This is a genomic window from Cryobacterium sp. PH29-G1, from assembly GCF_030063365.1.
Classification (GTDB): domain Bacteria; phylum Actinomycetota; class Actinomycetes; order Actinomycetales; family Microbacteriaceae; genus Cryobacterium.
Genome location: NZ_JASISY010000013.1, coordinates 1 through 106,324, shown reverse-complemented (window position 1 = coordinate 106,324; position 106,324 = coordinate 1). Strand labels below are relative to the sequence as shown.

90 protein-coding genes and 3 tRNA genes are annotated in these 106,324 nt (G+C 64.5%); 51 read left to right on the top strand and 42 right to left on the bottom strand.

Annotated features, from left to right (window positions below):
- From QMK22_RS14635 to pepN, 8 genes are all read right to left on the bottom strand, one after another.
- Positions 1-211 (bottom strand): hypothetical protein (locus QMK22_RS14635; RefSeq protein WP_283498384.1); only part of this gene is annotated, 211 nt, incomplete at its 3' end.
- Between the two features lie 479 nt (positions 212-690).
- Entirely contained in the window at positions 691-1,182 is a 492-nt protein-coding gene (locus tag QMK22_RS14630) for a DUF6194 family protein (protein WP_283498383.1), read from the bottom strand.
- 40 nt (positions 1,183-1,222) lie between these two features.
- Entirely contained in the window at positions 1,223-1,591 is a 369-nt protein-coding gene (locus QMK22_RS14625; RefSeq protein ID WP_283498382.1) for a VOC family protein, read from the bottom strand.
- An 86-nt stretch (positions 1,592-1,677) separates the two neighbouring features.
- Positions 1,678-2,079 (bottom strand): type II toxin-antitoxin system VapC family toxin, encoded by a 402-nt coding sequence (locus QMK22_RS14620; protein ID WP_283498381.1) that lies wholly within the window; start codon positions 2,077-2,079, stop codon positions 1,678-1,680.
- 99 nt (positions 2,080-2,178) lie between these two features.
- Complete coding sequence (locus tag QMK22_RS14615; RefSeq protein ID WP_283498380.1) at positions 2,179-2,688, bottom strand: DinB family protein; 510 nt, start codon at positions 2,686-2,688, stop codon at positions 2,179-2,181.
- A 99-nt stretch (positions 2,689-2,787) separates the two neighbouring features.
- Positions 2,788-3,195 carry a globin gene (locus QMK22_RS14610; protein WP_283498389.1) on the bottom strand — a complete coding sequence of 136 codons (408 nt, stop codon included), beginning with the start codon at positions 3,193-3,195 and terminating at the stop codon, positions 2,788-2,790.
- A gap of 106 nt (positions 3,196-3,301) precedes the next feature.
- A complete protein-coding gene (locus tag QMK22_RS14605; protein ID WP_283498379.1) occupies positions 3,302-4,429 on the bottom strand; it encodes a mechanosensitive ion channel family protein in 1,128 nt (375 codons plus the stop codon).
- Positions 4,430-4,650: 221 nt separating this feature from the next.
- On the bottom strand, positions 4,651-7,197 hold the full coding sequence (pepN, locus tag QMK22_RS14600) for an aminopeptidase N (RefSeq protein WP_283498378.1): 2,547 nt from the start codon (positions 7,195-7,197) through the stop codon (positions 4,651-4,653).
- A gap of 115 nt (positions 7,198-7,312) precedes the next feature.
- On the opposite strand from pepN, the gene QMK22_RS14595 reads away from it, so the two are divergent.
- On the top strand, positions 7,313-8,341 hold the full coding sequence (locus tag QMK22_RS14595) for a DUF2332 domain-containing protein (RefSeq protein ID WP_283498377.1): 1,029 nt from the start codon (positions 7,313-7,315) through the stop codon (positions 8,339-8,341).
- 28 nt (positions 8,342-8,369) lie between these two features.
- Here the strand turns inward: QMK22_RS14595 and QMK22_RS14590 are convergent, their stop codons facing one another.
- Positions 8,370-9,938 carry an AAA family ATPase gene (locus QMK22_RS14590; protein WP_283498376.1) on the bottom strand — a complete coding sequence of 523 codons (1,569 nt, stop codon included), beginning with the start codon at positions 9,936-9,938 and terminating at the stop codon, positions 8,370-8,372.
- A 52-nt stretch (positions 9,939-9,990) separates the two neighbouring features.
- On the bottom strand, positions 9,991-11,106 hold the full coding sequence (locus QMK22_RS14585; RefSeq protein WP_283498375.1) for a hypothetical protein: 1,116 nt from the start codon (positions 11,104-11,106) through the stop codon (positions 9,991-9,993).
- A 33-nt stretch (positions 11,107-11,139) separates the two neighbouring features.
- Here QMK22_RS14585 and QMK22_RS14580 point away from each other — a divergent pair, with 33 nt between their 5' ends.
- Positions 11,140-11,265, top strand: a complete 126-nt coding sequence (locus QMK22_RS14580; RefSeq protein ID WP_283498374.1) for a PNPOx family protein — start codon at positions 11,140-11,142, stop codon at positions 11,263-11,265.
- A 17-nt stretch (positions 11,266-11,282) separates the two neighbouring features.
- Here the strand turns inward: QMK22_RS14580 and QMK22_RS14575 are convergent, their stop codons facing one another.
- Both QMK22_RS14575 and QMK22_RS14570 read right to left on the bottom strand, forming a co-directional pair.
- Positions 11,283-12,752, bottom strand: a complete 1,470-nt coding sequence (locus QMK22_RS14575; protein WP_283498373.1) for an SDR family oxidoreductase — start codon at positions 12,750-12,752, stop codon at positions 11,283-11,285.
- A 103-nt stretch (positions 12,753-12,855) separates the two neighbouring features.
- A complete protein-coding gene (locus tag QMK22_RS14570; RefSeq protein ID WP_283498372.1) occupies positions 12,856-13,149 on the bottom strand; it encodes a hypothetical protein in 294 nt (97 codons plus the stop codon).
- A gap of 52 nt (positions 13,150-13,201) precedes the next feature.
- On the opposite strand from QMK22_RS14570, the gene QMK22_RS14565 reads away from it, so the two are divergent.
- The 3 genes from QMK22_RS14565 to QMK22_RS14555 are packed head-to-tail and all read left to right on the top strand — an operon-like array spanning position 13,202 to position 15,250.
- Positions 13,202-13,858, top strand: a complete 657-nt coding sequence (locus QMK22_RS14565; RefSeq protein WP_283498371.1) for a TetR/AcrR family transcriptional regulator — start codon at positions 13,202-13,204, stop codon at positions 13,856-13,858.
- 55 nt (positions 13,859-13,913) lie between these two features.
- Entirely contained in the window at positions 13,914-14,270 is a 357-nt protein-coding gene (locus QMK22_RS14560; protein WP_283498370.1) for a GntR family transcriptional regulator, read from the top strand.
- A gap of 23 nt (positions 14,271-14,293) precedes the next feature.
- Positions 14,294-15,250 (top strand): hypothetical protein, encoded by a 957-nt coding sequence (locus QMK22_RS14555; RefSeq protein WP_283498369.1) that lies wholly within the window; start codon positions 14,294-14,296, stop codon positions 15,248-15,250.
- 85 nt (positions 15,251-15,335) lie between these two features.
- Here QMK22_RS14555 and QMK22_RS14550 read toward each other — a convergent pair whose 3' ends face one another.
- The 11 genes from QMK22_RS14550 to QMK22_RS14500 all read right to left on the bottom strand — a co-directional run bounded on the left by QMK22_RS14550 (position 15,336) and on the right by QMK22_RS14500 (position 38,302).
- Positions 15,336-16,673, bottom strand: a complete 1,338-nt coding sequence (locus QMK22_RS14550) for a class I SAM-dependent methyltransferase (protein WP_283498368.1) — start codon at positions 16,671-16,673, stop codon at positions 15,336-15,338.
- Positions 16,670-18,049 carry an FAD-binding oxidoreductase gene (locus tag QMK22_RS14545; protein WP_283498367.1) on the bottom strand — a complete coding sequence of 460 codons (1,380 nt, stop codon included), beginning with the start codon at positions 18,047-18,049 and terminating at the stop codon, positions 16,670-16,672. The genes QMK22_RS14550 and QMK22_RS14545 overlap by 4 nt, the downstream gene beginning before the upstream one ends.
- Before the next feature lie 61 nt (positions 18,050-18,110).
- Entirely contained in the window at positions 18,111-19,505 is a 1,395-nt protein-coding gene (locus tag QMK22_RS14540; RefSeq protein WP_283498366.1) for a sensor histidine kinase, read from the bottom strand.
- Between the two features lie 13 nt (positions 19,506-19,518).
- On the bottom strand, positions 19,519-20,187 hold the full coding sequence (locus tag QMK22_RS14535) for a response regulator transcription factor (protein WP_283498365.1): 669 nt from the start codon (positions 20,185-20,187) through the stop codon (positions 19,519-19,521).
- Between the two features lie 186 nt (positions 20,188-20,373).
- Complete coding sequence (locus QMK22_RS14530; protein WP_283498364.1) at positions 20,374-23,403, bottom strand: S8 family serine peptidase; 3,030 nt, start codon at positions 23,401-23,403, stop codon at positions 20,374-20,376.
- The gene (locus tag QMK22_RS14525) at positions 23,400-25,244 is read right to left on the bottom strand and encodes a copper resistance CopC/CopD family protein (protein ID WP_283498363.1); all 1,845 of its coding nucleotides are present in this window, start codon (positions 25,242-25,244) and stop codon (positions 23,400-23,402) included. The genes QMK22_RS14530 and QMK22_RS14525 overlap by 4 nt, the downstream gene beginning before the upstream one ends.
- Positions 25,245-25,273: 29 nt before the next feature.
- Positions 25,274-25,798 (bottom strand): hypothetical protein, encoded by a 525-nt coding sequence (locus QMK22_RS14520; RefSeq protein WP_283498362.1) that lies wholly within the window; start codon positions 25,796-25,798, stop codon positions 25,274-25,276.
- Between the two features lie 60 nt (positions 25,799-25,858).
- The gene (locus QMK22_RS14515; RefSeq protein ID WP_283498361.1) at positions 25,859-28,807 is read right to left on the bottom strand and encodes a multicopper oxidase family protein; all 2,949 of its coding nucleotides are present in this window, start codon (positions 28,805-28,807) and stop codon (positions 25,859-25,861) included.
- A 62-nt stretch (positions 28,808-28,869) separates the two neighbouring features.
- Entirely contained in the window at positions 28,870-30,231 is a 1,362-nt protein-coding gene (locus QMK22_RS14510) for a multicopper oxidase domain-containing protein (protein ID WP_283498360.1), read from the bottom strand.
- A 5-nt stretch (positions 30,232-30,236) separates the two neighbouring features.
- Positions 30,237-31,622: a multicopper oxidase domain-containing protein gene (locus QMK22_RS14505; RefSeq protein WP_283498359.1), complete on the bottom strand. Its 1,386-nt coding sequence runs from the start codon at positions 31,620-31,622 to the stop codon at positions 30,237-30,239.
- Entirely contained in the window at positions 31,619-38,302 is a 6,684-nt protein-coding gene (locus tag QMK22_RS14500; RefSeq protein WP_283498358.1) for an IPT/TIG domain-containing protein, read from the bottom strand. Before QMK22_RS14500 ends, QMK22_RS14505 begins: the two co-directional genes overlap by 4 nt.
- A 212-nt stretch (positions 38,303-38,514) precedes the next feature.
- Here QMK22_RS14500 and QMK22_RS14495 point away from each other — a divergent pair, with 212 nt between their 5' ends.
- Genes QMK22_RS14495 through QMK22_RS14480 form a run of 4 tightly spaced genes read left to right on the top strand, consistent with a single transcriptional unit; the run spans position 38,515 to position 42,298 of the window.
- Complete coding sequence (locus QMK22_RS14495) at positions 38,515-39,135, top strand: mycothiol-dependent nitroreductase Rv2466c family protein (RefSeq protein WP_283498357.1); 621 nt, start codon at positions 38,515-38,517, stop codon at positions 39,133-39,135.
- A gap of 9 nt (positions 39,136-39,144) precedes the next feature.
- The gene (locus QMK22_RS14490) at positions 39,145-39,642 is read left to right on the top strand and encodes a ribose-5-phosphate isomerase (protein WP_283498356.1); all 498 of its coding nucleotides are present in this window, start codon (positions 39,145-39,147) and stop codon (positions 39,640-39,642) included.
- Positions 39,643-39,648: 6 nt separating this feature from the next.
- Positions 39,649-40,650 carry an Fpg/Nei family DNA glycosylase gene (locus tag QMK22_RS14485; protein ID WP_283498355.1) on the top strand — a complete coding sequence of 334 codons (1,002 nt, stop codon included), beginning with the start codon at positions 39,649-39,651 and terminating at the stop codon, positions 40,648-40,650.
- 55 nt (positions 40,651-40,705) lie between these two features.
- On the top strand, positions 40,706-42,298 hold the full coding sequence (locus tag QMK22_RS14480) for a multicopper oxidase family protein (protein ID WP_283498354.1): 1,593 nt from the start codon (positions 40,706-40,708) through the stop codon (positions 42,296-42,298).
- Positions 42,299-42,416: 118 nt separating this feature from the next.
- Here QMK22_RS14480 and QMK22_RS14475 read toward each other — a convergent pair.
- Positions 42,417-42,487: transfer RNA gene (locus tag QMK22_RS14475), tRNA-Gly, on the bottom strand.
- A 185-nt stretch (positions 42,488-42,672) separates the two neighbouring features.
- On the opposite strand from QMK22_RS14475, the gene QMK22_RS14470 reads away from it, so the two are divergent.
- From QMK22_RS14470 to QMK22_RS14445, 6 genes are all read left to right on the top strand, one after another.
- A tRNA-Pro gene (locus QMK22_RS14470) sits at positions 42,673-42,746 on the top strand.
- 43 nt (positions 42,747-42,789) lie between these two features.
- A complete protein-coding gene (gene tig / locus QMK22_RS14465; protein WP_283498353.1) occupies positions 42,790-44,187 on the top strand; it encodes a trigger factor in 1,398 nt (465 codons plus the stop codon).
- 196 nt (positions 44,188-44,383) lie between these two features.
- Positions 44,384-44,980, top strand: coding sequence for an ATP-dependent Clp protease proteolytic subunit (locus tag QMK22_RS14460; RefSeq protein ID WP_283498352.1), 597 nt, complete (start codon positions 44,384-44,386; stop codon positions 44,978-44,980).
- A 27-nt stretch (positions 44,981-45,007) separates the two neighbouring features.
- Positions 45,008-45,691, top strand: coding sequence for an ATP-dependent Clp protease proteolytic subunit (locus QMK22_RS14455; protein ID WP_283498351.1), 684 nt, complete (start codon positions 45,008-45,010; stop codon positions 45,689-45,691).
- 133 nt (positions 45,692-45,824) lie between these two features.
- Complete coding sequence (gene clpX, locus QMK22_RS14450) at positions 45,825-47,102, top strand: ATP-dependent Clp protease ATP-binding subunit ClpX (RefSeq protein WP_283498350.1); 1,278 nt, start codon at positions 45,825-45,827, stop codon at positions 47,100-47,102.
- Between the two features lie 194 nt (positions 47,103-47,296).
- Positions 47,297-48,514, top strand: coding sequence for a benzoate/H(+) symporter BenE family transporter (locus QMK22_RS14445; RefSeq protein ID WP_349361165.1), 1,218 nt, complete (start codon positions 47,297-47,299; stop codon positions 48,512-48,514).
- A 30-nt stretch (positions 48,515-48,544) separates the two neighbouring features.
- Here QMK22_RS14445 and QMK22_RS14440 read toward each other — a convergent pair whose 3' ends face one another.
- From QMK22_RS14440 to QMK22_RS14430, 3 genes are all read right to left on the bottom strand, one after another.
- Entirely contained in the window at positions 48,545-49,354 is an 810-nt protein-coding gene (locus QMK22_RS14440; RefSeq protein WP_502857762.1) for a DUF8692 domain-containing protein, read from the bottom strand.
- Positions 49,355-49,625: 271 nt separating this feature from the next.
- Complete coding sequence (locus tag QMK22_RS14435) at positions 49,626-51,437, bottom strand: HNH endonuclease signature motif containing protein (RefSeq protein WP_283498347.1); 1,812 nt, start codon at positions 51,435-51,437, stop codon at positions 49,626-49,628.
- Between the two features lie 366 nt (positions 51,438-51,803).
- A complete protein-coding gene (locus tag QMK22_RS14430; protein WP_283498346.1) occupies positions 51,804-53,867 on the bottom strand; it encodes a M3 family metallopeptidase in 2,064 nt (687 codons plus the stop codon).
- Between the two features lie 95 nt (positions 53,868-53,962).
- On the opposite strand from QMK22_RS14430, the gene QMK22_RS14425 reads away from it, so the two are divergent.
- Together QMK22_RS14425 and QMK22_RS14420 are read left to right on the top strand one after the other, a co-directional pair.
- Positions 53,963-54,661: an alpha/beta fold hydrolase gene (locus tag QMK22_RS14425; RefSeq protein ID WP_283498345.1), complete on the top strand. Its 699-nt coding sequence runs from the start codon at positions 53,963-53,965 to the stop codon at positions 54,659-54,661.
- Positions 54,662-54,753: 92 nt separating this feature from the next.
- Positions 54,754-55,587, top strand: a complete 834-nt coding sequence (locus QMK22_RS14420; protein WP_283498344.1) for a methyltransferase domain-containing protein — start codon at positions 54,754-54,756, stop codon at positions 55,585-55,587.
- A gap of 120 nt (positions 55,588-55,707) precedes the next feature.
- Here QMK22_RS14420 and QMK22_RS14415 read toward each other — a convergent pair whose 3' ends face one another.
- The 4 genes from QMK22_RS14415 to QMK22_RS14400 all read right to left on the bottom strand — a co-directional run bounded on the left by QMK22_RS14415 (position 55,708) and on the right by QMK22_RS14400 (position 59,531).
- Complete coding sequence (locus tag QMK22_RS14415) at positions 55,708-55,977, bottom strand: hypothetical protein (protein ID WP_283498343.1); 270 nt, start codon at positions 55,975-55,977, stop codon at positions 55,708-55,710.
- A 3-nt stretch (positions 55,978-55,980) separates the two neighbouring features.
- A complete protein-coding gene (locus tag QMK22_RS14410; RefSeq protein ID WP_283498342.1) occupies positions 55,981-56,427 on the bottom strand; it encodes a GNAT family N-acetyltransferase in 447 nt (148 codons plus the stop codon).
- Between the two features lie 8 nt (positions 56,428-56,435).
- Positions 56,436-59,030 (bottom strand): valine--tRNA ligase, encoded by a 2,595-nt coding sequence (gene valS / locus QMK22_RS14405; protein ID WP_283498341.1) that lies wholly within the window; start codon positions 59,028-59,030, stop codon positions 56,436-56,438.
- Between the two features lie 147 nt (positions 59,031-59,177).
- A complete protein-coding gene (locus QMK22_RS14400; protein WP_283498340.1) occupies positions 59,178-59,531 on the bottom strand; it encodes an MmcQ/YjbR family DNA-binding protein in 354 nt (117 codons plus the stop codon).
- 286 nt (positions 59,532-59,817) lie between these two features.
- Between QMK22_RS14400 and ileS the strand changes: the two genes are divergently transcribed.
- From ileS to ndk, 4 genes are all read left to right on the top strand, one after another.
- On the top strand, positions 59,818-63,285 hold the full coding sequence (ileS, locus tag QMK22_RS14395) for an isoleucine--tRNA ligase (protein WP_502857774.1): 3,468 nt from the start codon (positions 59,818-59,820) through the stop codon (positions 63,283-63,285).
- A 97-nt stretch (positions 63,286-63,382) separates the two neighbouring features.
- Positions 63,383-64,753 (top strand): bifunctional folylpolyglutamate synthase/dihydrofolate synthase, encoded by a 1,371-nt coding sequence (locus QMK22_RS14390; protein WP_283498387.1) that lies wholly within the window; start codon positions 63,383-63,385, stop codon positions 64,751-64,753.
- The gene (locus QMK22_RS14385) at positions 64,750-65,202 is read left to right on the top strand and encodes a DUF4233 domain-containing protein (RefSeq protein WP_283498339.1); all 453 of its coding nucleotides are present in this window, start codon (positions 64,750-64,752) and stop codon (positions 65,200-65,202) included. The genes QMK22_RS14390 and QMK22_RS14385 overlap by 4 nt, the downstream gene beginning before the upstream one ends.
- The gene (gene ndk, locus QMK22_RS14380) at positions 65,199-65,621 is read left to right on the top strand and encodes a nucleoside-diphosphate kinase (protein WP_283498338.1); all 423 of its coding nucleotides are present in this window, start codon (positions 65,199-65,201) and stop codon (positions 65,619-65,621) included. The genes QMK22_RS14385 and ndk overlap by 4 nt, the downstream gene beginning before the upstream one ends.
- A 65-nt stretch (positions 65,622-65,686) precedes the next feature.
- Here the strand turns inward: ndk and QMK22_RS14375 are convergent, their stop codons facing one another.
- Complete coding sequence (locus QMK22_RS14375; protein WP_283498337.1) at positions 65,687-66,286, bottom strand: vitamin K epoxide reductase family protein; 600 nt, start codon at positions 66,284-66,286, stop codon at positions 65,687-65,689.
- Positions 66,287-66,587: 301 nt separating this feature from the next.
- On the opposite strand from QMK22_RS14375, the gene QMK22_RS14370 reads away from it, so the two are divergent.
- Genes QMK22_RS14370 through QMK22_RS14355 form a run of 4 tightly spaced genes read left to right on the top strand, consistent with a single transcriptional unit; the run spans position 66,588 to position 72,835 of the window.
- On the top strand, positions 66,588-69,512 hold the full coding sequence (locus QMK22_RS14370) for a ribonuclease E/G (RefSeq protein WP_283498386.1): 2,925 nt from the start codon (positions 66,588-66,590) through the stop codon (positions 69,510-69,512).
- A 39-nt stretch (positions 69,513-69,551) separates the two neighbouring features.
- The gene (locus QMK22_RS14365; protein WP_283498336.1) at positions 69,552-70,592 is read left to right on the top strand and encodes a permease; all 1,041 of its coding nucleotides are present in this window, start codon (positions 69,552-69,554) and stop codon (positions 70,590-70,592) included.
- Positions 70,593-70,650: 58 nt separating this feature from the next.
- On the top strand, positions 70,651-71,355 hold the full coding sequence (locus QMK22_RS14360; RefSeq protein ID WP_283498335.1) for a TIGR03943 family putative permease subunit: 705 nt from the start codon (positions 70,651-70,653) through the stop codon (positions 71,353-71,355).
- Positions 71,345-72,835 (top strand): hypothetical protein, encoded by a 1,491-nt coding sequence (locus QMK22_RS14355; protein ID WP_283498334.1) that lies wholly within the window; start codon positions 71,345-71,347, stop codon positions 72,833-72,835. Before QMK22_RS14360 ends, QMK22_RS14355 begins: the two co-directional genes overlap by 11 nt.
- Before the next feature lie 73 nt (positions 72,836-72,908).
- Here the strand turns inward: QMK22_RS14355 and QMK22_RS14350 are convergent, their stop codons facing one another.
- On the bottom strand, positions 72,909-73,181 hold the full coding sequence (locus QMK22_RS14350) for a DUF4031 domain-containing protein (protein WP_283498333.1): 273 nt from the start codon (positions 73,179-73,181) through the stop codon (positions 72,909-72,911).
- A 228-nt stretch (positions 73,182-73,409) separates the two neighbouring features.
- Between QMK22_RS14350 and rplU the strand changes: the two genes are divergently transcribed.
- The 18 genes from rplU to treZ all read left to right on the top strand — a co-directional run bounded on the left by rplU (position 73,410) and on the right by treZ (position 91,053).
- Positions 73,410-73,718, top strand: a complete 309-nt coding sequence (rplU, locus tag QMK22_RS14345; protein WP_283498332.1) for a 50S ribosomal protein L21 — start codon at positions 73,410-73,412, stop codon at positions 73,716-73,718.
- A gap of 18 nt (positions 73,719-73,736) precedes the next feature.
- Positions 73,737-73,994: a 50S ribosomal protein L27 gene (gene rpmA / locus QMK22_RS14340; RefSeq protein WP_283498331.1), complete on the top strand. Its 258-nt coding sequence runs from the start codon at positions 73,737-73,739 to the stop codon at positions 73,992-73,994.
- A gap of 237 nt (positions 73,995-74,231) precedes the next feature.
- Positions 74,232-75,935 carry a GTPase ObgE gene (gene obgE / locus QMK22_RS14335; RefSeq protein WP_283498330.1) on the top strand — a complete coding sequence of 568 codons (1,704 nt, stop codon included), beginning with the start codon at positions 74,232-74,234 and terminating at the stop codon, positions 75,933-75,935.
- A complete protein-coding gene (gene proB / locus QMK22_RS14330) occupies positions 75,932-76,738 on the top strand; it encodes a glutamate 5-kinase (RefSeq protein ID WP_283498329.1) in 807 nt (268 codons plus the stop codon). The genes obgE and proB (QMK22_RS14330) overlap by 4 nt, the downstream gene beginning before the upstream one ends.
- Before the next feature lie 186 nt (positions 76,739-76,924).
- Positions 76,925-77,731, top strand: coding sequence for a glutamate 5-kinase (gene proB, locus QMK22_RS14325; protein ID WP_283498328.1), 807 nt, complete (start codon positions 76,925-76,927; stop codon positions 77,729-77,731).
- Between the two features lie 78 nt (positions 77,732-77,809).
- Positions 77,810-79,078: a glutamate-5-semialdehyde dehydrogenase gene (locus QMK22_RS14320; protein ID WP_283498327.1), complete on the top strand. Its 1,269-nt coding sequence runs from the start codon at positions 77,810-77,812 to the stop codon at positions 79,076-79,078.
- Between the two features lie 118 nt (positions 79,079-79,196).
- Entirely contained in the window at positions 79,197-79,412 is a 216-nt protein-coding gene (locus QMK22_RS14315; protein WP_283498326.1) for a hypothetical protein, read from the top strand.
- 15 nt (positions 79,413-79,427) lie between these two features.
- The gene (gene nadD / locus QMK22_RS14310; protein ID WP_283498325.1) at positions 79,428-80,021 is read left to right on the top strand and encodes a nicotinate-nucleotide adenylyltransferase; all 594 of its coding nucleotides are present in this window, start codon (positions 79,428-79,430) and stop codon (positions 80,019-80,021) included.
- A complete protein-coding gene (locus tag QMK22_RS14305; RefSeq protein ID WP_283498324.1) occupies positions 80,018-81,064 on the top strand; it encodes a prolipoprotein diacylglyceryl transferase in 1,047 nt (348 codons plus the stop codon). The genes nadD and QMK22_RS14305 overlap by 4 nt, the downstream gene beginning before the upstream one ends.
- Before the next feature lie 124 nt (positions 81,065-81,188).
- Positions 81,189-81,623 carry a ribosome silencing factor gene (gene rsfS, locus QMK22_RS14300; protein ID WP_283498323.1) on the top strand — a complete coding sequence of 145 codons (435 nt, stop codon included), beginning with the start codon at positions 81,189-81,191 and terminating at the stop codon, positions 81,621-81,623.
- Between the two features lie 73 nt (positions 81,624-81,696).
- Positions 81,697-81,772, top strand: a tRNA-Ala gene (locus QMK22_RS14295).
- 346 nt (positions 81,773-82,118) lie between these two features.
- The gene (locus QMK22_RS14290) at positions 82,119-82,463 is read left to right on the top strand and encodes a histone-like nucleoid-structuring protein Lsr2 (protein ID WP_283498322.1); all 345 of its coding nucleotides are present in this window, start codon (positions 82,119-82,121) and stop codon (positions 82,461-82,463) included.
- A gap of 52 nt (positions 82,464-82,515) precedes the next feature.
- Positions 82,516-82,920: a YchJ family protein gene (locus tag QMK22_RS14285; RefSeq protein ID WP_283498321.1), complete on the top strand. Its 405-nt coding sequence runs from the start codon at positions 82,516-82,518 to the stop codon at positions 82,918-82,920.
- Between the two features lie 84 nt (positions 82,921-83,004).
- Entirely contained in the window at positions 83,005-83,346 is a 342-nt protein-coding gene (locus QMK22_RS14280) for a TIGR02611 family protein (RefSeq protein ID WP_283498320.1), read from the top strand.
- Between the two features lie 138 nt (positions 83,347-83,484).
- Entirely contained in the window at positions 83,485-84,519 is a 1,035-nt protein-coding gene (locus QMK22_RS14275) for an LLM class flavin-dependent oxidoreductase (protein WP_283498319.1), read from the top strand.
- Positions 84,520-84,685: 166 nt separating this feature from the next.
- Positions 84,686-86,872, top strand: coding sequence for a glycogen debranching protein GlgX (gene glgX / locus QMK22_RS14270; RefSeq protein WP_283498318.1), 2,187 nt, complete (start codon positions 84,686-84,688; stop codon positions 86,870-86,872).
- Between the two features lie 9 nt (positions 86,873-86,881).
- Positions 86,882-89,302, top strand: coding sequence for a malto-oligosyltrehalose synthase (treY, locus tag QMK22_RS14265; protein ID WP_283498317.1), 2,421 nt, complete (start codon positions 86,882-86,884; stop codon positions 89,300-89,302).
- On the top strand, positions 89,299-91,053 hold the full coding sequence (gene treZ / locus QMK22_RS14260) for a malto-oligosyltrehalose trehalohydrolase (protein ID WP_283498316.1): 1,755 nt from the start codon (positions 89,299-89,301) through the stop codon (positions 91,051-91,053). Before treY ends, treZ begins: the two co-directional genes overlap by 4 nt.
- Positions 91,054-91,112: 59 nt before the next feature.
- On the opposite strand, the gene QMK22_RS14255 is transcribed toward treZ, so the two are convergent.
- On the bottom strand, positions 91,113-93,950 hold the full coding sequence (locus tag QMK22_RS14255; RefSeq protein WP_283498315.1) for an FAD-binding and (Fe-S)-binding domain-containing protein: 2,838 nt from the start codon (positions 93,948-93,950) through the stop codon (positions 91,113-91,115).
- Positions 93,951-94,229: 279 nt separating this feature from the next.
- On the opposite strand from QMK22_RS14255, the gene QMK22_RS14250 reads away from it, so the two are divergent.
- The 5 genes from QMK22_RS14250 to QMK22_RS14230 all read left to right on the top strand — a co-directional run bounded on the left by QMK22_RS14250 (position 94,230) and on the right by QMK22_RS14230 (position 97,275).
- Positions 94,230-94,931 carry a GntR family transcriptional regulator gene (locus QMK22_RS14250; protein ID WP_502857750.1) on the top strand — a complete coding sequence of 234 codons (702 nt, stop codon included), beginning with the start codon at positions 94,230-94,232 and terminating at the stop codon, positions 94,929-94,931.
- 7 nt (positions 94,932-94,938) lie between these two features.
- On the top strand, positions 94,939-95,418 hold the full coding sequence (locus QMK22_RS14245) for a hypothetical protein (protein WP_283498314.1): 480 nt from the start codon (positions 94,939-94,941) through the stop codon (positions 95,416-95,418).
- Between the two features lie 81 nt (positions 95,419-95,499).
- Positions 95,500-96,246, top strand: a complete 747-nt coding sequence (locus QMK22_RS14240; protein WP_283498313.1) for an enoyl-CoA hydratase/isomerase family protein — start codon at positions 95,500-95,502, stop codon at positions 96,244-96,246.
- An 84-nt stretch (positions 96,247-96,330) separates the two neighbouring features.
- Positions 96,331-96,804 carry a hypothetical protein gene (locus tag QMK22_RS14235; protein WP_283498312.1) on the top strand — a complete coding sequence of 158 codons (474 nt, stop codon included), beginning with the start codon at positions 96,331-96,333 and terminating at the stop codon, positions 96,802-96,804.
- 24 nt (positions 96,805-96,828) lie between these two features.
- The gene (locus QMK22_RS14230) at positions 96,829-97,275 is read left to right on the top strand and encodes a hypothetical protein (RefSeq protein WP_283498311.1); all 447 of its coding nucleotides are present in this window, start codon (positions 96,829-96,831) and stop codon (positions 97,273-97,275) included.
- 50 nt (positions 97,276-97,325) lie between these two features.
- Here the strand turns inward: QMK22_RS14230 and QMK22_RS14225 are convergent, their stop codons facing one another.
- Entirely contained in the window at positions 97,326-98,696 is a 1,371-nt protein-coding gene (locus QMK22_RS14225) for a DUF2079 domain-containing protein (RefSeq protein ID WP_283498310.1), read from the bottom strand.
- A 146-nt stretch (positions 98,697-98,842) separates the two neighbouring features.
- Between QMK22_RS14225 and QMK22_RS14220 the strand changes: the two genes are divergently transcribed.
- The gene (locus tag QMK22_RS14220) at positions 98,843-99,019 is read left to right on the top strand and encodes a hypothetical protein (protein ID WP_283498309.1); all 177 of its coding nucleotides are present in this window, start codon (positions 98,843-98,845) and stop codon (positions 99,017-99,019) included.
- A gap of 100 nt (positions 99,020-99,119) precedes the next feature.
- Here the strand turns inward: QMK22_RS14220 and QMK22_RS14215 are convergent, their stop codons facing one another.
- The 5 genes from QMK22_RS14215 to QMK22_RS14195 form a co-directional block, all read right to left on the bottom strand.
- Positions 99,120-100,607 carry a dihydrolipoamide acetyltransferase family protein gene (locus tag QMK22_RS14215; protein ID WP_283498308.1) on the bottom strand — a complete coding sequence of 496 codons (1,488 nt, stop codon included), beginning with the start codon at positions 100,605-100,607 and terminating at the stop codon, positions 99,120-99,122.
- Positions 100,607-101,626, bottom strand: coding sequence for an alpha-ketoacid dehydrogenase subunit beta (locus QMK22_RS14210; protein WP_283498307.1), 1,020 nt, complete (start codon positions 101,624-101,626; stop codon positions 100,607-100,609). Before QMK22_RS14210 ends, QMK22_RS14215 begins: the two co-directional genes overlap by 1 nt.
- Positions 101,623-102,765: a pyruvate dehydrogenase (acetyl-transferring) E1 component subunit alpha gene (gene pdhA / locus QMK22_RS14205; protein ID WP_283498306.1), complete on the bottom strand. Its 1,143-nt coding sequence runs from the start codon at positions 102,763-102,765 to the stop codon at positions 101,623-101,625. The genes QMK22_RS14210 and pdhA overlap by 4 nt, the downstream gene beginning before the upstream one ends.
- A gap of 109 nt (positions 102,766-102,874) precedes the next feature.
- The gene (locus QMK22_RS14200) at positions 102,875-103,363 is read right to left on the bottom strand and encodes an Lrp/AsnC family transcriptional regulator (RefSeq protein ID WP_283498305.1); all 489 of its coding nucleotides are present in this window, start codon (positions 103,361-103,363) and stop codon (positions 102,875-102,877) included.
- A 7-nt stretch (positions 103,364-103,370) separates the two neighbouring features.
- Positions 103,371-104,240, bottom strand: a complete 870-nt coding sequence (locus QMK22_RS14195) for an oxygenase MpaB family protein (protein WP_283498304.1) — start codon at positions 104,238-104,240, stop codon at positions 103,371-103,373.
- A 191-nt stretch (positions 104,241-104,431) separates the two neighbouring features.
- Here QMK22_RS14195 and QMK22_RS14190 point away from each other — a divergent pair, with 191 nt between their 5' ends.
- Complete coding sequence (locus QMK22_RS14190; RefSeq protein WP_283498303.1) at positions 104,432-104,992, top strand: YceI family protein; 561 nt, start codon at positions 104,432-104,434, stop codon at positions 104,990-104,992.
- Between the two features lie 48 nt (positions 104,993-105,040).
- On the opposite strand, the gene QMK22_RS14185 is transcribed toward QMK22_RS14190, so the two are convergent.
- Together QMK22_RS14185 and QMK22_RS14180 are read right to left on the bottom strand one after the other, a co-directional pair.
- Positions 105,041-105,544, bottom strand: a complete 504-nt coding sequence (locus tag QMK22_RS14185) for a phosphotransferase (protein WP_283498302.1) — start codon at positions 105,542-105,544, stop codon at positions 105,041-105,043.
- A 15-nt stretch (positions 105,545-105,559) separates the two neighbouring features.
- Positions 105,560-105,820: a phosphotransferase gene (locus QMK22_RS14180; RefSeq protein ID WP_283498301.1), complete on the bottom strand. Its 261-nt coding sequence runs from the start codon at positions 105,818-105,820 to the stop codon at positions 105,560-105,562.
- A gap of 293 nt (positions 105,821-106,113) precedes the next feature.
- Between QMK22_RS14180 and QMK22_RS14175 the strand changes: the two genes are divergently transcribed.
- Positions 106,114-106,324: hypothetical protein (locus tag QMK22_RS14175; protein ID WP_283498300.1), on the top strand; the 211-nt coding region annotated here is incomplete at its 3' end.

Below are 106,324 nucleotides of genomic sequence, written 5' to 3'. Positions count from 1 at the left end.
CAATCGTGCCCGCCAACAACGCCGCCACCGTATTGCTCAACCGCAACAGATCAGCAATCGGACCGCGCGCCGTAAGCACCTGCGCATCAGACAGCCCGGCGAACTCGGCACTGGACCCACCGAGCGCGGCCACAGCAGCCGCCGCCCGAGTGAGCTCTACCGCGAGCCCTACCGCGAGTCCCACCGGGGAGTCGACCGCCACGTTGTTCATGATTCAACCCAACACCCGACCACCGACATTCCCGAGGAAAAATCATGCTTACAAGCACGAAACCGCCCAAATCCACCAAAGAATACCCAAAGAAATGTTTCCGGCGGGTGAAAACCCAGATCATCCGCTGCGCTGCGCTGCGCTGCGCTGCGCGTTTCGCCGTGGCGGCACTTAATCGCCCGCGTCGCCCGCCCAGACCGCACGTCACTGAAGTCCGGCGAAATTCGAACACTGCTCCCAGACATCGAACCCGCGCGCAGGATCGAAACGCGCAGGTTTGCTCCGGCCCTGTCTCGGTGACGTAATGCCACAAAGGTCACGGGGGCTGACTGAGTACGCTGACAAGTATGGTCGAGACCACGAAGTTGTCGCACCCGGCGTCGCATGCAACGCGCACGTGGTTGGTCCAGGGGGAGCACTATTGTTCTCCGTGTTCTCCGTGTTCTCCGTGCTCATCGGTGGTGCCGAGCTCCCCGGTGTCAGTGATCCGGGGCAGGCTTGCCTACAGCGTTCAGATCTGACCGACGGTCCATGCGTCGCCGAGCCTCGCCATGCGCCGCGCGCAGCAGTTCGATGACAGTGCTCTCGGTCTGGGGACCGGGGTTCACCACGGCAATCCACCCGAGCGCCCCGAATACCGGGTGGGGGAGGAAGACATCAGCAGCCCTGAAGTCGGAGGCAGTGATATCACCCGGCGTGCCGCCGGTGAGCGTCGCCGATCGGGACAGACCGACATGGACATTCACGCGCCACCGACCGGCCGGATTCAAGGCGGATTGCTCGTTGTCGGGATAGTCCTTGGTGACAATCGTGGTGTACGGCTGCACGTTGTCGGGAATTCTCGCGTCGGGGTCGTAGTAAAAAAAGTGATCGCCCCACGAAATCTCGGGGTAGTCGCTGCCCTCGACTGGAGCCAGTTCCACGAGATCGTCGAAGTTGCGGACGGCGTCCAAAAGCTGCTCGAGTGTCATGATCCCCACACGGTACCGTCTCCGTCGCGCTGGCAGCGCCCTATCGTGAGATTTGCTGCAACGCCCAGGAATTTCCGTCGGGGTCGCTGAAGAAGGCGTACAGAATACCTCCGCCCATATCGCTGACCTCGGACACTGCTACACCGTTGTCGATGAGCTTGTCGCGGGCGGCTGCGACATCGTCGACCACCAGATGGAGATTCAGTACCGGCGGCGCGTGTGGGTCGCTGAACCCCGCTCCGATGGCGATGGAGCAGGCCGATCCGGGCGGTGTGAGCTGGACGATCCGCATGCCGTTGCCCGGTTCCACGTCGTGATCCACCTGAAAGCCCAGCTGGTCGGCGTAGAAGGCCTTACTGCGGTCGACGTCGGTTGAGGGAAGGGGTACAAGCTCTAGTCGCATGTCCATGGCGCACTGCTTCTTTCCGCGGGTCCGATGCCTGCACGATAGTCAAGCATGCCACTCGACGATGTCGGCGGAGCATCCGCTTGCCTTCAGGCGTTGACGAGCGCGTCCAAGTGGGCGAGCGGTACGAGGTGTTCCGCTTTGGCAGCCAGGGCCGGGTCTATCGTTACCAGGGCGTCCGCCTGCAGCTGAGCCACTGCGATGTATTCCGCATCGGAAATCGTCTCCCAGTCGTGGTCGCGGGCGATCCGCCACGCCGTGCGGCGGGAAACCCGGTCTCCGAGCAACCGCAGCTTCAGCTCGGTCAGGCGCTCGTGCTGCTCTAGGGCCTGCTCCTCGGTGAGTTCACCGGTGCGCACGGCGGCGAAGAGCAGCGCAAGAGCCTGCGAGCGGATGCTGCTGGGGGCGACGAGCTGGTGGCCGGCGGCAGGACGGATGCCGGCGCTCACGAGGTGCAGCAGTGTGGGGGCGTCGATCACATATCGCGTCATGCAGCACAGAATAGACGGATCCGTCCGGGACGCCCGCTAACCCGAAGCAGCTGGTAGACAGTGCTGATTGACGTGCTCCCGCCGGCAGTCGACCGCCTGTTATTCGCCGACCGTGCCGTCGATAGCTTCACGGAGCAGATCGGCGTGACCATTGTGCCTCGCCGTCTCTTCAATCAGGTGGGTGAGGATCCAGCGCAGGTTCCAATGCGTTCCATCGCCGTTCTCGCCGACGGACAGGGTGTCGAGGTCGATGCCGATGAGTGCCTGGCGCGTGCGCTCAGACGCCGCCCGGTAGAGATCGCGAAGCTCGTTCGGGTCGTCAAACTGCGCGCTGTGGAACTCCCAGTCCCGGTCATCGTCCCAGGGAGCGCTGGCCCACGGTTCTTGCTCGGGGAGGCCGAGAAAGCGCACTTGAACCCAGTAGTCTTCCACGAGCGCCAAGTGTTTCAGCAGGCCGGACAGCGTGAGCGTCGACGTGGAGATCGGTTGGTTCATTTCTGCGACGCCGAGGCCCTCGGCTTTCATGAGTACTGTCGCACGTTGATAGTCGAGAAATTCCAGGAGGGTGGCGCGTTCGTTCGTGCTGGGCTGAGGATCAATGCGGCTCATACGGGCAGCCTTGCACAGCCTCACGCCCCACGCCAGATGCCGGCGCACCCTTCGACGTTGGCTGGACGAGCCAATTGGAGCGCACCTGCGGCGGTGGGACTACTCCTCGAAGCTGTTCACCATCGCGAAAGCGGCACGCTCAAGATAATCCCAGAGGATGCCCTGCTGCAGCGGCGGCAAATTCGCCGCGTCTACGGCAACGCGCATGTGACCGAGCCACCGGTCGCGGGCATCCGGATTGACCTTGAACGGCTGGTGGCGCTGGCGCAGGCGCGGGTGACCGCGCTGCTCGCTGTACGTGCCGGGTCCGCCCCAGAACTGCTCGAGGAACATGACCAGGCGGTGTTCGGCCGGGCCGAGGTCCTCTTCGGGGTACATCGGTTTCAACACCGGGTCGGTGGCGACACCCACGTAGAAGTCGTGCACGAGTTTCTCGAAGAAAGGCGTTCCGCCGACCTCGTCGAAAAACGTCGGTACCGCTGCGGCACCGTTCTCACCTGCGCGCAGGTGGACGGCGGCGGGGGTGGCCGCCTGGTCGGTCGGGTGTCGCTCAGTGGTCACGGGTGCAGCTTTCTTCTGGGGAGTTCCGGCTGGAGCCGACAACGGGGCTGGGTCAGTCGTCATTGCCGTCGCTACGAGTATCGGGATCGGGAGTCTTCATCGGGGCCGGCACGGTTTTAGGCTTGCGCGGTCCGCGGGGCTTCTTCACCGCGACGGGGCCGGTGCGCGCCACGGCGACAACGGTCGGCACCGCGGCTGCGGCCTCCTCGGCAGCGTCCAGGGCGCCCTCGGCCGGCCCGACGGTTGAATTGTCGAGGGTACCGTCGCCGGTGGTCATGACCACGCTGTTGAGCGGGGTGAGCGGTACGCCCATGCCGTCGAGGGCCTTCTTCAGGTGCAGGCGCAGGTCGCGGGCGAAGTCCCACTGGGCTGAGACACGAGTCTTGACCACGAGCCGGGTAACGAGGGCTTCGGCCGTGATCGACTCCAGGCCCCAGATCTCAGGCTTCTCCAATATGAAGGCGCGCCACTTGCGGCTGGAGGAGAGAGCGCTTGCCACCCGCAGGAGCTCGTCCTGCACGGCCTCCACGTCGGAGCTGTACGGGATGGCGAGGTCGATGATGACGCGGGCCCAGCCCTGCGACATGTTGCCGACTCGCAGAATCTCGCCGTTGCGCACAAACCAGAGTGTGCCGTCGATATCGCGGATCTGAGTAATGCGAATACCGACCGTTTCGACGACACCGGATGCGAATCCAACGTCGACGACGTCGCCGACCCCGATCTGGTCTTCCACCACCATGAACAATCCGTTGAGAATGTCCTTGACGATGTTTTGAGCGCCGAAACCGAGGCCGGCACCGATCGCCGCGCTGATCAGCGCGAACGATCCCAGAATGTCTTTGTTCAGGGTGGTGACGATGAGCAGCAGCGCGGTGACCAGAATGAACACGTTCACGATGTTCGCCAGCACGGCGCCGAGCGTGCGGGAACGCTGCACCACGCGTACGGCGGCCATCGGCGAGACGTTCAGGGCCTGGGTGTCGTCAACCTTCTGGGTTTTCTTGACTCCGGAGACGATTTGCTGCACGACGCGCCGAATGACGAATTGCAGCGCCCAGCGCAGGGCGAAAGATACGACGATGATCGCCGTGACGGCAAAAAGTTTGCCCCCGAAATCGGCCCATGGAATATTGGCTATGTTGGTACCGACCCCGGCCCAGAAAGTTTCCCAGTTCATATCAAAGCCAGTCTACCGAGGGGCGTCGACGGCACCCGTGATGCGGCCCCGGCAGGGTTCTGCTGCGCCCGAACCGTGGCTGGTGCAAGCCGGTGTATGCCCCGCGGGCACCGGCATCCTCTTTGTTTGCGTGGAGTTTGCTGTGAACTGTGGCGCAGCGAGAACCCCGCCACCGACCTGAGGTCGATTGAGGGGTTCTCGGGGTGTGCGCTTCCCGCGAACTACTCGGCGTCGCGCGCCTGTACCGTCAGTGAACGTTGCACGCCGGCCAGGTTCTCGACGACGAGACGGCGCAGGGCCGCCGGTTCGGGGTTCGCGTCGAGCCAGGCCTGGGTCGCATCGGCGAGGGCCTGGTTATTCAGCGGTGACGGGTACAGGCCGATCACGAGCTTCTCGCCGATGGAGAAGCTGCGTGCCTCCCACACCGCTTGCAGCATGTCGAAGTAGGTCTGGGTGAACGGTTCGAGCAGTGCCGCGTCGTTTACCCGCAGAAACCCGGCAGCCGTCGTGCGCACGATGGTCGTCGCGGCCGTATCGACGTCGATAAGCGACGCCCAGGCGGCGAGCTTCGCCTCCGCTGTCGGCACGGCGGCCCGTGCGAGGGCGGCCGACTGGGCGCCGGTGGCCGTGTTGTCAGCAGCCAGCGCCGCATCGATCTCGGCTGCGCCGGCCCGGCCACCGGCGACCAGGGCGGTGAGCAATTCCCAGGCCAGGTCGGTGTCGACCGTGAGGCCCCCCAGCAGGGTGCTGCCCGAGCGCAGTGCGGCCACGTTGTCGAGTTGCGTCGGGGTGGCGGCTACGCCCGCGAAGAACTTGACGAACTGGAATTGGGCGTCGCTGCCGGCCGCCGCGCCCTGCGCGAGCGTCCACAGCGTGTCGGCGACCTCGTCGCGAACGGCGGCGCGGTGCGGCTCGGCCACATAATAGCTGGCGGTGAGCACGACCTGACCGAGTACCGTGCGCAGTGTCGTCGACTCGGTCTCGGTGGCCACGTTGTTCAGCACCAGACGCACGAAGTCGCGGGCCGTGGTTTCGGCGTCGCGGGTGGCATCCCAGACCGAACCCCAGACCAGGGCGCGCGCGAGCGGGCTCGCAATGGCGGCGAGGTGTTCCAGAGCGACGGCCTGCGAGGCGGGGTCCAGGCGCACCTTGGCGTAACTGAGATCATCATCATTGAGCAGGATCAGGTCGGCACGCTGGCGGCCGACCAAGGCGGGGACATCCGTTCGTTCACCGTCAACATCGAGTTCGACCCGATGCGTTCGCACGAGCTGGTGCGCGTCATCGAAATCGTAGAAGCCGATCGCGAGGCGGTGCGGGCGAATGGTGGGGTAGTCGGCTGCTGCGGTCTGGCGCACCGTGAACCCGGTGATGGTTCCGGCGTCGTCGACGGCGATCTCGGGGCGGAGGGTGTTGACGCCCGCGGTCTCGAGCCACAGCTTCGCCCAGCCGCGCAGGTCGCGGCCGCTGGCCGCCTCCAGCTCGACGAGCAGGTCGCGCAGTTCGGTGTTGCCCCACTGGTGCTTCTGAAAGTAGGAGGCGACGCCGGTGAAGAAGGCGTCGATGCCCACCCAGGCAGCGAGCTGTTTGAGTACCGAACCGCCCTTGGCGTAGGTGATGCCGTCAAAGTTGACCAGCACATCGTCGAGGTCACGAATGGTGGCGACGACCGGGTGGGTCGAGGGCAGCTGGTCCTGCTTGTAGGCCCAGCTCTTCTCCATCACGGCGAAGGTGGTCCAGGCTTCATGCCACTCGGTGGCCTCGGCGGTGGCGATCGTTGAGGCCCACTCGGCGAAGCTCTCATTGAGCCAGAGGTCGTTCCACCAGGTCATGGTGACGAGGTCGCCGAACCACATGTGGGCCAGCTCGTGCAGAATCGTCACGACACGGCGTTCCTTGATGGCGTCGGTCACCTTGGAGCGAAAAATGTACGTTTCGGTGAAGGTGACCGCGCCGGCGTTCTCCATGGCACCGGCGTTGAACTCCGGCACGAACAGCTGGTCATACTTGTCGAACGGGTAGGGGTAGCCGAATTTCTCTTCGTAGTAGGCGAAGCCCTGGCGCGTCTTCTCGAAGATGTAGTCGGCGTCGAGGTATTCGCTCAGGCTCTTGCGGCCGAACAGGCCGAGCGGCACGATGCGTCCGTCGCTCGAGGTAAGTTCGCTGCGCGTGACGGCGTAGGGGCCGGCGATGAGCGCAGTGATGTAACTCGAGATGGCGTGGGTCGGCTCGAACGCCCAGGTGCTCGCCCCGTTGCCGGCATCCGTTGGTTCGGGCGTTGTGGAGTTGGACACGACCTGCCAGGCGCTCGGGGCCGTGACGGTGAAGGAGAATTTGGCCTTCAGATCGGGCTGCTCGAACACGGCAAAGACACGGCGGGAGTCGGGCACCTCGAACTGGCTGTACAGGTACACCTCGTTATCGACCGGGTCGACGAAGCGGTGCAGTCCCTCGCCGGTGTTGGTGTACAGCGCGTCGGCGACGACGACGAGCTCGTTTTCGGCCTGCAGATCGTCCAGAGCAATGCGGATGCCGTCACTGACGACGGCCGGATTGAGCACGGCACCGTTCAACGTGACCGAGTGCACCTGCGCCGTGATGGCGTCGATAAAGGTCGATGCGCCCGGGACGGCGGTGAAGCGCACCGTGGTCGTGCTGCCGAACGTGGTGGGGCCGGTGGTGAGATCGAGCACAACGTTGTAGCTCGCTACTGTGACGAGCGCTGCGCGCTCCGTCGCTTCGATGCGGGTGAGGTTTTCTCCAGGCAACTTTGTTCTCCAATTCGATGCACGATTCGATTCGCGATCCGTTTCGCGAGGGTGAAGCTCTGGCACTCGTGGCGCCAGCGCACCCCGCAAGCCTAACCATGATTACGATGTCGGCATGAGAGAGAGCACTGATCCTGGCGTTGCCACCGACGAGCGCTACCGGGCCTTCGCCTCGCGTGAGGCCCGTGGGATGAGCGCCTGCTACGAAGCGTGGGCTGCGGGGGTCGCGAATGACCCGGCGCTCGTGTCGGTGATCAACCAGCTGCCCGCCGTCAAACGGCAGCCCAACCTGGTGTTCAGCGCGGCCCGGTTTCACGGGGCGCCGGTGGGGGAGTACCCCGCGTTCGCCGCCTGGCTGCGCGAGCATTGGGACCTCGTCGCCGCAACCTGCCTGACCCACGCCACCCAGACCAACGAACCCGGTCGCTGCGCGGTGTTGCTGCCGGCCCTGGCGGCGCTGGCCGGGCCGCTCGCGCTCATCGAGGTGGGGGCATCCGCTGGCCTCTGCCTGCACCCCGACCGGTACAGCTACCGGTATCGGCGCGGTGACGGTGACGGTGACGGTGATGGCGGCGAGCGGATGCTGCACCCCGTCGACGGTCCCAGCCCCGTGGTGCTGGAGTGCACCGTTACCGGCCCGGTGCCCCTGCCCGAGCGGATGCCCGACATCGTCTGGCGCGCCGGTATCGATCTCAACCCGCTCGACGTGCGCAGCGAAGCAGATGTGGCCTGGCTCGAAGCCCTGATCTGGCCTGAGCACGAGGACCGGCGGGAACGACTTCGGGCGGCCGTCTCCGTGGCCCGGCAGCAGCCGGTCGAGATCGTGCGAGGAGACCTCAATCGCGAGATCGCGGCGCTCGTGGCCCGGGCGCCGGCCGGGGCGACGGTCGTGGTCTTCCACACTGCCGTGCTCGCCTATCTGGACGAGACTGATCGCAACCGGTTCGCTGCGCAGATGGCGGAGTTGCCGGTGCGCTGGCTGTCCAACGAGGGGCAGAGCGTGGTTCCCGGTGTGCTGGAACGGCTTTCGAGAATGCCGGCACTGGCCGAGTCAATTCCGCCATCCGCTTTCATCCTGGCGCTCGACGGCGAGCCGATCGCTCTGGCCCAGCCGCACGGCCGGTCACTGCACTGGCTCGCCTGACCTCCGCCTCGGCAAGGATGCCCCGCCGTCATTGGGGTTCGTCGGCGTGATCGGACTGGCCCTGATCGTCGTCTGGCGATTTTGGTGCGACCGAAGCTATAGGCCCGCTCGATCCAAATGAGGCGAATTGGCGTGTCATCACGGCCGCCGAACCGGGCAACGGAACGTAGCTGCCGCCGCTTGGACCGTCGCCCGGCTCCTCATCGGGCTGCCAGCGCCCAGTTTCGCCACTGCTCGTGCCGAGGAGCCGTCGGGTGAGGGACTCTCCCGACGACAACAGGTCATCGAGGGACACCTGCAGGTCGGTGTCGTCGACAGTGTCGCCGCGGAGCGCGGCGCGCAGCACGGCACGGCGAATAAGTTCCTTCGCGAAGGACCCGGTCACGCCCTCCGCTCGACGGGCTGCGGCATCGAGGGCGGCCGGGCTGAACGGCAGCACCTGCGCATAGCGCCGAAACAGCCGCTCGCGTTCAGCCAGCTCGGGCAACGGTACTTCCACGGCGAGATCGACCCGGCCCGGCCGTTCGGCGAGGGCCCGCTCGAGCACCTCGACCCGGTTGGTGGTCATGACGAAGGCCACGTCGGCATCGCCGTCGAGACCGTCAAGGGCGTCGAGCACCTCGAACAAGAGGGGCTGGGGGGTCGCGTTGCGCTGCATCGCGACCAGGTCGATGTCCTCCAGTACAACGATCGACGGCGCGAAGGTGCGGGCGATCTCGGCGGCGGCAGCGATGTGCACGATGCTGGAGCCGGTCAGCAATACGGCGGTGGTTCCCGGGGTTTCACTGAGCAGGTGGCGCACGGTGAGGGTTTTGCCGGTGCCGGGAGGCCCGTAGAGCAACACCCCACGCTTGAGGTGTTGGCCGGCGGCGAGCAGGGTCTGGCGTTGCGCGCCGATTCCGATGACGTGGTCGGTGATGGTGCCGAGGATACCGTCCGGCAGAACGACCGCCTCGTCCGGCACGACCGGGCGGTCCAGAAACGTGATTCCGGCCCCGGCCCCGTATTCGGTTTGCACGAACGACAATACCTGGCCGCGCAGCACGCTGTGTTCGATCATGAGCTGGCGCAGGTGCTCCAGGAACGCCGTGACGATGTCGGCCGACACCGCCATGATTTCGAGTTCGGCGGTGTTGCGCCCGAACTGTGGGTTCGCGGCGCGTTGCAGCACCGCGATCGGCTCTGCGTTGAAGCGGATGAGCCGCAGCCCGAACGAGACCACCTGCCGCGTCGACGTCGGCCCGGTCGCTCGGGCCGAATAGTCCACCGGGCCGAGTCCGAAGGCCTGAAACGGGCTCGCCGCAAGCTCGGCGAATGTGGAGTGAAATCGTTGCTGCCCGCCGGAGACACCGACGAGAGCGGCCGGATCGGGGCCGGCCAGCGTGCCGAGGGCGATATCGGCGTCGACCAGTCGGTGATCGGCGAGGGTCTCCGACACCACCGGCAGGGTCGATGCGTCCGCGCCGAGGTGAGTGGTGACCGCCTCGCCGAGGGGGGATAGCCCGGGCCGGCCGCGGTCATCCGCTGTGGACACCACCCGGTCCATGAACTGTTTGACGGACCGCACTACGTCGCGATCGAAAGTGTCCTCGGTCATCTGTGCTCCTATGGTGAGGTGGTGGGCGTTGTCCCGCCGCGGCTGGAGGTCGTTAGCGCGCCTGGGCGATGATGGCCTCGGCGACGGCGACCGCGTCGGTGCGCGATTCGACCTGGTACGCCGATTGGCCCAGCGAGAAGATCACGGTGCACCAGCCTGAGGCATCGGCGCACACCTGCACGGCGTGCTCGCCGTCCACCGCGCCTTCCAGAGCGATCGTGGGCAGCGCTGCCTGGGCGTCGGGCGTGGTGACCATCAGGTCGACGACCCCGCCGAGACCGTAACCCACGCTGATCGACGTGCCCATGATGCCCGCAGCCCGCACCGAGCAGGAGAATATCCCGGCTCGCTGTGCCACATATCCGTCGAAGTAGATCGGGTCGATGTGCGCCGAGTCAAAAATTTCATACTCGAGCGAGTCGACGCCGAGGGCTCTCGCCACACCTTGCGACTTGAGCGCGCCGGTGCACGCCGGGTCGCGGTTGACGTGCTCGACCATCGGCCAGACCAGCTGGCCGGGGTCGGCACCCGTGAGAGCGGTGAAAACGGATGCCGCGAACGGTTCCAGCTGTGCCAGGATCGCGTCGGTCGGCATATCGGCAAAGTGGCCCTTGCCGATGCCGAACCAGATTGTGCTCATCGCGATTTCCACCCAGGCGTCGCCGACCGGGGCCGACACGAAGCACCCGGGGTCTCCGCACCCGGTCGCCGCCTCGATTCCGTCGATGACCGTGAGCGGGTCCGCGGGCCCATCGCCGAAGGAAGACGGGGCCCAGGTCTCGGCTCCTCCGGGCACGACCTCAACAGTGAGATAGGCCCAGTCGGCAGCAGCGGGGTATTCCATCGGGTCACCGGCCGCGGCGCCGACACGCCACGAGCAGGACAAACCGCCGATGGCGGGCACGGCATAATCGGTGAGTGTCGTCGACGGCTGGATCGCGGCCACCGGGGTCGGCACAGTTCCGTCGACGGTGGCGAGGGCGTGAGCCACGTCATCGAGGCTGGCCAGATCGTCGCAGGTGTAAAGACTCGCCGCGGCGGCCGGCACGACGGCGGTCGGGAGAGGAGTAGCTGAGGCCGACGGTTCTGCGGAGGGCTGCGCCGTACATCCGGTCAGCGCGACGAGGGCAAGAAACACGGTCGGTGTGATCAGCGTTCTGCGCAGCATGCGGTCAGCCTAACAGCGGCACTTTTTTCCATCTTGACCTGTGCTTTCCTCGACATCGTCGTGCCCCGGCGTAGGCTCTGCCCGGCCTATCCCGGTTTCGCCGACTACGAGAAGAAGACGAACCGCGAAATCCCGGTCGTCATCCTCGAGCGTCGCTGACGTTTGCTGCGCGGCACTTACCAGGCGCCGGGCTTGTAGTCCTTGAGAAAGACGCCGTAGAGGTCTTCACCGGCCTCGCCGCGCACGATCGGGTCATACACCCGGGCGGCGCCGTCGACCAGGTCGAGCGGGGCGTGAAAGCCCTCCTCGGCCAGGCGCACCTTGGTCGGGTGCGGGCGTTCATCGGTGATCCAGCCGGTATCAACGCTCGTCATGAGAATGCCGTCACCCAGCATTTCCTTGGCGCTGGTACGCGTGAGCATGTTGAGTGCGGCCTTGGCCATGTTGGTGTGCGGGTGGCCGGGGCCCTTGTAGCCGCGACCGAACACGCCCTCCATCGCCGACACATTCACGATGTAGGTGCGACGGGCAGTGGATGCCGTGAGCGCGGCCCGCAGGCGGCTGACCAGCAGGAAGGGCGCTGTCGTGTTGCAGAGTTGAACCTCGAGCATCTCGAGCGGGTCGACGTCTTCGACGTTCGCGGTCCAGCTGTTTGCCTCGTGCAGGTCGGGCACGAGTCCGCCGGCGTCGATGGCCGTGCCCGCGGCGAGGCGTTCCAGGGAACTCGACCCGGCGGCGAGCGCCAGCCGCGTGAGGTCATCCGCGGTGAGGGTGCCGGCGCCCGAGGCGGTCGCGAGCAGCGGATGCCCGGAGACTGATGCGGCGAGCGCGAGCGGATGCGCATCGTTGGCGTGCCCGAACGACACGATCTCGGGCAACGGTCCATCGGGCAGCGGGGAATCCTCGGCTTCGACGAGGGGGGAGTACGAGCCGCGCGACCGACGCACGGTCTGCGCCGCGTTGTTGATCAGAATGTCGAGCGGACCCTGGGCCGCGACGGAATCGGCCAGCGCGATCACCTGGGCCGGGTCGCGGAGGTCGATACCGACAACGCGCAGGCGATGCAGCCAGTCCTTCGAGTCGGGCATGGCAGCGAATCGACGCACCGCATCGCGCGGAAACCGGGTGGTGACGGTGGTGTGGGCGCCGTCACGCAGCAGGCGCAGCGCAATGTACATGCCGATTTTGGCGCGTCCGCCGGTGAGCAGGGCGCGTTTGCCGGTGAGGTCGGTGCGGGCATCTCGTTTGGCGTGGCTGGAGAGGGCGCAACTCGGGCAGAGCTGGTGGTAAAACGCGTCCACCACGGTGTACTTCTGCTTGCAGATGTAGCAGGCGCGCGGCACGAGCAACTCGCCGGCCGTGGCCGCGCTGGTGCCGAGAGAGAGCTGGGCCCCGCGGGTCTCGTCGTCGATGCGGGTGGGAGCGCCGGTGGCGGTGGCGGCGATGACGCTCCGATCAGCGTCGGCAATAATCGAGCGCTTCTCAATGCGACGCACCATCTTGACCGACTTGAACATCTTGGCGGTGGCCTGGCGCACGGTGACGAAATTCGGGTCGTCGGGGTCGATGTCGCTGAGGGAGGCGAGCACACGCAGGGTCACCTCGAGGTCGTGCGGATCAATGCTCGGTGCAGGCGCGGTGGTCATCCGCAAATTCTACGCGGGGTGGATGACAGCAGCCGCCTCCGTGCGATTGTCGAGCCCGGCGCCAGTCGGCCACGGCCGGGAGCTACGGAGGCGGTGTTGGTTGTCAGCTGACTGCCACGCCGGTGATATCGAGTACGTCGAGCAATTGAACGTGCGGTTCTACGCCCGGTCGTGTTCCGCCGAAGGCCGTGTCGACCGCAGTGTGGATGCGCTCGTCGAACGCGCGGGTACAGGCCTCCTTTGACTCCCAGACATCGATGTAGCGCAGGCCGCCATCCGCTCGCCGGGTGCAGAGGTGCAGTATCTGGCCGGCGAGGGGCTCGGGGCCGAGTTCTTCCATCACCCTTTGGTAGCGGGCGTGATCGAGGGGGACATCCTGAATAAATGCGTAGACCATTGCGCAACTCCTTGATTGGTCCGAATGGAATTATGGTGAATACAGTAATACTGTGGACTCCGTGTCCCACACTGTCAAGAGGCCCCGCCGGTACAACTCACCGTTGCGCGCCGGGCAGGCGGCGGCGACCCGTCAACAGGTGCTCGACGCGGCCTGGCAGCTGTTCACGAGACAGGGCTACGCCGCCACAACCGTCAGCCAGGTGGCCTCGGCAGCGGGAGTCTCCGTCGATACCCTGTATACGACCGTCGGACGCAAGCCAGTGCTCTTGCGCGAGGTGGTCGAATCGGCAATCTCCGGAACCAGCCGCGCGGTTCCTGCAGAAGAACGCGACTACGTGGTTCAGGTGAGAGCGGCGGGCACCGCGGCGACGAAGATCCACATCTACGCGCAGGCGGTCGTCGGGATGAGCCCGAGGACTGCTCCGGTATTCATCGCACTGCGCGACGCGGCTCTATCGGATGCGGATTGTGCGGCGCTCGAGGCGGAGATCTCATCCCGGCGCGCAGCGAACATGGTGCTGTTCGCGGCCGACCTGCGCCGCACGGGAGAGTTGCGCGAGGATCTGACTGACGCGTACATCGCGGATGTCGTCTGGGCGACCGCCAGCGCAGAACACTACACACAACTCGTCGCAACCCGCGGCTGGTCTCCCCGGCAGTTCGGTGACTACCTCGCCGAACTGTGGCAACGCCTGTTCATCGCCTGAGCAAGAAATCGTCGGCTTCAGCCAGGGCATTGATTGTTCTACTAGGATTGCAAACATGTTGTTCGTGGTGAATGCAGCCTTGACGGTGTCGCTTGCGGAGCAAATTGCGGTGCAGGTGCGTTCCGGGATTGTGAACGGCGAGCTGAAACCCGGCGAGCGACTGCCCCCGGCGCGGGATCTGGCGAAATCCCTGCGCGTGAACATGCATACAGTGTTGCGCGCCTACGCACAGCTACGAGACGACGCCGTGATCGAGATGCGTCAAGGGCGCGGGGCGTTTGTGCGTCCCGACGCTGGCCCGGGTCTGATCCGAGTGACCGAGCTTGCGGCCCAGTTGATGCGCGAGGCACGAAAGCTCGGCCTGACACAGCAAGACATTATGCGGTTGATCCAGAGGGGCGGAACTACGTGAGCGACAAGAGTGTGAGTAGCCAGATGACGCGGAGACTGCTGGCCGCGGCATCCTTGTGTGTACCGGCTATGGTGGTGATCGCGTCGTGGTGGGCCTGGCGAGATCGTCTGCCGACTGACCTCGCCTCGCATTGGTCGGGGGCGGGCCCGGCCGACGGCGCGATGGCCGCGAGCGTGCTCTTTTCTCTATACCTCGCAATAACGGGGGTGTCTGCCGGTGCCGGAGTCGCGATCGCTTTGTGGTCCAGAATCAGTGCGGGGGCCCGGCGGGGTGGCTTGTTCCTCTTCGGACTGTTCGGCGGAATGGGGGCGGCCTCCTGGTTGCTCTCCGCTGGTCTGACGATGCGGGCTGGCGACCCGTATGAGGTAGTCCTCGGCCCGTGGTTCCTCCTGTCGTTGGCCTCGGCCGGGTATGGGCTCATACCGTCGCTCATCTCGCCGAAACCGCACATTGAGGCGACGGATGTCCGCGGCCGGTTCACCTTGGCCGCACGCGAGACGGGCGCCTGGTCGCAAACCATCACGGGAAACATCTTCGTCTGGGCGACGATTATCCTGGTCGTTCTCGGCGGCGCGATCTATGTGCCGATGGTCATCGACGGACGAATCGGCGGTGAGCTCTTCGGCATGGCCACGATGACGGCGGCGGTACTGCTCGTTGCGTCGTTCATCCGTCTGCGTGTGACCGCAGATTGGCGCGGCCTGCGGGTGGTTTCAGCTGTGTTGCGACTTCCGTTGAAACGCATCCGCATGAAGAATATCGACCTGCTCGAGGCCGGGGAGCTGCGACCGGCTGAGTGGGGAGGGTGGGGGTATCGAATCATGCCCGGGCGATCCGCTCTCATTCTGAGAAAGGGCCCTGGCCTGATTGTGACGACCAGAAACCAGAAACAGTTCGCCATCTCTCTGGACGATCCTGAAACACCCGCGGCTCTGCTGGCTACCCTGAGGGACGCCGCACGGCTGCCGGCAGCAGAGTAGGACGGCGTAACGCCGAAGTCATGATCTCCGCAAGAGGGGACGGTGCTCGCCGTGGTTGATTCGCCGGCGGTCTGACTCAGCTCGATCAGGGTTTCCACCAGGGTCGAAGCGGCAGGGCGCCCGCACCGGCAGCTGTGTCGGGCTTTATCGCGAGCACCTGGTGCAGTTGAATCCCGCCGGTCTCGAAAGCGAGACGCGACCCGGCCATATACAGCCCCCAGACCTTCGCGGTGGGCAGCCCCACTTCGGCGACCGCGGCATCCCAGTGTTCGACGAGATTTGCGCACCAATCCCGCAACGTGAGCGCATAGTGCTGGCGCAGGTTCTCCTCGTGCAGCACCTCAAGACCCTCGTCCTGCGCTGCGCTGATGATTGTGCCGGAACCGGTGAGTTCCCCGTCGGGAAAGACGTAGCGGTCGATGAAACCGCGGGTGGACGGTTCGGATTGATTGTCGGGCCGGGTGATGCAGTGGTTGAGCAGCAGTCCGCCCGGGCGTAGCCGGGATTGCAGAAAGCGAAAGTACGACGAATAGTTATGCACGCCGATGTGTTCCAGAAGTCCGATCGACGACACGGCGTCAAAGCCGGTCTCGGTGATGTCGCGGTAGTCGCCGTAGCGAACCTCGGCGAGATCGCCCAGGCCCTCGGCCTCGATGGCCCGCTGGGCCCACGTGGCCTGCTCTTCCGACAGGGTCACTCCGGTCGCGGCGACGCCCAGGCGTGCGGCGTAACGCACCATGCCGCCCCAGCCACATCCGACATCGAGCAACCGGTCGCCCGACTGCAGCCGCAGCTTGTCGAAGACCAACCGGTACTTGTTCGCCTGCGCCTCGTCCAGCGTCGCTTCGGAGCGCGGGTAGCACGCGCAGGTATAGGTCATCGTCGGCCCGAGCAGCCACTCGTAGAACGTATTCGACACGTCGTAGTGATGGTGGATCGCGTCGGCATCGCGGGCCTTGGTGTGCCGCAGTCCCTCGGCGACGCGACGCCAGCGCGGCGGAGCCTCCTGCGGCGGCGGTTTGATCGGCAGCAGATGCCGGGTGCCGATCGAGCGGATGATGCTGGCCGTCACCCGCGGCGGTGGCAGTTTGAACACCAGTTCGCCGGCGAGTGCCTTGAGCAGTTCGTAGGGATCGCCGGGATGCACCCCGTGTACCGCGAGGTCGCCGGCGATATACGCGCGCGCCAGTCCCAGATCGCCGCGACCGGTGGCGAGGTAGGTCGTTCCGCGCGGCGACGTCAGCTCTAGTCCGAGTGCTGCGTCGGGCGGCCCGGCCGTACTTCCGTCGTAGGCGGTGAAGCGCAGCGGGAGTCGACCGTCGGTGAGAATCTCCAGGATCTCGGCGAGGGTGAGCTTCCTGCTCGGGTCCGGTCGTCCCGGCGTGTGCGTCTTCTTCAGCGAACGTTCCCTGGCTGTGGTCATCGTCGTTGCACCGCCTTGGCGTAGAGATCGAGTAGACGTGAATCGGGGTCGTACCGCGTCTTGACGGTCGCGTACGTTTCGCCGCCATAGAGTTCGTAAAATTCTTCCCGGGAGTAATAAGAGTCGGAGTACAACGACTTGTGCCCCTGCAGTTCGCTGACCTTGCCTTCGATCAGCCGGTTCGTCTGACCGTCAGCCGAGCCCGCGGGTACCGTTGACCAGAATCCGATGTTGACGTAGCTGCGCTGCGGTTTGATCGGGTAGAGCGGCCAGCCATCGTCGCTGCGCAACCGGAGCGGGCAGAGCCAGATCGGCTGGATCGGCACGGTGCACAAAAACCAGTCCAGAAACTCTGCAGACCGTTCGATCGGTACCTCGACGTCTTGCACGACCCGTTCGCGCGGTGGCCGGCCACCGAGACGCTCGATCCGATTGCCAATCTGAAATCGCTGTTCATACCGCATCAGCGTCGAGTAGAAGCTGCTGCGGCGAAGCGAACGCGGCCACAGGCGGCGGATGGTGGGACGCTGTGCGCCGAAGCCCTCCGAGCACCAGAACCAGTCAGTGTCCCACCGCCACAAGTAGTCGTGAATCGTCAGCCGGTCCTCCTTGACGCCGTTGTCGTGCTGGAGCGAGCGGTAGTACATCTGCTGGCCGGTGTAATCGCTCACCGCACCGGATGCCGCGGTCTGCGTACCCACGCAGAGATAACTCTCCTCGGCGCTGAACACCACGCCGTCCAGGTAATCCACGTGGATACCGTGCAGTTCACCGGTCTGGATGATGCGGTCCATCGTCACGATCAGGTCAGGAATCGAGTGAAATCGCAGGTGCCGGAGCGCGACGAAGGGTTTGACCGGCTCGAGTTTGATTCGAAGGCGCACCGCGTAGCCGAGCGTGCCATAGGAGTTGGGGAAGGCCCGATAGAGGTCGCCCCGTTCGCCGGGTGAGACTCTGACCAGCTCGCCCGCGCCGGTGAGGATGTCCAGGTCCAGGACCGACTCGTGCGGCAGGCCGTTGCGAAACGACGTCGACTCGATGCCGAGGCCGGTGACCGCGCCGCCGAGCGTGATGGTTTTCAGTTGCGGCACCACCAATGGCGCCAGCCCGTGGGGAAGCGTCGCCGCGACGAGGTCTTCATAGGTGCACATGCCGCCCACGTCGGCTGTGTGCGCTGTGGGGTCGACCGCGAGCACGCCGGTCAATCCCGACGTCTCCAAACCCCTCGCGTTCGTTTTTGTGCGGGTCCGAAACAGATTCGACGTGGGCTTGGCGAGTCGAACGGATGCCGACGGCCCGGCCGCCCGATAGCTCGCGAGCAGTCGCGCCACGCCGGCGGCGTGTGCGGTCCGTGCATCGGTCGCGGGAGAGGACACGCCTCCAAGCTAGTCCTCAGGTGCCGCGGCCGCACCGGCAAGCTCCGACGAATCGGTCAAATTAATCGGCGGGGCTGGCGATCCTTTGGACGGCCATGCGTCGCGGGTGACGTGCACCGCCCCGTGTCGGTCTGGCCGGCGGCGCTTTCGAGTCGCCGAGACTGGCACTGACCACGGTTCCTCCGCCGGGGAGCGAAGAGATCTCCAAAGTCCCGCCCACCTCGAGCATCGTGTCGTGCAGCATCCGAAGTCCGAGGTGACCTTGCGGAGCCCCCGCAGCGTGGTCGAACCCGCGTCCGTCGTCGCTGATACGAAGCAGTATCCGGTCTCCGTCCACATCGAGGGTGCAGCCCACGGTGCGCGCGTCGGCGTGCTTGAGGATGTTGGCGAGCGCTTCCCGGGCTATTCGGTAGAGTACGGCGGAATTCTCGTGACTCAGCGTGTTGTTCTCCGGCAGCGTGAGGCGCACGTCGATGCCCTTTTCGCGCAGGGGATCGGCGAGTCGGGACAGCGCAACGGGAAAGCCGTGCCCGTCCAGGTCGAGCGTGTACAGCTCGGTGGTCATCGCCCGCAGTGTGCGAACGTTTTGCTGGAGGAGCCCGAGCGCACGGTTGAATAGCGGGAGATGCTCCGAATTTCCCCGGGTGATCTCCGACTCCATGGCGTAGGAAAGCCCGGCGAGGTCTTGAATGACGTCGTCGTGGAGGTCACGTGCAATCCGGCGTCGTTCCAGGGCCGAGGCATCGACCGCTCGCTGGAGGAGCTGTCGTCGCCCCGCCTGGGCGGCCTGGATTCTGCGGGCCAGCCGAACGGCCGGTACTAGTTGGGCCAGCTGAAGCACCCCCAGGGCCAGGAGGAACGCTGGGGCCATGTCGAAGAGAACGGCGGTTTGCTCCTCCCGCACAATATCGTCGTCGAAGTAGGCCTCGAAGACCAGGGGAGCTCCGGTGGCGGCGAATGACCCAACGTAGACCTCGACCACGTCGCCGGGAAGGGGCTGCAGGACATGCTCCGACTCGGTCGAGGTTCCGATCTCGGTGACGCCCGGTCCTCCGAGCAGCAGGGCCGGCCCGGCTTCCGGGAGACTGTAGCGCTGTCCGATCAACTCCGACACGTCAGAATAGACAATTCTGCCGTCCGCGTTCCAGACCTTGATGCGCAGCACAGCACCCTTGTCCAGCCAGGGTGCGAGGCGCGCGTCGAGAGCGCGCACGGCCAACGGATTCCCCGCCAGGAGCGGGCCGGTGAACGATGGGGCCAGGGCGTAGTCAGCCAGCCGTTGTGTCATCAGCGTGACGTTGCTGAGAGCGTGGGCCTCGGCCTGCGAGCGGATCCAGAGTGCTGCGGGCGTGCCGACGACGACGAGTGCGACGAACCCGGCCAGCAAAAATCGGCCGACGGCGGAGCGGACTTCTGATCGTTCCTCGGCCGTGTGATCGTGTGGGGGCCCCGCCATCTGGCGGTCCGGCCTAGGCATCCGGACTCTGGCTCAGCAGGTCGAGCTTGCGCGCCGCGACGACGGCTTCGAGCTGGGTGTGGGCACCGAGCTTGGCGAGAATGGACTTCACATAGCCGCGACAGGTGTTCTGTGAAATCCCGAGCGTGCTCGCGTTGGCACGTACGTCGTAACCCTCCGCCATGAGTCGCAGGACTGCCCGTTCGCGTTGGGTGAGGGAGGGAGCCCACGCGCTATTGCGCTTGGATACGTGCAGCTCACCGAGCTGCGCGACCAGGGACGGGCGCACAACCATCCCCCCGATTGGTGAGTGCCGGAGAGCATCAAGCAGGGTCGCCAGAGAGCCGTCCTTGGGTAGAAAAGCACAAATTCCCGTTGCGGCTGCCTGTACGAATGCCTCAGGGGTGGGGTCGCCCGTCAACAGCACAATCCGAGTGTCGGGGACCTGTTCCAGGATTCGTGCTGCTGCCCAAATGCCGTCGGCGCCCGGCAAGTGATAATCCATGATGACCACATCGGGCCGAAGCGCCAGGGCCTGCTCGACGCCGGTCTCGGCGTTATTGGCGTAACCAACGCTGCGGAGATCCGGTTCGCGGTCAAGCGCCCCGGTCAGTAGCTCCGTAAACGTCGTATGGTCATCGACGATGAGTACCCGGATTGCCGCACCGGGGCTCTCTGTCATGGCAGGTGGGTATTCGACACGCGGGGCAACTGCGGGGTCGCTCATCGGCTGTCCTCTGATCATGACGAATAATCGTGTTCGAAGTATCGCCGAAATTCGATCTCGGCGATAGATGCACGTCGCGCATTATGCGTCAAACAGGCTTGGATTATGCTCTGACTTTTTTAGGGAACAGCGGATGTGGCGCTAGGGGAGATCGAAAGCGTCTACGTCGAGGTTCCCAGAGGCTCCGAGCCCGTGAGCGGTGCCATCGAAGTACACCGACCACGAGCCGTTGCTGTTGTAGATGACGTCTTCGTCCTGTACGGCTCCCACGACCGGCACCGTCGTGTCCGCGCTGAACGACAGGTAGAAGCGGGTGGCGTCGACCCGGACGAAACCATCGACGTTGGCGCCGGAGGACAATCCGTTGGCCGATGCATCCCAGACCCGGGCGAATGACGTGCCGTTCCAGCTGTAGATGTCCGCATCGTCTGCCGTGCCGGAGACTCCGGGTGGGTTTGTGTTCCCCACGGTCGAGAAGTAGAGAGTTCCGCCGACGACGCTGATCGCATCCAGATCCTGGTTCGCCGCGGTTAAGCCCCGGGCGGTGCCGTCGAAGTAGACCGACCAGGTGCCGGCGTTGTAGAACACGACGTCCTCGTCCTGCACCGCTCCCAGACCGGGCAGAGTCGTGCTGCTCGCGCTGAACGACAGATAGAAGTGGGTGGCGTCGAGCCGGTCGAAGCCGTCGACGTTGGCGTTGCTGGGCAAGCCGTAGGGCGCGGTAGTGGCATCGACCACCCGGCTGTAGGTTGTGCCGTTCCAGTTGTAAATGTCGGCGTCGTCGGCGGTGCCGCCTGCACCGGGTGGGTTGGTGTTCCCGAACGTTGAGAGGAACAACGGCCCTCTCACCTGCAGCACCGTGGCGGCGGTCGCGCCCCAGTTGCCAGCGGCGTCCCGCGCCCGTGTCGTGAGGGCGTAGGCGCCCTCACTCCACCTGCTGACGTCGATCGAGGTCGAAGTCAGATTCCACGGGCCGGTCCCGGCGACCGTCATCGGTGTGGCGTTGCCGGCGCCCGGGTCGGTGCCGGTGAACCATTCGGCTCGGTCGACCGCGGTGAGGCCATCCGTCGCCTGCGCCGTCAAAGTCACCGAAGTGGCGCCCTGGGTCGGGTTGGCTGAGGCCGCTAGCGCGGTGACGACGGGGCCGGTCTTGTCAATCAGCACGCTCGTGGTCGCCATAGATCCCCAGTTGCCCGCTGCGTCCTGGGCATGCACGTAAACGGTGTGGCTGCCGTCGGCCAGCGCGCTCAGGGTAGCCGCCGGGATCGTGGCAGCCAGGCCGGCGCTCGGTGCAGCAGCGGTGATGGTCATCGCCGTTCCCGTTCCATCGGAGCCGACTGCGTCGGTGAAGTACTCCGCTGCGGCGATGTTGGAGCCGCCGCTCGCCGTGTCGTCAGCGGTGGCGTGCAGGCCGGCGTCGGCCGTACCGTTGTTGGGGCTTGGCATCAGGGTCGCGGCGGACGTCTCCGGACCGGTGACGTCCGCCACGCTGGGCGGCGTGGTGGTCAGGGTGGCCGTAGCGGTTCGGCTGGTGAAGCCGCTGCTGGCTGTGACCGTCAGCGGATAGCTGCCAGCCGGAATTGTCGACGACGTGGTGATCAGCAGCTGGGATGTGCTCGAACCCGTGGGAATGACCGCGGGGGTGAAGGTCCAGTCCGCCTGCGCCGTGCCCAGTCCGGACAGCGACAGGGAGATGGCATCGCTGAAACCATACGCCCGGGATATTTGAACGGCGTAGGTCACGCTGCCGCCGGCCGTGGAACTCGCTTCGCTTGGCGTGACTGCGACCCCGAAATCCTTCTGGCTCAGGATCCACTGGTACGCGGCGAGAACGTTGAGTCGGCCGTTGCCATACGCGGTGTCGGCACCGGAGACGCCGAGATCGAGCGCGGTACTGGTGAGAGCGGCCTGAACGTCGACGGCGGTAACCCCGGGAACCGCGCCCAGAAGCAGAGCCAGCGCGCCGCTAACCTGCGGAGCGGACATCGAGGTGCCGGAGGCTGTTTGATACAGGCCATAGCGATCGGTGGTGCGAATGTTGACGCCGGGAGCGACGACATCGGGGAAAACTCGGGTTCGCCCGCCGCAGGTAGATGACCCTCGACTGCTGGTGGAGGAGATCAGATCGTTGTTATTGACTGCGCCAACCGACAGTGCTTCGGGGTAATTGGCTGGGCTGACGCTGGTCGAACCCGCAGAGCCGTAGTTCCCGGCGGCGAAGACGGGCAGGATGCCAGCCGTCCGGAGCGCTTGCAAGTCGAGCTGGAATGTCAGGTCGCATCCGGGACCGGCGCCGATCGACCAGGACCCATTGACGATTTGGGGAGCGTCTGCGGTGTTCGGATCGTGATCGGGGTCGAGCACCCACTGGAATGCCTGGTGGATCGCGGTGGTTGTCGCCGCGCCGCGGTCGTTGAAGATCTTAGCGGCGATCCATTTGGCGCCGGGGGCCATCCCGATCGTTGTGCCGCCGGCATCCCCGCCAACGATCACGCCGGTCGTCGCGGTGCCGTGGCCGGAGAGGTCGGTCGGGGTGAGGGGATGCTCGCCGTAGGGGTCGTACCAGCTGTTGGTGCCACCGCGCCAGCTGCCGGCGAGGTCTGGATGCGAGGAGTCGACGCCGCTGTCCAGGCTGGCGACCACCACGCCTTGCCCAGAGAAGCCCGAGGCCCACAGCGCCGGGGCGCTGACCTTATCGATGTTGGGTTCCGGACTCGCGACGGCAGGGATCACCACGACTTCCTCGGAGGTGACACTCGCCACGTCAGGGCGTACGGCCAGCTCCTGGATGACGTCTGCGGTGGCAGTTACCGAGATCCCGTTGAATACCCAGAGGGGTGTGGTCTTGGCGACCTTGCCCTGGGTCGTCCGGGCACGCAACAGCTTTCGGATCGGCCGCTGCGCGGTGTCCGCCTTGGTGGTGAGCTCCGTGATTGTGCCCTTCAGCAGACCCGGCCGGGTCGTGCCTTTGACTCGCTTGAGGTCGGCCTGGTCGCGCATCGTCACGATCATGGTGGTCATCTCGCCAGCCGGGAGGGAGGCGAGTATCGCTTGCGCTTTTGGGGTCAGGCTGCCGGATCCCGAGGTGGCACCGGGTCGGGCCGATGCCGTTGGCGCGAGTCCGGCCACCAGCAGGGCCACCAGCGCGGTCACGGCAAGGATCTTCTTCATCGTTGGCTCCCGGTCGTTTCGCTCAGTGCCAGGTCAGGACGAAGTGTCGTGGGCAGCCCGGCGGGTATCTGGCGGCGGCGGCGGGTGAAACCCACGCCACCCAGCATTGCGGCAAGCAACAGCACGGCCAGACTGGAAGTCAGGATTTCCAGCGGACGGGCGCCCTCGGGGCTGGCAGTGGCGACGGTCCATCCGATTTGTGTGATCGCAGCGGGGAGGCCGTCCCGTTCCAGAGTGACGGCCGCCATCCAGTCGCCGGGAATCGGTTTGGCGGTTTCTGCTTCATATCGGCCCGGCTCGATCTGTTCGAGGGGCACGCTGGCCGTCGTCCCGGTCGGACCGGTGAGGGTAACGGCGACCCCGTTTACGGGTACCTGCTCCAGCTTGACGATCGAGCGAACCCGTACGATCAGACGGCTCTGAGCCGGCCCGGCGGCCAATTGCTCGAACGTGACGAAGAGTCCGTCGGCAGTGGCCGTGTGGAGAGCGGTCTGTCCCGTCGCTGCGCTGATCTCCCGTGCGGTGGGAACCGAGGTCACTACGCCCGCGGCGCCGACCGCGATGACCAGGATGAGAACCTCAGCGGCCACCATGGTGCTGAACCGACGTCGCGGCACCGGTACCCACCCCAGGGGGCGACCGAGGATGCGCCCCACCCGAGCGGCCAACCGGGGATTCACGATCAGCGTGTTGATTCCCGCGAACGCTAGCGCCACGGTGACCAGCGCCAGCTTGACGGCCACGGTGCCGCCGTAGACGGTGGAGGTGACCGAGCTCAGATCGGGGATGTGCCGACCCGCCTCGTAGAATCCCGTCGCCAGCAAAACAATCGTTGCCAGTGCCGCTATCGGGCTGAAGGTGCGCCAGGCTGAGGCGAGGATTGGACCTCGGACGTCCCGGTGCCGCATCAGGGGGATCAAACAGATGGCCAGGATTGTGAGGCCGCCGGCCCATACCCCCGCGGCGACGAGGTGGGAAGCAGAAGCAAAGGCAGCCAACGCGGATCGGCTGGGCAGAGTCGCGGCATGACCGGCTAACGACTCCAGCGCCACGACTGCCGCCAACGCCACTGCCACGAGTCGTAGCCGCCCACCGGCGGGGCGCGTCCCGGTCGCCCAATACAGGGAGCCCGTCACGATCACGAGCGCAAATTCTCGTGCGAGCCACAGATTGCCCCATGGTGTGTCGATCAAGGTCGCCGAGGTGGCGTCGAACCAGACCCCGAGAGAACTCCCGCTGCGATGCGTGAGGAGAAAGGGGGCGATTGCTCCGGAGATGACCGCGACGCCGGCAGAGAGCGTTCCGATAAATATCGAGCGTCGGCGGGGAATGTTTCCTAGCTCACCCATTGAACCGAAGACGCGACCAGAGACGGCCAGCGCACCGATTACGAGCATGATCGCCGAGAGGTCGATCCAGCGTAGTAGCAGTTCGGGAGCAGCCGGGGTATCCGCCGTGGCGGAGGCGACCACTGCGGGACGTGTTCCGACGCCGAACAGCACCGACCCGCTGGACGAGTGGCCGTCCTCGGTGGAGAGCACCTTCCAATCCAGCAGATAGGTTGCCTTCGAAAGCGGTTCCGTACGGATCCGAACGATGCCCCCGCTGTCCGTTTCGGACACGGACGCCGCGACTTCCACCCGCACGCCGTCGGACGTATGGAGGTCGAAGGTGCTGGCGCTGGCGCCGATGGTTTCCGTGTACCAGAGGGTGAGAGCGGATCTGCCGACGGCGACCACCCCACCGTTGGGAGGGTCGGAACGCTCAAGCCCACCATGCGCCCATGCCGGCGATGCCCCGATCAGGAGCGCGACGAACGCGGTGATCAAAATCGCGGTCACGCGGCTCCCTACCCGGAGCCCGCCCCGAGTCATCCCCGGGCCTCGATGTGCTCAATCCGAGCGTCGCCCATCACCAGGGTCAGCTGTGACCCGGCACGAATGGCGTTATGGGCGTTGGCGAACAGAAAGAAGTAGGTTCCACCGAGCTGGGGATCGACCGCGTGGTGGGGTCGGGGGATGACCATCGTGGCCCCGGTGTCCTCGACGACCACGACGGGGAGCAGCGTGGTGTCCTGCATCATCTGGTTGGCTTTGTCGGGGTCGACGACCTGGTAGCGGAACTCGATCAGTCCCCCTGCCGCCGTCACGCCGATGAGGTTGACGTCGATCCCGTAGCGAGCCGCCATTCCCTCCGCCGTGACCAGAGTGGTCCCCGCACGAACGTCGGTTTTCTGTTCCGGCCACCACGCGCGTGCGGCGCCGGCGCCGAGCAGAAGCAGGGCCACCACTCCGATCGCGACCAAACGGCCGCGCCGGGGACGTTTCTGGGCTGATCCAGCGTTCAACTCGGGGTCCAGCTCCGGGTCAAGCTCGGGCAGGGTCGCGGTGATCACGGTGTCACCTTCCTTCCGCCAGTCGGCTGGCCGGGGTTGCCGGCCCGCCGGCGGACGTTGCTACGGAACATCGAAGGCATCCACGTCGAGGTTGGTGGAGGTGAGGCCGTGGGCGGTGCCGTCGAAGTAGACCGACCAAGTGCCCGCGTTGTAGTAGATGACGTCTTCGTCCTGCACCGCACCCAGAACCGGCACGGTCGTGCTGGTCGCGTTGAAGGACAGGTAGAAGTGGGTGGCATCGATCCGCACGAATCCATCAACGTTGGCGTTGCCCGGCAAGCTGTACGGCGCGGCGCTGGCATCGATCACCCGGGTATAGCTGCTGGCGCTGTTCCACCGGTAGATGTCGGCGTCGTCGCCGGTGCCGCCTGCTCCCGGGGGTACGGCGCTGTTGTCGGTGGAGAAGTACAGCTGGCCTCCGACGATGCTGATGGCGTCCAGGTCCGTGGCGCTGCCGCCGGTGAGACCGTGTGCGCTGCCGTCGAAGTACAGTGTCCAGGTTCCTGCGTTGTAGTAGACGACGTCTTCGTCCTGCACGTTGCCGATGCCGGGTACGTTCACCTGGCCGGTGAAGGAGAGGTAGAAGTGGGTATTGTCGACTCGGTCGAGGCCATCAACGTTGGCACCAGTGGGCAGGTTGTAGGACGGGGCGCTGACGTCGATCAGCCGGCTGAAGGCTGTGCCGCTCCAGTTGTAGATGTCCGCGTCATCGGCCGTGCCGGTCACGCCGGGCGGGTTGCTGCTCCCCAGCGTCGAGAAGAACAGCGGAGCGCTAACCTGGAGTCCAGTGGAGACGTTCGCGCTCCAGTTGCCGGCTGCGTCACGCGCTCGGACAGTGAGCGTGTAGGCGCCTTCGGCCCAACTGCCCACATCGATGGCGGTTGCCAGAGTCCACGGGCCGGTACCGGTGACGGTCATCGGTGTGGCTTTGCCGATGCCGGGGTCGGTGCCGGTGAACCACTCGCCGCGATTGACCGCCGTGGCGCTATCCGTTGCCTGCGCTGTCAGGTTTACCGATCGGGCACCCAGGGTCGGGTTAGGCGTTGCACTGACGGCGCTGACCGTCGGCTTGACCTTATCGATCAGCAGGGTTGTGGTTGTGGTTTGGCCCCAATTGCCAGCCGCGTCCTTGGCATGGACGTAGATGTCGTGGTTACCGTTCCCGAGCTGAGCGATGGTGGTCAGCGGGATGTCGGCGTAGCCAGCCTCCGTGGAGCTGTTGTAAGTGCTGTCGGTGGCTCTGACAACGATGCCGGTACCATTTGCGGTGACCGTGTCGATGAACGCCTCGGCCGCGACGATGTTGCTATTGACCGTGGGGACGATCGGATCGGTCATGGTCGTCACGGTTACTCGGACCGCCGAGGTGCCGCCGTTGACCGCCAACGTTCCGTTGTTGGGTGTGGGTGAGACCGAGACGCCGGTGGTCACAGGAGCGGTCTTGTCGATCACCAGATTGATGGTGGTCGGGGTGCCCCAGCTGCCCGCGTCCCGGCTGTGGACAGACACAACATGGCTGCCTTCGGGCAGGGCATTCAGGATCGTGGCGGGGATTGTCCCATCCAGACTAGCGATAGGGGCAGCCGCATTGACGTTCATTACCGTTCCCGAGCCATCGGTGCCGACGGCGTCGAGAAAGTATTCGGCGGCGGTGATATTGGAGCCTCCGGTGGCACTGTCGTCTCCGGTGGCGTGCACAGCGATGCTCGCAGTACCCGAACCATTCGTGGTGCTCGGTGTCAGCGATGGCGATTTGGTGGTCGGGCCGGTGGCGTCGCCCCCGGAGACCAGTACCGAGCTGAAGACACCCCAGTTGTTGTTGGTGTCCCGGCCACGCACGTAGACGATGTGCTCACCGGGCGGGACGGTCACCGAGGCGGTGACCTGCACGGTGCCGGCACCACTGCCGGTCATCGAGACGCCCGTACCGGTCACTGTGTCGATGAAATACTCTGCCCCGGCGATATTCGCTCCGCCGGTGCTGCTGTCATCGATTGTGGCGCTCAGAGTGCCGGCAACGTAGGCGAGGGTGCTGGTGACCGGACCGGTGGCGTCCGGGGACACAATACCGCTGGCGGGGACGGTGACGAAGGTAAGCATCCCACCGATGCCGGCAGTGTTGCTGTTGTGCAGCAGGAGGCTGCCGTCGTAGATCGCCAGTCGGTTCAGCTGGGTGATCGCGGCCGGGGTAGTGACGAGGGCATCCGCGGTCTGGCCCGGACCGAAGGTCTCCGCGACGTAGCGGCGTGAAAAGTTCAGCGGACTACCGTCGAGGGCGATGATCCTCTGCTCGGCGCCCAGCGATGCCACCGAATGGTACAGAATGCCGGCATTGACGTAGCGCAGCAGCACCTTGTTGCCCGGGGCGGACGCCGCAATGGGGTCGGTGTTCGGGTGCGCCTTCCCGTTGATCAGGGAATACCGGGGAGTGTACTTGCGCATGTCGAAGGCCGCCGGATTGGCGGCGTTGTTGAGTGCCGGATCGATCTCGCTGAGTACCAGAACGGCCTCGTCGTCAAACGCGGTGGTGGCGTCGTAGGCCTGGGAGGCCGTCGCCGGACGGACGATCAGGGCACCATAGAGGCCCATCGCGACCTGGTGTTGACCGTTGGGAATTAGCCCAGCTTCGTAGAGGTAGGTGCCGGGCTGGCTAGCCGTGAAGGTATAAGGCATGGTTGCGCCCGGCGCTGCGCCGGTGCGGTCGGGGATCATCTGCTGCCCCTGGAAGAGGAGGGCGGTGTTCTCGGTCAGCTCGTTGTGGAGTGTGATCGTGACCGTGTCGCCGGCGGTGACACACAACGTTGGTCCGCCGGGGCGGGGCGCTGTGGCTCCCGGGGTGGTCCCGTAGCCCCAGACGTTTACGGTCTGGGTCCCAAGGGATGTGGTTCCAGCGACCGCGTACAGGTCGCTGGGAACGGTGCAGTCCACGGTCGCGGCGTGTGCGGCGGTTGCCGGTATGACCAGGGCCACCAGCACCGCCAGCCCTCCGCCGGCCATCAGCCCGGTCAAGATCGACGAGGCTACTTTTTTTATGCTCTTCCTGGGAATCATGGCTTTCTACGCCTTCCTGGTCAGCCGCAGTTGTTGGGCGTCGGCGGATCGATCCGCATATAGGTGATCGGTCCGGTCATATTGGCGCCCCAGGACGTGATCTGAAACAGGGCGTGGTTGTGGGAGATGATGTAGTACTCCCCGCACTGATTCACGCTCTGAATACCGGGCGGCAGGGTTTCCTTGGTCCCGAGGTAAGGGCTTCCGCTGTAGAAGACTCCGATTGACTCGTTGGCCAGCTGCGGCACCGTTACCGGGACCGGGTTGGAGGGGGAGTAATTCTCGGCGTCGTACCACTTGAAGATCACGTCCCAGGTCTGGCCCGGCCCGAGATTAATAGCGAACTTCTCAAACGAAAGGTCTTGTCCGGTCGGGCCCTCCAACGGTCGGCCATCTCGAGCTACGACCAAGCCATTGTTACCGTGCGGGTGGAACGGGTAGTCCTCGGTGCCCACGTTCAGATAGCGTGCCATTCCCGGCTGGTCCGCTGGATCTGCCGTATTAAACTCGCCAATCTGGGCGAGGGCGCCATACGGCTGTGTGGGCAGCCAACTGGCACCGTTGTCGGCGATGCTATCGGGAAAACCGCGCCCGTTGATCAGCCAATACCGCGGGTGGTAGTTGTTCAGGTTGAAGCTCTTATTGTTTTCGACCGCCTGGTGTTGGTACGGGTCGATCTCGCTCAGCAGCACCATGAATTCTTCGGCGGGGTTGAACCGACTGTCCGCCCGATTGTTGGCATACTCGCTCGCGACAGAGCCACCTGCTCCGCCCAGCGGCACGGCAGACGGACGCACGATCAGTGCCCCGAACAATCCCATCCGGACCTGCTTCTCGGGGTTGGTGCCCGACTCGTACAGATACGTGCCCGGGTTCGCTGCCGTGAAGCTGTAGGTGATGGTCCCGCCGGCAGCGTCGGCCGTGTTGGTCAGCGACGTGATTGCGCCGGCACCGGTGAGCTGGGGCTGAGCCGGGATCCCGTTAGCCAGAACATTCGTTTGGCCCGGGAAGACAATGGAAGCGGGCTCGGGCAGGGTATTGCGCAGGATCACGGTGACCGTGTCGCCGGCATTGACGCACAGCACCGGGCCGGGGTGTTGAAAACCGCCGAATCCGCTGGAATATCCCCACATGAACGCTGTGTTGCCGTCGGGCAGGTTGATGTATCCGGTCTTGGTGGTGAGGTTGAAGATCGGGGTCGTGGCACCGCCGCCCACCCCGGTGGTACAGGCGATGCCGACCCGCGGCGTCGTCTCGGCGGTCGCCGCCGGGGTGAGTGTGGCCATCGTTGCGCCCACCAGAGCCAGAGCGACCAGCAGTGCCGGCCGCCGCAAACCCCGGTTGCGACCCTTCCCATGCATCACGGCGTTACCTTTCATCATGGCTCTCACACTCCCAAGTCGTTCGGGTACGCCTGCGCAGGCAGGCCGCCCGCCGCATACACGTGGATTTCCGTGGTCTGGCCGCCGAATCCACCCGGTGCCAGGTTGTTCGCCCTGAGGTAGTTGCGGTTGTAGAGCATGTAGGTGTCATATCCCGGACCGGTATGCGCCGGCGCCGTGAACACCACGTCGAAGCTCTCGCCCGGACCGATGTTGATCGTTTCGGTTTCGTAGGACGTGTCGGTGCCGTCGCGCCCGCGCATCGGGGTGGCATCGCGGCCGACCACCCGCATCCGGATCCCGGCCAGGGTCATTGCCTGCTCCCGGAATCCCAGGTTGGCAAACCGCAGTGCGACCCGTTCGCCGGCGTTGCAATTGACCAGCGAGGACTGCGGTTGGTACTGGAGCTCGGGGTGACCGACGGGCGCGATCAGGTCGCCGGTTGCGGGGTCGGTTTGCACGGCGAGAGCATGGATGGATGCCGCGGCATTGATCGGTGCGTTGGGCACGATGGTGTCGGGGTAGACCCGCCCGTTGAGCAGGCTGAAGTCGGCCCGGTAATCGCTCCATTCCGGTAGCTGGATATGGGCGTCGGCCCAGTGCGCCTCGGCCCATACCTCGGAGAGGAACATCGCGAACTCCCGGTCGAAGCCGGTCGATCCGTCACCATCGTTGTACATGAACTTGGTGTGTCCGCCGATCAGCGTGCCGTCCTGCAGAGGACGAACGAAGACGAGGCCGGTCATGCCCATATGAACGTGTTCGACGTCCTCCACGTGGCAGTGGAACATGTAGGTCCCGGGCTCACGGGGCCGGTACACGTACGTGAAGATGCGTCCGGTTCGAATCGCGACCGAACCGGACGGCTCGCCGTCGAAGAACGGGATCACGTTGCGGAACCCGTGCCAGTGCAGGGTGTGAGCGTCGAACAGGTCCGGTCGCAGCTTCAGTCCCAGGTTGGTTAGTTGAACCTTGAAATCGACCGGGTGGGCCGGGTCGAACTGGTTTGCCCAGAACAGCGGAGCGGAGTGTTGCGCCTTGTTCTGCTGGTTCGAGAGCTGAGTGGCGTTCAGGCTGGTTACGTCGCGGAAGCCGAAGATGTAGGTCGTGAGCAGACCCGGCGCCAGGACGTCCGGGTGGAACGGCGGGATGGTCGGGGTTTTCGGCAGGTAGATCCACCCGTCGGTGCCCGCTAAGTAGAGGTCAGGATCTCCGACGGCCGCAACGGCGGTTTCGGGCAAGAGCACGTTGCCCGCCCAGATGCCGGTGCCGACGACGGCCGCCGCGCCGCCGGCGAACTTCAACAGATCGCGGCGGCTGAAAGGCTGCTTGAGTATCATTCCCTTGTCTCCCTTGGGATCGTCGCTGGCGTTGCTGAATGACTGGATCATGGCGTCGGAAGGTCAAAGGCGTCGACTTCGAGGTTGCTGGAGGTGAGGCCGTGGGCGGTGCCGTCGAAGTAGACCGACCAGGTGCCCGCGTTGTAGTAGATGACGTCTTCGTCTTGAACCGTGCCCAGAGTGGGAACCGTCGTGGTCGAGTTGCTGAAGGACAGGTAGAAGTGGGTGGCATCCACCCGCACGAATCCGTCGACGTTGGCATTTCCGGGGAGGTTGTAGGGCGCGGCACTGGCGTCGACGACCCTGCTGTAGGAGCTACCATTCCAGCTGTAGATGTCGGCATTGTCCGCGCTTTGCCCCACTCCAGGCGGATTGCTATTGCCCAGCGTCGAGAAGTACAGCGTCGTCCCCGCAACGCTGATCGCATCGAGGTCGAGGTTGCTATTGCCGCCCAGACCGTGTGCGCTGCCGTCGAAGTACAGTGTCCAGGTTCCTGCGTTGTAGTAGATGACGTCTTCGTCCTGCACGTTGCCGATGCCGGGTACGTTCACCTGGCCGGTGAAGGAGAGGTAGAAGTGGGTGTCGTCGATTCGATCGAAACCATCAACGTTGGCACTATTGGGCAGGCCATACGGCGCAGTGCTGACGTCATGTACCCGGCTGAAGGTTCCGCCGTTCCAGAGATAGACATCTGCGTCGTCCGCTGTGCCACCGACGCCGGGTGGGTTGGTGTTGCCCTGCGTCGAGAAGTACAGGTTTTGGCCGGCCGGCGGCGTTGTCGGGGGCAGAGCCCCGGTTGCGAAAGCGATCGCGTCCAGATCGTAGTTCGACGACGTGCTCAGCCCGTGATCGCCGCCGTTGAAGTACAGCGACCACGCGGTGCCATTGAAGTAGACCACGTCCTCATCGTCCACGGCGCCGAGCCCCGGAACGGTAGTGGTCGAATTGCTGAACGACAGGTAGAAGTGGGTCGTATCGACCCAAATGAGTCCGTCGACGTTGGGGTTGGTCGCACTGGTCGCGCCTCCGCTGTTCGGCAAATTGTAGGGACCAGTGGTGGCGTCCATCACCCGGGTGTAGGAGCTGCCACCGTTCCAGCGATAGACGTCGGCGTTGTCGCCGCTGCCACCGGCACCGGCCGGAACCGCATTGTTGTTGGTGGAGAAATACAACGTGTTGCCGACGACGCTGACGGCACCCAGGTCGATGTTGTTGCCGATCCCGTGCGCGCTACCGTCGAACCACAGCGACCAGGCGGCGCCGTCGAAGTACACGACGTCCTCGTCGGCCACAGTGCCGATCCCGCCCAGCGCGACGTTGCCGCTGAATGAGGCGTAAAAGTGGGTGGCGTCGACTCGGGAGAAGCCGTCCAGGTTGGCGTTGCCCGGCACGTTGTACGGCGCCGTGTTGATATCGATCGACCGGCTGAAGGCGGTGCCGTTCCAGAGGTAGACATCGGCATCGTCGGCTTGCCCCGAGACGCCGGGTGGGTTGCTGCTTCCCGTCGTCGAGAAGTACAGGTCAGAGGTCGTTGGCGTCGGCGGGGGCGGCGTTGTAGCGGATCCGAACTCGTCGGCACCACTGTCGTAGCCACCCAGCGCCGGTCGTGCCTGGTTGTCGAAGTCCGTCGCGGGAGCCGTCACGCCGCCCACGGTGGCCGCGCCGAGGTTGCAGGCCGGGGAGCCGGGGCAGTTGGCGAGGTGGTAGTTGCCCAGCAGATTCGGTGGCGCTTCCAGCGTCACGAGCGTGGCGTCCACGAACGCCGGGTTTTGACGCCAGGTAGCGAAGGAGACGGAGACGTCGTAGGTGGAGACCACGGCCGGATCGGCAGAGCTGTTGGTCGGACTGGTCGTGTAGGCGTGATCGGTGGTGTTCTGCTGCACGACCGAGTTGCTCGGCGCGAGCACGCCCGTGTCGTCGGCGACGCCCAGATCCCAGTTGTTGATGTCGGTGGCGCCGCTCAGGCCGATACCGGTGACCGTGGTGCCGGCCCGGGTGCCGGCCCGGTTGTCCCAGAATATGTTGTTGAACAACGCGGGGTTGCTGAAGGTCGACGAGCCGCCTGGCAGCGTGGCCTGCAGCTGGCTGCTGTTGGCCGAGGTAGACAACCCGGCGGGAGCTGGCTGCCCGTTGGAGGTCACCGCGGTGGCCGTCGTCAGGTTCTTCATGATCGTGTTGTTGTAGATCCGAACGTTGGGGGCATCGTTGATGCCGATGCCGCCGCCCTCGTGGGTCGAGACGTTGTTGACGATCATGTTGTTGTAGACATTCATCGGATAGTCACCGGCCATCAGGAAGCGGATGCCGCCGCCGTCGTCATTGGCCAGGTTGGCTTGGATCTGGTTGGCATAGATGTCCACCGGACCGGAGCCGGCCGAGAGAGCGCCAATCGTCGCCGGCAGTTCTCCGGCGATCATGATGGCACCACCCTCATCGTTCGAGGAGTTGAAATACATGCGGTTATGGTGGATCTTGCCGCCCGGGCTGAACCCGTAGACGCTCAGGCCGCCGCCATACTCCATCGAGAAGTTGCCGCAGATGTCGTTGTTTGCCACCTCGTAGCCGTCCGAGCCCGCGTAGAGGCCGATGCCGCCGGCCAGGTTCGTGCCCGCGTTGGCGATGATTCTGTTGTTGGCGATCCGAACGTTCTCGTTGTGTTGATTGGTGTTCGGCGCGGCGATGTCTGGGGTTCCGATCCGAATGGTCCCGTAGCCGCCGCCGTTGTTCTGCACGACGTTATTGGTGATTTGCAGGGAGCGGGCGTAGGCGTTGACGAAGATCGCTCCGCCCTGGGTGGTGATGTTCGGCGGAAGGCCGGTCGGCCCACCGGTGAGGCTGTCGATGTTGCCCGGGAAGCCCACCTGGTCGCCGCCGCGGATATCGAAGCCGTCGATGGATGCCTTGAAGGAGCTGGTGAATTGGCGTGCCACGCCGGGTGCAGTGGTGGCGCTCGCCGAGGCCAGCACGTAGATGCCCTCGCCATCGTTCACCGACTGATTGCCGTCCCAGCTAAGGCCACCGACCTTGGTGAACCAGTCCGCGGCCAGGGCGGTGTCGCCGCCGAACGCGCCGGCATCGATGATCGACCCGGGCACGAAGGTGCTGCCCTGGAAGCCGCCGGAGCCGACGCCTTGCAGTTTGACCGGTGAGGCGACGACGAGGTTCTCGTAGTAGGCACCCCGTGGGTTTGCCGTGCTGGAGGCTGCTGGGTAGACGATCACCAGGTCGTCGCCGTTGTTGGTGAATGCGGCGTCGAGGGCAGCCTGGATCGTGGCGTGGGTGTGGCCGGGGCCGACCTCACGCACGCTCGGGCTGTACCCGGTTCCCAGCACATGGAAGGTGAGCCCGTTGATCGTGCTCTGTCCGTTTCCAGACGTGATCCCCAGCTGCTGCGCGCCGACCGGGATGGCGCCGGGCACGCTGGCGGTGATCGAGGTATCGCTCCAGGTGGTGATGTCCAGCGGGGTAGTACCTAGAGTGACCTGGCCGGTACCTCGGGTTGTGCCGAAGCCGGTGCCGGCGATGGTGAAGGAGCGGCTTCCGGTCGCCGCCACGTACGGCTTCGAAACGGACAGCAGCTGTGGTGTGGCCGCATCGAGGGTGCAGAGAACTGCCGTATTCACCCCGGTAGTCGGCGACCCGACATAGACACCGACCTGGGTCGGGGCTAGGTCCGTGGGGATGGTCACGCCGGGCATGGCCTCGAACTCGGTGGCTATGGAGCGATACCGCGGGTTGTAGTTCGAGTTCAGATGCCCCGGTATGCCCGGGTCGTTGCCCACGAAACGGTACATATTGGTGCACACCCCCGAGGGTGTTGGGCAGCTGATGTGGTTGGTGGAGGGCAGTAGCACGTCGTACGAGCCGTTGAAGTCAGACTCGAGGGTCGTGACCAGCCGGTTGGCGAAGTCGTAGATACCCACCGGTGCGAAGGCTATGCCCGTCTTCTCTCCGTAGAGCGTCGAACGCGGGTCGGTGGAGAAGTTGATGTCGTCCACGATCAGGCCACGCAGGCGGGACGGGACCGGGACGTCGGTGAAGATGTTGAACATGGGCACAACCGACTTGCCGTTGTTCACTCGCACCAGCTTGGTGTCGCAGGCCGCCTTGGGGGAGCCTTCATATGGTGACCCGCCGATGTCGAGGAAGGTCGCGTTTTTGACGGGGGTCGAGGCCGGTACGGTGACACCCGTGGGAACACCGTTGGTGTCGTTGCCGACCACAGCGGGGTAGTTGTCCGTACCGTCACCGTCGAGGTCGACGGTGTGAAGCTTGCCGGCGCAGGACGGCGGTGGCACCTGCGGCACGATCTGGTCGCCGTTTCCGATATTGATGTCCTCTTCGCCGGTCACCTTGTACAACGGGTCACCGGTGGCGTCTTGCGGAATCGCAAGCCGGACCAGATAGTCCCCGCTCCCCAGAGGCTCGAAGGCTGCATCGCAGGTGGGAGCGGACGGATCTGAAGCGTCGAGTGTGCCGGTGCAGGCGTCAGCGAAGCCGTAGTTGCCGTCCACGGCCGCACCAAAGTTGGCGTCGGTCGTGCCTTGATCTGTCGGGTAGGGCCCGAACTGCACGCCCTGCATGAAGCTCGAGATGCACGCGCCCGTTGTCTCCTGCGAGGGCACGAGCACATTCTCATCGAACGCCGTCAGACTGTCGGCGGCGTGCACGAGCGGGTTGCCATCCACGTCGCGGGCCACGCATCCGGTCGGGCGGCTCCACTGCTCCGAGACGTAGGTATTCAGCAGCTTGCCCGTGGCCAGGGACCCGTCGGATGCCAACTCAAAGGCATCGTTCGTGCCACCGCACGGTGTATCCGCGTGCGTGCCGCAGTCGACGGTCGCATACAACTCCACCGGCAGATCGGAGACGCCCGGCTGCCAGTCCTCGGAGGCGGCGTACTGTGGGTCGAGCTCGTTACGAGTCGTGTCGTAACTCACCGAGCCGACGATGCCGCCGTTGCGGGGGTCGACGCCATTGGCGCCCGTTGGGTCGTACGCGTGAACGCCCCAGTCCATTCGGCCGCCGAGACCGATAATGCTCAGCACGCTCACATCAACGCCAGCACCCTTGACGGTGGTCGGAGTTGGCTGGTTGTCGGCCTGGTAGGTGACCCCGGTGGTATAGAAGGAATCGTTGTAGTTCTCCATCACGGTCCACTCACTGAGCGGGTAGGCGCTCTCGAAGTGGTAGTAGCCCAAATTGTCGGTGGTGACGACGTTGTTGCCGCGATCCATCAACGAGTTATCCTGCTTGCGCATGGTCAGTGTGAAGTTGGGCAGACCGCCCTCGCCGGGGTCCTTGACCCCATTGCGGTTGGTATCGCTGAAGACATACCCGTCGTAGTCGGTCCACCAACCGCTGGTCGGCACATTGCCCATCTGCACCGTCTCGCCATTACTCACGGTCACGTTGACCATGTTGATGAAGTAGTTCTGCGGCTCGTCCCACCAACTCAGGCTGTAGTTGCCATCGGGGACGCCGGAGATGTCGAAGGCACCGCTCGCGTCGCCCATACCCACCCAGACGGCTTGATCTCCCTGCTGCAGGTCGGCGAGCGAGAGCCACGGCTTGACGATGGGCTTGCCCATCTTGCTTCCGGTCAGCCCCAGCCAGTAGTTGAAATCGCCGCCCTTGGGCGGGGTGTACTGCTTTGCGGTGACGACCACACCCGTGATTTTGCCGGCGGCACCGGAGGCCAGGGTATTCGTGGGCGGAACGAAACCGAAGATCGGACCGGGAACGGGCTCGCCGGCCACCAGAGCCTCGGTATCGTATCCGGTGCTGCCCTCCAGCAGCCAGGTGTCAAAGTCGTGGTTGCCTTCCAGCGTCGTCGTCTGAATCCAGGTCTGCCCGTCCGGTGCGGTCGCCGTGAGCGTGTACCGGTTGCTGCCGAGGTGGGGCATGGTCAGCAGGCCGTTGGCATCACTGACGCAGTGGCCCCCCGTACCGTTGATCGGCACAGGGAGCTGGTTTCCGTCCAGGCTGAGACTCGGGATCACATGGGTGTCCGGATCCTCGCCCTCATAGACGGTGCACAGGGGGTTGCCGTAGACGTCGGTCTGCAACTCGCCCAGGGTGTCGGTGACGTGACCGACGAAACCGGCCAGGCCCGGCTCACCCTGATCGTTGGCGCCGTTGGTTGGCGCGGTGTCCTGAAAGACGAAGGCCCGAAGCGTTGAGTCGGGCAGCGGGTTGGGCTGCAGCTCGACGGTAACCAGGCCCGGTGCTGGCAACGGCACGCTGAAGTGCTCGCCGTCGATTTTGTAACCGTCCGCCAAGACGGAGATCAGGTAGCGTCCATCCGGCAGGGGCAGGCCACTGGCGAAATCGGCCTGATCCCCCTGGCGCACGATCGGGCTCGTGGTGTGCGGTACCTCTTTAATCGACGGCCAGTCGCAGTTGAGCGGGTACCCGGGGGTAGTCGCGGCGCAGTCGCCCGTAGGAGTGCGCTGAGCGGTCGTTCCGGTGTTGTCTTCGTTAATGATGTACTGGAAGTCCGGGACGTCGGCGCCCTTGAGAACGCCCGTTCCCCCGAAGGCGAGAGATTCCGTGCGCGCGCTGATCACCTTGAGCGACAGGTCACTCGTCGTGGCCGCTTGAGCTGGCAGTGCGGGCAGGCTGACGAGCATCGCTGCCACCATGGCCGTGGAAGTGGCGGCGTTCACGATCCGCTGCCAGATCGACCGCTTCGGCGGTACAACCCCGTACGATTCTCTCGTCGTTTTCATGCTGGCCTCCAATGTCGCGACGACTCTGTCTGGACGACTCAATCGTGCTCGGGAGTGACCGGTCGGCTAAGCCCCGAGTGAGGGATACTCTGATCCCCAAAATGGGGGGTGTTCCCGACCCGCGCAGAGGAAGCACTCGCCGAACTGTCCCGACGCGCGCTGCTGTGTCTGGATGGATGCAACGTTCACCGTGGGCGCTTTAGGCTGGTGACATGACTGATTCCGTTGACTTCTGGTTTGACCCCTCGTGCCCCTGGGCGTGGATGACCTCGCGCTGGGTTGATGAAGTGGCCCGTCTGCGTGGTTTTGACGTGACCTGGCACGTGATGAGCCTCGCCGTTCTCAACGAAGACCGGGAACTGAGCGAGCACTATGCGCAGTTCCTGCCGCGGGCGCTCAAATACACCCGCTTGGTGGCTGCCGCCAGTGAATTGCACGGGCAGTCGATGGTTAAGGCGCTCTACGACGCGCTCGGAACGCAAATTCACCCGGGCGGTAACAGCAACCCCGACGAGGTCATTCCGGCCGCGCTCGCCGCCGTGGGCCTGCCCAGTAGCTTCGCCACGTTCGCCGACAGCGACGAGTACGACGCACAGATGCGGGCCAGCCACTTCGACGGCATCAACCGCGTCGGCCAGGACGTTGGTACCCCGGTGATTGCGGTCAACGGCGTGGCCTTCTTCGGCCCCGTGATTTCCCCGGCGCCACTGGGCGACGAGGCTCTCAAATTGTGGGACGGCGTCGTGGCGCTCGCCAGTTACGACGGATTCTTCGAACTTAAGCGCAGTCGAACCCGCGAGCCCATTTTCGCGGACGCCGTCAGCACTAAATAGACTGCTCCTATGCGCATCCACATCGCCACGGACCATGCCGGACTCGACCTCAGCCACCACCTGATCACGCACCTGCGTACTGCCGGTCACGAGGTCATCGACCACGGACCGACGGCCTACGACGCCCTCGACGACTACCCGGCGTTTTGCATCAACGCTGCGCAGGCCACCGTCGACGACCTCGAGACCGGCATCGAGGCGCTCGGCGTCGTGTTCGGCGGTTCGGGCAACGGTGAGCAGATGGCCGCCAACAAGGTGTCCGGCGCCCGTGCCGCCCTGGTATGGAACCTCAGCACCGCTCGGCTCGCCCGCGAACACAACGATGCCAACGTCATCTCGATCGGTGCTCGCGAACACACGATCGAAGAGGCCACCAGCTTCATCGACGCGTTCATCGCTGAGCCGTTCACTGATGAGGAGCGTCACGTGCGTCGCATCCGTCAGCTGGGCGAATATGAGCGCACCGGAACGATCGCCGGCAAAAACATCGACGTCGACGGCAAGTGAGCTGAGGTGCCCGAGGGCCATTCCGTACACCGCATCACCCGGCAATTTCAGCGAAACTTTGTCGGTCACCGGGTCACCGTTACTTCGCCGCAGGGCCGGTTCGTCGTCGGTGCCGCGCAGCTGAGCGGGCACACGGTAACTGATGCTCGCGCCGTCGGTAAGCAGATGTTTCTGGAATTTGACCACGGATTGTGGCTACGCATCCACTTAGGCATGTATGGAGCCTGGGACTTCAGCGGCGACATTCTCATGGACGCCACGATGGCCTCGGCCAACGGCCGCATGGGCCAGACCAACCAGCACGGGACCGAGCTCAAAGACGGGGCCGAAGCACCAACCTTCGACGCGGCCGGTGAAAATTCCATCTTCAGTATCGGAGCGCCCCGGCGCACCCGGGTGCGCATGTCGGAACAGGAAAAAGAGATCGACCTCGCCGACACTTTTCCTCCCGAACCGGTCGGCCAGGTGCGCGTGCGCCTGCTCAGCGACACGGTGTGCGCCGATCTGCGTGGACCGACCGCCTGCGAAGTGCTCGATCCGGCTCAGGTCGACGCGGTGATCGGCAAGCTCGGACCCGACCCGGAGCTGGACAACACACCGGAGGCCGCGGAACGGTTCGTGACGACCGTGCGTAAGAAGCCGACCCCGATCGGCCGGCTGCTGATGGACCAGAGCGTGGTCAGCGGAATCGGCAACGTTTACCGAGCCGAAATGCTGTTTCGCGCGGGCCTGAACCCGCATGCGCCCGGCAAATCGCTCAGTGATGCGACCGTGCGCGCACTCTGGCGCGATTGGGCGCACCTGCTGCATATTGGTGTGGCGACCGGCCAGATGATGACGATGGACCAGCTGGAGGGGGACCAGTACCGGCTCGCCATGAAGAATCGTGCTGACCGGCACTGGGTCTACAAGCGTGAGGGGCTGCCCTGTCGGGTCTGCGGCACTCACATCGTGCTGGAAGAGATGGCGGCGCGCAAACTGTACTGGTGCCCACGGTGCCAGGCCTAAGCCTGCGCAGCTGAGCCGGCGCGAGCGGGCTCCACAAACGAGGGAAACTAGACAGATGATCCGTGCTCGAATAAACACTCCCCGTCGTCGCATCGCGACCATCGTCAGCGGCGTCGTCGTCGGCGCTGTGCTGTTGGCCATCGGCCTCACTGCGTGCTCGGGCGATAACGGTGCCGGTGTCATCAACACGGTCGACACCATCGATTTCGTCAACCCGCTCGCGATCCCGCCGCTGGCGGAGTCGGCCGTTAACGCCGCCGGCGAGCGGGTCTTCAATCTCACGGCTCAGGCCGGAACGACCGAGTTCACGCCCGGCGTCCACACCGACACCTGGGGCTACAACGGTAGCTTTCTCGGACCGACCCTCGTTGCCCAGCGTGGCGAGAAAGTGCGCATCAACGTCAAAAACGACCTCGACGAGGTCACCACCGTGCACTGGCACGGCATGAATCTGCCAGCCGAAATGGACGGCGGACCGCACCAGGTCGTGGAACCGGGTGCTGAGTGGAGCCCAAATTTCACCATCGAACAGCCGGCCGCGACTCTCTGGTATCACCCACACCCGGTCGGTACCACCGAACACCAGGTCGAAATGGGTCTCGCCGGCCTCTTCCTGCTGCAGGACGACGAAGAGGCAGCTCTCACTCTGCCTCGCAGCTACGGAGTCGACGATATTCCCGTTGTGGTGCAGGACCGCCGGTTTGACACGAACGGGCAGTTCACCTCTAATGTGCGCGGATACATCGGCGCGATCGGTAACGAAGTGCTCGTCAATGGCACTCTGGCGCCCTACCTCGACGTCACGACGGACGTGGTGCGGCTTCGCCTGGTCAACGCGTCGGCGGCCCGCATCTACGATTTCGGATTGAGCGACGGGCGGTCTTTTGACCTGATCGCCACCGACGGGGGACTGCTGGGCGAAACGGCACCGATGACGGGCATCCGCTTGTCACCGGGGGAGCGCGCCGAGGTCCTCGTGCGCGTTGCCCCGGGTGAGACCGTGAAACTGCAATCCACCGCCCCGGATCTCGGCACCTCGGCCAAAGCTTCGACCAGCAATGCGGGCGACGACCGGCTCGACGTCATGGAACTGCGTGCCGCCGACCAGCTCGACAGCGCCGGGGAGGTGTCCACCACACTCGCGAACATTAATCCGCTAAGCAAAGCGGATGCCTCGGTCGAGCGTTCGTTCACCCTCAACGGGTACACGATCAATAACCGGTTGATGGATATGACACGCATCGATGAGACCGTTCAGGCCGGGGCCACCGAGGTGTGGACCGTGGACAATGCCATGCCGCTGCCGCACAACTTTCACGTGCACGCCGTGCAGTTTCAGGTGCTGCGGGTGGGTACCGAACCGCCGCCAGCAGAACTCTCGGGTTGGAAAGACACCATTTACCTTGAGCCCGGCGTTCGCTACGAGCTCATTATGCAATTTTCGGAATATACCGATCCCGACTTTCCGTACATGATTCATTGCCACATGCTCGCGCATGAAGACGCCGGTATGATGGCCCAATTCGTCGTCGTGCAGCCGGGCGACACGGCGGGAACACCGCCGACGGCGCACGATGCGATCGTGCCGAAATCAAATCTGGCCCTCGGCAGTGGGCCCCGGGCGCTGTCGGTGGACCACGGCCACTGAACGGCCCACGGCCGCTGAACGGACCACGGGTGCTGGGCCAGCAGCTGCTGAGGCGCCCGCAGGGTGGCCGTTAACGGCGAAAGCCGCTGGCCTGTGGCCGGCGGCTTTCGTTGGGGGGAGGGGTCGACGGGAATCGAACCCGCGTCATAAGTTTGGAAAACTCAGGCTCTACCATTGAGCTACGACCCCAAGCCAAGAAATCTTGGCACTCGAACATCGTAGTACAGGAAACCGGGTGCCGAATGCCAGTCCGGGCGCATCCGCTCGAAAGGCGTGCATTAGACTGGCTGAGGTCAATCCGCCTGTCGTGAGCTTTCGCCTGCGTCAACAGTTTGATTCCCCAACAAAGTAGTACCAGCGGGTCGAAGTAGATCCGGGGCGTAGCTCAGCTTGGTAGAGCGCTCGTTTTGGGGGCGAGAAGTCGCAGGTTCAACTCCTGTCGCCCCGACATTATCCGCAGCACACCGTTTCAATACACAGGAGAGTCACGAGTGAAGTCCACGGTCGAAAAACTGAGCCCCACGCGCGCCAAGCTCACCATCACGGTGAGCCCCGACGAGCTGAAGCCAGCCATCACCCATGCTTACGGCCACATCGCCGAAGACATCAACATCCCCGGCTTTCGTAAGGGAAAAATCCCGCCGGCCATCATTGACCAGCGCGTCGGCAAGGCCGCCGTTCTGGAACACGCCGTCAACGAGGGTCTCGACGGTTTCTACCGCGCTGCCGTCGAAGAGAACAAGCTGCGCCCGCTGGGTCGTCCCGAGGCCGACATCATCGAATGGCCGAGCAACACCGACTTCTCTGGTGACCTGCTTCTCGCTATCGAGGTTGACGTGCGCCCCGAAATCGACCTGCCCAGCTACGCCGGCCTCAAGCTGACCGTCGACGCCGTCGAGGTAACCGACGAAGAAGTCGCCGAAGAACTCGACAAGCTGCGCAGCCGCTTTGGCACGCTGATCACCGTTGAGCGTCCCGCCAAGACCGGCGACTTCGCCCAGATCGACCTGAACGCCGCGATCGACGGCGAAGAGGTCGATACCGCGAGCGGCATCTCCTACGAGGTTGGCTCCGGCGACCTCATCGACGGCATCGACGAGGCACTTGATTCACTGAGCGCCGGCGAGACCACCACCTTCAACTCCGACCTCATGGGTGGAGATCACGAGGGCGAGACGGCCGAGATCACGATCACGGTCATCGCCGTCAAGGAGCGCGAGCTTCCCGAGGCGAACGACGACTTCGCTCAGATCTCGAGCGAGTTCGACACGATCGCCGAGCTCACCGAGAGCCTCAAGGTTCAGGTGGAGAAGTCCAAGGTCTTCGGCCAGGGCAGCCAGGCCCGCGAGCGTCTCATCGACACTCTCCTCGGATCCGTTGAGGTTCCGATCCCCGCCGCGATCATCCTGGACGAGGTGAACCGTCACCTCGAGGGCGAAAGCCGCCTCGAGGACGACACGCACCGCGCCGAGGTCACCGAAGCTAGCGAGAAGACGTTCCGTCAGCAGATTCTGCTCGACACGATCGCCGAAGCCGAGCAGGTCAAGGTCAGCCAAGACGAGCTCACCCAGTACCTCATTCAGGGTGCCAGCCAGTACGGCATGGACCCGAGTGAGTTCGTACAGACGCTCAACACCAACGGTCAGATCCCCTCGATGGTCGCCGAAGTTGCTCGTAACAAGGCTCTCGCCATTGCCCTGGGCAAGGCCGAAGTCGTTGACTCCAACGGCAAGCCGGTCGACCTGAGTGAGTTCACCGGCCCGACTGAGGAGGAAACCTCTGCTGTAGCAGACATCGCATCCAGCGAGGTCGGTGAGGCTCAGATCGACGAGGCCGACGTCGAGGTAGAAGACAAGCCCAAGAAGAAGAAAGCCGCTGCCAAGAAGTAGCGTGTGAGCAGTACCGCCTGACGGCGGGCACGGGCCGGCTGGCCAGCAACCCTTCATGGGTGCTGGCCAGCCGGCCTTTTGCATGCCGCAGGGGCTGTATATGGCGGCCGGTAATCTGCCGAGGGCGAACAGAGCCGTTTTCATGCGCGCGCTCCGATAGATTCATTGAGAAGCGACAACTGAAACGGAGCACGACATGGCCGACCCGACACCCACTAACGGTGTATTTGACCGACTGCTGAAGGACCGCATCATCTGGCTCGGCTCAGAGGTCCGTGACGAAAATGCCAACGAGATCTGCGCCAAGATCCTGTTGCTGGCAGCCGAAGATTCCAACCGCGACATTTATCTCTACATCAACTCTCCCGGTGGTTCGATCACCGCCGGAATGGCGATCTACGACACGATGCAATTCGTGCCGAACGACATCGTCACCGTCGGAATCGGCATGGCCGCCTCGATGGGGCAGTTCCTGCTCACCTCGGGCACCAAGGGCAAGCGGTACATCACCCCGAACGCCCGCGTGCTTCTGCACCAGCCGTCCGGAGGATTCGGCGGCACCGCTGCCGACATTCAGACCCAGGCGCGCCTCATTCTCGATATGAAGCAGCGACTGTCGGAGATCACCGCAGCACAGACCGGCAAGACCCCCGAGCAGATCAACGCCGACGGTGACCGCGACAACTGGTTCAGCGCAGAGGAAGCCCTCGAGTACGGCTTCGTCGATCACCTCCGCTCATCCGCTTCGGACGTCATCGGTGGCGGCGGTACCGATCCCGACGCCACCAAGTAGTCCACCGAAACTGAACAGGAAGAAATCATGACTATCCCCACATTCGGTGGAACGGCCTACAGCTCGATGGGCGGCTCGACCACGAACATGCCCGACTCCCGCTACATCCTGCCCACCTTTGAAGAGCGCACCGCCTACGGCTACAAGCGCCAGGATCCCTACGCCAAGCTGTTCGAAGATCGGATCATCTTCTTGGGCGTGCAGGTAGACGATGCCTCGGCCGACGACGTAATGGCCCAGCTGCTCGTGCTCGAGAGCCAGGACCCGGACCGCGACATCACGATGTACATCAACTCGCCCGGCGGTTCATTCACGGCCATGACAGCGATTTACGACACCATGCAGTATATTCGCCCACACGTGATGACGGTGTGCCTCGGACAGGCGGCATCCGCTGCGGCCGTGCTGCTCGCCGGCGGAACCCCGGGCAAACGTCTGGCACTGCCGAACGCGCGCATTCTTATCCACCAGCCCTCGGTTGGTGGCCAGGGCGGTGGCCAGGCCTCGGACATCGAGATTCAGGCGGCCGAGATTCTGCGCATGCGCGTGTGGCTCGAAGAGACGCTGGCACACCACTCCAACCGGAGCGTTGAGCAGGTCAATAAGGACATCGACCGCGACAAGATCATGAGCGCGGCGGATGCCCTCGAATATGGCCTGATCGACCAGGTTCTGACCAGCCGTAAGAACCTTCCGATGTTGGTTAAATAGCCTGTGACCTGAAGCCCCCTGACCGGCGCGTCGCCTTCGGGCGGCGCGCCGTTTCGGTTTGTGGCGTGCTGCACGCAAGTGTCGGATGCACAGGCTAGGCTCAATTGCACCGAGACCAATGGAGGAGGCTGACATGGCCCGAATCGGAGAAAGTGCCGACCTGCTCAAATGTTCCTTCTGCGGAAAGAGCCAGAAGCAGGTACAACAGCTCATTGCTGGCCCCGGCGTGTACATCTGCGACGAATGCGTCGAGCTGTGCAATGAAATCATTGAAGAGCGCCTGGCCGAAGCCGGCTCTGAAGCCGCCGCCAGTGAATTCGACCTCCCCAAGCCCAAAGAGATCTTTGGCTTCCTCGAGGAATACGTCATCGGCCAGGAACCCGCCAAGCGCGCCCTCGCTGTCGCCGTCTACAACCACTACAAGCGGGTGCGGTCCCGGGCTACGCTCACCGCCGCCGAAGCCATTCACGACGACGTTGAGATCGCCAAATCCAACATTCTGCTCATCGGTCCGACCGGGTGCGGTAAAACCTATCTGGCCCAGACTCTGGCGAAACGTCTGAACGTTCCTTTTGCCGTAGCGGATGCGACGGCCCTCACCGAGGCCGGCTACGTCGGCGAAGACGTCGAGAACATTCTGCTCAAGCTGCTTCAGGCCGCGGACTACGACGTCAAGCGGGCCGAGACCGGCATTATCTACATCGATGAAATCGACAAGATCGCCCGCAAGGCCGAGAATCCGTCGATCACCCGCGATGTCTCGGGCGAAGGCGTGCAACAGGCGCTCCTGAAAATCCTCGAGGGAACGATCGCGTCCGTGCCCCCGCAGGGTGGGCGCAAGCATCCCCATCAGGAATTCATTCAGGTCGACACCACGAATGTGCTGTTCATCGTGGCCGGCGCCTTCGCTGGCCTCGAAGACATCATCTCGTCCCGCGCCGGTAAAAAAGGCATCGGTTTTGGGGCGTCCCTGCACATCAAGGGTGACGACGTCAATCTGTTCAGTGAGGTTCTGCCCGAAGATCTGCACAAATTCGGGCTGATCCCCGAGTTCATCGGCCGTCTTCCCGTGGTCACGACCGTCACCCAGCTTGATCAGGTGGCACTCATGCAGATTCTGACCGTGCCGAAGAATGCATTGGTTCGGCAGTACCAGCGCATGTTTGAGCTTGACGGCGTCGAGCTCGAGTTCGAGCAGCCGGCGTTGGAAGCTATCGCGGATCTCGCCGTGCTGCGCAAGACGGGTGCCCGCGGACTACGTGCCATCCTCGAAGAGGTACTCGGCCCGGTCATGTTCGAGGTGCCCTCGAGCACCGACGTGGAGCGCGTGATCATCACCCGCGACACCGTGTTGAACAACGCGCCAGCCGAACTGGTGTTGCACAAGACTCGTCAGGTGAAGTCGGCCTGACCGAGGCGCGCGGCGCGGTGTCCGTCAGTAACGGTGTCTATCAGTAACGGTGTCTATCAGTAACGGTGTCCATCAGTAACAGACAGCGGTCATCAATCTCGGTGCTCGTCAGTATCGTGGTGGTGGGCTCTGCACGGATCTGTCTGTGCCGATATGTCTGAACCAGGAAAATAAGCCGGTGCGCTAACGATTGTGTGCGGGGAACGGATGAGGACCCAAACGGTGGGAGCGGCGTGAGGGGCGGTGCGCGGGGGCTGGTCCAGCCGATCTCGACTGGAATCGTGGCGGCGATCACCGGCTTCGCGAGCTCGTTCGTGCTGGTCGTTGCCGGGTTGCGGGCCGTCGGGGCGACGGAGACTCAAGCGTCTTCAGGTCTTCTCGCGCTGTGCCTGATGGTGGGCGCGCTCTGCATTGCACTTCCCTGGCATTTTCGTATGCCGATTTCATTCGCGTGGTCAACGCCTGGGGCAGCGCTTTTGGTTGCGGCCGGGGCCTCCACCGACGACTTCGGTGCAGCCATCGGGGCTTTTCTCGTCTGCGGCGCGCTCATAGTGCTGTCGGGTCTGTGGCCACGACTCGGTCGGGTCATTACTAGCATTCCGAAGCCGCTGGCGGCGGCAATGCTGGCCGGCATCCTTTTTCCAATCTGTCTGGCGCCCATTCAGGCTTCGATTGAGCGACCGCTGTTGGCGCTGCCGGTCGTGCTCGTCTGGCTCGTGCTGTACCGCTTGGCGCCGCGCTGGGCGGTTCCGGCCGCGATGGTCGTGGCGGCCATCGGCATCGGAGTAACCGCCGGAACGGATTGGCTGAGTGTGTCGACATCCGCTCCCGCTCTGATGCTGATCGCTCCGGTCTTCGACCCGCTGGTCATAGTGAGTCTGGGCGTGCCGCTGTTCATCGTGACCATGGCAGGCCAGAACGTTCCCGGCTTCGCCGTGCTAGCCACCTTCGGGTATCGGCCGCCGCCGCGATCGGTGCTGATCTGGTCGGGGGTCGGCACCATGGTGAGCTCCGTGTTCGGAGCGCACAGCACCAATCTGGCAGCGATCACGGCGGCACTGATGGCCAGCCCGGACTCCCATAGCGACCCGGGCAAACGGTGGGTCGCCACGGTCGCGTCCGGCTTTGGCTACCTTGTGCTCGGTCTCGGGGCCGGGCTGGCGACGGCCCTGGTGGCAGCGTCACCCCCGATCCTCATTGTCGCTGTCGCGGGACTGGCACTGCTGGGCGCCCTGATCACCAGTCTCATTGGTGCACTGGAGGAACCAGAGCATCGGATCAGCGCCATAGCGACATTTCTGGTGACGGCGTCGGGCATTACAGTCGTCGGTATCGGCTCTGCATTCTGGGGCCTCGTCGTGGGCGGAATCTTCACGCTCTGGCTCGGTTCACGCCGACCCAGCGCGGGTTAGCTGTTTGCGACGAGTAGTCGTGTCGGATGTTCACTCCAGGTGCGGAGGGTGCTGGCTCGCGGCGGAGCGGCCGCTCCGCGTTCGCACAAGGATTCCGGCCGCCGTGCGTTCGATGCTCAGAGCGTAGAGGGCTGCGGCGAGAGCCAGAAGGGCCCCCGTCACCTCGAGTCCCTCCTCGATACCGAGCAAGACGTGGTACTCCAGGCTGGCCCGAGCCAGGTCGTCCTGGTGCCCACCCACGGCGACGCCGCTGATTGCTTCCACCCCGACCGCGCCGAGCAAATAGATGATGCCGGCCACGATGAGGCGGCGACGGAGGTTTAGGTCGATGTGTCGTGCAATCCAGAGCACGATGATGCCGGCGACGATGGCCAGCGGCACCCCGAGGGTGAGCCAGCTGAAGGTAAACGTTTGGCCTGGATTGAACCTGGCCAATTTCTCATGGAGCTGAGCAATCTCATCGGCGGACATCTCGACGGCGACCGCTCCCAGAAGAAAATATGGTGTCCCGGTCGACCCCTCGTTGTGGGCAGCCGCACCGACAATACAGAGGACGACGCCAACGCTCGCGAGCAGGAGCCCGGATATCCACGCCCAGAGATTGGCTTCACCATCGGCATAGAGCAGACTCGCCGTTCCGCTGAGAAGGGGCCACCCCGGCACCGAGCTGTCGACATTCTCGCGGAGGTAGTGAAGGATCAACCCGCTTAGGAGCATCGCAGCCAAGACCGCGGCGGTGCTCCACAGAAAACGACGCCGACCGGTACCTTGGTCTCGACCTGCTCGACCTGCTCGACCTGCTCGACCTGCTCGACCTGCTCGACCTGCTCGAGTGTCCATGGCCCCAGAGACTACACCGCGATCAACCAGCCGCGCATCACCACTATTGAGGGTACAGCGGCTGGAAAGATGCGCTCCTGACTCATAGCCTCGCGCCCGATGATGCCGACGATCCCGCTGCGACCGCTGGCAGCGCCCCCTCTGTCTGTCTGTCTGCCTGTCTGTTTGTCTGTCTGTCTGTCTGTCCGTCCGTCCGTCCGAAGAGTTTGTCGAACACGCCCGTGGATCGAGCTTGTCGTGATCGCCCGGTCGGTCGTTCCGTGTGCTGGCGTCAGCCTGTTTTGGCGTTGGGCTGGTGTTGTTTTGAGTCTTGTACCGGGTGGAGTTCGAGCAGGAGGGGGTTTTTGCTGTGCAGGGCGATCGGTGTTTGGTGTGGGTCGATTGTTGCGGGTGGTTGCAGCCAGAACCGGCCGTGGTCGGCGATGATCTGCCAGCCTTCCTGGTGGAGTCGGCGGTGGCACGGAGCGCAGAGCAGGAGTCCGACGTCGATATCGGTGGTGCCGGAGTCGCGTACCCAGTGGTCGGCGTGGTGCACTTCGGATCGGGAGGGTGGCATGTCGCAGTCCAGGAACATGCAGCCGCCGTCGCGCATGCCGATGGCTACGCGTTGGGCTTCGCTGAAGGTGCGTTGGCTGCGGCCGAGTTTGAGTGGATGCCCCGCCTCGTCCAGTAGTAGACGTAGCTGGCCGGTGTTGCAGAGAATCTGCTGCACCGTTTCGAGGGAGATCGGGGCGGGGTTGCCCTCGAGGAAGCCGTGCCCGATGCGGGCCGGCGACGCCGGCACTGACGCCGGCACTGACGCCGGCACTGACGCCGGCACTGACGCCGGCACTGTCGCCGGCCCTGTCACTGGCTCTGTCGACGGCTCTGTCGAGGCTGCCCCCGCGGCCGCGGCCGCAGTGGCAGCGCGCAACTCCGCTTCCGCGGTCGCGCCGGCTGCGCCGGCTGCGCCGGCTGCGCCGGCCGGGTCGGCCGGGTCGGCCGGGTCGCGTTCGTCGGCGGGCACGAGTCCGGCGTTTTTCAGGTCGGTGTGGGTGACGATGATGCGCACTGCGGGGTGGCGTCCGCCATACATTCGGGTGGGGTCGGCGTCGGTGCCGGTTTTCAGCAGTGTGGTGAACGCGTCGGCGGCGATCTGGTCGACGGTGCGCGGGTCGTTCTTGATGCGTTCAGCCCAGGCCGCTTGCTCCGTGTCGACGAAGCGCACGCCGCCGCGGCGGGGACTGGTGAGGCAGTCGTAGGCGCTGAGCCAGTACTCGCCCTGCTCGGGCGCGAGCAGTCCGCTGAGCACGACCATGCCGTCGTGCCGGCGGAACAGCTTGAATTTGGTGTCGTCGCGGGCCTGCTTCTCCCGCGCCCGAATGCCGGCCTCGTCGAGGTGGTCGCGCAGTCGACGCGCCCGCCGGTACACCAGCTCCACGTTCAACCCGGTCACCTCCGGCACGAGCACCGACAGCGCATCGCGCAGGATCGGCGCGGACACGGCCTGGTCGATGTCGCCCAGCCCGCGCCGGAGGGCGTCGGCCTGATCGACCGTGAGGGTGCCGGCGGCAACGGCATGCACGATCGGCGCCTGCCACGGCACGTCGCCTAGATCCTTGGCGATACCCTCGGCGATCCCGTCGCCTCTGCCGTCGCCTATTCCGTCACCGGGACCGTCGGCTGGGCTGTTCGGACCGCCAGTATCCGTTCCACCACTAGCACCCGTCAGCGCGGCAGCCGCCTCGGCAGCCAGCTGGGCGGCCCGTTCCGCGGCATCCGTTTCAGCCATCAGCGTGCCCGACGCGACCAGCTTGACCGCTTCGCCGCGGCTGGAGCCGTTCACGTGCTGAATCATGGCCTCCGGCGACGCGAACCCCTGTCGTGCGGCCAGGCCCTCGCGGCCGAGCTCGGGCCGGGACCGGCGGGCGACGGTGCCGGCCATCCACGCCGCGAACACGTCCAGCAGCCGCCGTGCCTCCGCCAACGACCGCTGGCCGCTGAGCACATCGGCCTCGGGCAGGGCGTCAAACGCCGCGCTGCAATCGCCGAGGGAGGCGACCCGGTCGGCCGCCCATCGAAGCTCATCAGCGAGGCTGTTCATACCCCAATTCTCCCACCCACCACCGACAAAGCCGAGAAAAGCTCGCAATCTGTGGAGAAGAAACCGAACACATCCCCTGTGGAGAACCGGTGTTCTATCGGTCGAGGCTGGTTGCTCTGTTGCTCTGTTGCTCTGGTGTTCTGGTGTTCTGTTGCTCTCCTGCTCTCCTGCTCTCCTGCTCTGCTGGTTGCTCTGCTGGTTGCTCTGCTGGTCGCGCTGTCGGTCGGGCCGTCGAGACGACACGTGCCGCGCTGTTTCGGGCGGCGCGGGCAGGTTCTGCAGCGCATGCACGTGCGGCGCATGCAGGTGGGGTGCAAGCAGGTGGGGCGCGTTCAGATACCGCGGGGTAACAGTGGTCGGGGCGAGCTAGTTGAGACCGCGCCGGTCGAGCAGCGGCTGCAGTTCGGCGTCGCGACCGCGCCAGTTTCGGTACGCGTCCAGCGGGTCCATGGTGCCACCGACTCCGAGCAGGCGGTCACGAAAACGCTCGCCGTTGGCCCGGGTCAGGCCGCCATTGTCCTTGAACCACTCAACGGTGTCGGCATCCAGCACCTCGCTCCAGATGTACGAGTAATACCCGGCGTCGTACCCGCCCGAGAATGTGTGCGCGAAGTAGGTGCTGGAATAGCGGGTGGGCACGACCGGGTTGTCGAGTGCAACCGAGGCGAGGGCATCCGCTTCGAAACTGGGCACGTCGGTGACGGTGGTGTCGGCGTCAATGCGGTGCCACGCCTGGTCGAGCAGAGCTGCGGCGAGATATTCACTGGTCAGGAAGCCCTCGTTGAAGGCCGATGACGCCTGGATGCGGTCCACCAGCTGCTGTGGCATCGCCGCTCCCGTCTCGTAGTGGCGGGCGTAGTTAGTGAGCACCTCGCGCCAGAGCATCCACATTTCGTTGACCTGGCTGGGAAACTCCACGAAGTCGCGGTACACGTTGGTGCCCGAGAATTTGGGGTAGGTCGCACGTGCCAACAATCCGTGTAGCGCATGGCCGAATTCGTGGAAGAGTGTGGTGACCTGGTCGTAGGTGAGCAGGGTGGGTTGACCGGCGGCTGGTTTGGATACGTTGAGGTTATTGCAGACCACGGTCGTATCGGTGTCCAGGAGCGTTGACTGGGAGACCAGGGCGTTCATCCAAGCGCCACCGCGCTTGGAATCGCGGGTGTAGAAGTCGCCGATGTAGAGCCCGACGGACGCGCCCGTTTCAGTGGCGACCTCGAATACCCGTGATTCAGGGTGCCAGCCGATCAGGTCTGGCCGGGCGGTGAAGGTGAGTCCGTACAGCTGGTTTGCCGCGTAGAACACCCCGTTGGTCAGAACGCTTTCCAATTCGAAGTACGGGCGCATGGCGGTCGTGTCAACGTCGTACTTGGCCCGACGTACCTTTTCGGTGTAGAACGCCCAGTCCCACGCGGCCAGCTGAAAGCCCCCGCCCTCGGCGTCGATCACCGCCTGCAGGTCGGCCTGTTCCACCCCGGCATTGCGGGCAGCCGCCGGGGCCAGGCGGCTGAGAAGATCCCAGACGGCACCGGGCGTCTTGGCGGTCTCGTCGGCGGTCACGTAGGCGGCATGGCAATCGAACCCGAGCAGTCGGGCCCGCTGGGCACGCAGGTGCGTGATCTCGATGACGAGCGGTCGATTATCGTTAGCGGCACCGGCGGCATCAGAGCGGATGCCGCGGGCTCGGCTCGCTGCGAGTAACCGTTCGCGCACCCCGCGGTTGGTGAGGCTCGCCAGGTAGGGGTGCGAGGTGGGGAGAACGAGGCTGATCAGATATTTGCCCACGAGGCCGCGTTCCGTGGCAGCCTCGGCCGCAGCTGAGATTTCGCCGATGCTGAGCCCGTCGAGTTCGGCGACATCGGCGACAACGAGCGCGAGGTCATTCGTGTCGGCCAAAAGATTCTTTTCGAATCGGGTCGTCAGCGTCGATAAACGCGCGTTGAAATCACGCAGGGATTGCTTGTCGTCGTCGCTCAGAGCAGCCCCGGCGAGGGTGAACTCGGTAAAGTACCGCTCGATCAGGTACAGCGACTCAGCATCAAGGTTGAGGCTCGAACGCTGCTCGTGCAGGGTCGCGATGCGCGCGTACAGGGCCGGGTCGAGGCGGATGGCGTCGGCGTGTGCGGCGAGGAGGGGTGCGAGTTCTTCCTCGAGGGCGGTGGTGAAGTCGCTCGAATCAGACGAACTCTTATTGAAGAAGACCTCTGCGACCCGGGCGAGTGTTTGCCCACTGCGTTCGAGGGCGACGAGCGTGTTCTCGAGGGTGGGGGCATCCGCTGTGCCCGTGATTTCAGCGATCTCGGCCAGTTGCTCGGTCATGCCCTCTAAAAAGGCCGGCCGGTAGTGCTCATCAGTGATGTCGGCAAACGGCGGGAGTTGGTAGGGCAGGGTGCTGCGGGCGAAAAACGGATTGTTCGCGAAGGAGGCCATGACTCCAGACTAACCACGGCAGCTCGCAGCACCGCGCCTGCGCTGACGCACCAAATTGCGCCGCGTATGTCGGCGGTGCGGGCTACAGTGCCAGCATGGACATCATTCTGGTACCCGGATTTTGGCTCGACGGCGCTTCCTGGTCGGAGGTGACACCCGTGCTTGAAGCCGCGGGACACCGGGTGCACGCGCTGACGCTGCCGGGACTGGAAAGTGTCACTGCGCCGCGCGCCGGTGTGAGACTGCGCACGCACATTGACGCCGTCGTGGGGATTATTGATTCACTGAACACTCCGGTGGTGCTCGTCGGGCATTCCGGTGGCGGAGCCATCATTCACGGTGCCATCGATGCGCGCCCACACCGGATTGCACGGGGAATCTACGTTGACAGTGGGCCGGTCGCCGACGGTGGCGTGATCAATGACGACCTCACGGTGGAAGGCGACGAAATACCCCTGCCGCCGTGGGAAGATTTCGATGATGCTGACCTCGTGGGCTTGAATGAAGAACTACGGGCGGCGTTTCGGGCGAGAGCCGTGCCACAACCGCGGGGAGTCGCCTACGATCAGCAGATTCTGCACGACGAGCGACGGTATGACGTGCCGGTCACGGTCATCGCCTGCGAATTTGCAGCCAGCGCACTGGCCGGGTGGATCGCGCAGGGTGATCCTCACGTGTCTGAACTGGCACGTATTCGTGATGTGGAATACGTTGACTTGCCCACCGGGCACTGGCCGCAGTTCACGCGGCCTCTCGAACTCGGAGCGGTGATCGTCAGTGCGATCGATCGCTGAGAGGATGCTGATCCGCCGTTGGTCGACCGATGGGCGGGCACTGATCGGGCACTGATCGACTACTGAGCACGGCGGCACCGTAGGATCGCAGCATGACACACCCAACCGGCAGCTCCGAGTCCGCTCCGCGGGACGAATACACGCACGGCCACCACGAAAGCGTGCTGCGTTCGCACACCTGGCGCACCGTGGCGAACTCGGCCGCCTATCTGATTCCGGAGTTGCACGCCGGGGGAATCCTGCTCGATGTCGGTTGTGGTCCCGGCACGATCACGGTCGACCTGGCGCGCAGGCTGGCGCCGGGCCGGGTCGTCGGTATTGACGCATCGACCGACATCGTCGAACACGCGACCGGATTGGCCGCCGACGAGGGTGCGCACAACGTGAGTTTTCAGGTCGGTGACGTCTACGCCCTCGACTTTGCCGACGCCAGCTTTGATATCGTGCATGCCCATCAGGTGCTGCAACACCTGGCTGATCCAGTCGCCGCGATGACGGAAATGCGTCGAGTGCTGCGTCCTGGTGGTGTGCTTGCTGCTCGTGACGTGGACTACGGGGGAGTCATAATGGCGCCCCACATTGATGGTTTGGCTGATTGGATGCGGGTTTACCGTGAGGTGCACTATTGGAACGGGGGTGACCCCGATGCCGGTCGTTCACTCAAAACCTGGGCCAGACGGGCCGGATTCACCGACGTGACCAGCAGCGCATCCATCTGGTGCTTTGCATCCGATGCTGAACGCGAATGGTGGGGTGGGTCGTGGGCGGTGCGGGTGACCGAATCAGCTTTTGCGGCGCACGCCATCGAATCCGGTGTGGCCGACCTGGCCGACCTGAAACGCATGGCCGCCGCCTGGCACGAGTGGGTGCGTGATCCGAACGGGTGGTTCGGAATGCCGCACGGCGAAATACTCGCCCGCGCTTGACCGCGGCCGGTTACCAGCCCGCTCGCTACAATGTGCGCCGCCGATCGGGCTGTGCCGTACGGCTGCGCACCGTACGGCTGCGCACCGTACGGCTGCGCACCGTACGGCTGTGGGTCCAGCTCAGATCCATTCCTCATCGTCGTCATCGACGGTGGTCGACGGCTGCGTGATGGTGGCACTGTCATCGACCGGATTAAAGCGGATGATGGTGCCGTCGTCGAGCTCAATCACCGGCTTGGCCTCAAGCCAGGTCAGCGTCCAGCGCCAGGTGCTGGTGTCGACGTCGAGCGCCGTGAGGTCCTCTTCGACAGCTCGAACGGCGATTTCAACGACGTGCGGAAGCCCGGTCGGCGGTGTCCCGCCGAGGGTCCAACGTGTGCCCAGCTGCATCAGCTAAACGTCGATCTCGTAGGTGACCCAGTCGGTTCGGGTACCGACCTGGTCGTAGAGCACCTGCGCGGTGGCGTTGTCGGCGGCGGTCACCAGCTGCACCTGAGCCAGCTTGTGGTCGCGCGCATAGGCCTTGGTGAAGTCCATCAACTGGGTGCCGACGCCCTTACCGCGAAAGTCCTCGGCCACGAACAGATCATCGAGGAACAGGGCGAGGTCACCGCTCAGGGTGCGCGGAACGGTGCGGTAGTGCGCGAAGCCGACAAAGTCACCCTCCTCGTTGACCGCGACGGCGCCATTGAGGGAATTGTTCACATCGATGATCCAGCTCCAGAGCTGCAGCGCCTTCTGATCGGTCAATTCGCTCTCATAGAACGCGCTGTAACCCTCAAACAGGCCCAGCCAAGCAAAAAAATCCTTGTCGCCCAGCGGGCGTACGGTTACTGACATCTGGTCTCCTAACTTTCTAACACGGTGGCGAACACGATGTCGGTCACAGCGAGTTCGCTGCCGTCGACAAAAGTCAGTTCTTGAATACGACCGACCGCTTTGAGATCAGCGGTGGCCAGGGTAAGCAGTGCAATCTCGGCGGGAGCACCGCATATCACTGCGGAATCCACTTCGGACTTCTGCGAAGCTTTCGCATCGGTCTTAGCACGACGGATGCCGGTCAGCGCACGGCTGGCCAGATCGAGCAGGGCGATATTGCCACTGGCAACCTCGCCGCTGCCGAGCAGATCGGCCGCGACCGGCCACGGCGCGGTGTGCACCGAACCATCGTTCGACCACGACCAGGCTTCTTCGGTGGCGAAGGGAACGAACGGCGCGAACAGGCGCAGCAGGGTGGCCAGCGCGGTGCGCAGCGCGGCAACGGCTGACGCTTGCTCCGGGCACGGCTCACCGTAGGCGCGTTCTTTCACGAGTTCGAGGTAGTCGTCGCAGAACATCCAGAAGAAACTCTCCGTGGTCTCCAAAGCGCGCGCGTGGTCGTAATTCTCAAACGCGGTCGTGGCCTGGGCGACGACGGCGGTGAGGCCGGCCAGCATGCTCTGATCCACCGGTTCGGTGATCGGGGCATCCCGGCTCCCCTTCGACATAGAGACGAATTTGCTCGCGTTGAGGATCTTGATGGCGAGGCGACGGCCGATCTTGATCTGCGTCGGGTTCTTCGGGTCGAAGGCCGCGTCGGTGCCGAGGCGAGAGGATGCCGCCCAGTAGCGCACCGCATCCGAGCCGTGCAGCTCGAGCATATCGGCCGGCGTGACCACGTTGCCCTTGGATTTGCTCATCTTCTTGCGGTCGGGGTCGACGATGAAGCCACTGAGCGCAGCGTGCTGCCAGGGCGAGATACCGTGCTGCTGTTCGGCGCGCAAAAGGGTGGAGAACAGCCAGGTGCGAATGATGTCCTGGCCCTGTGGGCGCAGCGAATAGGGAAAGACCAGCTTGAACAATTCCGGATCGCGTTCCCAGCCACCGGCCAGTTGCGGGGTGAGCGAGGAGGTCGCCCAGGTGTCCATGACGTCGACTTCACCGACGAATCCACCGGCCTGGCCGCGCTGGCTCTGGGTGAAGCCGGGCGCGGCATCCGATGAGGGGTCGACCGGCAGCATGTCCCGAGTCGCTACGATCGGCTGGTCGAAGACGGGGTTGGCGTCGTCGTCGAGCGGGTACCAGACCGGCAGCGGCACGCCGAAGAAGCGCTGGCGGGAGACCAGCCAGTCGCCGGTGAGGCCGTTGACCCAATTCTCGTAGCGCACCTTCATGAATTCGGGGTGCCAGGCGAGCTCGGTGCCGTGCTCGAGCAGTCGGGTGCGCAGCTTCTCGTCCCGGGCACCGTTTCGGATGTACCACTGCCGGGTGGACACGATTTCGAGCGGCTTGTCGCCCTTTTCGAAGAACTTCACCGCGTGCACGATCGGCTTGGGGTCGCCGATCAGGTCGCCGCTGGCTCGGAGCAAATCCACAACGGCCTGCTTGGCGGAGAAGACGGTCTTGCCGGCGAGCTGCGCGTAGGCGGCGCGGCCGGTTTCGGACGTGATCGCTTCGGGCGCCTCGGCGATGATGCGGCCGTCGAAACCCATGATGGCGCGGTTGGGCAGGTCGAGTTCGCGCCACCAGACCACGTCGGTCACATCGCCGAAGGTGCAGATCATCGCGATTCCCGAGCCCTTGTCTTTCTGGGCGAGGTGGTGGGCGAGCACGGGAACGTCGACGCCAAACACCGGGGTCGTCACCGTGGTGCCGAAGAGGTGCTTGTACCGTTCGTCGTCGGGATGTGCGACGAGGGCGACGCAGGCCGGCAGCAGTTCGGGGCGAGTCGTTTCAATTTCGATTGTGCTGCCGTCGGGCTTCAGGAACGACACCCGGTGGTACGCGGCGGGCATGTCCTTGTCTTCAAGCTCGGCTTGGGCCACTGCGGTGCGAAAAGTGACGTCCCACAGGGTCGGGGCCATGGCCTGGTAGGCCTCGCCACGCTCGACGTTGCCGAGAAAAGCGAGCTGCGAGGTGAACAGAGCCTCCGGGCCGATGGTGCGGTAGGACTGGGTCCAGTCGACGCTCAGGCCGAGGGTGCGCCAGAGCGCTTCAAACTGCTTCTCATCTTCTTTGGTGAGGGTTTCGCACAGTTCGATGAAGTTGCGGCGGCTGATCGGCAGCTGGTCGGCCGCCTTCGAGCTCTTGCCGTCGCCGCCTTCGAACGGTGGAGCAAAGCTGTCGGTGTAGCTGAGCGAGGGATCGCAGCGCACACCGTAATAGTTCTGCACACGGCGTTCCGTGGGCAGCCCATTGTCATCCCAACCCATCGGATAGAACACGTTTTTGCCGCGCATGCGCTGAAAGCGGGCGATGACATCGGTATGGGTATACGAGAAAACGTGACCGATGTGCAGCGAACCGGATGCGGTCGGTGGGGGAGTGTCGATCGAGTAAATGGTTTCCCGGGTGGCGTTCTCACGAGCGAAACGGTAGGTGCCGTCGGTTTCCCAGCGGGTCTCCCATTTGGCTTCGAGCCCTTCAAGGGCTGGCTTTTCGGGGACGCGGTCGGCGTTGGTCATGACTCTCCGGTTCGGTATATTCGGCACCGTGTCGATGGTGAGGTGCCTGAGTTCGCATACCCAATCTACCCGATCCTCACTTTGCGCCCGACTGCCGGCATGTTTTACCGCTTCGGCTCGGTTGTCCCCGTGTGGTAGCCGTACGACCTAGCCCTGCAGTCCGAGCCGGATTTCCTTCGGCAGGGACGCCACGATGATGGCGTGTGACTCGGCAATCAACTCGCGCACGTGCTCGTCGGGCACCGAGCCGTCAAGGCGCACCGTAACCCAGTGCTTCTTGTTCATGTGGTACCCCGGCACGATTCCTGCAACGCTGCGGATCAGTCGCGGAACATTCTCGGGGAGCGCCTTGACCGTGATGCTTGGCAGCGTGGCGCCGGGCTGATCAACTGAAAACATCTTGCCGCCGACTTTCATGACGCGGGCCTCCGGGCCGAATGGATAGGTCGGCACCGCCCCGTTGAGGTCGAGGAGAAAGGCGGAGAGTTCTTCAGATGTCACTGCTGTACTCCAGTTCTGGGGCCGCGGGCACTGATAGTATTCAACACGAATGACAGTGACTCGGCTATCACCGGGAAGTCTTCGGAAGAACAGATGGCCACCCCCCGGGTGGACATTCCAGTAGAACCGAACGGGTCGGGCCCGTCACAGCCTCTGAACGAGCGGTCGTTCGTGGGTTGAGCACGTCGAAACCACGGGCGGCAAGCGAGGTGGTACCGCGGCGATTTCTACACAATCGTTCGTCCTCGTGGAGCAGGGCCCCAGTGACCCGTCCGGTAGGAGAAGCATTTTGTACCCCAAGAGCCGCAATGCCACGCCCCATGAACACACGGCCGGTGACGAGCCCACGCCCGGCGCGGCCATCGTTCCCTCACCCAACTTTCCCGCGCTCGAAGGCGAGGTGCTCGCTTTTTGGAAGAGCGACGACACCTTCCAGGCCTCGATCGACCAGCGCGACGGCGCCGAAGAATGGACCTTCTACGACGGCCCGCCCTTCGCCAACGGTCTGCCGCACTACGGCCATCTGCTCACCGGCTACGCCAAAGACCTGTTCCCCCGATTCCAGACCATGCGCGGCAAGCAGGTGCACCGCCGGTTCGGCTGGGACACCCACGGCCTGCCAGCCGAGCTGGAGGCAGAGCGCAAGCTCGGCATCACCGATAAAAGCCAGATCGAGGAGATGGGCCTCGCCGCGTTCAACGCGGTCGCCCGCGAGTCGGTGTTGGAGTACACCAAGGACTGGGAAGAGTACGTTACCCGTCAGGCCCGCTGGGTCGACTTCGAGAACGACTACAAGACCCTCGACATCACCTACATGGAGTCGGTGATCTGGGCCTTCAAGCAGCTGCACACCAAGGGCCTCGCCTATGAGGGGTACCGGGTGCTGCCGTATTGCTGGCGTGACCAGACCCCGCTGTCCAACCACGAACTGCGCATGGACGACGACGTCTACAAGATGCGTCAGGACCAGACCGTCACGGTCACCTTTCCGCTGATCGGGGCCAAGGCCGAAGCCCTCGGCCTCACGGCGGTGCGCGCTCTGGCCTGGACCACGACCCCGTGGACCCTCCCGACGAACTTCGCGCTGGCCGTGGGCCCCGAAATCGTCTACGCCGTCGTGCCAGCCGGCCCCAACGGCACCCCCGACGCCGAGGTGCTTCGGGAAGGCGTTTCGTCTGCGGCGGCGCTCAGCTCGGTTGAGGTGCTCGCTTCTGTTGAGGTGCTCGGTGCCGAATATCTCATCGCGATCGACCTCGTCGGCAACTATGCCAAGGACCTGGGCTATGACTCGGCCGCTGATGCCGTGGCATCCATTTCGCGCACGGTGCTCGGCAGCGAGTTGGAGGGGGTCAGCTATGATCGCCTGTTCGACCACTACGCCGACGAATCGCTCTGGGGTACCCAGAACGCCTGGCGTATCCTCGTGGCCGACTACGTCACCACGAGCGACGGCACCGGAATCGTGCACCAGGCTCCCGCCTACGGCGAGGAGGACCAGAAGGTCTGTGAAGCCGCGGGCATCCCGGTGATCATTTCCCTCGACGACGGTGGAAAGTTTCTCAGCGACATTCCCGAGGTAGCCGGCCAACTCTGGAGCGACGCCAACAAGCCGCTCACCGCGCTGCTCAAAGCCAACGGGCGTCTCATCCGCCAGGCCAGCTATGAGCACTCGTACCCGCACTGCTGGCGTTGCCGCAACCCGCTCATCTACAAGGCTGTGTCGAGCTGGTTCGTGCGCGTCACCGACTTTCGCCCGCGCATGGTCGAGCTCAACCAGGAGGTGAACTGGGTTCCGGAGAACGTTAAGGACGGCCAGTTCGGCAAGTGGATCGGCAACGCCCGCGACTGGTCGATCAGCCGCAACCGTTACTGGGGCTCGCCCATCCCGGTCTGGAAAAGCGACAACCCCGACTACCCGCGAACGGATGTCTACGGCTCGCTGGACGAGCTCGAAGCCGATTTCGGTGTGCGCCCGACCGACCTGCACCGCCCGTACATCGACGAGCTGACCCGCCCGAACCCCGACGACCCCACCGGCCAGTCGACGATGCGCCGCATCACGGACGTGCTCGACGTCTGGTTCGACTCCGGTTCGATGCCGTTCGCGCAGGTGCACTACCCGTTCGAGAACCGGGACTGGTTCGAAGCACACAACCCGGCCGACTTCATCGTGGAGTACATCGGACAGACCCGCGGCTGGTTCTACCTGCTGCACGTGCTCTCCACCGCCCTGTTCGACCGACCGGCCTTCAAGAACGTGGTCAGCCACGGCATCGTGCTCGGCAACGACGGCCAGAAGATGAGCAAGTCGCTGCGCAACTACCCCGACGTCAACGAGGTCTTCGACCGCGACGGCGCCGACGCCATGCGCTGGTTCCTGATGAGCTCGCCGGTATTGCGCGGCGGCAACCTCGTCGTCACCGAGGAGGGCATCCGCGAGGGTGCCCGCCAGGTCATGCTGCCGCTGTGGAGCACCTGGTATTTCTTCTCGCTCTACGCCAATGCGTCCGGACCCAATGTCGATGGCACGATGGGCTACGACGCCACCTGGCGTACCGATTCTACCGATGTGCTCGACCGCTACCTGCTCGCCAAAACCCGAGACCTGATCGTGGGCGTCGCGACCGACCTGGAGGCCCTGGACAGCACGACGGCCGCGGCGCGCCTGCGCGACTTCGCCGACGTGCTCACCAACTGGTACGTGCGCCGGTCGCGCGACCGGTTCTGGGGCGGCGCCACCGAGGGGGCGACCACCCACGAAGCCTTCGACACCCTGTACACGGTTCTGGAAACCGTCTGCCGGGTTACTGCTCCGCTGTTGCCGCTCGTAACCGAGCGCATCTGGCAGGGCCTCACCGGCGGCCGCAGCGTGCACCTCGAAGACTGGCCCGATGCCACCCTGTTTCCCGCCGACGACGAGCTCGTCACCGCCATGGACCAGGTGCGTCTGATCAGCAGCACCGTGCTCTCGCTTCGCAAGCAGGCCGGTCTGCGGGTGCGGCTTCCGCTGACCAACCTCACCGTCGTCACCGGCAACTCCGCAGCGCTTGGCTCGTTCGTGGGGATCCTGCGTGACGAACTCAACGTGAAGACGATCACCCTGATTGAGCTCGAAGACGACAGCGCTGCGGCTTACGGAGTCACGAGCAAACTTGTCGTGAATGCCCGCGCCGCTGGACCTCGACTGGGCAAGCAGGTTCAGCAGGTCATCAAGGCCGCCCGCGCCGGCGATTGGAGCGAGACCGACGGAATCGTCACTGCCGGCGGTATTACCCTCGAGGCGAGCGAATTCGAGCTGACGCTCGAGGCGAACAGCGACGCCGGCGATGGGGCTGCAGCGCTTGCCCTGCTGCCCGGCGGTGGTTTCGCGCTGCTCGCCACCGGCACCACACCCGAGCTTGAGGCCGAGGGCTTCGCCCGCGACCTGATTCGCGCCGTGCAGGACACCCGCAAGTCGGCCGGTTTTCAGGTGAGCGACCGCATCCGTCTGGATCTGGTGTTCGAGAGCGAAGCGGATGCTGATTCTTTCGACCTCGCCGTGGGAGTCGATGTGGCCGCGGAAACCCTCGCCACGAGCTTTTCCACCCACCGACCGTCGACCGGGGACATCTCGACCGCGTTGCCGTCGGAATGGCTGGAAGGGCGCGTCGGCGCTCCCGTGGAACACTATGTACGGTTCGAAGCCAAACACTATGTCAACCTGGGCGCCGTCATCGTGGCCGTCGCGCGCGTGAACGGAGCCATCCTTGTCTAAGAACGACACCCCCGAAGATTCCAACGACGCAATCACCCCCGCCGACGACAGCGCCGAGTGGAAGAACATCACCGGCCGCGGCGACGACGAGGAGCCGATGAACCAGCCGGCCCCGCTGGATGCCTTCCGCGAGGCCGGCGATGCCGTCTTCGCCGAGCTGCTCCAGCGCGTGGGGGAGGCGCAGCCGCAACCGCGTCTGGCGCCGACCCGACGCGCCCTGGACTTTCTCGGTGACCCGCAGAACTCGTATCCGATCATTCATGTGGCCGGCACCAACGGCAAAACCAGCACGAGCCGCATGGTTGAGAGCATCGTGCGTGCCTATGGTTTGCGCACCGGGCTGCTGACTAGCCCGCACCTGGTGCGACTGAACGAACGCATCGTCATTGACGGTGAACCGATCAGCGACCAGATTCTCGCCGCCAACTGGGCGGATATCCAGCCCTACCTGCAGCTCGTCGACGCCGAACTGGAAGCGGCCGGCGAGGTGCCGCTGACCTTCTTTGAAGCGCTCACGGTGCTCGCCTTCGCCTGCTTCGCTGATGCGCCGGTGGACGTCGCAGTGGTCGAGGTCGGCATGGGCGGCGAGTGGGACTCTACCAACGTCGCCGATGGGCAGGTAGCCGTGTTCACGCCGATCGCCCTCGATCACACGCTGCGGCTCGGTAACACCGTTGCCGAGATCGCACGCACCAAAAGCGGCATCATCAAGCCGGCGGCATCCGTCGTCTCCGCAGCCCAGAGCGACGAGGTGCAGGCCGAACTGGTTCGTGCCGCGGAGCTGAGTGAGTCCACACTCGCGCGCGAGAACGAGGGCTTCGCACTGATCTCGAGCACCGTCGCCGTCGGCGGTCAGGTTATTTCGGTGCGCGGTCTCGCCGGCACCTACAACGAGCTGTTCCTGCCGCTCTACGGCACCCACCAGGCACAAAACGCGGCCGTCGCCATTGCCGCCGTCGAGTCATTCCTCGGTGCCGGCAGCCAGGCGTTGGTTGGCGATCTGCTGGCCGAAGGCCTCGGCAGCGCGACTTCTCCCGGTCGCCTGCAACTGGTCGGCATCGAACCGACCGTGCTCGTCGACGCCGCGCACAATCCGCACGGTGCCACGGCCCTTGCTGCCGCGCTCGAGGCCTACTTCGACTTCGATGAGATCGCCGTGGTGGTCGGAATCCTCGCCGATAAAGACGCGCGGGGCATCGTCGCCGCGCTGGCTCCCCAGGTCGACCGGTTCTACGTCACGGAGCCGCACTCGGATCGGGCCGTGCGCATGGATGACCTCGCCGACAATATCGCCGAGTGGACCAGCGACCAGGTCACCTTCCGCTTCGACGACCTTGCCGCGGCGCTCGACGGCGCCCGGGAGTGGGCCGCGCAGGCGCCGAAGCGGGCCGTGCTCGTCACGGGGTCGATCGTGCTCGTCGGTGAAGCGATCACCCTCGCCGCCGCCGGCGAATGGATGGAGAAATGACCGGTGCGACTGAGGGCGTGAATGCTGAGGGTGTCAACCCGGTCGGGGCCGGCCCGGGCCGATCCCGACGTTCGTCGGGCCCACGTTCGGTGAAACGCAGCCTCGCCACCATTCTGCTCGGGTTTGAGACCATTGTCGTGTTCCTCGGCGCGGTCGTCACCCTGGGACTCGTGTCCGTGGCGACCGAGCCCGGACCGGTCTCGCCGCTGGCCGTGGTGATCGGTGGTGTGCTGCTCTGCCTGAGCATGGTCGCCCTGATCGCGCTGCTCCGCTTTCGCTGGTCCTACTTCATCGGTTGGCTGCTGCAGGCGGTCATAATTGCCACCGGGTTTGTCACCCCCGCCATGTTTTTCGTTGGCGCACTGTTTGCCGCCATGTGGACCTACAGCATGATTGTCGGCTCGAAAATAGATCACACGCATCGAGATCAGTACAAGGAGATTAAATGAACACCCCGATTGAAGAAACCCTCGTTTTGGTCAAGCCCGACGGCGTGGCCCGCAACCTGACCGGTGAGATTCTGCGCCGCATCGAGGCCAAAGGATACTCGCTCGTTGATCTGAAGCTCGTCGAGCCGGACCGCACGCTGCTCGCGGCGCACTACGCCGAGCACGAGGGCAAGCCGTTTTACGAGCCCCTCGTCGAATTCATGGAAAGCGGCCCGATCGTCGCCTTCCGCGTTGCCGGAAACCGGGTCATCGAGGGTTTCCGTGCCCTCGCCGGAACCACCGATCCCTCGACCGCGGCACCCGGAACCATCCGCGGCGACCTCGGCCGCGACTGGGGCTCCAAGGTTCAGCAGAACCTCGTGCACGGCTCGGATTCCCCCGAATCCGCAGCGCGCGAGCTGGCCCTCTGGTTCAACTGACCCACAGGCATCTGAATGGCCCCGTCTCAGTGTGAGGCGGGGCCATTTCTGTATTCGGGGCCGGGCTAGAGGCGGTTCAACACATCCATGTTGACCTGAGCCACGATAAAAAAAACGATGTAGCACACGATGGTGATCACAAACAACCAGGAATACAGCGACTGCGCCACGCGGCGAACGGATGCCCCGCCGGGCAGGTTCCCCACCTTGAAGTTGTAGAGGGTTACGGCCAAAAAGGCCGGGATGGTTACCGCCCAGGTCACCATGCACCACGGGCAGAGCACATCGAGCACGAAGATGCTCTGTCCGATGAGCCAGATCACGAACACGATTGCGGCGAGCATGCCGAGGTTGAGGCCCACCCAGAACCAGCGTGCGAATTTGGCGCCAGCCAGGATAGCCATGCCGATCGTGATGACGACACTCCAGGCGGCGAGCCCGATCAGCGGGTTCGGAAAGCCGAGAATGGCGCCCTGTGGGGAGGCGAGGTTCGTGGCACAACCGATGAGGACACTGAAACTGCAACTGAGTTGCGCGTGTGGATCCTCCAGCAGGTGGATCTTGTCGAGCGTGAGCGCGAATGCCGCTGCAAAAGCAATGATCCCGGCGATTACGAGGAATATGGCGAGGCCGGTTGGACGCTGAGAACGCTCTGTCTGTGGCACGCTTGCGATTATGCCACGCGGGCGGCGTGGCTTTGTGCGATTACATGCGATAATCTTGGTAGTCGTTGAGCCGCGCTCAAGCAGACGCCAAAGAAGCTTAACGGGCAACAGTCGCCCGACATAAGGGTCCCACGACCCGAAGTTTTAGCAACCAGAGCACAGTCCTCGAGCACCAATATGGGGTCAAAGCCGGTTGCCGCAGTAAAACATTCGCGAGGTTTTCACGAAGGTGAAATTCTTGCACGAGAGAGTAACCGGTGGGTGGCGCGGTCGCCCACAGCGGTCAAGGAGCGCACCAGTGATGGTGGAAGACAACGAAAACAAGAAGCGCAAGGGCCTGTTCGGCACTCGCAAATCAGCCCGGAAGACGCCGGTCACACGGTCGAGCCCCGCAGCAGCCATCGAGGTGCCGGCGGCCATCGAAGCATCCGCTGTGCCGGCCCACGACGCTGAGCCGACACCCGACAGAGTGATCATTGCCGAGTACAACAACGTCACGGGAGCGCAGCAGATGAGCGACGTAACGCCTGAAAACCCCGAAGCTGACAAGACCGGCGACCAGGCCACGCCCCCGGTGCGCCCCTCGTTCTCGCTCCTGTTCCAGGCGCCGGAGATTCTGCCGATGCCCGCGCGTACCGGCATCCGTTCCTCGCAGCAGCACCCGCTTGATGACGACGAGGAAGAGGAGACGACGACGGTTCGCCGCCGAGCCCGTCGTCGTACCGGAGACGAGAACCGTTCCGGCACGGACGACCCCGCCAACACTGTCGTCAAGGTGCGTGCGCCGCGCGAACCCGAACTCATCACGGAACCTCAGCGCATCAAGGGGTCGACGCGCCTCGAAGCAAAGAAGCAGCGCCGCCGCGACGGCCGCGACGCCGGTCGCCGCCGCCCCGTCATTTCGGAGGCGGAGTTTCTCGCCCGCCGGGAGTCGGTCGACCGCCTCATGGTGGTGCGCGCCAAGCACAACAAGATCCAGATCGGCGTGCTCGAAGACGGCGTGCTGGTCGAGCACTACGTCGCGAAGAACCAGGATGCCTCACTCATCGGCAATGTGTACCTCGGTCGAGTGCAGAACGTTCTCCCGAGCATGGAAGCCGCTTTCGTCGACATCGGCCGCGGACGCAACGCGGTGCTGTACTCCGGTGAAGTCGATTGGGATGCCGCTGCCGAAAACAGCGGCAGCAACAACCAGGCCCGCCGCATCGAGCTCGCGCTCAAGCCGGGCGACAAGGTGCTCGTTCAGGTGACCAAGGATCCGATCGGTCACAAGGGCGCCCGGCTGACCAGCCAGGTGTCGCTGCCGGGCCGCTATCTCGTTTACGTGCCGAACGGTTCGATGAACGGCATCAGCCGCAAGCTCCCCGACACCGAGCGTGCCCGCCTGAAGAAGATCCTGAAGGAGGTGCTGCCCGACAACGTGGGCGTCATCGTGCGCACCGCCGCCGAGGGTGCCACCGACGAGCAGCTCACCGTTGATGTCGATCGGCTGCGGCTGCAGTGGGCCAGCATCGCCGAGCAGGTCGAGTCTGCCCAGGCTCCTGCCGAGCTCCACAGCGAGCCGGACCTGCTCGTCAAGATCGTGCGAGACGTCTTCAACGAGGACTTCCAACGCATGGTGGTGGCCGGTCCCGATGTGCGTTCCACGATTGAGAACTACCTCAGCCAGGTTGCGCCCGACCTGCTCGAGCGTGTTGAAACCTATGAGGGCGAGGTGGATGCCTTCGACGAGTTCCGCATCTCGGAGCAGATCGAAAAGGCCCTCGACCGTAAGGTTTGGCTGCCGTCTGGTGGATCGCTCGTGATCGACCGCACCGAGGCCATGACCGTCGTTGACGTCAATACGGGCAAGTTCGTCGGTAGCGGCGGAAACCTCGAAGAGACCGTCACCAAGAACAACCTTGAAGCGGCCGAAGAGATCGTGCGTCAGCTGCGCCTGCGTGACATCGGCGGCATCATTGTCGTCGACTTCATTGACATGGTGCTCGAGTCCAACCGCGACCTCGTGTCGCGGCGTCTGATCGAGTGCCTCAGCCGTGACCGCACCAAGCACCAGGTGGCTGAGGTGACCTCGCTCGGCCTCGTGCAGATGACGCGTAAGAAGCTCGGCCTGGGCCTGCTGGAATCGTTCAGCGAAAACTGTGAGGCCTGCGCCGGCCGTGGCATCATCGTGCACCACGACCCGGTCGTGAAGCACCGTCAGACGGCGCAGCCGCCGCAGGAACGCCGCCCGCGCGCGAAGAACGGCAGCACCGCCACCACCAACGGTGGGACGAACGGCGCCGGCAATAACGGTTCAGGCAATAACGGTTCAGGCACCAACGGTTCGGGCAACGGCCGCGATACCTCGGGTCAGCGAGACGGCGCCAGCACCGCCGGGTCGGATGCGCCCAAGGGCGGGCAGGGTACCCACGGCATCACGGAGGACGCGAAGCAGGCTCTCGCGCTGATTGCGGCGCGCACCATTACGCGCACCGGTTCCATCGCGATTGTTCCGGCGCCGAATTCTCCGGCAGCGGATGTTGACGCCACGTCGACCACGCCGGTCGCCGGGCCGGCCCGCACGGAGCAGGCCAGCACCGGGCGAATCAACACCGAGCACGCCAGCACGGATCAGGCCAGCACGTATCAGGCCAGCACGGATCAGGCCAGCACCGAGCCTGCCAACACAGAACAGGCTGGCACGGATCAGGGGAGCGCAGAGCAGGCCGGCAGCGTTCAGACGGCACCGGCCGGTGCCGAGCGTTCACGTGGCCGCCAGTCGCGTTCACGCGGCCAGGGCGGCCGCGGGCAGCAGTCGCGCTCGGAGCAGGCCCGCGCACGTCAGGCCAGCCTGGAACAGGCCGAACAAGCCAAACAGGCCGAACAAGCGTCAGCCACAGCCAGCGCCCCGGCCCGTACTGAGGTCGCCGAGCCGGTCGCGAAGCCGGTATCAGAGCCGATCGCCTTGGAGTCCAGTACAGAGTCCCGCAGCGGATCCGTCGACATTCTGGATCTCCCGGTGAAGAAGTCGACGCGCACCGCACGGCGTCCGAGCAAGCAGGTGACCGATGATCTGCTGGATTCGGTGCTCGATTCCCTTCCGGAACCAAAACAGCCCGGCCAGGGACGCGCGCGCAGCCGGCGCGTGACGACCGCCGGTGGTTCCACCGGTCAGGCCATCTTGACCGCGACCGGTACGTCGACATCGGCGTCGGCACCGAGTCAGCCGCCGCTCGGCGAGTAGGCCTGGCCGAGAACCGCGTCAGACGGTACCGCAATCAACGTGCACCCCCCGCTCCCGCGGCGATGGCCTTTCGGCCTCACCGCGGGGGTGCTGGTGGTACTCGCCGTGTTCGTCCTTCGGGCACTGGCGCCGCCTTACCTGGAAGAACAACTCAGCGGCTGGCAACTGCCCGATCGGGTGCAGGACACCCTCACGCTGGCGATCAGCGTCATTATCGAGTCGGTACCCTTCGTTTTTCTGGGCATTCTCCTCTCTGCCGTCGTGCAGGTGTGGTTGCCGCACGGTGTGCTCGCCCGGCATCTGCCGAAGAACCCGATTCTGCGGCGAGCGTCCATCTCACTGCTCGGCATGTTTTTTCCGGTATGCGAGTGCGGCAACGTGCCGCTGGCCCGCGGATTCATGGTCGGCGGATTCACCGTCTCCGAATCGATCACATTTCTGCTCGCCGCGCCCATTCTGAACCCCATCACCATCATCACCACGCACCAGGCCTTCGGATGGGACGGCCACATTCTGGTGGCCCGGTTACTGGGCGGGTTCCTCATTGCCAACGTGGTCGGTTGGTTGTTCAGTCAGCACCCCAACCCGCAGAGCCTGCTGACGACCCGGTTCGCCATCGCCTGCGAGGTCGGTTCGGGCAGCGGCCACGGCCATGAGCACGGTGGGCACGGCCGCGACAGTCGGTTCAGCCAGACCACAGAGATCTTCATTCGCGAAACCTCGGTCATTATGCCGGCGCTCTTCATCGGTTCGGGCGTTGCCGCCCTCACCCAGGTATTCATACCGCGGTCGGTGCTGCTCGCACTCGGTAGCAACCCGGTCTGGTCGGTGCTCGCCATGATGGCTTTGGCCTTCGTCGTGGCGGTCTGCTCCAACGTCGATGCGTTCTTCATCTTGTCGTTCGGCAGCACCTTCCTGCCCGGAGGTATTGTGGCCTTCCTGGTTTTCGGCGCCCTGATCGACATCAAGATGCTGGCACTCATGCGCACAACCTTCACCAGCCGCACCCTGGTGCAGATCACCGTCGTTGTGGGCTTGATGAGTGCGGCGCTCGGATTGTTGGTGAACTATGTCGCCTAGGCGAGTAGGCCCGAGGTCAGCCCGCCTGCGGTACTGGGCGGAGCGATGGCAGGGCATCATGCTCAGTCTCGTGGTCGTCGTCGTCACGCTCTGGCTCGGGCTGAACGATGAACTCGGGCTGTATATCCATCCGCGTTACTTCGTCTTCACGATCGTCATGGCGCTCGTTGGGCTGGTGCTGGTGAGTGCCGGTTTTGTTCGCCGCCGTTCCTTCGAAGTGGAGGATGCGGGCCGACTGGCAACGACCCTGACCGGTACCGGAATCGTGCTGCTTCTCGTTATGGGCGTCGCCATCGTCGTGGTGCCACCGACCACGTTGACCAGCGCGACGGCTACCCAGCGCGAGGTCAATTCCGGTGGACTCGGCACCGACGCCGACCAAACGGCGGCACTGATCGGCGCCGGAGACTTCGAGGAGCTCAGCGTGCGGGAGTGGGTGTCCCTGCTCGCCCAATCCACCGACCCCGCTTTCTACGCCGACAAGACCGCCCGGGTTACCGGGTTCGTAACGCCCGATGCCCAGGACCCCGACAATGTGTTCTACGTCGCCCGGTTCGTGGTGACGTGCTGCGCGGTCGATGCCCAGCCGATCGGGGTTCCGGTCTACCTTCCGGGCTGGCAGGCCGAGTACGAGATCGATGACTGGGTGCAGGTGACCGGGCGATTTGATCCCAGCGTGAGCGCCGCAGCGACCGATCCGCTCGCGCTCACCCCGGTGGAGATTCTGCCCGTTGACCAGCCGAATGATCCGTATGTCTACTGATTCGCTCTCGACCCGCTCGCTGCGACCGTTCACCCGAGCGCTGTGGACTCTCATCGGCGGTCTGGTCGTAGCCTGCCTCGCCCTGATCGCCGTGAACCTGCTCAGCGGACCCCGGCTCACCGCCGTCGACGTCGACACGACCGCCGTGGTGTCATCCCCGAACGCCCGCCTCGTGCTCGCGACGAACCGTCAGCTGGCGCTGGTCGCCCCGGAGCAGGTGAGCATCGAGCCGGACGCTGCATTTCAGGTCACAACGAGCGAGAACTCCGTCGTGATTTCCTTTGACCAGCCGCTCGCTTACAACACCGACTACAGGGTTTCGGTGCGCAACGTTGCCGGCTCCGCCGTCGACCGAGAATCAACGCTGAGTGCCGAGTTCAGCACGAGCGAACCGTCGATGCACTACCTCAGCCGGGGGACGGCGTCCACGGAAACCGGTACCCGGTCCGAAGACCGGATCCTGCGCACCACGACCGGTGCGAACGACACCGCGGTCGCATTCTCGGCCCCCGGCATTCAAGAATTCGTGCCGATCGGGAACGAGCTCGCCGTGGTCACGGTGATTGCAGACGAAGCCGGTGCTGACTCCACCAGTGCCGGCCTGAGCGAGGCCGTCCCGAGCAACGCGCTCTACCGCGTCAATGCCGACGGCAGCGCCGCGCTACTCAACCTGCCGGGAGTGGGCCTCGTGCGCGACCTGCAGGCTGCCCCCGGCCAATCTTTGCTCGGTTTTCGTTTCACGAGCGCGGCGGATGCCCCCGGCCCGCGCTACGAAAACGTGCTGTTCGTGCTTGATCTTCGCACCAATGCGGCTTCGGCCATGGTCGACCTCACGGGGGACCCGCTCAGCGTGACAACCTGGGGATTCATGGCGGGACGGGCCGAGATCGTCGCTCAGCAATATGACTCGACCCTGCTGCTGATCAATCCGCTTGACCAGTCGGACGGTGACCCACGCGAATCAGAGCCAGAACCGGCTCCGCCGATTCCGATCGGACAATTTGCCGACCTCACCTCGTTCGCTCCCGACGGCGTGCGTATTTCCGTTTCCGACCGCGACGGGCAGTACGTGCTCGACCTCTCGAACGGTACCGAGTCGATCGTTGCGCCGCAGAGCGTGGAGGGCACCAATCGGTACACCTCGGAACTGCGTTTTCTCGCCGGGGGAGATGGCTACGTGCAACGCATCGCCGAGTTTGACCCGGAGACCGGCTCGGTGCAGCACCACCTCTCGCTCGTGCGTGGAGGCGAGGCGCGCACCGTGTACGCGCCGGCATCCGCTACCGAAACCATAGTGGGTTTCGAGCTCTCGCCGAACGACCAGTATTTGGCCGTGCAGATCGTGCCGAACCGCGACACCGAGGTTTCCGACGGATACCCGGTGAATGCACAGGCAACGGACGCGACCACCCTGTTCGTGAACGTGGAGACCGGGCAGATGCGTCGCAGCGTGCTCGGTATCGACGCGACGTGGCGATAGTAGCCACACCGAGCTCAGTGCATCGATACGGCGGCACCAATCCGTGTCGCTGCTGCGGATTGCCGGCTGCGGCCTAGCGGCCGAGGCGTTGCCGAGCCGTCACGCGCAGTCCACTGGAGCGCAGCCGCACGATCATTTCGCGAAAGCTCACCGGCACGGCCCCGGCGGCGATCAAATCGGCGTAGCGGGCCTCAGGGACGTCGTAGTGGTCGAGATCAAACCCGCGTCGTGGGATACCGGCGGCGGCCGCAAAATCGTGCAGTTCGTCAAGATTCGAGTCGCTGACCAGGTGTGCCCACACCGTTCCGTGCGCCGGCCAGCTAGGCTGGTCGATAAGTATTGCCATGATTCAAGTCTACGAGCCGCAATTTGGTTCAGACACGCCGCGCCGTTGGTTTGACCGCGGGTAGCGGATCAGGTAAAGTCAACCCTTGGTGTGCGTTAGGAATAATCAACGCAAATACCGAGGTTTTCTGAGTGCGCTGGGCCAACCGGTCCGTGTACCGCAGTCAATTTACAGCAGTGAATTTTCAGATTCGGAGCCTTTGGGGCTCCCCAGAGATTGGTACGTAAAGTGGTTTACGCAGTTGTGCGCGCCGGAGGGCGGCAGGAGAAGGTAGAGGTCGGTACCATCGTGACGATGGACCGAATCAAGGCTGACAAGGACGGAAACGTCGAGCTGGCCGCCGTGCTTCTCGTCGACGGCGACAAGATCACCTCTGACTCGATGTCGCTGGCCAAGATCAAGGTCACCGCCGAGGTTTTGAACAACCTTCGCGGTCCGAAGATCGTCATCCAGAAGTTCAAGAACAAGACCGGGTACAAGAAGCGTCAGGGGCACCGTCAGGAGCTCACTCGCGTTCAGGTTACCGGCATCGCCTAGGCCTGAGGAGATAGACAGATGGCACACAAAAAAGGTGCGAGTTCCACTCGCAACGGTCGCGACTCGAACGCTCAGCGCCTCGGCGTGAAGCGCTTCGGCGGTCAGGTTGTCGGCGCGGGCGAGATCATCGTTCGTCAGCGCGGCACGCACTTCCACCCCGGCATCAACGTCGGCCGTGGCGGCGACGACACGCTCTTCGCCCTCGAAGCCGGCTCTGTGCAGTTCGGTGCCAAGGGTGGCCGCAAGGTCATCAACATCGTGGTGGCGGCCGAGTAGGTTTCCACAGCACAGCTGGTTCAGCGCATCGTCAGGGCGGGCTTCGGTCCGCCCTGACGTGTTTGTGCGTCACAAGCTGGGCGTGCACCGGGCAGCCTAAGCGCCCGTCGAGCACCGGACTTCGATCTACCGCATTTTGTTTTACCGCACATCGTGCACCGCACTTCGTTGCGCCGCACTTCGTTTCATAGCATCGTGTTTTGAAGCACTTCTTGCGCCACCTGAAAGGGGCACTCCATGGCCACATTCGTTGACCACGTGACGCTGCATTTACGAGCGGGCAATGGAGGAAACGGATGCGTTTCGGTCAAGCGCGAGAAGTTCAAGCCTCTCGCCGGCCCTGACGGCGGTAACGGCGGCAGCGGTGGCGACCTGGTTCTCGTGGCTGATCCCAGCACGACGACCCTGCTCGGCTACCACCGCTCACCGCACCGCAGCTCCGACAACGGTGGCCCAGGAATGGGCGATCACCGCAATGGGCACAACGGTGATATGCGCGAGCTCATGGTGCCGATCGGCACCGTCGTCAAGGATGTGGAGGGCAATCAGCTCCTCGACATGAATGAACCCGGGCTGCGCCTCATCGTCGCGCCCGGCGGCCAGGGTGGACTCGGCAACGCGGCTCTCGCCTCGACCAAGCGCAAAGCTCCCGGCTTTGCTCTGCTCGGCACGCTCGGCTGGGAAGGCGATGTTTATCTTGAGCTGAAGACCGTCGCGGACGTCGCGCTGGTCGGGTATCCCTCGGCCGGCAAGTCCAGCCTGATCGCTGCCATGAGCGCGGCCAGGCCCAAGATCGCGGATTACCCCTTCACGACGCTGCACCCCAACCTTGGCGTCGTCGAGTCGGGAGAGTCGCGGTACACCATTGCCGACGTTCCCGGGCTGATTGAGGGCGCAAGCGAGGGCAAGGGACTTGGCCTCGAGTTTCTCCGCCACGTTGAACGCTGCACCGCTCTGCTGCACGTGCTGGATTGTGCCACGCTCGAGCCCGGACGTGACCCGATCAGTGACCTCGATGTCATTCTCGGCGAACTGGACGCCTACCCGGTGCCCGATGGCCAGAAGCCGCTGTTGCAGCGTTCCCAGCTGGTGGCCTTGAACAAGATCGATGTGCCGGAAGGTCGCGAACTCGCGGCTTTTGTCAAGGCCGACCTCGAAGCCCGCGGCTACCGCGTATTCGAGATTTCCAGCGTGACCCACGAGGGGCTCAAGCAGTTGAACTACGCCCTCGCTGAGGTCGTAGAACAGGGACGCGCCGAGGCTGCTGCAGCCGAAGCGAAGAAGCCGCGCATTATCATCCGGCCCAAGGCCGTCGATGAGGGTGGCTTCGTCATCAAGGTTGAGGGTGGCACGTTCGGCAATATCTACCGCATTCTCGGTACCAAGCCGGAACGCTGGATTCAGCAGACCGACTTCACCAACGACGAAGCCATCGGCTTCCTCGCCGACCGGCTCGCCAAACTCGGTATCGAGAACGAGCTGTACAAGTCGGGTGCCATTGCCGGTTCGACAGTGATCATCGGCCCGGGCCACGGTGTCGTCTTCGACTGGGAGCCCACGCTCACCTCGACCGCCGAACTCATCACCGCTCCCCGCGGATCCGACCCTCGCGTTGACGAGCCCAAGCGCCGCACCAGCAATGAGCGCCGGGAAGAGTACTTCGGTCGGATGGACGCCAAGTCCTCGGCCCGCGCCGAACTCATTCGTGAGCGCGAAGCCGGCATGTGGCAAACCGGTGAAGAAGAATACAACGAAGACGTGCGCCTCGCGGATGTCGAGTTGATGGCAAATGGGGCCGTCGCCGCGGACAAAACGGCAACCGACGCCGCCGCGACCGACGCGCTCGAAGTCGACGCCGCCGCAACCGATGCGGCCGAAACCGATGCAGACCAAACCGATGCCGATATTGATAATGACACAACGGAAGAAGTAAAGAAGTGAGTGGTTTAGCCAGAGATAATGTAGCGCGCGCGAAGCGGGTCGTCGTAAAGGTCGGGTCCTCCTCGATCAGTGGCGAGAACTCCGACCAGATCACGCCCCTGGTTGACGCCCTCGCCGAGGCCTATGGCCGCGGTACCGAAGTTGTGTTGATTTCTTCCGGCGCCGTGGCGACCGGGATGCCGTTTCTCAACCTCGACGAACGTCCCAGCGACGTCGCCACCCAGCAGGCGGCTGCCGCCGTCGGTCAGAACGTGCTGATCTTTCGTTACCAGGAGAGCTTGGATCGCTACGGCATCGCCGCCGGCACCGTGCTCCTGACCGAGGGTGACGCCCTCAAGGAACCGCACCGCAGCAACACGCGGCGTGCGCTTGAACGCCTGCTCGACCTGCGCATCCTGCCCGTCGTCAACGAGAACGACACCGTGGCCGTCTACGGTTTGCGGTTCGGTAGCAACGACCGCCTGGCGGCGCTCGTGGCAACCCTCATCCACGCCGACCTGCTGATCATGCTCAGCGACGTCGACGCGCTTTACACCAAGCCGCCGCACCTTCCCGGGGCCGAGAAGCTCGATTTCATCTCTGCTGATGACCCGCTGGACACCTTCGAATTCAGCGCGACCGGAGCGACCGGCGTTGGAACCGGCGGGGCGAGCACCAAGGTCGTCGCCGCCCGTCTGGCTACCAAGGCAGGAACAGCCGTTCTGGTCACCTCGACCGAGCTGGCAGCCGCTGCCCTGCGCGGCGAGCACGTGGGTACCTGGTTCGAACCGACGGTCAACGAAGAACGTCGCGCGCTGCTGTAACCCGCTGCTGTAACCGCTGCTGTACCCGTCCGGCTTGCTGCAGGAACCCCCGGCTGTGACCTGTCGGCCTGACCGGGTGCGCTAAACTGCCGTTGGCCGCGTTGCGCGACCATAATTCGCGCCGGAGGGCCAGTTGCTTGTGGGGTTGCACGTTGTGAGTGTTGTCGTTCGTGAAGCCTCATCGCAATGAGGGCTCGCTCCCAGCAGGTCGTGCAGTCGGCTGCCCGCATCGTGGTCAAGGTCGGCTCTTCCTCGATCAGCGGCGAGAATTCCGGTCAAATCGCGCCGCTCGTCGACGCTCTGGCCGAGGCGCACGCCCGGGGAGCCGAGGTCGTCCTGGTTTCTTCGGGCGCGATCGCGATCGGTATGCCGTATCTGCAGTTGCAGGAACGCCCGACCGACCTGGCCACCCAGCAGGCGGCGGCATCCGTCGGCCAAAATCTGCTGATCTTCCGATACCAGAACCGGCTCGACCGGTATAACATCGTGGCCGGTCAGGTTTTGCTGAGCGCGAGCGACCTCGATAACGCGACCCACCGTGGCAATGCGCAACGTGCCATGGAGCGTCTGATGGCGCTGCGCATTCTCCCGATCGTGAACGAAAACGACACTGTCGCCACCCACGAGATCCGCTTCGGAGACAACGACCGGCTCGCCGCACTCGTGGCCACCCTGATCGGTGCCGATCTGCTCGTGTTGCTCAGCGATGTAGATGCCCTCTACACCTGCCCGCCGGATATGCCGGGGGCCGAGCGGATCAGCCATGTTCCCAGCGGTGACCCGCTGATCGGAATGGAATTCGGGGCAACAGCGGTCAACGGGGTCGGCACCGGGGGAGCGAGTACCAAGGTGACCGCGGCTCGCATTGCAGCCCAGGCCGGAACCGCCGTACTCGTCACCGCGACCGGCCTGGTGGCCGAGGCGCTGCGCGGCGAGCCGGTCGGAACCTGGTTCGAGCCTTCGATCGCGCCGTCAGCACCACGGCTGCCCTGATCGCTCGACCGGGCCTCCGCGCACTGCCACGACACCACTGTGAGGGACACGCGAATTGGCGGCATGTAAACTAGCGGAATGTTGCAGTCTCTGAACGATGTAGCCCAGCTCACGCCCACCCTTGAAGCGGCTCGCACCGCCTCCCTGTCTCTTGCTTCGGCACCGACCCAAGTGAAGAACAAAGCTCTCAAGCTGATTGCTCAATCCCTGCGCGAGAATTCTTCGCAGATCATAACGGCTAACCAACTTGACCTTGAAGCCGGAACCGCTAATGGTCTCACCAGCGGTCTGCTCGACCGGTTGAAGCTCGACGAACCCCGCATTCTGGCACTGGCTGACTCGGTCGAACAGATCGCCCTCCTCACCGACCCGGTCGGGCAGGTGGTGCGTGGCAGCAGCCTGCCCAACGGCATCAAGATCAGCCAGGTGCGCGTACCCTTCGGTGTTATCGGCGTTATCTACGAGGCTCGTCCCAATGTCACCGTTGACCTCGCCGCCCTCGCGTTGAAGAGCGGCAACGCTGTGGTACTCCGGGGCGGTTCCGCCGCGGAGAACAGCAACCGGGTGCTCATTGATCTGGTGCAGACAGCGATATCCGACGCCGGACTCAACGCAGACTCAGTACAGACCATCGATCCCTTCGGTCGGGCCGGTGCGACCGAACTCATGAAGGCGCGTGGCTACGTTGACGTGCTCATTCCCCGCGGAAGCGCCAACCTCATCCAGACCGTCGTGACGGAATCTCAGGTTCCGGTCATCGAAACCGGCGCGGGGGTCGTGCATGTGTTCCTCGATGAGAGCGCCACCAAGCAGTGGGCGATCGACATCGTGCACAACTCCAAGACGCACCGTCCGAGCGTGTGCAACGCCCTCGAAACACTCCTCGTTCACCGCAGCGCGGCCGAACGGCTGCTGCCCGAGGTGCTCGGCAAGCTAGCCGAATCCGGTGTCACCATTCATGCGGATGCCCGAACGCGCGCAATCTATCCGGCTGCGGTTGCCGCAACCGATGAGGACTGGGCCACCGAATACATGAGTCTCGACATCTCCGTGGCCATCGTGGACTCGCTCGACGAGGCGATCGACCACATTCGACGCTATTCAACCGGCCACACCGAGTCGATCATCACGAACGACCTGCAAAATGCGGAACGTTTTCTGAACGAGGTTGACTCGGCATCCGTCATGGTCAACACGTCAACTCGGTTCACCGACGGTGGCGAGTTCGGTTTCGGTGCCGAGGTGGGAATTTCCACCCAGAAGCTGCACGCTCGCGGACCGATGGGTTTGCCCGAGCTGACCAGCACAAAGTGGATCGTACGCGGCACCGGCCAGGTGCGCGCGTAGGTCCGGTTACCTGCCGGGGTCCGGCTAGAATGAGGCGACGGCGTGAGCCGCCAGGCCCGCGACCTGTCGCTGCCACTGTATGCCGCACCTCACGTTGCGGCGCGTGAATGGAGAACCGATGTCTTTTCTGAGTGCCGTACTGACCGAGGTCGAGCATGTCGCCCTGCCGCTGCCGCTCATCGTCTACCCGATGGTCGCTGCCGTGCTCTTTGTAGCCCTCGGCGTCGTGCTGTGGAGCTTTCGCGATGTTGCCAACCGCCACAGCGGCAAGGCCAACGCCTACGCTGCCGCCCACGGCGGACACGGTGGTACGTCCAGCACCGGTGGCCACTAGAAGCCTGATTTTAACGTGACAGTTCGTCGTCCGCGCATCGGCGTGATGGGCGGAACGTTTGACCCCATTCACCATGGGCACCTGGTTGCCGCCAGCGAGGTGGCGCAGAGCTTCGACCTCGACGAGGTTGTCTTCGTGCCGACGGGGCAACCGTGGCAGAAGAGCGGCGTGACCCGCGGCGAACATCGGTATCTGATGACCGTTATTGCGACCGCGTCCAATCCGCAGTTCACCGTGAGCCGGGTGGATATCGACCGTGTCGGGCCCACCTACACGATCGACACCCTGCGCGACCTGCACGAAGAGCGTCCCGATGCGGAGTTGTTCTTTATTACCGGAGCGGATGCGATCACGCAGATTCTCGGTTGGAAAGATGTGCGGGAGCTGTGGCAGCTGGCACATTTCGTGGCTGTGAGTCGTCCGGGCCATGAGCTGAGCGTTTCGGGTTTGCCGAACCAAGACGTAAGCTTGTTGGAAGTGCCGGCACTGGCCATTTCGTCCACTGACTGCCGGGCACGGGTCAACCGGGGATTCCCGGTCTGGTATCTGGTCCCCGACGGGGTTGTCCAGTACATATCAAAGCATCATCTGTATCGGAGTGTGGCATGACGTTGGGAGACTCTCAGCCGCTCAGCCGACGTCAGGCGCGCGAACGCGCCAGAGGCCGGGGCGAAGAAGTCGTCCCCGTGAACGATGCGACTCCCGACCTCAACGTTCCTGTTCTGGTCCCCGCTGCGCTACGACCGGCACCGTTTGCCGCGTCGGCCGCGACTTCGTCATCGCGACGATCGAACCATCACCACGCCGCTGGAGCGTCCGAGGCGACCACAGGGTCAACGGGGCCGAGCGGCCAGGGCGAGTCGGCAGCACCGGTTGCAGCGAATTCCTCAGCCGCCACGGTATCCGGTGATTCAACGCCAGCCCCGCACGAGCTGAGCCGCCGGGAACTGCGCGCCCTGTACGCGCGCCAGGAGCAGGCAGACACCGCCGTGGTCGACTCAGCGCCGGTGGAAGAGCCGGTCGTGGCCGAACTCATTGAAACGGTTGCCGTCGAGGATGTCCAGGCCGACCCGCCCGAAGCCGACCCGACCGAAGCTGAACTGCGCGCCGACGTCACTCCGAGTGCCAAAAACGTGTGGACGCCGCCGATCGGACACTGGTCCGTCGATGCCGTCGGGGAGCCCGCCGGGGTGCAACGGCCTGACCAGTCGCTCGACGAATTGATCAACCGCGGTATCGGCGCTGGCGGCATTCCCACCACCACGAACGCGCTTATTCTGCCCTCGGTGCCCCACCAGGGCCAGACCGTGAGCCCGATCTCCAATACCGGTGAGATCATGATCACGGGCTCGTTCGACCTGCCGCGCAGTCTCGGGTCAACCGGCGCGCATCCAAATATGTTCGATTCCTCCGAGATGGATCATCACGTGGACCAGCTCGACGCCGATCAACTGGGTGTTGATCAACTCGGCGGCGATTCGGCACCGGTCAGCGCGAGTCGCGCTGTGAGCACGCACGCCTCCACGCGAGGCATGTTGACGCCACCCAAGAAACAGCACGCCTCACTGCCGATGGTTCTGGTCATCACAACTGCTGTTCTAGCCGTCAGCGTGCTGGGGCTCCTAGCCGGCTACCTGTTGGGCATCTTCTAGTGGTCTGTCCGGTGAGGCTAAGCCACCCCTACTTTTCGGGCCTGCGCGGCTCGCTCTCTTTCGTTCCTCCCATCATCGCCGCACGGGCACTCATGCAGTGCGGCACAATCTCAAGGATTCATTCATGACCACTTCTCCTCACGCCCTCGAGTTGCTCACCATCGCCGTCGCCGCCGCAGACTCGAAGGGAGGAGAAGATCTGGTCGCTCTTGACGTCTCCAACCCGCTTCCCCTGGCCGATATTTTCTTTATCGTCACGGGACGTTCCGAGCGCAATGTCGTCGCGATCGCCGGTGAGATCGAAGACAAGCTCATCGAAGCCGGTCACAAGCCGTTGCGTCGCGAGGGACGTGCGGCCGGCCGCTGGGTGCTCGTGGACTTCGGCGACCTCGTCGTACACGTCTTTCACGAGGAAGAGCGCCAGTACTACTCCCTGGAGCGCCTGTGGAAGGACTGCCCGGTGATTCCGACCGGGATTGCCTCCAAAAAGGTCGTTGACGACGATGCTGACGCGGAGTTTGAGGCGTCCGAGGACACCGCTGACGAGGTCGTGGAGTAGCTTCGGTTTCGCAGATCACATTCTGTGTTGTAAGCTAACAAAGTTGTTTCGGAGAGATTCGAAACAGCAATCTGGGTCCGTGGCGCAGCTGGTAGCGCACCTGCATGGCATGCAGGGGGTCAGGGGTTCGAATCCCCTCGGATCCACCAAATAGGAAATAGTCCCGACAGTGTCGGGGCTATTTTTTTTGCCTCGCGCCATCTTCGTCGTATTTCTTTTGGCATGTTTTTTCTCGGTGATCGGCGCGGGAAGACGAACCGAGTGCGATGCCGACGACCAGCCGTACGGAGGCTGCCCTGCCGCTTTTGATGCGGTCATTATTCACACGAGGTCTTTCGTCGAGGGTTGCAGTGCAGGAGTTGTGAGTATAAAAGAAATACCGCGTGGCGGGTATCGCAATAAGGGTGTGGTCGGCGATAATTCGTGAGTGGTAAATGCCACAAAGAGAATGTATCCATCCCGAATGCAGTCGATATCTCATTGGAGAAGCTCAGAATGAAGAAGACCACGGTTCAACTGCTTGACGACCTCGACGGCACCGTTATCGAGAATGGCTCCGGAACAACGGTTTCTTTCGGCTTCGAGGGCAACTCGTACGAGATTGATCTCTCAACCGAGAATCTCACTGAATTTCAAGCGGCTATGAAGCCATACACTAACGTCGCACGGCGCGTGGGTTATGTGCCGGCCAAGACGCGCGCAACCGGTTCCGCCGGCTCCGACCGCGCCGAGCTGCAGGCTATCCGTGCCTGGGCCGCCGCCAACGGCATGCAGGTATCCGACCGTGGACGCATTGCCGGCACCGTACGCGAGGCGTACGCGAACGCACAGGCCAAATAGCGCCCGGCCTGCGGATGACCTTCTTTAGGCGCTCAGAAACGCGTCAGAGGCCATGAGCACGTTGGAACAGCGGTGTCCCTGCCTGAGCGGGGATACCTACTCCGCCTGCTGCGGTCGTTTCCACAGCAAAGCGGCTTTGCCGCCCACCGCCGAGTGGTTGATGCGGTCGCGGTACAGTGCATTTGCGTGCGGCGACGCTCACTATCTGCTGAACACGTGGCATCCGCTCACCAGGCCGGATTCATTGGAGCTTGCTGTGTCGATAACGTGGCGCCGCCTCGATATCCTGCGCACCGTGCGTGGGAGTTTGCTCGATACAGAAGGCATTGTGGAATTCATAGCCCACTATCGTGAGGACGGTATATCGGGGCAGCAGCACGAAAGTAGTCGCTTTTTAAAAGAGGGCCGCGCCTGGTATTACCTTGACGCCGTGTCCGACGATACGCCACTCCGCTAGCGGCGGTTAGAGCTTGAGGCCGCCGACGTGCCTGAAACCAGATAGCGCTGGCGGCCTCCCAGCGTGTTGCCCTAGATTGGGTAAATGTCCAACAGCCTGTCCCGCGATATCGCGAACGGCAGCGACCCGCGGCATCCGGTGCGTCGTGCTCTTCGTCGTGCCCGCGCCTGGGTAGACGGACATCCCTATCTGCTCATTGCCTATCGAGTGGGTGTTGGGGCGCTGGGCACCGTCATTATTGTGATCGGGGTCGTGTTGATCCCCCTGCCGGGGCCTGGCTGGCTCATTGTTTTTTTGGGCCTGGCGGTGCTCGGCACCGAGTTTGCCTGGGCGCGTCGACTCGGTGATTTTCTCAAACGTATTGTCACTCGTGCTTGGGCCTGGTGGCGCGCCCGCCGCGACCGCCGCGTAACCCGTTCGGCTTAGCGCCCTCCGGCGGCCTCCGCGCCCTCCGGAGTCCTCCGCGAGCAGCCGTCAGTGACCGGCGGAATACCTGGAGTCCGGGTGAGGTTCCACCGGTATATGCATTCGCATGGAGATTATCTTCTGGAAAGGCCAAACCGCGTGCCCCACAAACTTGAACTAGGACTCGATACCTTCGGTGACGTCACCTATGGCGCGGACGGGCGGCCGCTCAGCCAGCCGCAGGTGCTGCGCAACGTCGTGGCGGAAGCCGTGCTGGCCGATCAGGTGGGGGTGGATTTCTTCGGTATCGGCGAGCACCACCGTTCCGATTTCGCCGTCTCGGCACCCGAGGTGGTGCTCGCCGCGATCGCTGGCCGGACGAGCCGGATCCGACTGGGTTCGGCCGTCAGCGTGCTGAGCTCGGACGACCCGGTTCGGGTTTACCAGCGGTTCGCGACGCTTGACGCTGTATCGAGCGGGCGCGCCGAGGTTATTCTGGGACGCGGCTCGTTCACCGAGTCCTTTCCGCTGTTCGGCCTCGACCTCAGCGACTACGAGACGTTGTTCGACGAAAAGCTGGATTTGTTCACCGAACTGCTCAAGGAAGCGCCGGTGACCTGGTCGGGCCGGACGCGACCAGCCCTGACAGACCAGCGAGTCTTTCCGCCAACCGAGTCTGGGTCGATCAAAACCTGGATCGGTGTCGGGGGGAGCCCCGAATCGGTCATTCGCGCCGCGCACTACGGTCTGCCTCTTATGCTCGCTATCATCGGTGGTGCCCCGCTCTCGTTTGCTCCCCTCGTGGATTTGTATCACCGCGCCCTAGCCCAGTTCGAGAAGCCCGCGCTGGCAATCGGTGAGCACTCGCCCGGCTATATTGCCGCGACGGATGCCCAGGCTCGCGACGAAATGTGGCCGCACTACGAGGCCATGACGAACCGGATCGGTCGCGAACGTGGCTGGGGCCCGGCCACCCGGGAACGGTTCGAGCAGGAAGCCGGCCCCGACGGTGCCATCTTCGTCGGATCGCCCGAGACCGTAGCGACGAAAATTACCACCGTGGTGCGGGGCCTCGGGCTATCTCGGTTTGACCTCAAATACAGCATCGGCACGCTGCCGCACGAGAAGCTCATGACCAGTATTGAGCTCTACGGTAGCCAGGTGGCGCCACTCGTACGCGAACAACTCGGCTGACTCATTTCCGGCACGGCAGGTCGGTGACCGAAGTGGTCAGCGGATGCCTGTAGCGTATTCTCCAAGCGTCTTCAGACCCACGGTCTGTGCGCTGTCTGGTTGCTGTACGCGCTCTGACCGCTACACCTCGCACCTGACCGTGTCCCATCTTCATTCGAGGAGTCTCATGGAAACCTGGCCCGGAACCGCTTACCCCCTCGGCGCAACGTATGACGGGAGCGGCACCAACTTCGCCCTGTTCAGCGAAGCCGCCGAACGCGTCGAATTGTGTCTCATCGACGAAGACGGAGGGGAGACGCGGGTCGAAGTGCGCGAGTCATCCGCGTATATCTGGCACTGCTACCTGCCCCTCGTTCAACCGGGCCAGCGCTACGGATATCGGGTGCACGGTCATTACAACCCGGAGGTGGGAAACCGGGCCAACCCGAACAAGCTGCTGCTCGACCCCTACGCCAAGGCGACCACCGGGGCCATCGACTGGGATCCGTCGCTGTTCTCCTACGACTTCAACGACCCGGATTCGCCCAACGATGAGGACTCCGCCTCGCACATGATGCTCGGCGTCGTCGTGAACCCGTTCTTCGATTGGACCGGCGACCGGTCACTGCGCACGCCCTACAGCGAGTCGTTCATCTACGAGGCACACGTGAAGGGCCTCACCAAGCTGCAGGAGTCGGTTCCGGAAAGCCAGCGGGGCACCTACGCCGGCGTGGCGCATCCGGTGGTCATCGAGCACCTACAGAAGCTCGGCGTGACCGCCATCGAGCTGATGCCCGTGCACCAGTTCGTCAATGACGGCACCCTAGTGGAGCAGGGCCTGAACAACTATTGGGGCTACAACACGATCGGGTTTTTTGCGCCACACAACGCGTATTCCTCGACCGGTGATCTTGGGCAGCAGGTGCAGGAATTCAAGGGCATGGTGCGTAGCCTGCACGCCGCCGGCATCGAAGTCATTCTCGACGTGGTCTACAACCACACCGCTGAGGGCAACCACATGGGGCCGACGCTGTCGTTCAAGGGCATCGACAACGAGGCCTACTACCGTTTGATGGACGACGACAAACGGTATTACATGGACTACACGGGTACCGGCAACACCCTCAACGTGCGGCACCCGCACGTGCTGCAGCTCATCATGGACTCGCTGCGGTACTGGGTTATCGAAATGCACGTCGATGGTTTTCGGTTCGATTTGGCTTCGGCCCTCGCGCGTGACCTGTACGAGGTCGACAAGCTCTCCACCTTTTTTGAACTGGTGCAGCAGGACCCGATCGTGTCTCAGGTCAAGCTCATTGCTGAGCCTTGGGATGTGGGGCCCGGCGGCTACCAGGTGGGCAATTTTCCCTCCCAATGGTCGGAGTGGAACGGGAAATACCGCGATACCGTGCGGGATTTTTGGCGCGGAGAGCCGTCAACCCTCGGCGAGTTCGCCTCCCGCGTGGCGGGGTCGGCTGACCTGTACGAACACTCCGGGCGCTTTCCCATGGCGTCGATCAACTTCGTGACCGCGCACGACGGCTTCACCATCGCCGACCTGGTCTCGTATAACGAGAAGCACAACGATGCCAACGGCGAAGACAACAACGACGGTGAGTCGCACAACCGCTCGTGGAATTCCGGTGTTGAAGGCCCCACTGACGACGCTGCGATTCGGGGGCTTCGCGCTCGGCAGGCCCGTAACTTCATCGCGACCCTGCTGCTGTCGCAGGGGGTACCGATGTTGTTGCATGGCGACGAGCTGGGCCGCACCCAAAAGGGTAACAACAACACCTACGCCCAAGACTCCGAACTCACCTGGGTGCACTGGGACGAAGCGGATGTACCGTTGATCGAATTCACGGCGGCCGTTTCGCGCCTGCGCCGGGAACACCCCACGTTTCGGCGCAGCCGATTTTTTGACGGTCACCCCGGTTCCCAGGAGGCGGGCGAATCGCTGCCCGACATCGTCTGGCTCAACACCGATGGGCAACCGATGTCGTCGGAAGACTGGGATGAAAACCTGGCCCGCACCGTTGCCAAGTTTCTCAACGGCAGCGGCATCCGCGAGCGGGACGCGCGCGGCCAGGAAGTCACCGACGATAACTTTTTGATTCTGTTCAACGCCGACGCTGAAGACGTCGAGTTCAATCTGCCGCCGGAGGAGTACGCCCCGGCCTGGGAAATCGTGGTTGACACCGCGGGGGAGGGCGCCGATTCGATTGCCCGTCCGGCGGGTGCCATTCAGACTGTGGCGGGTCGATCGATCGTGGTATTGCGCGCCTATCATGAGCCCGAGCCTGCGCCCGATCACTCCGTTGCGGCGTCCCTGGCCAGCGCCACGGGATTGATCACATTGCCGAACCTGGGCTGAGGACGTGCAATGACCGACACCGAACGTTTTGGAACGGGCCAGGTAGCAGTGCCGCTGTCCACCTACCGGCTGCAGATCACGGCGGACTTCGACCTCGATGCGGCCGCGCAAACCGTGGGCTACCTTCGTGATCTCGGCGCCGACTGGGTCTACCTGTCACCGCTGCTGAAGGCCGAAGCCGGCTCGGACCACGGCTACGATGTCGTCGATCATTCCCTGGTCGACCCGGCGCGTGGCGGCGCGGAGGGCCTGGACCGGTTCGCTGCGACGGCGCACCGCGCCGGTCGGGGCGTGCTCGTGGATATTGTGCCCAATCATGTGGGCGTCGCGACGCCGCGTCACAACGCGTGGTGGTGGGACCTGTTGCAGAACGGCCAGCAGTCCCGTTACGCCGAGGCATTCGACGTTGACTGGGCTTTCGGGCAGGGCAAGCTTCGCATCCCCGTACTCGGCGACGATGAGAACGGTGAAGACGTAGCAGGCCCGGGGGAACTCGCACGGCTGGAGATCGTCGACGGCGAGCTGCGCTATTTCGACAATCGGTTTCCGATAGCGCCTGGAACTGCCGATGACGGTGCCAGCCCGGTTGACGTGCACGCCCGCCAGCATTACGAACTCGTGAACTGGCGCCGCGCCGACAACGATCTGAACTATCGCCGTTTCTTCGCGGTGAACAGCCTGGCCGGTATCCGGGTCGAGGTGCCGTGGGTATTCGAGGAATCGCACCGTGAAATCGTGCGTTGGGTGAGCGACGGGCTCGTGCAGGGGTTGCGGGTCGACCATCCCGATGGCCTTGCCGACCCGGCGGGCTACCTGGACGAACTGCGCCGGGCCACCAACGGCGCCTATGTACTGGTGGAGAAGATTCTCGAGGGGCGTGAACAGCTGCCGACGAGCTGGGCGACCGCCGGCACCACCGGGTACGATGCTCTCGCCGACGTCGACCGGGTACTCGTCGATCCCGCCGCGCGGGAAGCCCTCGACGGCCTCGAGATGCGGCTCCAGGGTGACGCCGTAGCGTGGGACGATCTGGTTTACCGCAACAAGCGCGCGGTGGCCGACAGCATTCTCCGCTCCGAGGTGCTGCGAATCGCCCGCCTGGTGCCGAGCCCCGAACTGAGCGCTGAGCATGCTGCCGAGCACGTTGCCGAGAACACCATCGATGCTCTGGCCGACCTGCTGGCCTGGTTTCCGGTCTATCGCTCCTATCTGCCCCTCGGCCTGGCCGATCTCGAGGAGGCCGCTCGCCGGTCGGCTGCGCACCGCGCCGATCTCCAGGCGGAGGTTGACCGATTGCTGCCGTTGCTGGGCGACCCGGGGCATCCGGCTGCCGTGCGGTTTCAGCAGACCTCGGGCATGATCATGGCCAAGGGCGTTGAAGATCGGGCGTACTACCGGTTCAGCCGGTTGACCTCGTTGAATGAGGTCGGCGCTGATCCGGGCGAGTTCGCCGTATCGGTGGGGGAGTTTCATGACCGCCAGCGCACCCGCCAGGCCGGGTTTCCGCAGTCGATGACGACCCTGTCGACCCACGACACGAAACGCGGCGAAGACGTTCGTGCGCGCATTTCAGTGTTGGCCGAGATTCCGGCCGAGTGGGAGGCCGCCCTGGAGCGGCTGCGAGCGGCGCATCCGCTCGGGGATGCACCCTTCGAGAACCTGCTCTGGCAGGCGATCGTGGGTGCCTGGCCGGCCAGCCGGGAGCGGCTCGCCGCCTACGCGCTCAAGGCGGCCCGCGAAGCCGGAACCTCCACCACCTGGACCCGGGCGAACCCCGATTTTGAGGCCGATCTCGACGCGCTGGTCACCGCCGCCGTTCAGCCCGGGCCTACCCACGACCTGGTCTCGGAGTTGGTCGGACGGGTGCAGCTGGCCGGCTGGAGCAATTCGCTCTCACTCAAATTGCTGCAGCTGACGATGCCGGGCATTCCCGATGTGTATCAGGGCAGCGAACTGTGGGAGACCTCCCTCGTCGACCCCGACAACCGGCGGCCGGTCGACTACGCGCTGCGCCGCGACCTGCTGACCCGCATCGAGGGCGGATGGCTCCCTCCGGTTGAGGAGAGCGGTGCCGCCAAGCTGCTGGTCACCTTGCGCGCCTTGCGGATACGGCGCGACCGGCCGGACCTCTTCACCCGCTACGCTCCAGTTCCCGCGTTCGGAGCTGCCGCCGACCACGTTGTGGCCTTTGATCGTGGGGGGGTCCTGACCGTGGCCACCCGACTGCCGATCGGGCTGCAGGCGGCCGGTGGCTGGGGGGATACTGCGATCGCCGTGGCCGGCCGCAGCTACCTAGATCTGCTCACGCAGCACCGCTATGAGGGCCCCAGCCTGCGCCTGATCGACGTGCTCGAGCGCTACCCGGTGGCGCTGCTGGTCGCCGCCGATGACCACCAATCACCTCCCACCCCCACAGGACGACACGCATGAGCGACACGAATTTTACGGTCTGGGCGCCTGACGCCACGTCGGTGCAGGCGCAACTGGGCCAGGACCGCCACGAGATGGCGGCCCGCGACGACGGGTGGTGGGAACTGCCGGCATCCGCTCGACCCAGCGCCAGCGGCTCGGTGGACTATAGCTATGTCATCGATGGACGCGGGCCGTTCCCCGACCCGAGATCACGGCGCCAGCCCGGCGGAGTGCACTCCCCGTCACGCACCTTCGATCCTTCCGCCTACGCCTGGCAGGACGCCGACTGGACCGGCCGCCAGCTCGCCGGCGCCATGATCTACGAGCTGCACATCGGAACCTTCACTCCCGAGGGCACCCTCGAATCGGCCACCAGCCGGCTCGATCACCTGCAGTCGATCGGCGTTGACTTTGTCGAGCTGTTACCGGTGAACGCGTTCAACGGCACGCACAATTGGGGCTACGACGGAGTGCTCTGGTACGCCGTGCACGAGGGCTATGGTGGCCCGGCCGCGTATCAGAAGTTCGTCGACGCCTGCCACCAGCGCGGAATCGGCGTTATCCAGGACGTCGTCTACAACCACCTCGGACCCAGCGGCAACTACCTACCGCAGTTTGGCCCCTACCTGAGCGATGCCGCGGGCAACACCTGGGGTTCATCGCTCAATCTTGACGGGCCGCACTCCGACCCGGTGCGCCGCTACATTCTGGACAACGCCCTGATGTGGCTTGGCGATTACCACGTCGACGGACTACGCCTCGATGCGGTGCACGCCCTCCGCGATACCAGCGCGACGCACCTGCTCGAGCAGCTGGCGGGCGAGGTCGCCGCACTCAGTGCGGAGATCGGGCGGCCACTCACTCTGATCGCCGAATCCGACCTGAACGACCCCCGCCTGGTGACACCCCGCGAATCGAACGGCTACGGCCTCGACGCGCAGTGGAGCGACGATTTTCATCACGCCGTGCACGTGGCCCTCACCGGCGAAATCAGCGGGTACTACGCGGATTTCGAGCCGCTCTCGGCACTGGCCAAGGTGCTCACACACGGGTTCTTTCACGACGGAACCTATTCCAGCTTTCGTGAGCGCACCCACGGGCGCCGCATCGACCTCGAACGGATGCCCACCTGGCGGCTCGTCGTCGCATCGCAGAACCACGACCAGATCGGCAACCGTGCCGTCGGTGACCGACTGGGCAAGCAGCTCGACGCCGGTCAGCTGGCGATTGCCGCAGCGTTGACGCTGCTGGGCCCGTACACTCCGATGTTGTTCATGGGCGAAGAATGGGGCGCGAGCACGCCGTGGCAATTCTTCACCTCGCATCCCGAACCGGAACTCGGCGCCGCGACGGCGACCGGGCGCATCAACGAGTTCGCCCGGATGGGCTGGAACCCGGATGTGGTCCCCGACCCGCAGGACGAACAGACCTTCGAGCGGTCCAAACTCGATTGGAATGAAACCGTCGAGCCGGAGCATGCGCGCTTGCTTGGGTTCTATCGCGACTTGGCCCGGCTGCGCCGCACCCACCCCGATTTCACCGATCCCCGCTTCGACCAGATTGCCGTGGAAATTGATGCCGGCCAGGGCTGGCTGCGGCTGCACCGCGGCGGCAGCAAGCTTCTGATCAACTTTGGTGCACAGCCGGCGCGTATCCCGGCCGGCGGTGGAGATATCGTGTTGTCGTTCGCGACCAGCGGGGACGCCGTGCAGGGGCGGCTGCCCAATGCCCTGCAGCTGGCGCCGCGCTCGGTGGTCGTGCTGGCCTGATCGCCCTGCCTGGTCGCGAGGTGGGTCGCGAGGTGGCGGGGCATCGGGCCTGGCGGCCTTCAGGCGGGGCGCGACACCTCGTTGAGTAGCTCTAGCACGTGCCGATACGGCGCTTCGGTCGCCCGGGTCATGCCGAGTTCGCAGGTGCGGTTGCACGAAGCGTGCACCGTCGAGTCCAGGGCCACGACCTCCGCGGCCTGCACGCGGGTCGCGGATTCCGTCAGTTCCGGGTGGAGCATGCCCCGGTCCCCGGCAAAGCCGCAGCAGCCCCAGTTCTCCGGTACATCGACGCGGTCAGCGACGGCGGCGGCGACACTCTCGAGCGACGCATTGATTCCCATCCGAGTGGATGAGCACGTGGGATGCAGCGCAAGCGATTCCAGCTTGACGTAGTCGGGGAGGGACGGCAGGATCTGCGCGGCGGCGAATTCGACCGCGTCCATCACCCGTAACCGGATATCGCTCGGGTCGCTCTCGATGGTCTGCCGCAATCCCTCGGTGCACGAGGAGGCGTCGCAGATTATGGTGAGCTCGCCGTCATTGGTGGCCTCGTGCAGCGCCGCGAGGGTACGCGCCCGCATGGCGGCCTGACCGACCGACATGCCTTTGGAGGCCCAGGGCGTGCCGCAGCACAGGTTGTCAATGGCCGGAGGAACCAGCAGGGTGATGTCGGCCCGCTGGCATAGTTCCTCGAAACTGACCTGCACGCCGGGCGTGGCAGCATCCGCCGCGCCGAACATGGTGCTGACGCAAGCCGGAAAATACACCGCGGATGTCGCACCGTGCGGCTTCTGGCGCGCGCGCGAAACCCCGCCGGCGGGCAACTCTCCGGAGTACAGCGGCACCGTGTCGCTACCGAGCACGGCCCGGGCGATCTGGTTGGGGGCCACCACGAGCGGGGTCGGCACCTTCTTCACCACGGTCAGTGCCAGGCTGGCACCCCGGGTCACCGTGTCCCAGTTCTGTGCGGCGACATTCCACAGCGCGTTGGCGATCGGATTTGCGTCTTCTTTGCGCAGACTCTTCACGAGCAGGCCGGTGTCGATATTGACCGGGCACGCGCTCTGGCACATGCCGTCGACCGCGCAAGTCTGCACGGCGTCGTAGTCGTAGTCCTTGGCGAGTTCGGCGACGAGTTTCGTGTCGCCGTCGATGCGCGCCTGCTCGATAGCACGCAACGTCACGATGCGCTGTCGCGGCGTGAGCGTGATCTCCCGGCTGGGGCACACCGGTTCGCAATAGCCACAGGACACGCAGCGGTCGACTTCCGCAGCCACCGCGGGCGTGGACTTAATGTCGCGCAGGTGCACCTCCGCGTCGTCGTTCATGAGGACGCCCGGGTTGAGCATGCCGGTGGGATCGCAGAGACGTTTGATCTGGCGCATGACGTCGTAGAGCTCATCGCCGAACTGGCGGCGAACGTAGGGTGCCATCACCCGTCCGGTGCCGTGTTCGGCCTTGAGCGAGCCGCCCTCGCCGAGCACGAGGTCGACCATGTCATCGGTAAAATTGCGGTACCGATCCAGCGACTCCGTGCCGGCGAAATCATCGGTGAGCATGAAATGAATATTGCCGTCTTTGGCGTGCCCGAAAATTACGCTGTCCCGGTACTGGTGACGCTCGAACAAGGTCGTCAGTTCGATGCAGGTGCGGCCGAGCGCCGGAACGGGTACGACGACGTCTTCGAGCAGCGCGGTCGTTCCCAGCGGTCGAGCGCCGGCGACGGCCGCATAGAGGCCTTTGCGCAGATGCCATATACGGGCTCTGTCGGCTGCGTCGCTGCTGAACCGGGCCGGACTGCTCAGGCCCAGCCCGGCACCGAGTGCCATTCCGGTGGCCTGCAGCTCCCCAAGGTGCGCTGCACTGTCGGCGTGGTACTCAACGAGCAACGTTGCGTGGTCGCGCACGACCAGATCGCGGATGATCGGGGGTGCGTCCGGCAGGCTCTGCCCAACTTTGAGGGAGAGCGCGTCCATGAGCTCGAGGGTCGCCGCTCCGGTATCGACGAGCGCGGGGAGGGCAGCATTGGCCGCCTCCAGATCGTCGAACACCAGGAGGCTGGTGGTGATGTGAGCGAGTATGGGCACGGTGCGAAACACGGCTTCGGCGACGAAGCCGAGCGTGCCCTCACTGCCCACGATGAGGTGCGCCAGGATCTCTGCCGGATGATCATGGTCGAGCAACGCGTTGACGCCGTACCCCATGGTGTTCTTCATCGAGAATTGGTGTTCAATCGTCGCCACGGACGTGGGGCTGGCACGAACCCGCCGGGCCAATCGGAGCAGCCCCTCGTGCAGCTGCGGCTCGAGGGCGCGGAGGCGGGCGTCGGCATCCGTTTTTCCGGTGTCGATGACCGTACCGCTCGGCAGCACAATGGTGAGTGATTCGAGGGTGCGATAGGTGTTGTCCGTGGTACCGCAGGCCATGCCCGACGAGTTGTTAGCGATGACGCCGCCGATGGTGCAGGCTGATTCGCTCGCCGGGTCCGGCCCGAACTTGCGCCCGTACCGGGCGAGCCGGTTGTTGAGAGCTCGCACCGTGACGCCGGGCTGAACTCGAACGCGGGCGCCGGAATCAAGCACCTCGATCTTCTTGAAATTTCGGCGCACATCAACGAGCACGCCGTCGGTCAGGGCCTGACCGCTGAGGCTGGTCCCGCCGGAACGGAACGTGAGCGGAACGCCCTGGGCAGCGCTCGCCGCGAGCAGCTGGCCGACTTCCTGGGCATTCTCGGCCACGACCACCGCCTGCGGGATCAGCAGAAAATGGGAGGCGTCGTGGGCGTTGGCGTGCAGGTCGATGGCTCGGGTTTTCACCCGGGTCGGGTCCGATACGGCTAAGCGCAGCGAATCGAGCAGCGCCGATGCGGCGGTGCGTCGCGAGGAGGTTTTCGGCATTACGGAACCATCCAGCCCAGCACGGGCGTCGATTGCAGCACGAACAGGAGGACAAGCGGTAGGGCGGCGCACACCGCCGAGAGGATCAGGTTTCCGAAGATCGGATCGGTGATCTGGAGGAATGGGTCCGCGGCGAACGGATGGACGGGCCGGGCAATGAAATGAACGATGAGGTCTCCACACTGAGGTTGCGTCGCATGCCGAGGACGGTTCAAATATTGTCTAACAAGTGTTCACGTAAGTCAACACTTCTTGTTGTCTGGTCTGGCAAGATTGATGATGCCGGTTTGTCGGCGAGGAGAGGTGGTGCCCGTGGTTATCCCCGTCGCGGCTATTTCCATCGTGGATGCGATCGCCCATGATTTGCGGGAGCGACTGTTCTCGGGTGGGCTCAGTCCCGCTGCCGCGCTGACCGAAACTGATGTGGCCGGCTCGTACGACGTCGCGCGCCCCACGGCCAAGGCTGCCATCGAACGGCTGGTCGCCGAGGGGCTCCTCGTGCGTGGTGCGCACAAGACCGCCCGCGTGGCTGATCTCGGACCGATAGACGTGCGTGACATCTATCTCGCCCGCGCCTACTTGGAGAGTGAGGTTGTGCGGCGGCTCGCCGCTGCCCGTTCGGTGCCGGCCGAGGCGGTGCGCGCCAATGCCGATATCGCCGCGCTGACCAACGACACCCCGCTCGCCGTCGTCGAGCCGGACATGCGATTTCATCTGAGCCTCATCGACGCTGTGGGCAATGAGCGGATCAGCAAGATGTACCGTTCGCTCGTGAGCGAGGTGCGCTTGTGCATGACCCGCGTGCAAACGCTGAAGCTTCTCGACACCTCCATGATTCACGACGAGCACGAGCGCATTCTCGCGCTCCTCGGCGCGGGCGACGGCGAGGCCGCGGCCCGACTGCTGGATGATCACCTGGCCAGGGCCCGTGAACGGCTCGCCGCGGCACTGGGCGGCACGGCCGACCCCGCGGCGGGTTGAGGCAGACATGGCACACTTTCTCACTGCGTCCACCCGAGCGGCCCTGGACAGGCTGCTGGCCCTCGATGATGATGTCGCGACAGACCCGCTCGACCGGCTGCACGCCATCCGCTCACTGCGAACGGCCCTCGATATCGACCCGGCCACGCTCGCTGCCGTTCGCGGCGCGCTCGCGGCAGGGAGAACGTGGGAGGAGATCGCCGACGCGACGGGACTGAAAGCCCCCGCCGCCAAGTGGCGTTGGGGCGGCAGCGATGACGAAATCGCCGAGCGGCTCGAAGCGGGCCGTAAGAGATCGGCGCGGCCGAGCAGCGTACCGACCGACCTGCCGGGACTTTCGGTCGCCGAAGCCGCGGCCGCGCGGGGGGTCAGCGCCCAGGCCATCTACCTTCAGGTGCGCCGCGGAAGCCTGACCAGCCGCACCGTGACCCGGCCCGACGGGCGTAGCTACAAGCGGGTCTTTCCGGCCGGGACGCCCGACTCCTGAACTTTGTCTGCACGGCCATTCCTCAACTTTGACCCCATTTATGATCCGACCTCACCTCGACCTCAACGGAGACGTCCCACAATGACCGACCTTCCCACCACCCTGACCATTGAACGCCGCGACGACCGGGTGCACGTCGAACTCGACCGGCCCGACGTGCGCAATGCCATCGACCAGACCATGATCGACGAGTTGCACGCCGTCTGCGCCGAGCTGGAGCAACAGCCGCGCATCCTCATTATCAGCGGCGCGAACGGGGTGTTCGCCTCGGGCGCCGACATCGCTCAGCTGCGCGAGCGCCGTCGCGACGACGCACTGCTCGGCATCAACTCCGGGTTGTTTTCGCGCATCGCGAAGCTGCCGATGCCCGTCATTGCCGCGATCGACGGCTGGGCCCTCGGCGGCGGCGCCGAACTGGCCTACGCGGCCGACTTTCGGATCGCATCGACGAGTGCACGACTCGGCAACCCGGAGACGGCCCTCGGTATCCTGCCGGCTGCCGGTGCCCTCTGGCGTCTGGCCGAACTGGTGGGGGAGCCGGTGGCCAAGGAGATTATCCTGGCCGGTCGCATCCTGAGCGCCGCGGAATGCCTCGCCGTGCACCTGGTCACCGAGGTGCACGATCCCGACGACCTGCTGGCCGCCGCGCACGCGCTGGCCGATCGCATCGGCGCGCAGGACCCGCTCGCGACCCGTCTGGCCAAGGAGGTTTTCCACGCGCCGCGGGCGGCGCATCCGCTCGTCGACAACGTCGCCCAGTCCATCCTGTTCGAGTCCGAGGCCAAATTCACTCGAATGGATGCCTTCCTCGCCCGTCGCAAGCGGTAGTCGACCCACGCATCAGGCGCGGCCCGTGCTTGGATGGGGGAGCGCGCCGGTGAATTCCAGGTGTGCGCGTGATCGGGGGGACGCATGACACTGGTGCATAGTTCGGCGCCGACATGCCCGCGCGACGTTGCGGCGGCGGCGACGCTATGGTTGCCCGTACTCGCCGTTGTCGTCACCTGGCTGCTGTGGGTCGACCGCTTGCCCGCCGTGCTGCCACGGCAATGGGGCAGCGACGGGGCCGTGAGTTCGACCATGCCGACCTGGGCGATGGCCGCCTTCGCCGGCGCGGTGAGTCTGGGCGCGGCGATTCTTGCCACCTACTACCTGCGTGAGCGTGCGGCACCGAATCGGCGTCTGGTCTACCTGGGCCTCGGCTTCGCTGCCGGGCTGTCGTCGTGCCTATGGCTGACTACGGGTGGTGTCACCATTGCCGCCGGCTCTGCGGAACCCAGGCTGGGTGCCTGGGTGCTGCTGACCTTTGTGTCGTTTGGTTATGGACTGTTGCCGTTCTTTCTGGCCCGGAAATGGATCGTCCTGCCCGCGCCGGAAGCGGCCTAATCCCGCGAGGAGTCTGCCGCTGGGATGGGCAGATCGATGGGCGCCGACACACTCGCGGCCGAGAGCACCTCGACGTGGAGCGAAACGGTCACGAGCCCGGTCATTGGGTTCGTCGTCGGACTGGTCGCGATCGGCGGGATCATCGCGGAGTCGACCCTGCTGGGCGATAGCAGCCAGAGCTTCTCCGCCACCATCGTGAGCCTGATTGTTCTCTGCGTGGTCCTGCTGCTCATGCTCACCTTCGTGCGGGTTCGAGTGAGCGTTGACCAGCGCGGGCTGCGTGTCAGGTCGTGGCTATTCGGCATCCGTTTGACACAGGTGTCGCTCGATCAGGTGGAGTTGGCCTTCGCCGATACCGTGAGTGCGCTGCGGCTTGGTGGTTGGGGGTATCGCGTGGCCTCGGGGCGCACAGCCGTGGTGATGCGCGGTGGGCCCTGGTTCGGGGCCCACCTTCGGCAACTGGGCCCATGATCTATCAGGGGCCCAGTTTCCGGGCCCGGGCCCGGGCAATTTTGGCGGGACTAGCGGGACTGGGCCACCTCGTAGCCGTCGGCGGCGTAGATGGTCGTGAATGTGGCGTCGGGGTGCAAAGCTCGGCCCACGACCTGCGCCGAGGTCCACTCTGCGGGGAGCCCGCCGGCCTGCAGGTCGATCACGAGATAGTCGGGCACGGGATTCGCGTTGCCGAGCCAGTAGACATCCGTTCGTTCCACGAGAAAGTTCATCAGCCCGATATCGGATTCGACGCTGGCGCCGTCGGGGACGACACGCAGTGCCGCCGTTGCGGCTGCGGCGCGGTCCGTGGAGAAATTGGCCGGCACATCCGTCAGCTTGAACAGTGGCAGCGTTGTGGCGAGCACCAGCGCAGCCACAATCGACACGGATGCCGCCTGCCGCCCGTAGCCGCGCAACCAGCGCCACCCGCTACGGCGCACCAGCACGATGCCATCGAGCGCGGCACCGAAGGCGATCGGCATGAGCACGGCGCTGTACTGCCAGGTGGGCCCCCAATAGCCGGGATTGTCGGACAAAAACCGCCACGCCAGCGTTGGCAGCAGCACGAGCGCGAGGGGCGATCGCACCACGATGAGGCCGCCGGCGACCAGGAGCAGGGCCAGCGTGACGCCTTTCTGAGGCTGCAGCAGAGCAGCAGGGTCAGCCAGAATCCCCGCCGGGTCGATGCTGCTCGAGTAGGCCCAGGCTCCGTTCGGGTTGAGCAGCGGCAAAATAACGAGGCTGGCCAGGGCAAACCAGCTAATGCCCCAGACGGCCAGCCACACTCCGAGGGGTCGGCGACTGCGCACGGCGAGCACGAGACCGAGGGCGGCCACGGTGAGGCCGAGGTCTTCCTTGACGAACACGAGCGGCATCGCCCAGAGCAGGCACGCCATCCACTTGCGCAGCAGAAAGGCGGTCAGCGACAGCGCCAACAACGCTACGGCGAAAGCGATCTCGTGAAACTGCGCCTCAACGGCACCCTGCAGGCCCCAGCTGAAGGCGAACGCGAGCCCGAACAGGGTACCGGTGCGCCGCCCGAGCAGCGTAATTGCACCGAAAGTCAGCGCCGCCGCCGCAACACCAAACAGCGCGTTCTGCACTACCAGCAGTGTGAACGCGTGGGGAAACACGGCGAAAACCGGCCCAAGCAGTACCAAAAGCGGATGAAAGTGGTCGCCGAGCAAGTTGAACCCCGCGCCTTTGATCGTGACGATCGGCGCATCGAATGCCGCATATTGCCGGGCGAGCTGCGTGAAAATTCCGAGGTCCCAGGACGGCGCGGAGAAACTGCGCCACTGCATGGCCGAAAACACGGTGTACGCCGCGATCGACACGAGTCCGACTCCGACCGGGAGCACAAACGGCCGCAGCGTTCCGGCACGAGATCGGCTCATTCGACCACGCTAACGCACCGTGCACAAGCACGGCTTGGGCTGCCCGCCTAATCCTGTAGCAGTACAGGACCTTTGGCCCTGTTCCCGGACCCGGCCAGGGCACAGACTAAGAGGGTGCCACCAACAATTGCACGCTCGGAGATCGCATGACACTCACTTGCCCGTTCTGCCGTTCGCAAGCCCGACTGAGTCCGAATCCGGCTCACGTTGAGCGCAACTCACTTCCCGTTTACATTCTGAAGTGCTCCGGATGCGACCACACCAGCGTGCGGGTCTCCCCGCTGCGCTACCAGTTGGCCGCGCTCAACGTCACGGGCGTCTGAACGAGAAGTCACACCCCGATGCCCGTCGCGGCGCCCGTGCCACCGAAGACGGAAACACCTTCGCACCCCCGATAAAGGTGTTTCCCATCGGTCGGCAGTCCTATAGGTCGGCGAGCAGGCTCACCGGATTTTCGATGCAGCGGGCCACATAAGTAAGGAATCCCGCTGCGGTTCCGCCATCACAGACCCGATGGTCGAACACCATCGACAATTCCACGACGGTGCGCACCGCGAGCTCGTGATTGACCACCCACGGCCGCTCGATCATGCGCCCAATTCCCAGAATCGCCGCCTCGGGGTGGTTGATGATCGCCGCTGAACCGTCGACGCCGAGCGAACCGAAGTTATTCAGGGTGAAGGTTCCGCCGGTGAGCGCACTCGGCGCAAACGTGCCGTCGGCCGATCGTGCCACGAGTTCCGCGAGGGAATCGCGCAACTGTCGTGTGCTCATGGCGTGCGCGTCGTGGATCACCGGAACCATCAGCCCGCGCGAGGTCTGCGCGGCGATGCCGAGGTTCACGACACTGTGCTGCAGAATCTCCTGGCTCGCGGTATCAACGGAGGAGTTGAGCTCGGGAAATTGACGCAACCCGGACAGAACGAACCGCGCGATCAAAGCCGTCACGCTGAACCGCTCGCCGGTCGCCTGGAGCAGCTGATCGCGGGCCGCGAACAGAGCGGTCGCATCGACATCGAGCCAGATCGTGGCCTCGGGAATTTCTTGCCGCGACGTGGTCAGCCGCGCGGAGACGACCTTGCGCAGCCCCGAGATCGGGATGCGGATGGCGGCGCTACCGTCGTTCCGGGTGGCCGGTGTCGTGCTGGCCGGCACCGGCGCGCTGGTGGGGGTCGGCGCGCTGGTGGGGGTCGACGTCGCCGAAACGGTCCGACCGCGAATGTACTCCTCGACGTCGCTGCGCAGCACCAAATCGTTCTGGCCGCTGCCGATCAGCGTGCTCGCATCGAAACCGTTGTCGCGCGCGAGTCGGCGCACGATCGGCGACACGACGGGGGAGCGGCGCGCCGGGTCGAGTGTGCCGGTCGAAGCTGATCCGGTCGAAGTGGATGCTGCCGGTTCAGATCGAGCCGGTTCAGACCGGACCGGTTCCGATCGAGCCGGTTCAGACCGGACCGGTTCCGTTGTTTGCGCCGCATCCGTTGGCGCGGCGACAGGAACGCTCGCAGCGCTCGCGCCGCCGAAGCGTCCGGCGGCGACCCGTCTGGGCGGTCGCGTGCTTTCGGTCGTGCCATAGCCGATGAGAACCGCTCCGGAGCCCTCGGACGCGGCGACGGCAGTCGGCGTCGCAGCCGGGGCAGCAGTCGGAGCAGTGGCCGGAGCGTCGCTCCCCGCCGGATCGGTCACGGTCAGCAGTACCTGGCCGGCGTGAATGATCTGCCCGGGTTCACCGAACAGGCTCGCCACGACTCCACCGTAGGGCGAGGGCAGCTCAACAACCGACTTGGCCGATTCGACCTCGACCACGGCCTGGTCGATAACTATGGTGTCGCCGGGAGCAACCAGCCATGCGACAATTTCGGCCTCGGTGAGACCCTCGCCGAGGTCGGGCAGCAGAAACTCGCGGCTCATCAGGACCACTCCCAGGTCGACAGTGCGGCGAGAATGCGGTCGGGGGTTGGCAAGAAATACTCCTCGAGCTTGGGCGACGGATACGGAATGTCGAAGCCGGTGATGCGCAGAATGGGTGCGGCCAGGTAGAAGAAATTGCGCTCGGTCAGGCGGGCGGCCACCTCGGCGCCGTAGCCGCCGAACTGCGCGGCCTCGTGCACGATCGCGGCCCGGCCGGTCTTGCGAACGGATGCCCCTACCGTCTCGTCATCAAACGGTGACAGGGTGCGCAGATCGATGACCTCAACCGATAGCCCCTCGGCCTCAGCTTGCTCGGCCGTGGCGAGGGCAGTCTTCACCGTCGGGCCGTAGGCGATGAGCGTGACATCGGTTCCGCTTCGCAGCACGACGGCCCGGTTGAGCGGCTCGGTCTGCACCGGCAGGGTCAGCTCGGCCTTGCTCCAATAGCGACTCTTCGGCTCCATGAAGATGACCGGGTCGTCGCTGGCGATGGCCTCACGCAGCATGGAATAGGCGTCGGCCGGGTTCGACGGGGTCACCACGGTCAGTCCGGGGGTCGCCGTCCAGTAGGCCTCGGAGGAGTCGGAGTGATGCTCGACCCCGCCGATGTCACCGGCGTAGGGAATACGAATAACGATCGGCAGCGGAATCTGGCCGCGGGTGCGGTTGCGCATCTTCGCCACGTGCGACACGATTTGCTCGAATGCCGGGTAGCTGAACGCGTCGAACTGCATCTCGACGACCGGTCGCAGGCCGTACATGGCCATACCGATTGCGGTTCCTATGATGCCAGCCTCGGCCAGTGGCGAATCGCTCACCCGGGTCTCACCGAATTCGGCGTAGAGGCCGTCGGTGACCCGAAACACGCCGCCGAGTGGGCCGACGTCTTCGCCGAACAAGACCACTGTCGGATCATCGACCATCGCGTCGCGAATGGCGGCGTTGAGCGCGGCGGCCATCGTGAGGTTTTCCGGCGCGCGCACCTTGGTGCCGGTTTCGAGGGTCTGCTGGGTGCTCATCGGGTGCTCTCTTCGCTGATCAGAGCGGATGCCGCGGCATCGTTGTCGAGTTCGGTGGCCAGGAAGGCGCGCTGCTCGGCCAGGGATGCTCGGGGGGTGGAATAGACATGCTCGAACAGTTCGAGTGGATCGATGACGGCCTGCTCGGTCATGCAGTCTCGGGTCTCGGTGGCGAGTTCTTCGGCCGCCGCCAGAATTTCGGCGTGCAGCTCGTCGGTGAGGGCGCCCTGCGCGACAAGGTACTTCTCGAGGCGCTCAATCGGGTCGCGGCTGCGCCAGAGGTCCACGTCGGCGCTCTTGCGATAGCGGGTGGGATCATCCGAGTTGGTGTGCGCCTCGATTCGATAGGTGAGGCCCTCGATCAGGGTGGGGCCGCCGCCGCTTCGGGCGCGGTCCATCGCAGCCGAGACGACGGCGTACATGGCTGCGACATCGTTGCCGTCGACGTAGTAGCCGGGCATGCCGTAGCCGATCGCCTTGTCCGCGATGGTGCGGCAGGCCATCTGCTTGTCGAGGGGCACGCTGATCGCGAATTGGTTGTTCTGCACGACGAAAACAACGGGGGCCTGCCACACGGCGGCGAAGTTGAACGCTTCGTGGGCGTCGCCCTCGCTCGTTGCACCATCGCCGAGCAGGGTCAGGGCCACGGTGTCGTCACGCTTGAGTTTGGACGCCGTAGCGAGGCCGACGGCGTGCAGTGCCTGGGTCGCGAGCGGCGTGGCCTGCGGCGCGATGTGGAACTTGCGGTAGTCGTAGCCGCTGTGCCAGTCGCCGCGGAACGCCGCGAGAATGTCCTTCGGAACCACGCCGCGGGTGAGCAGCGCAATGCTGTCGCGGTAGGTCGGAAAGAGCCAGTCCTGCGGGGCCAGCGAGGCGACGGCCGCGATCTCGCAGGCCTCCTGGCCGAGCGCCGACGGGTAGGTGGCGAGCCGGCCCTGCCGCGTCAGGGCGGTGACCTGCACGTCGAAACGGCGCGCCATGACCATCTGGCGGTAGAGGCCGAGCAGCGTTTCAACCGGCGGGAGGGTGAAACCGCCGCTCTCACTTTCGGCAACCGCGTGACCGGTGTCGTCTATCAAACGGAGGGGTGGGGGTGCCAGCACGGCGGTCAGCGGCGTGCTCTCAACATTGAGGCTCATGAGCCAATGGTGCGCCCTTTTCGGGACCGCTGCGGCACTTTTTCGCAGTTGTGAACGAATGGCCGAACAGATGCCGGACGGCGACCAATCGGTCGTTTTGAAACGCCGTTTATTGCCACGCGTCCGGAGTAGCGCCGGGCGCGTGCCCCATGATTTCGTCGAGGATGAGGTGCGACCGGGTAGAAATCACTCCGGGCATCGTGTGGATATCGCGCAGGATGGCCTGGCTGAGCTGTTCGTGGTCTGGGGCGCTCACCGTGAGAATAATGTCGATATCACCGCTCACAGCCTGTGCTTTCTCCACGAAGGGGAGTTCGGCCAGTTGTGCGGCGATCTCACCCCAGGCAACATCGCCGATCTTCACGACCACAAGCGCAGAAACGTTGAGTCCGAGCGCCTTGCGGTCAGTTTGCACGCCGAACCCGGTGATCACACCGTGGCTGATCAGCTTCTGCACTCGGGTATGGGCAGCGGTGCGGGAGATGTGCACCTGCAGGGCCAGTTGTCGCATCGAGAGTCGGGCGTCGCGGCTGAGTTCAGCGATGATCTGGCGATCGGTGCTGTCGAGCCCGGGGTGGGGTGTCTGCGGCTGCGTCATTTCACTCTCACCCTACGGGAGCGGGAGGGGAAGCGTGCAGCCGGCGCAGATAGTGATTCTTCGGCCAGTGTCGCAGTACCCGTGGCAGACGCGGATAAATCAAGCGGATGCCGCCCAGCACTCGATCGAAGCGACGCTGGCGCCGCGCCGACCAGGGAAAGTCGAAGAGCTCCCGAACGTGTGGTGGCAAGAGTCCGGCCGTGACCAGGCGGGCGAGCGGCAGCGCCGCGCGGTACCAGAACGGCGCGGTGCGCGAGTGCAACAGCTCATGCGCGACCGCGCGGGTGGCGGCATCCGTTGTGAGGAGCGCCAACTGTTCGTTCCAGTACCGACGGAACGCGGCACGATCCTCGGGCCAGAGTTGCGGCGGCACCTGGAGCGATGTGCCCAGCCGAGAATATTCGCGGTAGATGTCGTCGGCCGTGTCGTCGTCGAGTGGGCCGTAAAGGAGGCCATGCAGGTGGGTGGCCGATTCGTACAGCGTGGCGGCGACCCACAACTGCAGTTCGGGGGTGAACGCGTTGTACGCGGGGCTCGTGCCGTTGGAGTGCACCGGAACGTGCGCGTGGTTGACCCGCCGGGCGGCCGTCGCGGCCAGGGCGGCATCGCCGAAGACGATCGCATAGACGTAGCTGAGTGTGCCGTTGAGCCGGTCGAGTGGTCGCAGGCCAAAGTGGCTGTGATCGGCGACGCCGTGTCCGATCGCCGGGTTGGCCAGTTGCAGCAGGATGGCTCGGCCTCCGGCAGCGATGAGGATGCCTTCGCCGGCGACGGCCTGCGCCTTGTGGTTGCGCGCGGATGTGCGCGGTGCGGATGTGGGCGCTGTGCTCGATGTGGACGCGTTGGGCGTGCGCTTGCTTGACCGTTGTGTACTCACGGTTACCTCCCAATCAACACGCAGAACCCCATGACAGATTGAGCCTATTCGGTCGGCCTGAGTTTCGGCCCGGTCTGGACGTCCGCGTCGGGTTCGATGAATTTTTGCTTTTGGGGAATACGGCCGTCTTCTATGCGCTTGCATGTACCCGAGGGCGACAATTTGGGGCCCGCACACTTGAGGAGAATTTTATGAGCGCGACCACCGCAACGAGCATCCCGGGCTACAAGGCCGGAACTTGGACCATCGACAAGACGCACAGCTCGGTGAGCTTCAGCATCCGCCACATAGTCATCAGCAAGGTCAAGGGCACCTTCGATGACTTCGACGCCACCTTCGTGACCGGCGAAAACCCGCTCGAGGCCAGCGTTACCGCCTCCGCCAAGGTTGTTTCGATCAACACCAACGAGGCCAACCGCGACGGCCACCTGCGCACCGGCGACTTCTTTGACGCCGAGACCTACCCGACCATCGATTTCGCATCGACCGGCGTGCGCGAGGTCAAGGGCGAGTTCCTCGTCGACGGCAACATCACCATCAAGGGCGTCACCAAGCCGGCCACCTTCGAGTTCGAGTTCGGCGGCTTCGGCAACGACCCGTACGGCAACTACAAGTTCGGTGCCACGGCCAAGACCGAGGTCAACCGCGAAGACTTCGGTCTCACCTACAACGCTGCCCTTGAAACCGGCGGCATGCTGCTCGGTGACAAGGTCACCATCACCCTCGAACTGCAGGCCGCGCTCAACGCGTAACCCGAAATCTTGTAAGCAGGGCTCCACGTCGGTGGGGCCCTGCTTCGTTTAGCCGACCATGGAGAACGGACAGGGGATCTCGAGCATCCACTCGGTCAACCGAAGGCGCAGCTCGGGCCCGTCCAGGTCGGAACGACCGAGATCCTGATAATTGGGCGCCCAGGTGTCCACCCGGAAAAAGGCCGTCATCGCTGCGAAATAATCCCCCCGGGCCACATCGGGCGTGGGGGAGCCGGCGGCAGTGTCGTAGGCGCGCGTGAACACGTTGGCCATGGCCTCGTCGTAAAGAAATACGAGGTCCTGCCGGCACCAGGCCAAATCGTAGCCGCGGGGAACCCGCCCAGCGCCGGACCAATCCACGATCCCGGTCAGTCGTTCGTGCAGCCAGAGCGTATTGCCGGACCAGAAATCGTCGTGCGTGACCGCCCGGGGTGCATTATCAAGCTCTCGCCACACCGCGAGCAGCGGTGAATCGGCCGAGGGTGGAGCGAAGAGCTCGGGGAGACCCGGCTCGACGGCGAGAGAGTGGATGCGTGCCAGCGCGCGCCCCAACTGTTCGACGAAATTCTACGGGTTGTGCGGTGTAATGCAAGCGCTGCGGGGCAGGAGCGTGGTGAGGATGAGCGGATATCCGGTCTGCTGTCCGTCGGGGTCGGCGGCGACCAGCCCAGGTGCCAGATCTCCGAGGTCACCCAGCCCCGTGAGTACCGGGATCTCACGGCGCACGGCGACGTCACCCGGGTCAAACTCTCGCAACACGTACTCGGTGCCGGCGGGCGTTTCGACAACGTTGGTTCTGGCGTGTGTGCCGCCGGGCAGGGTACGCACCGAGCGCAATCGGGCAACGGCGAGGTGCCGGGTGGCCCACTCCAGCGCGATGGGCGAGGGGGATGAGGGCGCATTTCCTCACGCTACGCGCTGTTTTTGTTCTCCGGCACGCGCCTGCTGGACGCGGCGAACCGTGACGATACCGTTGGCCCCCATCGGGGGAACCGCGAAACTGCCGTCTCCGCCGTTTAGGAGACATTTCTTTGGGTATTCTTTGGTGGATTTGGGCGGTTTCGTGCTTGTAAGCATGATTTTTCCTCGGGAATGTCGGTGGTCGGGTGTTGGGTTGAATCATGAACAACGTGGCGGTCGAGCCCCCGGTGGGACTCGCGGTAGGGCTCGCGGTAGAGCTCACTCGGGCGGCGGCTGCTGTGGCTGCGCTCGGTGGGTCCAGTGCCGAGTTCGCCGGGCTGTCTGATGCGCAGGTGCTTACGGCGCGCGGTCCGATTGCTGATCTGTTGCGGTTGAGCAATACGGTGGCGGCGTTGTTGGCGGGCACGATTG

Coding starts and splice junctions, on each gene's coding strand:
- QMK22_RS14630 (WP_283498383.1), bottom strand. CDS start 1,182: ATGACACTCGAGCAGCTTTTGGACGCCGTCCGCAACTTCGACGATCTC.
- QMK22_RS14625 (WP_283498382.1), bottom strand. CDS start 1,591: ATGGACATGCGACTAGAGCTTGTACCCCTTCCCTCAACCGACGTCGAC.
- QMK22_RS14620 (WP_283498381.1), bottom strand. CDS start 2,079: ATGACGCGATATGTGATCGACGCCCCCACACTGCTGCACCTCGTGAGC.
- QMK22_RS14615 (WP_283498380.1), bottom strand. CDS start 2,688: ATGAGCCGCATTGATCCTCAGCCCAGCACGAACGAACGCGCCACCCTC.
- QMK22_RS14605 (WP_283498379.1), bottom strand. CDS start 4,429: ATGAACTGGGAAACTTTCTGGGCCGGGGTCGGTACCAACATAGCCAAT.
- QMK22_RS14595 (WP_283498377.1), top strand. CDS start 7,313: ATGAGAGAGAGCACTGATCCTGGCGTTGCCACCGACGAGCGCTACCGG.
- QMK22_RS14590 (WP_283498376.1), bottom strand. CDS start 9,938: ATGACCGAGGACACTTTCGATCGCGACGTAGTGCGGTCCGTCAAACAG.
- QMK22_RS14585 (WP_283498375.1), bottom strand. CDS start 11,106: ATGCTGCGCAGAACGCTGATCACACCGACCGTGTTTCTTGCCCTCGTC.
- QMK22_RS14575 (WP_283498373.1), bottom strand. CDS start 12,752: ATGACCACCGCGCCTGCACCGAGCATTGATCCGCACGACCTCGAGGTG.
- QMK22_RS14570 (WP_283498372.1), bottom strand. CDS start 13,149: ATGGTCTACGCATTTATTCAGGATGTCCCCCTCGATCACGCCCGCTAC.
- QMK22_RS14560 (WP_283498370.1), top strand. CDS start 13,914: ATGTTGTTCGTGGTGAATGCAGCCTTGACGGTGTCGCTTGCGGAGCAA.
- QMK22_RS14555 (WP_283498369.1), top strand. CDS start 14,294: ATGACGCGGAGACTGCTGGCCGCGGCATCCTTGTGTGTACCGGCTATG.
- QMK22_RS14550 (WP_283498368.1), bottom strand. CDS start 16,673: ATGACCACAGCCAGGGAACGTTCGCTGAAGAAGACGCACACGCCGGGA.
- QMK22_RS14540 (WP_283498366.1), bottom strand. CDS start 19,505: ATGGCGGGGCCCCCACACGATCACACGGCCGAGGAACGATCAGAAGTC.
- QMK22_RS14535 (WP_283498365.1), bottom strand. CDS start 20,187: ATGACAGAGAGCCCCGGTGCGGCAATCCGGGTACTCATCGTCGATGAC.
- QMK22_RS14530 (WP_283498364.1), bottom strand. CDS start 23,403: ATGAAGAAGATCCTTGCCGTGACCGCGCTGGTGGCCCTGCTGGTGGCC.
- QMK22_RS14510 (WP_283498360.1), bottom strand. CDS start 30,231: ATGATGAAAGGTAACGCCGTGATGCATGGGAAGGGTCGCAACCGGGGT.
- QMK22_RS14505 (WP_283498359.1), bottom strand. CDS start 31,622: ATGATCCAGTCATTCAGCAACGCCAGCGACGATCCCAAGGGAGACAAG.
- QMK22_RS14500 (WP_283498358.1), bottom strand. CDS start 38,302: ATGAAAACGACGAGAGAATCGTACGGGGTTGTACCGCCGAAGCGGTCG.
- QMK22_RS14495 (WP_283498357.1), top strand. CDS start 38,515: ATGACTGATTCCGTTGACTTCTGGTTTGACCCCTCGTGCCCCTGGGCG.
- QMK22_RS14490 (WP_283498356.1), top strand. CDS start 39,145: ATGCGCATCCACATCGCCACGGACCATGCCGGACTCGACCTCAGCCAC.
- QMK22_RS14480 (WP_283498354.1), top strand. CDS start 40,706: ATGATCCGTGCTCGAATAAACACTCCCCGTCGTCGCATCGCGACCATC.
- QMK22_RS14460 (WP_283498352.1), top strand. CDS start 44,384: ATGGCCGACCCGACACCCACTAACGGTGTATTTGACCGACTGCTGAAG.
- QMK22_RS14455 (WP_283498351.1), top strand. CDS start 45,008: ATGACTATCCCCACATTCGGTGGAACGGCCTACAGCTCGATGGGCGGC.
- clpX (WP_283498350.1), top strand. CDS start 45,825: ATGGCCCGAATCGGAGAAAGTGCCGACCTGCTCAAATGTTCCTTCTGC.
- QMK22_RS14440 (WP_502857762.1), bottom strand. CDS start 49,354: ATGGACACTCGAGCAGGTCGAGCAGGTCGAGCAGGTCGAGCAGGTCGA.
- QMK22_RS14435 (WP_283498347.1), bottom strand. CDS start 51,437: ATGAACAGCCTCGCTGATGAGCTTCGATGGGCGGCCGACCGGGTCGCC.
- QMK22_RS14430 (WP_283498346.1), bottom strand. CDS start 53,867: ATGGCCTCCTTCGCGAACAATCCGTTTTTCGCCCGCAGCACCCTGCCC.
- QMK22_RS14425 (WP_283498345.1), top strand. CDS start 53,963: ATGGACATCATTCTGGTACCCGGATTTTGGCTCGACGGCGCTTCCTGG.
- QMK22_RS14420 (WP_283498344.1), top strand. CDS start 54,754: ATGACACACCCAACCGGCAGCTCCGAGTCCGCTCCGCGGGACGAATAC.
- QMK22_RS14415 (WP_283498343.1), bottom strand. CDS start 55,977: ATGCAGCTGGGCACACGTTGGACCCTCGGCGGGACACCGCCGACCGGG.
- QMK22_RS14410 (WP_283498342.1), bottom strand. CDS start 56,427: ATGTCAGTAACCGTACGCCCGCTGGGCGACAAGGATTTTTTTGCTTGG.
- valS (WP_283498341.1), bottom strand. CDS start 59,030: ATGACCAACGCCGACCGCGTCCCCGAAAAGCCAGCCCTTGAAGGGCTC.
- QMK22_RS14390 (WP_283498387.1), top strand. CDS start 63,383: ATGAACCAGCCGGCCCCGCTGGATGCCTTCCGCGAGGCCGGCGATGCC.
- QMK22_RS14385 (WP_283498339.1), top strand. CDS start 64,750: ATGACCGGTGCGACTGAGGGCGTGAATGCTGAGGGTGTCAACCCGGTC.
- ndk (WP_283498338.1), top strand. CDS start 65,199: ATGAACACCCCGATTGAAGAAACCCTCGTTTTGGTCAAGCCCGACGGC.
- QMK22_RS14370 (WP_283498386.1), top strand. CDS start 66,588: ATGGTGGAAGACAACGAAAACAAGAAGCGCAAGGGCCTGTTCGGCACT.
- QMK22_RS14360 (WP_283498335.1), top strand. CDS start 70,651: ATGCTCAGTCTCGTGGTCGTCGTCGTCACGCTCTGGCTCGGGCTGAAC.
- QMK22_RS14355 (WP_283498334.1), top strand. CDS start 71,345: ATGTCTACTGATTCGCTCTCGACCCGCTCGCTGCGACCGTTCACCCGA.
- QMK22_RS14350 (WP_283498333.1), bottom strand. CDS start 73,181: ATGGCAATACTTATCGACCAGCCTAGCTGGCCGGCGCACGGAACGGTG.
- rpmA (WP_283498331.1), top strand. CDS start 73,737: ATGGCACACAAAAAAGGTGCGAGTTCCACTCGCAACGGTCGCGACTCG.
- obgE (WP_283498330.1), top strand. CDS start 74,232: ATGGCCACATTCGTTGACCACGTGACGCTGCATTTACGAGCGGGCAAT.
- proB (WP_283498328.1), top strand. CDS start 76,925: ATGAGGGCTCGCTCCCAGCAGGTCGTGCAGTCGGCTGCCCGCATCGTG.
- QMK22_RS14320 (WP_283498327.1), top strand. CDS start 77,810: ATGTTGCAGTCTCTGAACGATGTAGCCCAGCTCACGCCCACCCTTGAA.
- QMK22_RS14315 (WP_283498326.1), top strand. CDS start 79,197: ATGTCTTTTCTGAGTGCCGTACTGACCGAGGTCGAGCATGTCGCCCTG.
- QMK22_RS14305 (WP_283498324.1), top strand. CDS start 80,018: ATGACGTTGGGAGACTCTCAGCCGCTCAGCCGACGTCAGGCGCGCGAA.
- rsfS (WP_283498323.1), top strand. CDS start 81,189: ATGACCACTTCTCCTCACGCCCTCGAGTTGCTCACCATCGCCGTCGCC.
- QMK22_RS14290 (WP_283498322.1), top strand. CDS start 82,119: ATGAAGAAGACCACGGTTCAACTGCTTGACGACCTCGACGGCACCGTT.
- QMK22_RS14285 (WP_283498321.1), top strand. CDS start 82,516: ATGAGCACGTTGGAACAGCGGTGTCCCTGCCTGAGCGGGGATACCTAC.
- QMK22_RS14280 (WP_283498320.1), top strand. CDS start 83,005: ATGTCCAACAGCCTGTCCCGCGATATCGCGAACGGCAGCGACCCGCGG.
- glgX (WP_283498318.1), top strand. CDS start 84,686: ATGGAAACCTGGCCCGGAACCGCTTACCCCCTCGGCGCAACGTATGAC.
- treY (WP_283498317.1), top strand. CDS start 86,882: ATGACCGACACCGAACGTTTTGGAACGGGCCAGGTAGCAGTGCCGCTG.
- treZ (WP_283498316.1), top strand. CDS start 89,299: ATGAGCGACACGAATTTTACGGTCTGGGCGCCTGACGCCACGTCGGTG.
- QMK22_RS14255 (WP_283498315.1), bottom strand. CDS start 93,950: ATGCCGAAAACCTCCTCGCGACGCACCGCCGCATCGGCGCTGCTCGAT.
- QMK22_RS14250 (WP_502857750.1), top strand. CDS start 94,230: ATGCCGGTTTGTCGGCGAGGAGAGGTGGTGCCCGTGGTTATCCCCGTC.
- QMK22_RS14245 (WP_283498314.1), top strand. CDS start 94,939: ATGGCACACTTTCTCACTGCGTCCACCCGAGCGGCCCTGGACAGGCTG.
- QMK22_RS14240 (WP_283498313.1), top strand. CDS start 95,500: ATGACCGACCTTCCCACCACCCTGACCATTGAACGCCGCGACGACCGG.
- QMK22_RS14235 (WP_283498312.1), top strand. CDS start 96,331: ATGACACTGGTGCATAGTTCGGCGCCGACATGCCCGCGCGACGTTGCG.
- QMK22_RS14230 (WP_283498311.1), top strand. CDS start 96,829: ATGGGCAGATCGATGGGCGCCGACACACTCGCGGCCGAGAGCACCTCG.
- QMK22_RS14225 (WP_283498310.1), bottom strand. CDS start 98,696: ATGAGCCGATCTCGTGCCGGAACGCTGCGGCCGTTTGTGCTCCCGGTC.
- QMK22_RS14220 (WP_283498309.1), top strand. CDS start 98,843: ATGACACTCACTTGCCCGTTCTGCCGTTCGCAAGCCCGACTGAGTCCG.
- QMK22_RS14215 (WP_283498308.1), bottom strand. CDS start 100,607: ATGAGCCGCGAGTTTCTGCTGCCCGACCTCGGCGAGGGTCTCACCGAG.
- QMK22_RS14210 (WP_283498307.1), bottom strand. CDS start 101,626: ATGAGCACCCAGCAGACCCTCGAAACCGGCACCAAGGTGCGCGCGCCG.
- pdhA (WP_283498306.1), bottom strand. CDS start 102,765: ATGAGCCTCAATGTTGAGAGCACGCCGCTGACCGCCGTGCTGGCACCC.
- QMK22_RS14200 (WP_283498305.1), bottom strand. CDS start 103,363: ATGACGCAGCCGCAGACACCCCACCCCGGGCTCGACAGCACCGATCGC.
- QMK22_RS14190 (WP_283498303.1), top strand. CDS start 104,432: ATGAGCGCGACCACCGCAACGAGCATCCCGGGCTACAAGGCCGGAACT.